A 115343-nucleotide genomic window follows, 5' to 3' on the forward strand; every position below is an offset into this window, starting at 1 on the left:
AGTCGGCTCGTTGATGATGCTGAGCACTCTGAGCCCCGCCATCTCGCCTGCACGCATGGTGTTGTTGCGTTCGAGGTCTTCAAAATAGGCAGGCACGGTTATGACAGCTTTGTCTATCTTCTGCCCGACAGACGCCTCAGCCTGCGAGATCAGCTCTTTCAGGTACAGACCCGAAAGGTCGGCAGCCGAATAGCTCTTCCCGAAGAAGCTCACGCTGAAATCGGCGTGACCCATCTCCAGCTTGTAGAAGGAAGCGGTATTCGGGTCGCCCGACTCCTCGGCATTCTTCGCGTCAATGCCTATCTCGGCAGTGCCGTCTGCCCTGAAAACCAGCGCCGAGGGCGTCGTGTTCATGCCGTACTTATTCTTGATGACAACAGGCTGCCTGCTCACGGGGTCGATGTACGCGACCACCGAAAAGGTCGTCCCAAGGTCTATGCCGACGGTAAGTCCCATTCTCACTGCTCCTTTTCATCAGATTTTTTTGCTTGCTGACGGGGGATTCTTGGGGAAGACCCCGCACAGACAGCACAACAAACGGGGGACGAAGCCCCCGAAATAGTTGTTATTCAACGGTAACGCTCTTAGCGAGGTTTCTCGGCTTGTCAACGTCGAGACCCTTTGCGACGGAGATATAGTATCCCAGAAGCTGGAGAGGAACTACCGCAAGGCTCGCTGTGAAGAGCGGGTCGGTCTTGGGGATGTAAGCCGTAAAGTCGGCGTTGTCCTCAACGCTGTAGTTGCCGTAGGTGGTAAGACCCATGATATAAGCGCCTCTTGCCTTGCACTCTACCATGTTGGAAACAGTCTTCTCAAACAGGTTCTGCTGAGTAAGCACGCTGATAACGAGAGTTCCGTCCTCGATGAGCGAGATAGGACCGTGCTTGAGCTCGCCAGCCGCGTAAGCCTCCGAGTGGATGTAGCTTATCTCCTTCATCTTGAGGCTGCCCTCTAAGCTGACCGCGTAGTCGATGCCGCGTCCGATAAAGAATGCGTCGCGGATGTTCGCGAACTTTGAAGCGAACCACTGGATGCGCTCCTTATCTTCGAGTATCTTCTCGACCTTCTTCGGGATGGTCTGGAGCTCTGCGAGAAGTTCTGCAAGTCTCTCCTCGGTGATCTCTTCCCTTACCTTTGCGAGCTGCATCGCCAGCAGGTAGCCTGCGATGAGCTGAGTGCTGTAAGCCTTCGTGGTAGCAACGGAGATCTCGGGGCCTGCAAGGGTGTAGAACACATTGTCCGCGTCTCTTGCGATATTGGAGCCGACAACGTTCACGATGCCGAGGGTCTTGACGCCGTTCTCCTTCGCGAGGGTCAGTGCAGCGCGGCTGTCAGCAGTCTCGCCCGACTGGCTGATGATGATAGCAAGGCTGTTCTTCGCAAGGGGCATCTTTCTGTATCTGAATTCGCTTGCGAGCTCGACTCTTACGGGAATGGTGGTGAGCTGTTCGATAACGTACTGGATGCACACACCCACATGGTAAGCCGAACCGCAGGCAACGATGTATATCTGAGAGAGGTCCTTCACTTCCTCATCGGTAAGTCCGAACTCGCCGAGCACGATCTTGCCGTCCTTGACAACGGAATTAAAGGTATCCTGAATAACTCTGGGCTGCTCGTGGATCTCCTTGAGCATGAAGTGCTCATAGCCGCCCTTTTCGGCAGCCTCAGCGTCCCACTTGATCTCGGTGAGGGGCTTCTCGATCTCTTCGCGGTCGATGTTGTAGAAGGTAACTTCGCCCTTGCCGAGCTTTGCGATCTCCATGTTGCCGATGTAGTATACCTTGTTGGTATATTTCAGGATAGCGGGCACGTCGGAAGCGATATAGGAAGCGCCGTCCTTGAGACCGATTATCATCGGGCTGTCCTTACGTGCAACGTATATCTCCTCGGGATAATCCTTGAACATTACTGCCAGCGCATACGAACCTCTGATACGCAGCATAGCTCTTGCGAGTGCGGCAACGGGGTCAAGGCCGTACTTCTTGCAGTAGTAGTCGATGAGCTTTACAGCTATCTCAGTATCGGTCTGGGAGTAGAAGGTGTAGCCGTTCTTCGAGAGCTTCTCTTTCAGCTCCTGATAATTCTCGATGATACCGTTGTGAACAGCAACGATGTTGCCGTCGTCGCTCATATGGGGGTGAGCGTTGTCCTCGGAAGGCTCACCGTGGGTAGCCCAGCGGGTGTGACCTATGCCGCAGCTGCCGATAACAGCGTTGCCGTTGTCAGTCTTTTCCGCGAGTATCTTCAGTCTGCCCTTAGCCTTGACTATCTTTGTATCCGAAACGCCGTCTCTGATGGCAATACCTGCCGAGTCGTAGCCTCTGTATTCCAGCTTAGCAAGTCCGTCAAGCAGTATGGGTGCTGCCTGTTCGTAACCTGTGAATCCAACAATTCCGCACATAATGCAAATACCTCTCTTAATAAATCGCTCACTTATCATTCTATGCTGTCGGTAACAGCGCGATAATCATATTTAGTATACCATTAATTTAACAGTTTGTCAAGTAAACGCTACATATCTGTTAAAAAAGTGACATTCGTGCAGGTATAAGGGGGGCTAAACCTGTGCTATTCTGTTAAATATTTTCCTCAGGGCTTGATTTTGATACAGCAGTATGATATAATCATAGTGTATGTTTATACATGATCTTACATATAAAAAGGTGGTATTTGTGTCATGAACAAAGGAGTGCTTGACAAAAGCACCGATCCCTCAAAGCAGCGCAGTGAACTTTCTGTGTACATAATGCTTTTCGGGGTGGCTTTTGTCGGTATGATGCTGGCATTTATTCCTACGATGATGAAAAATCAGGGAATATTCCTGTATTACGGCGACTTCAACTCACAGCAGATGATGTTCTACTATCATGCGAACGAGATGGTGAGAAACGGCAATCTGGCATGGGACTGGGGAACAGACCTGGGCTCGAACTTCATCGGCTCCTATTCCTTCTATCTGCTGGGCAGCCCGTTCTTCTGGCTGTCTACCCTCTTCCCGATCGACGCGGTGAAATATCTGATGCCCTGGCTGCTCTCGCTGAAAACGGCAGTGGCGGCTGTGGCAGCATATGCGTATATCAGACGCTTCGTGAAGAATCAGGATGCCTGCTTTATCGGAGCGATGCTGTATGCCTTCTCGGGCTTCCAGCTGTACAACGTGTTCTTCAATCACTTCCACGACGTTACGGCGTTCTTCCCCCTGCTGCTGCTCAGCTTTGAACAGCTCACCCAGGACAGACGCAGAGGCATTTTCGCACTGTGCGTGGCGCTCTGTGCAGCTATCAGCTACTTCTTCTTCGTGTGCGAAGTAGTGTTCGTTGTGGTATACTTCTTTATCCGCTGCACGGATAAGGAATTCAGGATGGATTTCAAGATATTCGGTTCGCTTCTTGTTGAAGCGGTCATCGGCGTGCTCATCTCGGGCATAATACTCCTGCCTGCGGTATACGACGTCGTGAACAACCCCCGTGTATCCAGCAGACTCTACGGCACGGACATGGTCATCTACGGCGAGAACGTCCGCATCCCGAGAATAATCCAGGCATTCTTCATGATGAGCGATATGCCTGCAAGAACGAACATCCTCAAGTCCGACAACGCACGCTGGGCTTCCATCGCGGGCTACCTGCCCATGTTCTCCATGTGCGGCGTCATCGCCTACATGAGAAACAAGAGAAAGAGCTGGCTCACCAAGATGGTGGCGGTATGCGGCATCATGATGTGCATACCCGTGCTCAACTCGGCATACGTCCTGTTCAACAGCAGCTACTACGCTCGCTGGTACTATATGCCGATACTGCTCATGTGCCTTATGACCGCAAAGGTCTACGAGGACGGCATCGGTGGCTTCAAGAAGGGCTACAAGATAGCTACGGGCATCGGCGCGGCTTTCCTTATGATCGGTATGCTGCCGAAGATGATAGACGGAAAGGTGCAGTACTTCCAGAACTTCCAGTATAAGGAAATGTACTATATGCAGCTTCTCGTCACCGCAGTCCTTGCGATAGTAATGGGTCTTATCATCTACTATCTCCCCGGCTGCAAGGCATTCAACGAGATAGTTTCGGGCGTTACCGCCGCTGCCTGCATCATCACCATGTTCGCAGGCGTGAACTTCGGCGCGGTACAGGACGGCGGACACGATAAGTACATCAAGTACGCCATCAACGGCAGAAACAACATCGACACCGCAAAGCTCGACTGCATCAACGAATACAATCACCTTTACAGTGATAATACATTCTTCCGTATAGACACTTCCGAGAGCGTGGACAACTGGTGTATGTTCTGGGGTCTCTCCTCAATGAGAACGTTCCACAGCGTTGTTCCGCCCTCTATCATGGACTTCTACAGCACTCTCGGTCAGACCAGAGACGTTGCTTCGAGAATGGAGCCCGAAGTCTACGGCTTCCGCAGCCTGTTCTCCGTAAGATACTACTTCAAGAGAGCGAACAATTCGGCTGCTCACTCCCCCACAGTTGCAAACCTCGCAGGATTCGAGTACATCGACACCCAGAACGACTTCCACATCTATGAGAACAAGAACTGGGTTCCTATGGGCTTCACCTACGACTGCTACACCGAAGATCAGGTCGTTCAGGACGCACCGAAGAACAGCCGTCCCAACGTTCTGATGGAAGCGGTGGTGCTCGACAAGACCCAGATAAACAAGTACAAGGATATACTGAAAAAATATCAGTACTCCGCTGCTGATATGACTTCCGACCACTTCGCGGAGGTCTGCGCGGACAAGCGTCAGAACTGCTGCTACAGCTTCGAGAACGATACCCACGGCTTCAAGGCGAAGATCAACACCGAGAGCTCAAAGCTCGTGTTCTTCTCTGTGCCCTACGCCGACGGCTGGACTGCTACCGTCAACGGTCAGCCTGCCGACATCGAAAAGGTCAACTACGGCTTTATGGCAGTGGTCGTTCCCGCAGGCGACAACGAGATCGTGTTCAGCTACGAGACCGCAGGTCTGAAAACGGGTGTGCTTATGACGATCTCAGGTACTGCCCTGCTGCTTATCTACGTGGCTGCGTTCTATGTTACAAACAAGAACAAGAAAAAGGTCGCAGTTACTCCCGACGGCATGACCGCTGAGGCTGAGGGTACCGAGGCTGAGGACGCTTCTTCCGAGACCGAAGAGACCGAAGAGACTGCCGCAGAGGAAACTCCCGAAGAAAACAGCACCGAACAAACGCCCGATGAAACACAGGAGGACGAGGAATAAGTGTACAGCGAAGAAAAGACCGTGAAAAGTGAGCTCGTGTTCGACGGCAAGGTCGTAAAACTATACGTCGATGAGGCAGAGCTCGACAACGGAACGTCCGCTTACCGCGAGCTTATCAAACACCCCGGCGGCGTGTGCGTTCTGCCTATCGACGAAAACGGCGATGTGTATATGGTGAAACAGTTCAGATACCCGTTCAAAAAGGCTCTCTACGAACTCCCCGCAGGCAAGCTGGAGTTCGGCGAGGATCACCGCGCCTGCGGTATCCGTGAGCTGAAAGAGGAAACGGGCGCGGAAGCAGGCACCTTCGAGTACCTCGGCTGTATCTACCCCACCGTGGCTTACGACACCGAGATAATCCATATGTACCTCGCAAAAGACCTACGCTTCGGTGAACAGCACCTCGACGACGGCGAATACCTCGACGTCGTGAAGCTCCCCTTCGACAAGGTGTTCGAGATGGCAATGAACGGCGGTCTCCCCGACGCCAAGACCCAGACCGCCGTCCTTAAAGCCAAACTTTTGATGCTGAACGGGTGAAGAGTGCGGATTTTAACAGGGGGGGGGGAGCTAAGGCGGCTCCCATCCCAAAGACTTTTAATATGTTGTTCGTTTGTTGTGATCGGGAAGATAGTACCTTGACATTTCAAGAGTGACCATCTGAAAAATACACCCAATGATGTGTTACGCTCTCACAAACGTCTTTTTGGCAAGGTCAAGCTGTATAGCAGAAGAACTACAAACTTCCCGACCAACACAAAATAGTGAAGAACCACCACAAGCCAAAAAGTATTAAAAGTTTTAGTGAGGGGGTTTGGGGGAAGACCCTTTTTCAAAAGGGTCTCCCCCAAGAAAAGAAAAACGTCCCCCAAAGAGAGCAAGAGTGCCGCACCGTGAGGAAACGGGGTGCGGCACTGTTCGCATATGCGGAAGGAGTGAGATGATGCGCATCAACGACAAGCTGGTGCTGCTGCTGTTGATATGTCTTTGTTCGGCCGCGCTCAGCGAGAGTGCGCTGCCTGTGGTCATCTCGCTGGCGGTGCTGATTGCGGCGATGCTGACCGAGTTTTTCACTGACAAGCGGCTGATCTTTGCAGTCCAGGCGGCGTTTATGGCGGCGTGTTTTTTCGTGCCTGCGGCCTGCATCGGGCTTCCGATGACGGCATACGACATCATGAGATACCGTTCAAAGAAGATGGGTATATTCTGTCTCATCACGATGGCGGCGGCGTATCTTAACGTCAGCGGCAGGACGGCGGCGCTGTCGGCGGTAGGGGTCGTGCTGGCGGTCTATCTGGAGATATGCACCGACAGGCACGAGCGCACCGAGAAAAAACTCCGCGAAGTCCGCGACAACTCTGCCGAGCTGAACCTGCTTCTCGGCGAAAAGAACCGCAGTCTTATCAAGCTGCGCGACAGCGAGGTCTACTCGGCAACGCTGAGGGAACGAAACCGCATCGCGAGGGAGATACACGACAACGTGGGGCATATGCTCACGCGCTGTCTTTTGCAGATAGGTGCGCTGTCGGTCATCACGAAGGACGACCTGACCCGTGAGAAGCTCGGGGACATTCAGGAGACGCTGAACAACGCGATGACGAGCATCCGCAGGAGCGTGCATGACCTGCACGACGATTCGATAGACCTGCGGTCATCGGTGAATGACATCGTCAGCGGTGCGAAGGAACGTTTCAGCGTGTCACTTGACTATGACGTTTCAGAAACGGTCAGCGGCGAGATAAAGCTCGCATTCATCGGCATCCTGAAAGAAGCGGTGAACAACGCGGTGAAGTATTCAAGCGGCGACACCCTGCGTGTTTCCGTGCAGGAGTACCCGGGTTTTTGCAGGCTTTCTGTGAGCGACAACGGCACGGAGAAAAAGAGCGACAGCGGCGGTATCGGCATCGAAAATATGCGCGAAAGAGCGACAGCGCTGGGCGGAAGTTTCACCGCCGAGATGACGGACAAGGGTTTCCGCGTGTTCGCATCCATCCCGAAATAGGAGGTAAACGGTATGACAAAGGGTTATATCCACTCGGTTGAGAGTTTAGGAACGGTTGACGGCCCCGGGCTGAGGTTCGTGGTGTTTCTGTCGGGCTGTCCGATGCGCTGTGCCTACTGCCACAACCCCGACACATGGGACATGGCGAAAGGCACCGAGACCACGCCCGAGGAGATAATGAAGCAGTTTGACAGCGTGAAGGAGTTCCTGCGGGGCGGCGGCATCACCTGCACGGGCGGTGAACCGCTGATGCAGACCGAATTCGTGACCGAGCTGTTCACCCTCGCGAAGAAAAAGGGCATCCACACCTGTCTCGACACGTCGGGGATATGCTGGGGCGAGGACACGAAAGAGGCTATCGACCGCCTGCTCGACGTGACCGACCTCGTGATGCTCGACATCAAGCACATCGACCCCGAAAAGCACCGTCAGCTGACAGGCAAAGACAATTCTGGCATCAGGGACTTTGCCCTGCACCTCGGAGAGCGCAGGATAGATGTGTGGATACGCCACGTACTCGTCCCCACGGTGACGGACGATGAGCCGTCCCTCCGTGCCCTCGGCCGCTTCATAGCAGGGATACGCTCCCTGCGTGCGATAGACGTACTGCCCTACCACACAATGGGGATAATGAAGTACCGCGAGCTCGGCATCCCCTACCGCCTCGAAGGCATCCCCGCCGCCGACAAATCCCGGGCCGCCGCGGCAAGAGACATCATCTTCTCGGGTCTCAAAGAACGCCTGCGCGAGGAGAAGCGTAAAAAATAACCGGGGAAAACCCGCCTTCCAAAGACTTTTAATATGTCATCAGATAGATTTGTTCGTGAAGACAGGCTCTCTCCATTTATATAGAGATATACTAAATAATACCGCCCGTGATAGTTGAATATCACGGGCGGTTATTTATCCGAGGATGAGGTGCATCAGGAGCATAATCAGGAGTGCGGCGACTGCGGCGGCTATTGCCAGCAGTATTTTCTGGTAGGGGCGCTTTGCCTGCTCGCGGATCTGTTCTATCTCGTCCAGCGTGCGACCTTCCGTGAACGCAACTATCTCCTTGAATGTCTGTATGTTATTCTGCTTTTTCAGGCTCTCGCACTTTATGGCGACGCACATGGTCACGCCCATATATACCAGCCAGATGCCTGCGCCGACCCAGCCGAGGAACTTCGCCAGCGGGTACGGAAGCAGTATCGCGATGATGAACATCACCGAATAAATGTTCGCCCAGCGGTTGTATTCGGCTATGCTCTCCTGTCTGATCTCTTTTTTCATTTCCTCAACATCTCCTTTGACCAGTTCGTCAAGGGACACGCCGAACAGGTCGGACAGGATAAGAAGGCTGTGAACGTCGGGATAGCTTTTTTCGTTCTCCCAGTTTGAGACCGTCTGTCTGCTGACGTATGCCTTCTCGGCGAATTCCTCCTGATTCCAGCCGCGTTCCTTGCGAAGCCGTTTTATCTGTGTGCCAAGCTCCATAATGAAGCCCTCCTTCGGGAAATGTGATAACAAAAGTATATCACATTTCCCCGCCATTTTCAAGACCGCACATTTTTTCCGCTTCGATCTCCTCTGCCGTCTTTTTGCCCGTTATCTCCGAGTAGGCTTCCTTGATGGCGCTCTTCACCGCCCACTTTATCACAAAGTAAAGCAGGACAAGCACAACGATGATAGTCCCGTGCGTAACTCCGAGATCCTCGGTCAGTCTATTGAACAGTACAAGTTCAGCTGTCATTTCTCATTCCTCCGTTTCGTCATATCGGTTTCGGGTCTGCCCCTTCCATGCCATTATCATACCACACCCCAGCCGAACAGTCCACCCAAACCCTTTTACAAACGCCGTTTTCCCGATGTAAAACCTCTTTTACATCCCCAAAACACACGCTATTACGCACATTACCGTCCACCCCATCAAAATGATATCCCCCACATCCCACGCCCGTCTTTTTGGCAAGGAACAAGCAATATTGCAGAAGAACGCCACCCTTCCCGACCTGCACAAAGTAAGTAAGAACCACCCAAAAGCCAAAAAGCATCAAAAGTTTTAGGAAGGGGGTTTGGGGGAGAACCCTTTTTCAAAAGGGTTTCCCCCAAGAAAAACTACGTCCCCAAAAACACAATAAGGTTGAAAAAAAGCAAAGAGTGTGGTATAATAGACTGGACAGGATTTCAGAACGGAGTGATAGAGTGGTAAAACTGCCGAAGAACATACGTGCGGTCATTTTCGACCTGGACGGGACGCTGATAGTCTCATCCCATGTGTGGAGCGACATTGACAAGAAGTTTCTTGCGAAGAGGGGGCTTGAAGTGCCCGAGGACTATTTCAAGCGCATTTCGTGCATGAATTTCAGCGAGGGGGCGGAGTACACCATCGAGCGTTTCGGGCTTGAGGAAGACCCCGAGGACATCATCGCGGAGTGGTTTGGTATGGCGCGGTACGAGTACGAGCACAACATCCGCATGAAGGAAGGCGCGGCGGAGTATCTGCGGAGCCTGAAAGCGCGTGGGATAAAGCTGGGGCTCGCCACCGCTTCGAGTCCTTTGCTCTACGAGCCTGTGCTGAAAAACAACGGTGTTTACGACCTTTTCGACGCGTTCGCTTCCACCGAGGAAGTGTCGAGGAGCAAGGTCCACGCCGACGTTTACGTCTACACCGCAGGCAAGCTCGGCACGGCGGTACGCGACTGTGCCGTTTTCGAGGACGTGCTCGAAGGCATCGAGAGCGCAAAGTCGGCAGGTTTCTTCACTTGCGCCTGCCTTGACGAATACTACAGCTGTGACCATCCGCGCATGGCGGAGATCGCAGATGTGAACTTTACGACCTACGGAGGTGAACATCAATGAAACTGTACATAGTCGGGTTCGGCTGCGGAAGTGCCGAGGGCATGACTTTACGCGCACGGCAGATCATCGAGAGCGTTGACACCGTCATCGGGTACACCACCTACGTGGCTCTGATGCGCGGCATCTTCCCCGACAAGGACTACCTTGAAACGGGCATGAAGCGCGAGATAGAACGCGTGCGGCTCGCGCTCGAAACGGCGAGGGAGCGCGACTGTGCGCTCGTTTGCAGCGGCGACGCGGAGCTTTACGGCATGGCGTCCCCTGCCCTGACCCTTGCGCCCGAATATGACGGCGTGACCGTCGAAGTCGTGTCGGGCGTGACCGCTGCGCTCAGCGGAGGTGCGCTTCTCGGCTCGCCGCTGACCAACGATTTCGCGGTGATAAGCCTTTCCGACCTGCTGACCCCCTGGGAGCAGATCGAGAAACGGCTGCGCTGCGCCGCGGAGGGCGGCTTTGCGATCGCGCTCTACAACCCCGCTTCAAAAACGCGAACCGACAGTTTGCAGCGCGCCTGCGAGATACTGCTCGGAGTTATGCCCCCCGAAACGGTCTGCGGCTGGGCGAAGAATATCGGCCGCGACGGCGAATGCAGCGGAACGCTCACCCTCGGAGAACTGATGAATTTCAAAGCAGATATGTTCACTACCGTGTTCATCGGCAACGGGGAGACGAAACTCATCGGCGGCAGGATGGTAACGCCGAGGGGCTACCATGTATAAGCTGGCGATCTTCGCAGGGACGACCGAGGGGCGGCGGCTGGCGGAGCTCTGCGCCGAAAACCGCATCGAAGCGCTGGTATTCACCGCCACCGAACAGGGCGGCGAGCTCATCGTCGGGAGCGCCGTCCACACAGGCAGACTGACCGCGGAGCAGATGACTGGGCTAATCGGCGGCATCCCCCTCGTCATCGACGCGACTCACCCCTACGCACGGGAAGCCACCGCCAACATCCGCGCCGCCTGCGGGGTCACGAAGGCGCGTTATCTGCGGCTGCTGAGGGAGAGCTGCCCCATCGTCGGCGAGTCGGCTGCCGATATGGACGAGCTGGTCGCAAAGCTAAACGGCTGCGAGGACACAGTGCTTTCGGCGCTCGGCAGCAAGGCGCTCGACAGCCTCGCCGAGGTGAAAAACGCCCGTGAGCGGATGTGGCTGCGGCTGCTGCCTGCCGAGGGGATAGAGGAGCGCTGCGCCGAGCTTGGGTTCGACAGGGAAAAGCTGCTGCTCGAACGTCCGCCCTATTCCGTCGAGCGAAACATCGCACACCTGAAAAAAAGCGGCGCTTCGGTACTGCTCACGAAGGAGAGCGGCAGGATCGGCGGCTACCCCGAAAAGGCGGAGGCGGCGAGGTCGTGCGGCGTGAGGATGCTGACCCTCGCACGTCCCGCCGAGGAGGGCGCGGACTTCGGGAAAGTCTGGCAAATGATAAAGGAGTTGGAGAAATGACCGTAAGCATTGTGGGTATCGGCATGGACGGCAGGGCGACGCTGACCGCCGAGGCGAAAAACGCCGTCGAGACGGCAGACCTGCTGATAGGGGCGGAGCGTATGCTCGAACCCTTTTCGCGGCTCGGAAAGCGCACCGTTTCCCTCACGAGGGCGGAGGAGATAGCGGCTCTGCTGGGGGAGACCGACTGCGGAGCCGCCGCCGTGCTGATGTCGGGGGACGTGGGATTCTACAGCGGCGCGAAGAAACTACTGCCGCTCATCCGCAGTCTGCCTTCGGTCACCGACTGCGGCATCATCTGCGGCATCTCCTCGCCCGTGTACCTCAGCGCGAAGCTCGGGCTCGCCTGGGAGCGGATGAAGCCTGTGAGCCTGCACGGTCTTGACGGGAACGTAGCTGTGAATGTAAGACTCAACGAGTTCACATTTTTTCTGCTGGGCGGCAGGATGACACCGTCGGCGGTCTGCGAACTTCTCTGCGAGTACGGGCTCGGCGAAGTCACCGTCTCGGTGGGCGAAAGGCTCGGTTATCCCGACGAAAAGATAGTCACCGACACCGCTGCGAACCTGCGTGGGAGCTCCTTCGGGTATCTCTGCTGTGTCATCATCCGCAACGAGAACTGCCTGAGACACATCCCGTCAGCCATCCCCGACGGTGAATTTATCCGTTCCGAAGTTCCCATGACTAAGTCCGAGATACGTGGGCTCGCCGTGTCGATGCTGAACGTCTGCGCCGACTCGGTCTGCTGGGACGTGGGCAGCGGTACGGGCTCGGTCTCGGTGGAAATGGCGTTCCGCTGTCCCGAGGGAAAGGTCATCGCCGTCGAGCAGAAGCCTGAAGCTGCCGAGCTCACCGCCGCAAACGCACGGAAGTTCAGCTGTGACAACATCCGCGTCGTCAGCGGCGCCGCCCCCGAAGCCCTCGCAGGGCTGCCGCGCCCCGACAGGGTGTTCATCGGCGGCAGCTCGGGCAATCTCGCGGAGATAGGCGAGGTCATCCGCGGCGCGAACCCCGACGCTCTCGTCATCGTCACCGCCGTCTCGCTGGAGACCCTGCGCGAGGCGTCCGAACTGCTCGGAGACTGCGAGATAACGCAGCTTTCCGCCGCACGCACCCGAAAACTCGGCAGTCACACCATGCTCACGGCGCAGAATCCCGTGTTCATCATAAAGGGGAGGTTCAGATGACCCGATTCATGATCGCAGGCGAGAAAAGCGGCTGCGGCAAGACCACCGTGACCTGCGCAGTCCTTGCGGCGCTGAAGGCGAGGGGTATTTCGGCGGCGGCGTTCAAGTGCGGTCCCGACTACATCGACCCGATGTTCCACCGCGAGACCGCAGGCGCCGCGACCTGCAACCTCGACCGCTTTTTCTGCGGCGACGATATGCTCCTGCACCTCATCAGCCGCACCGCTTCGGGCGTTAGGGCAAGCTTGATCGAGGGCGTGATGGGCTTTTACGACGGCGGCGATACCTCCGCCCACGCCGTTTCACAGCTGACCTGCACCCCTGCCGTCATCGTCATCGACTGCGGCGGCATGAGCGACTCCATTGGGGCGGTGATGAGCGGTTTCCTGCACTACCGACCCAACCGCATCGCAGGGTTCATCTTCTCGAAGCTGCCGCCGAGCCTTGTGCCGATGGTGAAACGGCTCTGCGAGGAACTCGGCACGGAGTATTTCGGCTGTCTGCCGAAGACCGACCTGACCTTCAAAAGCCGCCACCTCGGGCTGGTGACCGCCGCCGAGACCGAGGACATCGCGGCGAAACTCGCGGCGCTGGGCGAACTCGCAGAACAGCACATCGAACTCGACCGCCTGCTGACCCTCGGTGGCGGCCTGCCGAAGTTTGAGCCGCCTGTCATCCCACGCGTCGTGGGAAGTCCCGTCATCGCGGTGGCGGATGACAGGGCGTTCTGCTTCACCTACCCCGAAACGCTGTCGCTGCTCGAAGAGATGGGCTGCCGCATCCTGCGGTTCTCGCCGATGTCCGACAGTGCCGTTCCCGATGCGGACGGGCTTATCCTCAGCGGCGGCTACCCCGAGCTCCACGCGGCGGAGCTTTCGGCGAACGGTGCCATGCTTGCGGACATCCGCGAGAAGATATCGGGCGGTCTGCCCACCATCGCCGAGTGCGGCGGCTTCATGTACCTTCACGAAAGACTGCGGACGGACGATGGCGTTTTCCCGATGGCGGGGGTCATCCGCGGCGAAGCATTCCCGACGGGTCGACTGACCCGATTCGGGTACGTGACGCTGACAGCCGAGAGCGGCGGTCTGCTGTGCGGCGAGGGCGGCACACTTCGGGCGCACGAGTTCCACTACTTCGACAGCGAAAACTGCGGCGGCTCTTTCACCGCCGTCAAGCGCGACGGCAGAAGCTGGCAGTGCGTGCATCACACCGACACGCTGTACGCAGGTTTTCCGCATCTGTACCTTTGCGGAGACATCGCGGCGGCGGAGAGTTTCGCGAGGGCGTGCGCGGACAGAAGAAAATAGAAATATCCCCCCGAAAGCGTTTCGCATGAGACTTTCGGGGGGATATTTCGGGACAGATTTAATGACAGTCGTTAAATATTTATCGTATAAGATATGTACAGTGTGCCTAAGATTCGGGTATGTGGGTTGTGCAGTCAGCCGAAATTTAATGTTTATCGTTAAATTATAGTTGACAAGCATAAAAAATCATGTTAAAATATAATCACAGGAGAGAGGAACGGCTCCTCGGGACACAGAGAAAAACTACAGAACGGAGGAATATATATGGAACAGCTGAAAAACAAGACACTCGAAAAGATACAGAAAAGCAGCAGGATAATGGCGTGGATGTGTGTGCTGGGCGGCATCGTCTACATGGGAATCTCCGCGATAAACACCAGATGGCTGATCGGCACGGGTGCTGATCCGAGCGTACTCGCGCCGGGGATAGGCGGCACGATTTCGAAAATAATACACGGTATTCTGTTATTTTTTGCCGCGTCGGTATTTTTCCGCATACAGAAGAGCGGCGTACCGTTCACGGAGAAGAACTTTCGTTCGGTGCGGCTGATCGGCATTTTGCTGATAGCGAGCACGGTGCTTTCGCAGGCGGTAATAATACTGCTGAGCGGGGGGATCACTGATATTGCGAATGATCTGATAGTACTTTCGCCGCCGATCATCACGGGAATACTTTTCCTGTTCATTGCGAAGGTGTTCGGGTACGGAGCGATGCTCCAGCGGGAGTCAGACGAGACATTGTGAGGTGAGTGAATGGCGATAATACTCAGGCTGGATCGAGTTATGGCTGACAGGAAGATGAGTCTGAACGAGTTAAGTGAGCAAGTCGGGATAAGTAATGTAAATTTATCGAAGATAAAGACGGGGAAAGTCAGTGCGGTAAGATTTTCGACGTTAAATGCGATATGTAAGGTATTGAAATGTCAGCCCGGCGACATCCTTGAATATATAGAAGACGAAGAGTAGCAAAAGCCCGAAAGCGAGAACTTTCGGGCTTAAATGTGCAAAAAGCAAACCCAAACCACCGTCCCGTCCTCGCCAGAGACTAAAAAGTTTAGGAGGGAGGGAGACCTCCGCCTTAGCTGCGCACGGCTACAAAGGCTCCCCCAGCAGTGACTCAGGGGCAGAGTCACCGTCCCGTCCTCGCCAGGGCAGAAAAAAGTTTAGGAGGGGTCTGGGGAGACCCTTTTCAAAGGGTCCCCCAGCAGGGGCTCGGGGACGGCGTCCCCGCCAAGGGAATAAGGCTTTGAAGCCAAAGCGCGCCAACATCCCCCACCAACATAAAATCGGCAAATCCCGAAAAAACGTCCCGAAAGGCGCCAAAAGAAAGACCATCTCAAACCATCAAGAACACACCGATTTGCCGATTTTATTTTCGCGAGAGAGCGCAGCGATTCGAGTGAAACACCCAATCGCACCGAAGGTGCGACAAGGCAGAAAGGCTACATCGGTTTGTGCAGTTCAGAGAAATCGCTGGCGCGATTTTGGGGGCTTTGCCAAAAGTCGCTTCGCTCTTTTGGCAAAATAAAATCGGCATTTCACGCTTCGAGATTTTGTTTGAGCTCGTCTTTTATGTTGAGTTCTTTTTCTCGATTCTCGGGAAATGCCGATTTTATTTTTGTGGGGGATGATGGCTCTCTTACGGGTCAAAGCCATGTTCCCTGGGCGGGGACGCCGTCCCCGAGCCCCTGCTGGGGGAGCCTTTGTAGCCGTGCGCAGCTAAGGCGGGGGTCTCCCTCCCTCCTAAACTTTTTTCTGCCCTGGCGAACACGGGACGGTGGTCTGGGTTTTCTATTTATGCCTGTACTGTGAACTCTCCCGACAGGAAGGTCGCATTATTGTCAGCTACCTGAAATACTCCGCCGCCTGAATGACAGGTCAGCGTCTCGCCGCCTTCCTTGATGATGACACACTCACATGGCTTCACAAGCGTCATGAACGGCGCATGGTTCGCAAGAACCGCAAAATCTCCGTTCGCTCCACGCATCGTTACTCGCTCGGCTTCACCATCAAACGCTCTGCCCGCTGATGTCGATACCGTCAGATGAAATGTACTCATGCCTCAGATTTGCCTTTCTCGACGACCTCGTCAATGGTGCCTGCAAACAGGAACGCCGACTCGGGAACGTCGTCATGCTTGCCCTCGCAGATCTCCTTGAAGCCGCGTATCGTCTCGGCAAGCGGAACGTATGTTCCGGGTATGCCCGTGAACTTCTCCGAAACACTGAACGGCTGCGACAGGAATCTCTGGATCTTTCTCGCACGCTGAACAAGCATCTTGTCATCGTCGGAAAGCTCGTCCATGCCCATGATCGCAATGATGTCCATCAAGTCCTGATAACGCTGGAGAACTCTCTGTACTTCCTTCGCTACCGCATAATGCTCCTCGCCTACGATCTCGGGCGAGAGGATTCGGCTCGTGGACTCCAGCGGATCAACTGCGGGATAAATGCCCTGCGATGCTATGCTTCTCGAAAGTACCGTCGTCGCGTCAAGATGCGCGAATGTGGTCGCAGGCGCAGGGTCGGTCAGGTCGTCCGCAGGTACGTAGACCGCCTGAACAGACGTGATGGAACCCTTCTTAGTCGAGGTGATGCGCTCCTGTAAAGCACCCATCTCGGTCGCAAGGGTAGGCTGGTAACCAACCGCCGAAGGCATACGTCCCAGCAGCGCCGAAACCTCGGAACCTGCCTGCGTGAAACGGAAGATGTTGTCGATGAAGAGAAGAACGTCCTGACCCTCGGTGTCGCGGAAATACTCCGCCATCGTCAGACCCGAAAGCGCAACTCTCATTCTCGCTCCGGGCGGCTCGTTCATCTGACCGTACACGAGGGTGGTGTTCTTGAGAACGCCCGACTCCTTCATCTCGTTGTACAGGTCGTTGCCCTCACGGGTACGCTCGCCTACGCCCGTGAACACCGACAGACCGCCGTGTTCCTTCGCGATGTTGTTGATGAGCTCCATGATGAGAACGGTCTTGCCAACGCCTGCTCCTCCGAACAGACCTATCTTACCGCCCTTCGAGTAGGGACACAGCAGGTCGATGACCTTGATGCCCGTCTCAAGTATCTCCATCGAGTCGGAGAGCTCGTCGTAATCGGGAGCGAGACGGTGGATGTCCCACTTCTCGGCAGTCTCGGGGTCGGGCTGATTGTCCACAGCCTCGCCCATAACGTTGAAGATACGTCCGAGTGTCTCTCTGCCGACAGGCACCTGCATCGGGTGACCCGTGTCTATGACCTCAGTGCCTCTCTTGAGACCGTCGGTGGATTCCATCGAGATGCAGCGCACGGTGTTGTCGCCGATGTGCTGTGCGACCTCTACGGTTATCTTCTCGTGAGCCGCCATGATCTCAAGCGCGTTGAATATCGCAGGAAGCTCGCCCTCGCCGAAACGCACGTCTACGACAGGACCCATTACCTGCGCTACCTTTCCTACATTTGCCATTTATGATCCGCCTTTCGTCAGTTGGCTTACTTGCTGATCTCCAGCACCTCGAACTTGATGATGCCTGCGGGAGCGTCTACCTCGAATACGTCGCCTACCTTCTTCTTGAGGGCAGCCTTGCCGATGGGAGAATCGTCGGAGATCTTGTTGTTCGCAGGGTCGGTCTCGGTCGAACCAACGATCTGGAAGGTCTCGATCTCGCCCAGCTCGATGTCCCTGATGGTCATGATCGAACCAACACCTATCTCGTCTACCGAAATGTCGTCGTCGTCAACGACTACAGCGTTGGCAAGAATGTATGCCATGTTCTCGATCTGCGACTCCAGCTTTGCCTGCTCGTTCTTCGCTTCATCGTACTCGGCGTTCTCGGAAAGGTCGCCGAATGAACGCGCTTCCTTCAGCTGATCTGCTACTTCTTTTCTGCGGACTGTCTTGAGATATTCAAGCTCAGCTTCCAGCTTCTCCTTACCTGCTTTTGAAATAGTATTTGCCATGTCAAATGCACTCCTTTTATCATAAGTTGCTTATTTGTCCGTATCAGCGTACCCCGAAAAAAGATACACTATATATTATACCTCTTATCCCCCTGTTTGTCAAGGGTCATTTTCACTAATCCTCCGTCAGGAGAGTGCGGGTCGATTTTTGGGGGGAGAACCTACCCGAACACCTTACGAACCATAAAAAATGCGATAAACAGACGATTTTGCTATATAAGAGCTGTTCTCAAGCCGAAGAACAGCTCTTTATCTTTTCTGCCGATTGACCTTTCCTCCGAACTATGCTATAATTATTACAATAAACACATTCATTCGGGAGGTGTGCCATGAAAAAGATTCTGACCGCTGAGGACGACAGGGAGATAAACCGCCTTATATGTGAATACTTGTCCTCGCAGGGCTATGAAACACTTTCGGCACTGAACGGACTTGATGCCGTTCGTATCGTCCGGGAACAGAGTGACTTGTCGCTCCTGATACTTGACCTGATGCTGCCGTTTCAGAGCGGTGATATGGTTTTGCAAAAGATACGGGAATTTTCCGATATTCCAGTGATCGTGGTGTCGGCAAAAAGTGAGACACGCTCAAAGATAGACCTGATAAGAATGGGCGCTGACGATTACATTACAAAGCCATTTGACCTTGACGAGCTGCTTGTGCGTGTGGAAGCCGTTCTGCGGAGATACGAGGGAAATCTCCATAAGCAAGATGAAGCCAAAACACTGATCTATAAAAATCTATCACTTGACATTACAGCAGGAAGTGCGACAGTCTGCGACAAAACGCTCACTCTGACCAGCAAGGAGTTTGCAATACTGGAGCTGATGCTGAAAAATTCCACTAAGCTGTGGTCGAAAGCGAATCTGTTTGAGAGCGTGTGGGGTGAGAATTACCTTACCGATGATAATACCGTCAAAGTCCACATGAGCAATATCCGTTCCAAGCTGAAAAAGCTCGATCCCGACAACGAGTATATCGAAACGGTCTGGGGTATGGGCTATCGTCTTGTAACTTAACCTTTTCCGAACCTTCGCTTAACCTTTTCTTTACCTTTGGCTGTTAGAATGGTATCAACGAAACGAAAGGGGGGCGGCGCTATGGGAAATAGCGTGATAACCATGAGAGGACTTTGCAAGTCCTATAAAAAGCAGGAAGTCCTGCACGATTTCAGCCTGACGGTGGAGCGCGGACATATCTGCGGGCTGATCGGTCCGAACGGTGCAGGCAAGACCACGATCATGAAGATACTGGCGGGATTGTTCTTTCCGACGAAAGGGAAACTGGAACTGTTCGGCAGTAACGATGATCTGGACGATTCCCGTGCAAGAATGAGTTTTATGATCGAACAGCCGATCATTGCAGGCTCAATGACAGCCCGTCAGAATTTGGAGTATATCCGCTATCTTCGGGGCTATCCCGATGAAAAGCGCATTGATGAGATATTGGAGCTTGTCGGGCTTGCAAACACGGGCAAAAAGCGTGCCAATAAATTCTCTCTTGGCATGAAACAGCGTCTCGGCATCGGTATGGCACTTCTGCCAAAGCCCGAGATCATGGTGCTTGACGAGCCTGTGAACGGGCTGGATCCGGAGGGCATTGTGGAAGTACGTCAGCTCATCAAGCGGATGCAGGAAGAATGGGGCGTGACTGTGCTGATCTCCAGCCACTTGCTTTCGGAGCTTTCGGAACTCTGCACGGATTTCTCTATCATCAGTCACGGTGAGCTGATCGAAAATCTCAGCCGTGAAGAGCTGCTTGTGAAGTGCAGAGGACACATTGCTTTGCGGACGGACGACATCAACCGCACGGCGGCAGTCCTCGAAGATAAACTTCAAATATCCGATTACAAAGTCATTCACGGCGAGGATATACAGATTTTTGAACATCTCGGCGATATTCTGCACATCTCAAAAACTCTGACCGATAACGGACTTGTCATCACAAAGCTGAACGAGGAAGGTCAGAACTTAGAGGACTATTATCTGGAAAAGGTGGGTGACAGGAATGAATAATCTGATGAAAGCAGAATGGTTCAGGCTCAGGCATTCGGGAAACTGCCTGCTTATCCTGCTGTTTTTGGGTATGTGTGCGGTCATGCTCCAGTATTCGGGAAGTGACGGTCTTGAGATCACCGCCGAAATGTTCTTCGTACATTCCTCAATGGGTATGGCGATAGCCGTAGGCGGCATAACTGCGCTTATCGCAGGCACATTCAACAACCGACTTGTAAACTATGAGATAATGCAAGGCACGCCACCCGAGATAATGGTACTCAGCAAAATGCTCATGTCACTTATGCTGGTAACGGCGGTGTATTTTCTGCCGACCGCCCTGCTTCTTGTTATATTTGACCGTGAGAGCATAACACTTCCAATGATGCTCCTGACATTCATATGCACCGCAAAACTCACGGTGACAGCAATGGGTATCAACATAATACTCAAAGATGCGACAGGCACTGTGATATTTATATTCGGTCTTGCGTTCCAGTCTATGCCGCTGGTGATATTGCAAAATGTCCTGAAAATAGATGCGGCAAAGTTCACACCTTACCTGACAAGCACACAGCTGATGATAATTGGCAATATGAATATAGTCGACCTCGATGAACTGTCAATGCCGCTTGATATGGCGCACATCGAGATAAAAGTCATCGCTTCGTTCATAGTTATGACAGCCGTAATAACTGCCATTGCATACAAGTCGCTCAAAAACAAGTGGGCAACAGGGCTTACGATAAACAATTGATAATATTATGGAGGTACACGCTTATGGAAATGATTCTTGCAACAGCCTGCGAGTGCCTCTTTGTCTTTCTGTGCGCCCTGCTGTGGAAATATATCTCACTGAAAAAGAATATCCGTCACTTCTCGCAGGAGCTTGAAAAGCTGAAAAGTTCCGATTACAGACAGCCTGTCAAGGTCACGGATTTTGATAAGGATTTGGTGGAACTTGCCGTAAAGGTAAACGAGCATACCGATATTCAGCGGCAGCTCGGCGTGGAGTATGAGGAACGGCAAAAGCAGCTCGGGACGGTTATTTCGGGCATTTCCCACGACTTCCGCACACCGCTGACGGCTTCACTCGGTTATCTGCAAATGATCGAAAAAAGCGGTGAGCTGTCCGATAAGAATGCAGAATATCTCACAATCGTTATGCAGAAAAACAAGTATCTCAAAGAGTTGTCAGACGAATTTTTCGAGCTGACGAAGATCGAGAACAGCAATGATGAATTGCAGCTTGAAGAAGTCAATCTCAGCAATCTTCTGACCGAAGCGGTGCTGGAACAGCATTCATGGATAGCGGATAAAAATATCGCAACGGATTTTGAAATTTCCGACGGTATCATGATTCAGGCTGATGTGCATTGTCTGACAAGGATACTGAATAATCTCATGTCCAATGCACAGAAATACACCTCTGACAGCTTCGGCGTTAAGCTGAAACAGGACGGTAATTGTGTGGTATTATGTGTATCCAATACCATTGCGGGCAGCACATCACTCGATGTTGACAGAGTGTTCGAGCCGTTCTACCGTATGGATGCACGGACGGAAGGCGGCAGCGGACTGGGGTTGTATGTCGTGAAGCTGTTATGTGACAGGCTCGGCTGGTCGGTTAAGGCGGAGCTGAATGATAATGTTTTTACTGCAACAATATTGATATGAACATATGGCTCGGAGAACACTCTCTGAGCCTTTTTCTTTTCAGCGGATAAGTTCCCTATAATCATCACGGACGGCTCTGAGGGGCATTTCCGTTCGTCTGAGGGCATAGCAAAAGGCTCTGCATTACTACAAAGCCCTTGCGTTGATTATTCGTCCTCGTCAGAACACTCCGACAAGCCATGTATGAGCTGAATATAAACGCACTCCGCACGTTCATGTTCCTCGCCATCCGTAGAGATCATAAGTTCAAGGAAATATGCCTTTGCTTCTTCGTACCGAGATTCGTTCCCTCATGGATAGAATGGCGGAAGCCGATGATGTGGTGTTCGCCTACATTCAGTAGAGGATCAAAGAGCTGCACTCACGCAAATCGGAGCTTGAACGCAAATTGCAGACAAAAGCTCGTAAGCGTAAGGCTATCGACACAAAGCCTTTGGTCGAACCGCTTGCAATGTGGGATACCCTGACGGTGCAGGAGAAACATGATGTTGCCGCTGAGATGATCGAGGTCATTTACATCTCGCATAACAGTGAGGACATTGAAATCAAATTCGGCGTGTGAAAACGCCGTAAAACAGGTGTTTTACGGTGTTCGTAAAGTGCGCGAGAAGCAGACACTTTTGAAAAAGGGTCTTCCCCCAAGCCCCCTCACTAAAACTTTTAATGCTTTTTGGCTTTTGGGAAATTCTTCTATAGGTAGTATTGATCGGGAAGAGCGGCGCTCTGCTCTTCAATAGTCTGTCCCTTGCCAAAAAGACGTTCATGAGAGCGTAACGCATCATTGAGCGTATTCATCAGATGACATCTCTTGAAATGTCAAGGGACTATCTTCCAAACCACAACAAACGAACGACAAATTAAAAGTCTTTGGAATGGGGGGCGCCTTAGCTAAGGCGGGTTTCCCCCGGCTAAGACCCGCACAAAAAAGCCCGGCTGCGCACCGGGCTGGGGTCATTCGTTTTTGAGTTTGCCGAGGCCTGCTTCGTGGAGCATCAGTGCTCCCAGCAAATACAGTGCCTGAGCTGATGTGTTCAGGCATTGTGCTATCCAGTTCATTTTTGCCGAGTCGAAATCCTTCGACGAGAGGTAGCCCATGCCAAGGTACAGGAAGAACGAGATCACGAGCATTACTATCGCTTTAGTGCATTTCAGCTTCGACGCGTACTTGCACAGGGATGAGTACACCGCGCACATTCCCACAATGATCATGCACACCAGTGCGCCGTTCGGGATGATGGCGTATTCTTTACCGCTTTCTTCCGACTCCTGCCCGTCGGCGGCCGCCGATTTACTCGTCAGCCTGAGCGAGTACAGCAGAGCGATCCCCATCAGCAGGAAGCCCAGCGACTGGTTCACGAAAAACTGTCCCTTCATCCATGCGATGTTTTTGCCGCTGACCGCGTATATCAGCTTGTGCAGAGCCTTTGTCGTGCCTGCGCCCGTGATATACAGGAAGCCCCAGTAATACACCAGTTTGTCTGCCGTGTTCATCCTTTTGCTGAGATCCTTGCCTATCCTCAGCGACCCGAAAAAGAACAGTGCGACAGGAATAAAGTCTAACAGTGCCATCGGCACACTGAATCCGCTGTTTCCGTTCATATATACACCCAATGATTTTTTTGTGTCTGTCGTGTCAGTTCCCGAAATACTCCTTTATATACTCTGCGAACGAGCTTTCTCCCGTTTCATCCCTGCCCACAAGGTCGTGGGAGAGCGTCCATCTCGAAAAGAGGATGATGTCGTGCTTGCCTGCCTTCTTTATCTTCGGCAGTTCCGCCAGCACGCCGAACAGCCATGCGGGGGCATCCTTTATCACGCAGGGCTTGCCTGCCGCCTTGAAGCACATCCTCGCCATCTCTTCATAGGTGTAGGTCTCTTTTCCGCCGACCTCGTAGGTAACGTTCTTATCCTGCATATGGTCTACGATGAACTTTGCGAGATCGGGGCAGTCCACAACGTTCGCCCTGACATCGTGATGACCTTTGAGAAGTCTCATCTCGCCCTTGTCGATATAGGGCTTGAACACCTTTGCGATGTCGTAGAAGTAGCCCGTCGGGCGGTAGATGACGTGATCGAGCTTGCCTCTTCTGAGCTTTTCCTCGGCGAGCGCCTTTGCGTGGAGCATCGGTATCTTTTCTGCGCCCTTTTTGGTGCAGGCGATGACCGAAACGTAGTTGAACTTCTTCACCCCTGCGTGGTATGCCTCTCTGTAGAGATACATATTGCCCTTGTAGTCGATATCGTAGTTGTTGAGAGTAGTGGAAGCGCCCGTCAGACCCATCGTGGTGATGACTATATCCGCGCCGTCGCATACGCCCCTGAGCGTTTCGGGCTTGACGGCGTTTATCGGCCTGAAGGTGTACCGACCCTCAAGACCGTTGTTTTCCTTCTCTTTCAGGTCAGCGGCTACCACCTCGTGACCCTCGGCTATAAGCGCTTTGAGTATCTCGAAGCCGAGATTTCCGAAAGCGCCCGCAAGTACGACTTTCATGTGTATTACCTCTTTCTGTACGGGTCATCTGCCCTTTTCCTTTGAGCGTTTGTCGTTTATTATCTCCATTTCCTTAACGTCGATGAGCTTCACGCCGTTCTCATCCGCCCACTTGACACAGCCTTTGAGCACCGTCGGCAGGAATATCCTCGGCACGTTCACGAGCTTTTCGAGCGCCGCGTCGGTGAACTTCACATCGGTCTGCAATCTCTTCGCCGCGTACCTGACCGAATCCACCGTCGTCTGTCTCTGGGGCAGAAGCTCGGGGAGCAGTCTCCTGTGTTTGTGATACCAGAAATTCTTCGAGTCCCTGTAGCCGTAATCGACGGGTATCGGCGGAAAATCCTTCGCGGTCACGCCGTTGACTATCGCGTCGTGGTACTTCGGCTTCATGAGTATCTTGTCTATCCTCAGCACGAAATGTGCGCCGTAGGGTGTGGTGATGCCGTTGAAATCGTGGTATTTCTCCAGCTCGTAATGATCGGCGCCCTCGGGCAGGGGCTTGTCGTTCTCCGCCCCGTCGAGGGTATCGACCCACGTACATTCGACAGCCTGCACCGCTTCGCTGATGACCTGCGGATAAATGCCGTTTCTGTCCTCAGCCTTCCGCTCGCCGTCCTCGAAGTGGAATATGAAATCCTTCATCTTCTCGGCAGGGGTGTCCCCCGGCCAGCCGAGACGGACGCACTCCTTAAAGGTCTTTCGGTCGTCGGACATGAAGTTCAGCACGCACTTTTTGTGCTTGATGAGATTCTGCGCCGTGTTCGATGAGTTGCGGCATTCCAGCATGAATGCATAGTACTCCTTGCCCGCCACGTAGAAGGGCGCGAGCAGAGAATATGGGCCGCAGGTGGTGGTGCCGTCGTCGGTCAGGGTGCTGACGAGTACGACGGGCATCGGGAAAAACAGCGACGACTGATAAAAATTATCGACGGGACGCAATGACTTGAAGCCTGACATCTGTGCTCAGCTCTCTTTCTTTTCCTGCTTCGGCAGGAATTTATTCGCGTGGTATTTCAGTTTGTTCTGTGTGATGTTGCCGTAATCTATCGCCTCGGTGGGGCAGCTGCATATGCACGCCATGCAGTGTGCGCAGGGGGACTCCCACACGGGGCGCTTGTTCACGAGGGTGATGTTGTTCAGGGGGCAGACCTTCACGCATTTGCCGCATCCAACACACTTGTCGGAGGTGTGGAAGGGTGTACTGGGCTGCTGAGTCCTGACCCACAGCTTGACGAGCGGCACGGTCACAGCCTTTTCCGCAAGGAAGATGTGCCTTGACTTCAGCTGCTTTCTGTTTTTCACGGCGAGGGCTATCTTCTGCGCGGCGAGCTTTGCGGTCTCCAGCCGATAGAGAATGTCGCCGTCATCGCTGCCTGCGAAAAGATCGCTCGCAATATAGTTGTTCGGCATGACGATAAAGCGGCTGCCCATGTATATCATGTGCTTTTTCCACACTATGGACTTTGCGAGTCCGCCCGATATTCCCGCGCTCGCGCCGCAGGTGAACACGAAGTAGACGCGCCTGTTCCCTGCCAGCTTCACCTTTTTGATGTAATCCATAAAGAACAGCGGCATTTCGCTCACGTATACGGGACAGCAGATGACGAAGGGTCTGTTGGAGTATATCTCCGAATAGTCGTGTCTCTTTATCCTGTCCGTAAGGTCGAGCGATCTGTCGCCGAGTTTTTCCGCAATAGTCTCGGCTGCATATTTCGTATTTCCCGTAGCCGAAAAGTACAGTACCATCCCAAGTCCTCCTGTCCGATGTTGCAAAATTTATCAACACTATACCAACATTTTACACTATTTTACCGATTTTGTCAACAGCAAATTACAAAATTTGTCAATTTTCACCGTCGGGCATGACGCATCTGACGAAAAATTCCTCCGCGCCCTTTTCACCGAAAACTTTTTTCAGCGTCGCCGAAGAGGGGTTGCCCTCATTTATCATCCGCGTGCGGAAAGCCAGCAGTCCGTCAAGGTTCGCCGCGTGCTTTTCCGCCGAAAACGCCGCCTTTTTGTACGCCCTCACGCTGTCTGCCGTCAGCTCCGCCGACAGCCGCCTGTCGCCGTTCGGGTCAAGGGACTTTATCAGCGAGTAATCCGAACGCTCGCCGATGTACCACGCAGGCTTCTCGCTGTATTCGGGCAGACCGCAGTACTTCTCATGCACCGCGGAAAGGAGCGGCTGTTCGGGCTTCCCCTCTGTGCAGTCGTAGTACTCGACGAACCCGAGACGCTTTTTCTTCATCGTCATGATGTCGATGAGCAGGAACGGAACATCCGCGCACTCATACGGCATGAACGCCGAGGTCAGCAGCTGCATCCCGAAAGCGGTGTCGGCATACATGGTCATGAAGCCGCCGAAGCCCTTCACGCGGTACTGCTTCACCTCGAACCGCATCAGCTTCACGGTCTTCGGGTAGCAGAAGCTCCGATACTGTGCAGGGGTGACCTCGGTGCTGTCCGTCCCCGACGTGAACAGCTTTGTCACACCGTCTCTTATCTTCAAAAGTTCTGACATAAGGATGCTCCTTTCCGCCGACGCTATATCATAATCATATATTTATTTTATCATATTCTTTCGTATTTGTATGTATTTTTTTGAGATAGTCCGATTAACAATCTATTTCCATTCAGCGTTTTTTTGGTGTATAATTATATATATTTAATATATTTCCCTCGATATAACACAGTATACCGCCGCATCCGCCCTTTTTTTGCAAGGTGCAAGCCACTCAACAGAAGAATCTCAAACTCCCCCGCCAACACCATCTGCAAAAGAACACCACCCCTTGCCAAAAAGTATCAAAAGTCTTTGGAAAGGGATCCGGGGGAGAACCTTTTTTCAGAAAGGTTTCCCACGGGAAATCTCCGCACTCTGTAGCCGTTTATGCCAAAAAAATCCTTGCAATTTCAGTCATAATGTTGTATAATAGTATATGAATGTAAATTTGCGGGAAAGCGGTGAAGGAAAGTGGCTCAGAATTATTACACCCTGCTCAAGCTGAACGTGGACACGTTCGTGAGCGACCCTGCGGAGCTGGGGAACAGGCTCGAAGCGATGAAGCAGGAATGGAACAGGTCGAACAACACCGACATCCGCTCGTATGTCTCGACATACTACTCGAGCGGCGTGGTGAAAGAAGCGTTCAGCGACCCTGCGAGATGGAGGAGCATTTACGAACAGGCAAAAGCCGAGACCGACGACGCTGTTGCCAACTACCTCATGCTCTCCTCGGGCAAGGGCTTCCTCTACGAAAAAGAGATAAAAGCCATCGCAAGCAACAAGGACGTCTGCGCGACCGCCGACTACGTAAGGCGCATAGCCGCCGCGCAGGGCATCGAGGTGCGTTCGGACGAGGGCAGGTCGGCACAGCCGAAGGCGAAGAAAGCCTCGGCAAAGCTCGCCGACTACGAGCCCGAATCGAAGGTCGCGTTCAACGCGGCGATGAAACAGTGCGAGAAAGTCCGCTGCACCGACATCTACGACTTTCTGCGGAAGTACGCCGAACTCGCGGGCATCAGCACGCGGACGGTGTTCAGCATCGACACGCCGCCTAACCTCTGCGCTAACGCCGCGGAAGAGATACTCTCCGCATGGAAGAGCAAGAAAGAGAACGACGAAAAATCCGCGATAGACACCATCTGCACCGTAGTCAAGAAATTCGGCGTCGAGGGCGACAAGCACTCGCAGGTCAACTACAACAAACAGCTCATCTACACCCGACTCAAATCCGTGCTGGACAGGCTGTGGCAGGCGATGTCCAAGGCCGACGAGAACGAACGCATACTCAGCGGCGAGGCTCAGATGAAGCTGGTGAGCGACCTTGCCGCCGTCATCGACGACCGCGATAAGGCCGAGTCGATACTCGATGAGTTTTGCAGGGAAAAGAAGATACACAAGGAAATGACGGCGATAGCCGACCGCGCTTACTGCCCCTTCTGCTCCAACGTGTTTGAAAAGCCCGGCGGAAAGCTGCCCGACAGCTGCCCCATCTGCCGACGCAGCTTCATCATGACCTGCCCGAAATGCGGCAAGAGGGTCAACTACGCAAGCGGCGACACCTGCTGCGGCTTCGACTTCAAGATATACGGCAAGCTGTCGAGGATGTGCGAGGAAGCGTCGGGGTTCGTCAATACCCTGAGCTTCGGCTACGCCGAGCTGCTGCTCGCGGACGTCGAGAAACAGTGGCGCGGTTTCCCCGAAGCCGCCCCCGTCAGGGAGACCCTCAGGCAGAAAAAAGACCTGGTGGGAAAAATGGTGGGTTCGCTGGACGGACACATCGCTTCGAGGGAATTCTACGCCGCAAAGTCGGAGTACGAACGCATCTGCAAAGCAGTCCCCGGCTACAGCGACGCTTCCCTCGAAATGAGGATAAGAACCGCAGTCTCCGAAGCGGACAAGCTGTTCGCTCAGTGCCGCAGTGAGACGGACACGGGCAGGAAACTCCGCCTGCTCATCAGCATCAAGCAGATAGCCGCCGACTGCCCCGGAGTCGATAACGCCCTCGGCAACATCCCGCCGAGCGCGGTGACGAGCTTCGAGATCGGCGCCGAGCTGAATTCGGGCTGTGTGAACCTGCGCTGGAGCTCACCCGACCCCGACGGCACAGTCGAGTTCGAGGTGCGCAGAAAGGCGTTCAGCCGACCCGTCAGCAGTGAGGACGGCGAGTTCATCACACGCACCACCGAGAAAGGCTTCTCGGACAAGACCGTGAAAGAGGGCATGGCGTACTACTACTCGGTGTTCGCGATGCGCGGCAGGGCAAAGTCGAAGGCGGCTGTCTCGGCTGAGCCCGCGGTCATATTCCCGACCCTCAAAGGCACCCCCGAGGTCGCCTGCGACGAGACCATGATAGAGGTCAGCTGGAAAGCCGATGCAGGCAAGATGACCGCTGAAGTCTTCCGCAGTGAGAACCCCATGATAAAGCGCTACGGCGACGGCGTGAAACTGCGAGGATGCGGCGTGAACGGCTTTGCGGACACGGGTCTCGCACTGGGTCAGAAGTATTTTTACAACCTGTTTTTCAGGATAGACCTTGAGGGCAGGAACTACATATCACAGCCCATCTTCATTAGCGGCGAAACGGTGCGCAGGGGCAAGCCCGTCACCATCTCCGCAAAGGAGAAAGAGGGCGCAAAGGGTCGCTTCGTGCTGACCATCGAGGAGGGCATAGAGTTCGCTCCGCAGGTGCAGTTCTACTCCTCGGAGTCAAACAGCATCATGAGCGGCACGCCCACACAGGTCGGACAGCTTACGGGCGGCTTCGGCATGAAGAGACTGGGCGTAGTGCCAACAGGCACGGGAACGTTCGAGTTCAGCATCCGCGAGGGTGAGAGCTTCTACGTCTACCCCGTGACCGTCAGCGGAAGCAACGCCGTTATAGGCGGCGCGGTGTATGCCGAGAATTTCAAGCAGGTCGCCGTCCGCTCCATGCGCACCGACGGCGTGAACCTTAACATCGAGCTGGAAGAGTGGGTCAAGGGACAGGAAATGATGTACGTCTGCTGGAGACACGACGGCTACCCCACCGAGGTCGGTCAGCAGGGCAACTCAAAGACCGCGGTCAACAGGCTGAGCTATCAGTCGGGTGGCATCGTCATCCCGAACATCGAGCAGAAGGACTACTACATCACGGGCTTTGTAAGGACTTCGGGAGAGGAACGCCCCGTTTTCAGGACGGTGTTCGGGAACAGGAAGAAGATAGACATCTCCTACGGGTTCTCGTACTCGGGGCTCTTCTCGAAACAGCTGAAGATAACGTTCACCATGAGCGAGCCCGCTCCCCTGCCCGAGATGTCCCTGAGGACGATGATGGGCGCGGTACCGATGTTCGAGGGTTCGGGCGCAGAGCTCTGCGTGATACCGCCCGTCAGCGAGGAAAAGAAGGAACACGTATACATTCTCAGCGGCAAGCTGAACAAGAACCTGCACGGAAAGCTGTTCCTGCGCAGCGCCGCCGACAAGAACGCCTATCAGCTGATGCTCGCACACGGCGAGAGCAACAAGCTGACCGACTGACCGAGACGAAAGGATTGTAAAATGAGATTCAATGTTGAACTGAAACGGGTCGTGGACGATTCGTATGATATAGAGATAGGCCACTCCCTTGCGGAGAACTGCGTGAACGACGTGAAGAACGGTCTGCTGGGAAACGTCAAGAACATCGCGGTAGTCACCGATTCAAACGTCCTGCCGCTCTGCGCGGAGCCGATATGCAAGGCGCTCTGCGAGGCGGGACTGAACGCGAAGCTGTTCACCATACCCGCAGGCGAGGAGAGCAAGACCCGCGAAATGAAAGAGTTCGTTGAGGACAGTATGCTCGAGGCAGGATTCAGACGCGACTGCGGAGTGCTGGCAGTCGGCGGCGGAGTCGTTACCGACCTTGCGGGCTTTACCGCAGGCACCTTCGGAAGAGGTGTTCCCTTCGCGAACTTCGCGACCACCCTGCTGGCGGCGGCAGACGCTTCGGTAGGCGGCAAGACCGCTGTCGATACGCCCCTCGCCACCAACCTCATCGGCATTTTCAACCAGCCGAAAAAGGTGTATATCGACATCGACACATGGAAAACCCTCCCCGACAGACAGCTCAGGAGCGGTCTTGCGGAGACGATAAAGCACGGCTGCCTCGGCGACAGGGAGCTGTTTGAGTTCCTTGAAGCGAATATGGACAAGGTGCTGAGTCTTGACACAGCCGCCTGCGAATACATCGCAGAGCGCAACGTTGCGGTCAAGTACGACATCGTGATGCGCGACGAGCGCGAAGCCAGCCTGCGCGAGGTGCTGAACCTCGGCCACACGGTGGGCAGAGCGATAGAGACCCTCAGCGGCTACAGACTGCTCCACGGCGAGGCTGTTTCGATAGGTCTTGCGGCTCAGGCAAGGCTTGGTCTGCGCCACGGGTTCATCTCGGAAGAGAACGTTGAGCGCGTCATAAAGCTGTGCGAGGCGGCAGGTCTGCCCGTCATCATCCCCGACTACATCGACCGCGCCGCACTCGTGCGGAAGCTCTACACCGACAAGAAGGTGCGCAACGGAAAGCTGAGATTCGTTTTCCAGCGCGAGATAGGCGACGTTGTTGAATTCGAGGGCGGAAAGTACGGACTTGAGATAGCAGAGGACGAGATTGCCGCTGTACTGGAGGAAATGTAATGAACATCAGGATCACCCCCAAAAAGCTGTCGGGAGACGTTCAGCCGCCCGCTTCAAAGAGCGTGGCGCACAGACTTCTTATCGCGGCGGCGCTTGCCGACGGACGCTCGGTCATCGACAACGTTTACCCCTCGAAGGACATCCTCGCCACCATCGACTGCATGAGACAGCTGGGCGCGGACATCACCCTTGAAGGCAGCAGAGCCACCGTGACAGGCATCTCCGAACCCCCGAAGAAGGCGACCCTCGACTGCGGCGAAAGCGGCTCGACCCTGCGTTTTCTGATACCCGTTGCCTGCGCACTCGGCGTGGAGACCACCTTCATCGGACACGGCAGACTGCCCGAACGCCCCATCACCCCCTACCTTGAAGAGCTCCCGAAGCACGGGATAACCTTCGGCTACAACGGCACCATGCCCTTTACCGTAAAGGGGAAGCTCACGGGCGGAGAGTTCAGGATCGCGGGCGACATCTCCTCGCAGTTCATCACGGGACTGCTGCTGGCGTTCCCGCTCATCGAGGGGGAGAGCAGGGTCATCCTGACCTCGAAGCTTGAATCCAAGCCGTATGTGGACATCACCCGCGGCTGTCTCGAACAGTTCGGCTGCAAGACCGACGTGTACGAGGACGGTTTCGGCGTGAACGGTACGGCGCTTGCCCCTTGCAGCTGCGAAGTCGAGGGCGACTATTCGCAGGCGGCGTTCTTTGTAGTCGCAAATGCACTGGGTTCAAATGTAAATATTCAGGGGGTAAATGTAAATTCTTTTCAGGGCGATAAAAAAATCGTTGAAATCTGTGACGAGATGGTGTATAATAATAATGGTATGCTCAGAGCTTTCAGCATAGACTGCTCGGACATCCCCGACCTTGTGCCGATACTTTCGGTGCTCGGCTGCTTCTGTGAGGGCACTTCTCACATCACCAACGCCGCAAGGCTCCGCATCAAGGAGTGCGACAGACTTTCGGCGATGGCGCAGAGCCTTAACGCCTGCGGCGGCAAGGTCACGGAGCTTGAGGACGGTCTCGTTATCGAGGGCGTGGGCGAGCTCACGGGCGGTACAGTGCCCGATTTCAACGACCACCGCATACCGATGGCGATGGCTGTTGCGGCTACACGCAGCAGCGCTCCCATAACCATACTCGGAGCACAGTGCGTGTCAAAATCCTACCCCGACTTTTTCGAGGTGTATGAACGTCTCGGAGGCGTTTTCGAGGAGGTCTGAGAAATGGCAGAATTTCGCGGAGCGGCAGGCGCGGCCATAACCGACAGCGAGGGGCGCATACTTCTCGTGAAGCGGTGCGACTGCGGCAAATGGGGCATCCCCGGCGGACTCATGGAGTTCGGCGAGACGATGGCTCAGACCGCCGTCAGGGAAGCAAAGGAAGAAACGGGGCTGGACATCGTGATAGATAGTCTGGTGGGCGTTTACTCGGGTTATTTTTCAAGGACCGCCGACCGTCAGCCTATAACCTGTCTGTTTGCGGCACACGCTGTGGGCGGCGAGCTCTACTGCGACCACATCGAGACTGCCGAACTGCGGTACTTCGGGAAGGACGAACTGCCCGAGATATATTCGCCGCAGCATATAGATATGCTCAGAGATTTCTTTACGGAAGAAACGGGCTTTTACAGATAAAGGAGAGAGCATCATGGGATTTCTTTCTAAACTGTTCGGCGGGTCGGATAACGGTAAAAGCGCGGGCGCTCCTACGGACACGGGAACGGGCATCGGTATGCTCAGGACAACAAGGAGCGGCGGATACGACAAGCGCTCGGTGCTTGCGGCCATGGACGCGCTCAATGCCGAGATACTCGCTCTTTCCGAAGCCGTCAGCAGCAAATGCAGCGGCAGTCCGTACACTCTGCCTGAGCCTGCCGACCTCGAACTCACAAAAGTTTCTTCGGGCGGCTTCAATGAAGAGGATACGAATGCCTATATAGGCGAATTAAGGAAAAAGATCGCGGAGCTTCGGGCTCTGCTTTGACAGGAAAGTATAAAGAAAAAGCAGGGGGAAGTCATTCGCCCCTGTGTTAGGAGGATAAACAAATGGCTTCAACATGGAACAACAATATCAGCTTCTCGGTATTCGGGGAAAGTCACGGACCTGCTATCGGCGTTGTCATGGATAATGTTCCCCCCGGAGAGAGCATCGACATGGACAAGCTCATGCAGTTCATGGCAAGACGCGCCCCGAAAAAGGACGCTACCTCTACCCAGAGAAGAGAAAAGGATCTTCCGCAGATAATGTCGGGCTTTCTGAACGGCAAGACTACAGGCACTCCGCTCTGTGCGTTCATCCAGAACACCGACCAGCATTCCAACGACTACGTGAAGTCGAAGCTCGATACCCTCGTCCGTCCAGGTCACGCTGACTACACGGGCGCACTCAGATACAAGGGCTTCAATGACGTCCGCGGCGGCGGCCACTTCTCGGGCAGACTTACCGCACCGCTCTGCTTCGCAGGCGCTGTTGCAGGTCAGATACTCGAAAGACGCGGCATCTACGTGGGCGCTCACATCGCTGAGATACATAAGATAAAAGACGACAGCTTCGACCCCATCGTCACCTCCCGCGAGGACATCGTGGCGGTGCGTGAGAAGTACTTCCCCGTCATCAACGACGAGAAGGGCAAGCGCATGAAGCGCGACATCGAAAAGGCGAGGGAGTTCATGGACAGCGTGGGCGGCATCGTTGAGTGCATCGCGATAAACGTTCCCGCAGGCATCGGCTCGCCCATATTCGACGGCCTTGAGAACAGCATCGCACAGCTCATCTTCGGTATCCCCGCAGTAAAGGGTCTGGAGTTCGGCGCAGGCTTCAACGCGACCAAGATGCTGGGCTCGGAAAACAACGACGAGTTCTATGTTGACGACCGCGGCCACGTTGTTACAAGAAGCAACTTCGCAGGCGGTATCCTGGGCGGTATCTCCAACGGTATGCCTATCACCCTCAGAGTTGCGTTCAAGCCTACTCCTTCGATAGCACAGCCCCAGCAGACCATAGATATGCGCAGCCAGACGAACGAGACTATCGAGATAAAGGGCAGACACGACCCCTGCGTCGTTCCGAGAGCTGTTCCCTGCGTTGAGGCGGCTGTGAACCTCGCACTGCTCAACCATATGCTCAGTTATCCGAATTTCTGATAAGACAGACAAGGGAGGTCGTGGAAATTGTTTGCCTACCCAAAGATCAATCCCGACGTTCTTAACCCGCGGGAGGTCTACGAAGTCAAACTTCTGATGGCTTATTTCATGAATCACGCCGACAGAGACTGCACGCCCGCTCAGCTGCTGGAGATATTCACGGGGGACGGCGTTGTGGATTACTTCCTGTACACCGAGGCGCTGAAGGAAATGCTCGATAACGGTCTTATCATCGTGGTCGAGACGGAGGGCGTGAAATACTACCGCCTCAGCGAAAAGGGACGCGCAGGCGCCGAGAGCTTCAAGAAGCTCGTGAACAAAAGCGTGCGCGACCGCATACTTTCCTCGGGGATGAGACTGTTCGCAAGGCTGAAAGCCGAACAGAGCGTGCAGACCGAGATAACCGAACTCGGCGGCGGTTCCTGCGAACTCAGGTGCTGCATCGAGGACAACGGCATAAAGCTGATGGAGCTGACACTGTTCGCACCCGACAAGACTCAGGCAGAGCATATGCGCTCAAAGATAATGTCGAATCCGTCAGACCTGTATGGAAGGATACTCGACCATGTGGTCTGCACCGACGATGAGTATTCCGAACCCTTTGACGCGGATATGTGAATAAAATGTAAAAAAACGCATTTGCCGCGCTTACATACTTTTCAAATGAATAAAATAATGGTATAATACTATTATGATAATTTTCGTCCGTAAACCCGGGCGTATACATAAACCGGAGGATTTTAACTATGAAACTGCTTGTTATTGTTGACTATCAGAACGACTTCGTAAACGGCTCGCTCGGATTTGAGGGCGCAGAGCTGCTCGACAGAAAGATCGCTCACAAGATCCGCGACTACCGCAAGGAAGGCGGAGAGGTCATCTACACAATGGATACTCATCAGTCTGACTACCTCTCGACTCTTGAGGGTCAGAAGAACCCCGTTGAGCACTGCATCGAGGATACTCAGGGCCACAGACTCTACGGCTTCACCGCTAAGGAGCGCACCGATAAGGATAAGGTCTTCTACAAGGATACCTTCGGCTCCCTCGAACTTGCAGACTACATCAAGTTCAAGAACTACGAGAGTGTTGAGCTGGTAGGTCTGACCTCGAACGTATACATCATGGCAAACGCAGTCCTCATCAAGACCGCTCTTCCCGAGACACCTGTTACCGTACATACCGCTTATACCGCTTCGGCTGACAAGGATCTTGAGGCTAAGGCGTTCGACGTTATGGAAGGCTTGCAGATAGAGGTCGTAAGAGACCGCGAGGCCTGATCCCTCACCCGACAGTAAAAAACAACAGCCTCGCTTTGAATGGCGAGGCTGTTTTAAAAAGCCGGTCAAAAGGGCATGAAAAAAGCCCATTGTTAAGCGGTCGGCGAACCTGCAACGGGCTTTCATCATCTATAGAATTATGAAAGGGATTTGGTATATTCTTTATTTGTTGTACTTAGTATAACATCCTTAAATGAACCGAATATGACATATAAGCATCTCAGAGATAGAAATTAATTAAAAATTCACATCTGCGTTTGTGGAATTTGCACAATTGCCTTTATCCCGCATCCGTTTCAGGGCATAATTAAAGCCCATCGTTTAATCGGTCGGCGAACCTGCAATGGACTCTAATTATCTATAGAATTTTATGAAAGGGATAAGTTGTATTCTTCATTTGATGTACTTAGTATACCACGCTTAAATGAACCGAATATGACATATAAAACGTTTAAGCATAGAAGATTTGAGGAAATTTCTCTTGAAAATTGTGCATCCTGCACAAGAGCCTATTTCAGGGCATAATTAAAGTCCATCGTTTATATCGGTCGGCGAACCTGCAATGGACTCTAATTATCTATAGAATTTTATGAAAGGGATAAGTTGTATTCTTTATTTGTTGTACTTAGTATAACATCCTTAAATGAACCGAATATGACATATAAGCATCGCAGAGATAGAATTTAATTAAAATTTAACATCTTCGTTTGTGGAATTTGCACAAGGGCCTTTATCGGGCATCCGTTTCAGGGCATAATTAAAGTCCATCGTTTATATCGGTCGGCGAACCTGCAATGGACTCTAATCATCTATAGAATTTTATGAAAGGGATAAGTTGTACTCTTCATTTGATGTATATAGTATACCACGCTTAAATGAACCGAATATGACATATAAAACGTTTAAGTGTAAAATATCGCGAGAAATTTGCCCGTGAATTTGTAAGGTTTACACAAATTGGTATTTCAGGGCATAATTAAAGTCCATCGTTTTAAAAGCGGTCGGCGAACCTACAATGGACTCTAATCATCTATAGAATTTTATGAAAGGGATAGTTGAATTCTTTTTCAAGTGAGGAACTGTAGGGAACAGCTGCGCGGAAAATATATCGGCTGTTACACCGAGAGGGGGAAGTACATCTTCCTGAGCATGAACCCTGCTCCCTGTCCTCTTCAGCAACTTAAATATAACACGCCTACATGAACCGAATATGAACTATCGGGCCATTATTATAAAAATATTATTTTTAACGGAAAATTATTGTTTTGTTAACATCTCAAAGAAATGAAAAGGAGGAATCAGAAAATGTTTCAGGTACTTGTAGTGGAGGACGACAACAACCTCCGCAAACTTATGTGCGCGGCTCTCAAACAGAACGGCTACAACCCTCTCCCCGCCGCCGACGGCTTCGAGGCTCTCGACGAAATGGAGAAATACTCTGTGGACCTCGTCATCTCGGACATCATGATGCCCAAGATGAACGGCTACGAACTCACCCGCCAGCTCAGGAACGCAGGCTTCGATATGCCCGTGCTCATGGTCACCGCGAAAGAGTCCTTCGAGGACAAGCAGAACGGCTTCATGGTCGGCGCGGACGACTATATGGTAAAGCCCATCAACATCGACGAGATGATACTCCGCGTGGGCGCTCTGCTCCGCCGCGCAAAGCTCGCGTCGGACAAGGTGCTGTCGGTGGGCACATTCAAGCTCAACTACGATTCGCTCACCGTCACCAACGGCTCCGAACCGCCCGAGACTATCCCGAACAAGGAGTTCATGCTGCTGTTCAAGCTGCTCAGCACCCCCAACCAGATCTTCACCCGCAGACAGCTGCTCGACGAGCTGTGGGGTCTCGAATCGGACGTTGACGAACGCACGGTGGACGTTCATATCAAGCGTATCCGCGAACGCTATACACCAAATGACAACTTTGACATCGTGACCGTAAGAGGTCTGGGGTACAAGGCTGTCAAGAAAGTGTGAACCGTATGGCTTTTCAGAGAAAAGACCCCGACAAACCGCGTTTTTCGCTGTCGCTGAAATTCTCGCTGATGCTGTTTCTTGTGATGCTGCTGTCGGCGGTCATCGCAGTGATAGCACTCCTGTTTGTGATGGGGCCTATCGTTTCGCAGAACACCGAGAACCGCGTGAATTCGCTGGTATCGTCCATGAAACTGCTCGAACAGAAGAAGGTCTACAGCACCAGCGAGATAATCTCCATCTGTAACGTGGATATCGCCGAAGTGACCACTCTGCCCGAAAAAAGCGGCGAAAGATACAACGTTCTTATCGACGCCGCCGAGCATAACTGCTACATCGAGCGTGAGGGCAGGCTGTTCCCGACTGTCACGGGCTACACGGTCATAGGCGGCGACTACCTCAAGATCGTCCCCGTCAATTACGACAACATCTACTGGATAGCGACATTCGTCACGATCATCACCATGCTCGTCAGCATCGTGCTCGGTTCGCTGATGACCATGTTCGTGACCCACAGGATACTGCGCCCCATCAAGAACCTCTCCAGCGCGACGGCTATGGTCGCGAGAGGAAACTTCAAGGTCCGCGTTCCCGAATCGAAGGACAAGGAATACAACCAGCTGATAAAGAACTTCAACCGCATGGCAGAAGAGCTTTCGGGCATCGAGACCCTGCGTGGCGACTTCATCAGCAACGTTTCCCACGAGTTCAAAACGCCCCTCGCTTCGATACAGGGCTTCGCAAAGCTCTTGCAGGACGAGACTATCTCCGATGAGGACAGGCGCGAATACACACAGATAATCATCAACGAAACGGGCAGGCTCTCGAAGCTGACAAGCGACATCCTGCGCCTATCGAAGCTCGAAAACCAGAACACTATCTCGAACAAAAAGCGCTTCTCCATCGACGAGCAGATACGCAAGATACTCCTCGTGCTCGAACCCGAATGGACGAAGAAAAACATCAACCTCGAACTTGAACTCGACACGGTCTACTACTTCGGAAACGAGGAACTTATGGCGCAGATATGGCAGAACGTCATCAACAACGCCATCAAGTTTACCCCCGAGGGCGGAAATATCGGCGTGCGGCTCTTCGCAAATGAGAAGAACATAACCGCTAAGATCACCGACGACGGCCCCTCGATCCCCCCCGAGGTCATCGAAAAGATATTCGTTAAGTTCTACCAGGGCGATAACTCCCGCAAGACCGAAGGAAACGGCCTCGGCCTCGCTCTCGTAAAACGCATTATCGACCTCTGCAACGGTAAGATCTACGTGGAAAACCGATACGACGGCGGCGTCTGCTTCACCGTGGAACTCCCCTACGTGATCGGCGACATGATGTGAGAAAAACCAAACCGACACCGCCTTCGGGTGGTGTCGGTTTGGTTTTTATTATGAGTGCGGGAATTGTTGAAAAAAAAAGTCTCACTTCACCAGGAAGCTGGCGGCGCCTGTGATGAGGGGGAGGGTGAGCATGGAGAGGACGGTGGTGATGGCGAATATTTCGGAGCAGTGTTTGGCGTTTTTGTCGAAGAGGAGCGCGAACATTGTGCCTGTGGTCGCGGCGGGGCAGGCGCAGGCTATGCAGACGGTGAGCCGCGGCATGAGGGGGACGGAGTGGGGGACGAGGCTCATGAGAAGTATCACGGAGATGGGCACGAGTATCAGCTTGTACAGAGCGGTAGTCATCGTGCCGACGTTCTTCATCGAGCGCAGGAGGTCGCTCTGGGCGGCGGTCGCGCCTGCTATGAGCATAGCGAGGGGCGTATTCATATCCGCGATGAATTGCAGGGCTTCGGCTATTACGCCGCCGACTGCGGGGATGTCGGTGAGCCTGAGTTTCGTGACGTAGCAGACCGCCCCGACGATAACGGCGATGATGGTCGGCGAGCGCACCGCTTTAAAGAATGCCGACAGGTCGGTCTCTTCCTTCATCATCATGTAGCCGTGGGTGAAGACCAGCAGGTTGAACACGGTAATGTACGCTGTCAGGTACAGCACGCCCTCGTCGCCGAAAATGCCGCGTATGAGGGGGATGCCCATGAATCCGCAGTTCGAGTAGATGCATGAGAACCGTTCCACCGACCAGTTTTCCTTGTCCTTGCGTTTGAGGAGCGACGCCAGCGGTATCGTCACGGCGAAACTGCCTGCCGCCAGCAGGAACGACCAGAGCAGACCGTGCAGAAGTTCGCTGTTGAACGCCTGCTGATAGCTCATGAAAATAAGGAGCGGATTAACGATCTTAAGCTCGACTGCCGAAAGCTGTTTTGCACCGTTTTTGTCGATGATCTTTGTTTTGTATGCCACCGCGCCGATGACGAGGATGATGGACATTATCAGCACGCGCATACCGATGACCTTTGCGTTTTCCATTAGCTTCTCCCTGTTTTTTCAGATTTTTGACATACCGATTATACAATAAATATGTGAACATTTTGTCGGTATTGACGGAATATTTGTGTAAATCGGAAAAATGGCGGTAAGCCCCTTGACAATCGGGCGAGAATGTGTTATTATATGAACAGATAAGCATATGAACACATGAAAGGCAGGGATGATAAATGTCAGTAATGACCGAGAATGAAGAAAACGGCTGTGTGCATGACGAGGTCATCGAACGGGTGAGACCCGAGATGCCCCCCGAAGAGACGCTCTACGACCTGGCGGAGTTTTATAAGGTATTCGGAGATACCACGAGGATACGCATCCTCTACGCGCTGCTCGAAAGCGAGATGTGCGTCGGGGACATGGCGGCACTGCTGGGACTTTCGCAGACGGCGTGCTCACATCAGCTGAGGGTGCTCAAAAACAGCAAGCTGGTGCGGTTCCGCAGAGAGGGTAAGGTCGTTTACTACTCGCTGTCGGACGACCATGTGGCAAAAATAATCGAGCTCGGTATGGAGCACGTTACGGAGTGAGGCGAAGAAATGTTCTGGGATAAGGTCGCATTCGGCTACGAACAGTTCGAGAAAGCGATAAACGGCAGAGTGACCTTGATGATGGGCGTCAAGACCGCCGCATTCATCGAGGAAGGCGACGAGGTGCTCGAATGTGCCTGCGGTACGGGGCTCATTAGCCGCCACATCGCGCCGAAATGCAGAACGCTCACGGCAGTCGATCTGTCGGTGAAGATGCTCGCGCAGGCAGAGAAAAACTGCGCACAGTTTGACAACATCCGCTTTTTTAAGGCGGATATCACGCACCTGAAATGCAGGGATGAGCGCTTCGACAAGGTGGTGGCAGGCAACGTCATCCACCTGCTCGACGACTCGGAAGCGGCGGTCAGGGAGCTGATGAGGGTCTGTAAAAAGGGCGGCAAGGTCATCATTCCGACCTACGTTTCGGTCTCGCCGAAACAGATGCTCATGTACGACCTGATAGACAAAACAGGCGCAAAGTTCAAAAGAATGTTCACGCTCGACACCTACAAGCAGTTCTTCGCAGACATGGGCCTCGAAAACGTCCGCTTCGAGATAGCAGACGGCGTGATGCCCTGCGTGCTGGCGGTGATTGATAAACAGTGAGCGTGATTCCCGGGGATTTGCTAAGGCGGATCTCCCCAAGTAAAATCCGCACTTTTGAAAATAATAGAAAGGATGGATCATTATGGCAATCGTAAAGAAGAGTTTTGAGATGGAGGATCTTGACTGCGCCAACTGCGCGAGAAAGATGCAGGAGGCTATTGCAAAGCTGGACGGAGTGGAAAACTGCGAGATCAGCTTTATGGCGCAGAAGATGAAGATCGAGTATGACGACTCGGACGAGAAAAAGCTGTTCAAGGAGATACAGAAGTGCGTCAAGAAAGTCGAGCCCGACTGTTCGGTGAACTTCTGACGCAGGCAAAGGAAAGTATGAAAAATTTCAAGCTCACGAAAAAACAGAAGAAGATGCTATACCGCATCACTGCGGCGATAGCGCTTCTCATCATCGCGGAGGTCGTGACCCACGCGTTCAGTCTGCCCGTCTGGGCGCAGATAGTGATATTCCTCGTGCCTTTCGGGGTTGCGGGGTATGACGTTGTACGCAAGGCGGTGCTGGGCATAGGCAACAAGCAGCTGTTCGACGAGAATTTTCTCATGACGGTGGCGACGGTCGGCGCTATGGCGGTAGGCGAGTACAGCGAAGGCGCGGCGGTAATGCTGTTCTATCAGGTGGGCGAGCTGTTCCAGAGCATCGCGACCACCCGTTCGAGGAAGTCGGTGGCGGCGCTCATGGACATCCGACCCGACAGCGCGGTGGTCATCCGCGACGGCGAGCGCATCGACGTTCACCCCGAAGAGGTGGAGGTCGGCGAGCTCATCGAAGTGGCGGCAGGCGACAAACTGCCCCTCGACGGCATCATCGAGAGCGGCGAGAGCGCACTCAACACCGCGGCTCTGACGGGCGAGAGCCTGCCGAGAGAGGTCACGGTGGGTGACGAGGTGCTTTCGGGATGCGTGAACCTGACGGGCACGCTGACTGTCCGCACCACAAAGCCCTTCGGCGAATCCACCGTCTCGAAGATACTCGAACTGGTGGAAAACGCGTCCTCGAAGAAGGCGAGAGCCGAGAACTTCATCACGAAATTCGCGAGGTACTACACCCCCATCGTCGTTATCACGGCGGTGCTGGTGGCTGTCCTGCCGCCGCTGTTCACCGACATCAGCTTCAAGACGCAGGTGTACAGGGCGCTGAATTTCCTTGTTGTGTCATGCCCCTGTGCGCTGGTGATCTCGGTGCCGATGAGCTTTTTCGGCGGCATCGGCGGCGCTTCGAGACAGGGCGTGCTCATCAAGGGCGGCAACTACATGGAGACCCTCTCGAAGGTCGGCACGGTCATCTTCGACAAGACGGGTACTCTCACAAAGGGCGAGTTCGGCGTGACCGAGATACTGACCGAAGGCTGCAATTCCGAAGAACTGCTGGCGGCGGCAGGCTCGGCTGAGATGAGTTCGAGCCACCCGATAGCGCGTTCGCTGGTAAGGACTGCCGAGGAGAGGGGCATCCCCCTCTCCCGTCCCGAAAGCTGCACCGAGATAAGCGGCAAGGGCATCAGCTGCGTGGTCGGCGGCGAAAAGATACTGGCAGGAAACGCCGCCCTCATGGATGAGAACGGCATCAGCTGCCGCAAGGATCACAACGACGGCACGGCTGTCCACATCGCGAAGAACGGCAGGTATCTCGGCGTGATAACCGTCAGCGATACCCTCAAGCCCGACAGCGCCGAGGCGGTCTCCCTGCTCAAAAAGCTCGGGGTGCGCACGGTCATCCTCACGGGCGACAACAAAAAAGCGGGCGAGGCGGCGGCAAAAGCCCTCGGTATCGACGAGGTGTACACCGAGCTCATGCCCCAGGACAAGGTGGCGATGGCTGAAAAACTCATCGCCGAAGGCAACGGCTCGACGGCGTTCGTGGGCGACGGCATCAACGACGCCCCCGTGCTGTCCCGTGCGGATGTCGGCATCGCGATGGGCGCAATGGGCGCCGACGCCGCTATCGAAGCGGCTGACGTGGTCCTCATGGACGACAAGCCCACAGGCATCGTCAATGCGGTCAAGATATCGCGCAAGACCCTCGGCATCGTGCATCAGAACATCGTGTTCGCTATCGTCGTCAAGGTCATCGTGCTCGTAACGTCCGCAGTCGGCATCACCAATATGTGGGCGGCAGTCTTCGCAGACGTGGGCGTGGCAGTCCTCGCTATCCTGAACGCCATGCGCGCACTGACCAAGCCCAAAAAGAAATAATCCTTGCATTATATTTGATAATGTGCTATAATATCCTTAGCAGCACCACACAGGTATTTGCGGTGCTGTTTTTTTCGCCGTGGAGTGTTTCACTGGGTGAAACCCCACGTACAAGCGCCGCTAAAAGGAGGAATAACCATGTATCAGGCAAAAGAGAACAGGTATGAGAAGATGATTTACAGTCACTGTGGAAAGAGCGGGCTGAAACTGCCTGCCATTTCGCTGGGGCTGTGGCAGAATTTCGGGTACGGCTCGGTGTTTGCGAACGCGGAGGAGATGTGCCGCACGGCGTTCGACCTGGGCATCACGCACTTTGACCTTGCGAACAACTACGGTCACCCTTACAACGGTTCTGCGGAGGAGAATTTCGGCAGGATACTCGACCGCGGGCTGAGAGCCTACCGTGACGAGCTGTGCATATCCACCAAGGCAGGCTACGATATGTGGGAAGGGCCTTACGGCGACCGAAACGGAAGCCGAAAGTACCTCATCGCGTCCCTTGACCAGAGTCTGAAGCGCATGGGGCTCGAATATGTGGACATTTTCTACCACCACGTTTTCGACCCGAACACTCCCCTTGAAGAGACCGCCCTCGCGCTCGACCACATCGTGAGACAGGGCAAGGCGCTCTATGTGGGCATTTCCAACTACAACCGCGAGCAGACTGCGGAGATATCCGCTATATTCGACGAGCTGAAAACGCCCTTCATCGTCAACCAGCCCTCATATTCGATGCTCAACCGCTGGATAGAGGACGACCGTCTTGACGAGTGGACGAAGGAGAACGGCGTCGGCATCGCGGTGTTCTCGCCGCTGTATCAGGGTTTCCTGACCGACAGGTATCTGAACGGCATCGCCGCGGATTCGCGCATCGGCAAGGGCAACACCTGGATAGGCGAACAGCTCACCGACGCGATGCTGGCAAAGCTCAGCAAGCTCAACGATCTGGCGCAGAGCCGCGGTCAGAAGCTCTCACAGATGGCGATAGCCTGGATACTGCACAACCCTGCGGTAACGACCGTCCTCGTCGGCGCAAGCAGACCCTCGCAGATAGAGGACAACGTCGGAGCGATAGAGAACCTCAGCTTTACCGATGAGGAGATCGCGCTCATAAACAAGATACTCGCGGAGTGAGCCGCACGCGCTTTATGTCATACTGCGACAATTCATTGAAAATGTGGTGAATGTTTGCTTTATCGGGTTGACAAAACTGTCCTGAATTGTTATAATCTATATATATAGAAAAATCGCCGTTTTTGCGCGGCGGCACACAGGAAAGGAGCGGGATTTAGCTATGAAAACCATGCTTTTCATCTACAATCCGCGTTCGGGCAAGGGTAATATCCGCTACAATCTTTTCGAGATAATCAACATCTTTACGAGCGGAGGATATCAGGTCACCGCTTACCCGACACTTAACCCCCGTGACTGCTTCAAGCTCATCACCGAGACAGGCATGAACTACGACGTCGTTACCGTCAGCGGCGGCGACGGCACCCTGAGCGAGGCTGTTCACGCACTCATGAATCTTCCCGAGAAGATACCTCTCGGCTACATCCCCGCAGGCTCGACCAACGATTTCGCATCCTCGATGAGCATCCCGAAGAATATGGAGCAGGCGGCAAGAGACATCGTCAACGGCGTGTTCTTCGAGTACGACATCGGAAAATTCAACGACAGGTATTTCGTTTACGTCGCGGCGTTCGGTATGTTCACCGACGTTTCCTACGAGACCTCGCAGGATGTCAAGAACCTTATCGGGCACGCGGCATACATCGTTGAAGGCATCCGCAGACTGCCCAACTACCGCGGTATCGAGATGACTGTCGAGCACGACGGCGTTACCGAAACGGGCAACTTCATCGTCGGACTGGTATCCAATTCAAAATCCGTGGCAGGCATGAAATTCCTCCTCGATGACACAGTGTTCTTTGACGACGGACTGTTCGAGGTCTCGCTGGTAAGGACTCCCGCGAATCCGCTCATGCTCCAGCAGACGCTGAACGACGCTATCATGAACCGTCTCAACACGAAGAATTTCCTTACGTTCAAGACTTCAAAGGTCACGTTCACCACTGCCGAGCCGCTGGCGTGGACACTTGACGGCGAAGCGGGCGGCGCTCACACAAAGATGGAGATAACCAACTGCCGCCGCGCCATAAAGCTCATAATCATGCCCAACGACAACACAGACCAGCAGCGCGAGATAGACAACATGAACGACCGCCGCCTGAAAGAGCTCGAAGACAACTGACAGGGTATCGATACCCTATGACGCAGAAGAGGTTTTGATAACCTCTGAACGGGGTAATGCTTTGTTGACACACTCCCCCGTCTGTGCTATAATGTATACTGTCAGGAGACAAAGAAACGACAAAGAAAAACATTTACCCTTCCACCTTAACCCCGAACGGTCCTACCCCACCGTCGGGGGTTCTTTTTTTGCAGGCAGGATCGGGGAGGTGGGGAAAAACCTTGCCAAAAAACGTTCATGAGCGCAAAAAAGACGGGAGCAAGCCCCCGCCCTACAAACAGATATTCTCTCTTGAAATGGTGATAGTCTGTCTTCCAAACCAAATCCAAATGACGACAATATTAAGGCAACACCGCACAACCACCGGCTTACGCCTTTGCACGGCAAGGGGAAGACCCTTTTTCAAAAGGGTCTCCCCCAATTCAACACTCCCCTCGTAAAAATCACATGATGTTATTTTTTACGGCGTAGACGGCGAGCTGGGTGCGGTCTTTGAGTTTCAGTTTTGCGAGAAGTTTTGAGATGTTGTTTCTCACTGTGCCTTCGGAGAGGAACAGTTTCTGAGCTATCTCCTTATTGTCGCAGCCCTGAGCTATGAGCCGCAGCATATCCATTTCGCGGTCGTTGAGGTCGTCGCAGACGGGGGACGGGGCAGGCGAATTCATGTTCGTTTTCATCGACGTAAAGATATTCGAGCAGAAAACGTTCATGCCGCCGCTCACGACCTTTATGGAGCTGATTATCTTTTCGTTATCCATCTCTTTGAGGATATAGCCGTCGGCACCGCTTTCCATCGCGGCGCGGACAGTCTCGGCGTCGTCGAAGGTCGTCAGCACGAGAACGCGCACATCGGGGCAGTTCTGTTTTATCTGACGGGTACCGTAAGCGCCGTCGAAACCCGGCATTCTCATATCCATGATAGCCACATCGGGTTTCAGCTGAGCGCAGAGTTCAAAAGCCTCCTTGCCGTCGGAAGCCGTTCCGACCACTTCTATCTCGCTGTCCTGAGCCAGCACTGTTTCAAGTCCCTTGCGAAGAACGGGGATATCATCGGCGATTATCACACGTATCATGTCAGACCTCCTTGTTAGCTACGGGTATCTTAACAGTTGCGCGGAAGCCCTCATCCTCACCCGAGCTGAACATCACCGTTCCGCCGAGGCGTTCGATGCGTTCGCGGATGCCGCGCAGACCGTTTCCTTCCTTTATTTCGGAGCAGCCCTTTCCGTTATCGAAATAGAACACTTCCAGCGACCTGTCGCCGAAGCGCAGTATAAAATCTATCCTGTCCGCGGACGAATAGCGCAGGCAGTTGGTTATGAGCTCGCGGCAGCTGTCGTAGACCTCGCGGATGCAGAAGGAGAACCTTCCGTCCTCCGCGCCCTGTATGCAGAGCTCGGTCTCCATATCCTTCACCGAGTCGCAGAGCATCTTCACCGCGCCCGTCACGGACTTGAGGAAGCTGTCATCGCGGAGATTGTTTATCGAGCAGCGAAGCTGAGTAACGCCGCTGCGCGAGATCCTTTCGGTCTCTTCGAGATATTCTTTCAGGTCGTTCAGACCCTCGCCCGTGACCTTCTCGGCGGCAGCCTGCGAAAGTCTCGCCAGAGATGTTATCATGGTCAGCGTGTGACCTGCCGTGTCGTGAACTTCCTGTGCGATGCGGTTGCGTTCGTGTTCGAGTGCGAGACTGCGCTCCGCAGCCGCAAGCTGAGCCGTTCTGTCCAGCAGCTCGTAGTAGTGGGTGATGTCGGCGGCGATGATGATGTGCGCCAGCGTCGCGCCCTTCGAGTCAAGACAGCGGTAGTAGCGAATGCTCGCGGTCACGCCGTCAACGGTTATCTCGGAGGGTTCGTCGGAATTCTCGTTCGTCATTTTGAGGACGTCGGCAAGGGCGGTGTTCTCGTCCGCGCCCAGCAGCTTCCTCGCGGAGGAGCTGAGATAGGTTATCCTGCCGCGGCGGTTGAATATCATCACGCCCTCGGCGATGGAGTTGAACGCATCCTCAAAAGCCACGCCGTTGACGTTCAGGAAGTCGTACCTGTAGGTCGCCAGCAGTATCAGCAGACCCGACAGCGCAAAGGTCAGCGGCGTGACAGCTATCTTCGTCCTGATGACGCCGCTTATCGACAGAAAGTTGAAGAGCAGCGGTATGCAGGTCGCAAGAAGTATCAGCGTGCCCTGACTCGACGGCCGCTGCTTCAGGATGAAACAGCACCGTATCACCATGTAGATGCCCGTCAGGAACGCCGAGTAAATGTATGCCTGCCCGATGTAGAACGCGGGCCCGTATACCGTTCCGTCCAGCGTGAATGACTTGTAGTAAAGGTGATGACACGGGTTCGTCAGGATTATCACAAAGAAGAACAACGATATGGATGTCATTATGTATACGAAATTCTTCGGCGTCTGCCTGTCAACATAGTTCAGTACGAATAACAGCCAGAACGTCCCCGTGAACGATACTCCAAGGTTCCCGATGGTGTAACTCTGCCATAACTGCTTCACAGTCACCGACTGCAATATCAGCAGCTGCGAGATAAGCCACAACGCAAGCGTCGTGTGGTTGCCTATGAAAAAATACGTCGTGATACTGTGGTCGCTTCGCAGCATCAGCCAGCATATGCACCAGCCGACCGCCGCAAGCCCCAGCCAGTACGCGATACTCAATAACGTTATTGTCATGCTATCTTCCTTAACGTGGTTTTTTTCTTTTGGGGAAGACCCTTGCCAAAAAGACGTTAAACGCTTTATTTGCGTAATTTTTTAGATGATCACTCTTGAAGCGGTGATAGTCTATCTTTCAAACCACACTAACAAACGACATATTAAAAGTCTTTGGAATGGGGGCCGCCTTAGCTTCGCACGGCAAGGGGAGAACCTTTCTTCAAGCCGTGCGAAGCTAAGGCGGGTTTCCCCCAGTCAATACCCGCACTCAGCAAGGCGAGTACTGAGACATGATGGCAAGGGCAGCGCGGATGCCGTCTACGGCTGCCGACATTATGCCGCCTGCGTAGCCTGCGCCTTCGCCGCAGGGGTAAAGGTTGTCGGCCGCCGAGGCTGTGCCGAGTTCGGAGCGGGGCAGACGGATCGGCGAGGAAGTTCGTGTTTCGGGGGCGGTCAGGAGAGCGCCCATGTCGGCGTAGCACGCCATTTTCCGCGAGAACGCCTGCAAGCCTTCTGCGAGCGCGTCGGTCACAAAAGCGGGGAAAATGTCCCGAAGTTCCTGTTCGCGCACTCCGCAGGCGTAGGTAGGCGTCACGGAAGCTCCTTTGAGGGTCGGCTGACCGCTCAGGAACCCGCCGACGGTCGTTGCAGGCGCGGTATAGCCGTTCATCGCCCGATAGGCGGCGCGTTCGATGTTCTTGGCGAAGTCGAAACCGTCGAATGCCCCGTGCCCGAAGTCATCGGGGGACACCGAGACGACCACTGCCGCGTTGGAATTTCTGCCGTCGCGTGCAAATTCGCTCATACCGTTCGTGACGATGCCGCCCTTTTCGCTGGCGGCAGGCACGACCACTCCGCCCGGGCACATACAGAAAGTATACACCCCTCTGCCGTCGGCGGTGTGATGCGAAAGCTGATACTCCCCGACGGGCAGGAGCGGATTGCCTGCGTGTTCGCCGTAGAGGGCGCGATCGACCGACTCACGGGTGTGCTCTATCCTCGCGCCCACCGAGAATGGCTTGGGTTCGAGGGTCACTCCCCTGCCGTGCAGGAGCCTGAACGTATCGCCTGCCGAGTGTCCGCAGGCGATGACCAGCGAAGCGCATTCTTCCTCGCCCCTGCCGCTCTTCACCGAGCGGACGCTGTTGTTCTGTATGCTGAAACCCGTGAGCGGCGTTTCAAAAGCGATCTCGCCGCCGAGCCGTTTTATTTCCTCGCGGATGTTTTTTACCACCGTTCTCAGCACGTCGGTGCCGATGTGGGGCTTCGCCTTGGTCAGCACCGAACGGTCGGCGCCGAACTTCACGAAGGTCTCAAGGACGTATCTGCACTTGGGGTCGCTGATACGCGTGGTCAGCTTGCCGTCCGAGAAAGTGCCTGCGCCGCCCTCGCCGAACTGCACGTTCGAGTTCTCGTCAAGCTCGCCCGTTTCCCAGAAGCGGCGGGTCTTGTCGGTGCGTGTGTCAACGTCCGCGCCCTTTTCCAGCACGAGGGGTCGGTAGCCGTACTGCGCGAGCATCAGCGCACAGAACATACCCGCAGGCCCGAAGCCTGCTATGACCGTCCTGCCGCCGCGCTTTTTCGGCGAGATAACGGGGCTGATGTCGGCGCTCACCGCCATCCTGCACGAGCTGTCGCGTCCGCACAGCTTCTTTTCGAGGGCAGGGTCTTTCAGTTCGAGGCAGACCGAGTGGACGAAGTGCATACTGCCGCGTTTTCTCGCATCGAGAGAAGTCTTGTGTATATCCGCCGCCGCAACTGCCGATGGCGGTATCCTCAGTTTTTTCAGAGCCGCGGCGATGACCTCGCCTGCTTCGGCTCCCACAGGTGCTTTGATACCTGACGCTATTACTGCCATATCTTCACCCGTTTTCCGCTCAGCGGTCGTCGGCAAGCGACGAGCTGTCGGATGCCGATGAGCTGTCCGACGCGGACGACGAGCTCGACGACGAATTGAGCGACGAGATGTCCGATACGGTCAGCACCGCTTCATGCGTGCCTATATTCCAGATGTTGTTGTACTTGTCGGAGTATATCTTCACCTCATGGGACACCGAGCCGTTCGCCGAAATGTCGCTGAGGTCTATCTCTGCCACGAGGTGCTTGATCTTCAGCTTCTCGATGACTTCCGAGGGTCCGATGATGACGACATTGACTATCTGCTCGTTGTCGAGCTTCGCGGTCTTGCCTGCGGGGACGTTCGTGAACTTCACGTTTTCCGCAGGTATGGTAAAGCTCGCGGTGGTGTAGTCCGAGAGGTCGATAGCGAGCTCGACCTGTTCGATGCCGCTCTGGTTCTCCTCATTTGCCGAGAGCAGGCTGTTTATCTCGTTCTTGAAGGTCCTGCCGCGGTTTATCTCGTACATGGATATGGGCGAGAGCAGCAGCTCCTCGGTGGAATTCGCGTCGAGCTGGGGCGTGATGAACTGTATCGTTTCCGCCGACAGCGTCACGGGGAGCGAGCTTATGTCAAAGTTAGGCGGCTGGTCGGTGAACTGCGGTCTGAGGGTCGCCGTCACCTTCTTGTATACCATGAACTTGATGCTCACAAGTGTGTTTTCGATGGTGTAGTCCGCGCTGCGGAGCAGGTTGTTGTTCTCGTCATACAGCAGGATGGTGTCGGTGGTGACGGTCATGTCGTCCGAAAGGCTCTGCTCGTCGGAGTAGACCGCTTCGACCCTCTTTATCTTCTCCAGCTCGTTGACGGGACCCGAGATGTCGATGCTTCCCGGCTGTACCGTAGTCGCTTTGAGGGTGTAGCCCTCAGCCGCGCTGACGTTCGGCACGGACGGGAAAACTTCCATGCTGATGGTATCTATCTGGTCGAACTTGACCTCGACGGTCGAGGGGGTGACGGACAGTATCTTGCACCTGTCGGTAGCGTGAGTGCTCTTGACCTCGATGTCCAGCTGGTACGTGCCTGCCTTGGTAACGTCGTCAACGTTGACCGTTGCCACAAGGTCGTTGACGGCGTAGGTGCCTATCTCGTAGTTCATGCCCTCTATCTCCACATCGACCGTTATGTCCTTATAGCCGAGAGCGCTGAGCCCCTTGGTCTCTGCGACGGTGCCTGCAAGGGAGAATACGACGGGAATCTTCGAGATAGTCTTGGTAGTTGTGGGAAACTGGGTTATCGCGAGTGCGAACCATATTATAACGGCAATAACGACAGCGAGTATCCTCATCGCGAAGTCCGAGAGTACGCCGCCCTTGCCGCCTTGTTTTTTCTTCTTTTTTATTACTTCTTTCTCCATCCGGATATCATCCTTCCAACAAAGGTCGAGCTTGTTCCATCGTTCTGCTCTTCGGTCACGAGTCTTGAGCGCAGCAGCTTTGCGAGGCTGTCTTTCGAGAAGCCCCTCGTCAGCTCGCCGTTTTCCGCAACGGAGATAGTTCCCGTTTCCTCGCTGACGACTATGACCACAGCGTCGCTGTTCTCACTCATGCCGATGGCCGCACGGTGTCTTGAACCGAGCTGCTTGGCTATAAGCTCTTCCTTCTGCGGCTTTGGCAGAAAACAGCCTGCCGCAAGGATCTTGCCGTCTCTCATTATGACCGCGCCGTCATGCAGCGGCGTGTTCGGGTAGAAAATGTTGCCGAAAACCGCGGCGCTCGGGGTGCAGTCGAGTATCGTGCCCGTGTCTATCTGCTCGCCGAGCCTTGTCTTGCGCTCGCAGATGATGAGTGCGCCAGTGCAGGTCGCCGAAAGGTTCTGCGCCGCTTCACAGATGGCGCCGATAGCGTTTGTCCATTTCTCGTTGCTGTCGGAGCTGTCGGAAGTGGGGATAAAGCTAAAGTCGGTTATCTTCGCACGGCCGAGCTTTTCTATCATACGCCTCAGCTCGGGCTGGAACAGTATGACAAGCGCAATGATGCCCCACTGGAAAAATACTTTTAAAAGGTATTTCAGCGCGTCCAGCTTGAAAAGCATCGCAAGCAGATAGAACGCGATGAGCAGCAGGATGCCCTGCACAAGCTGTAACGCCCTCGTCTCACGAATGAGCTTGAAAGCATGGTATAATATATATGAAAGTATCGCTATGTCAACGATGTTGTTTAATCTTATCGAGAGAAAAACTCCGAGTATGGAGTTCATAAGCTCCGTAAAGCTGCCAAACGAATCAAACATCCGGGCAACGCCTCCTTTGTATAAGCTGCACTGTTATTATTGTACCATAAATCTCTCCGAAGTGCAAGCAAAATTTGCAATTTCATCAAAAAAAATGGCACCGACGGGGGGGGGGAGTTTATTGGGGGAGACCCTTTTGAAAAAGGGTCCTCCCCCAAACCCCCTCACTAAAACTTTTAATATGTTGTCTGATGGATGTGGTCGGGAAGATAGTCCCTTGACATTTCAAGAGATGTCATCTGATGAATACGCTCAAATGTTGCGTAACGCACTCATGAACGTCTTTTTGGCAAGCGCAAGCTGCCTGAGAGTAGAATCACAAATTTCCCGACCTGCACAGAGTAAAGAAGAACTACTCACAAGCCAAAAAGTATTAAAAGTTTTAGTGAGGGGGTCTCCCCCAAGAAAAAAAAAAAGCCACGGCACCAGCAAAGAAGTACCGTGGCTTAGAGGTTTAAGAAATGCAGAGGATGGCGTTTTCGTTGGTGAACTTAGCGCCTGCCGACTTGTCGAGGAGGTCGGCGTCGCAGGATCTGAGGGGGTAGCCGAGGTCTACCTTGTCCTCGCGGTAGGAGTTTGCGTAGATGAATTCGGGGGTGCCGTTCTTTTCGGTGTAGCCTGTGAAGAGCATATAGTGTTCAAGTCCGCTCTCCTGTACCATGTCGCCGTTGTCGAACTTAACGAGCACCATCGCCTGTCTGCCGCTTTCAAGGATCTCCTTGACCACCTCGGAAGGTTTTCTGTTGGCGTCGTAGGCGTTCACGAGCTGGTAGCCGTAAATATCCTTCGCAAAGTTCATAACTGCGTCCGCGCTCATTCCGCCGCCGTAGAGGTAAAGGGAGCCCTGATCCGAGTAGCCGTGATCCTGCGCGTAGGCGAGCAGCTGGGAATAATCGGAAAGCTCGGGGATAACGGGCTTGATGCCTGTGTAGCGTTCCATCATGTGCAGGCAGGCGGGAGCGCTTCCCGAATAGCCCACATATCCGCTGGTTATCTGGCAGACCATACCCACGGGCATGATTATCGCGGAGGTATCCGACATCACGTTTTCGGCAGGGACGAGAGCCTTGCCGTCGCGGTAGTCGATCTCGATATAATTGCCGTCCTCGGAGAAGGGTCTGCCCGTGTAGTAGCCCTTCGAGTACAGGTCGGGATACTCGGTGACGGGGGCTTCCGCGTCGTCGGGCTGAACGTATATCGGGGTCTTCTGGTCGAGCTGATAGAGACCCGTGTACACGCCGTTCTGTGCGTTCGCACCCTGTGCCGAGCCGCCCACCTTGAACACCATACTGCTGTTGCCGTCAGCGGGTGTCTTGTCGGGAACTTCCGCCTCAACGGGCTGAGTCTCATCGGAGACGGTATCGGCAGGAGCAGTCTCCGCCTGCTTTGCCGTGGTCGTGGTGACAGCCTCGGGTTTCAGCTCGGCAGCCTTGCCGCCCGATTTTTTCACCGCAGCCGTCACGCCGTATGCTATCATCATGATGATGAGCACCGCCGTGCATCCAATGAATATGCCCAGTACCGTAACTGTCAGCTTACTCTTCTTCATCCCTTACTACCCCTTTATTCATCCTCATATTTTACGTCTATCACTTTGGTGCCGTCAGCCTGCTTCTTATTCTTCTTCGACCTGCCGTCCACGAACTTCTTTTTGAGGACAGCCGTCGAGCTTCCGCTGACGAAACTGAATATACCTGCCGCAGTCAGCGCCACACCGAGAAGTCTCATGACGCCATCGATGATGAACAGCGGCATCACCAGCACGAGCGTGCCGAACACCACCGTCAGCAGCGAGGAGACCATCGGCTTCTTCCAGGAGTCGGTGTATTTTTTCAGCGACACCGCCTCGAACAGCTTCGGGACTCCCGAGAAAATCAGGTACACGCCCAGCGTACACATCACGGCTCTTTCAAGAAAGCGCTCGTTCACCAGCACGAAGATACCGCCCGCCAGCAGCGCGATATTTCCCAGAAGCGACATGATGCCGACCCTTGAATCGGAATCCGAAGCCCTCGACATGATGAACCTCAGCACCCCGAACGCCGCCCACACGATGAGCACCGTGCCGACTATGCTGTTGAGCACCTGTCCGATCATATCGGGTTTTATTATGAGCGCGATGCCCATAACAATGCAGGCAGCCGCTCCGAGACTGTAATTCTGCATCATTTTTTTCATATTTCAAGCACCTCCGTAAAAACAACAATATTCCATTATTATTTTACAATATTATCTTACAAAATGCAAGCGATTCGGGATTATTTGTCATCACGCATTAAAAACCGCCGCCCGTGGTCGGCGGCGATTAGTGATAATGTGAAAAAAATTGTTACGGACAATGCCGCGCAGTTCTTCCTCACTCCTTCGTGAGCGTTTCGAGGAGAGCCTTGCAGCCCGTCAGGATGTCGTTATACGCGATGTCGAACCTGCGGCTGTACCACGGGTCATCCACATCCTTCCCCGAACCCGCAAAGCTCAGCAGCTTCACTATCTTGCCGTCGGGGTCGTCGCGGAAAATGTACGATATATTGCGGCGGTTGAAGTCGTCCATGTACACGAACATATCCCACTTGCCGTAGTCCGTGGGTTTCAGCCGCACCGCGGTCTTGCCCTTGCAGGACAGCCCGTGCTCCGCAAGTATGCTTTTTGCAGGCGGATAAACGGAGTTTCCGATCTCCTCCGACGATGTCGCCGCCGAAGCTATCTCAAACTCGTCCTCCAGCCCCGCCTTCTTCACCAGGTCTTTCATTATAAACTCCGCCATCGGCGAACGGCAGATGTTGCCGTGGCACACAAACATTATCCTATTCATTTTTTTGTCCTTCCTTCTTAATGTGTGAGTTTTACCGTGGGAAACCCTTCTGAAGAAAGGTCTCCCCCAATACAAGACCCGCACTCACCCTTTTCTCCGCGCATCACGGCGATATTCGGTGGGAGTCTGACGGGTGATGCGTTTGAACTGCTTCATGAAATAGCTTTCGGTGGAGTAGCCGCAGGCCGCCGATATTTCCGAGAGTGAGAGGTCGGTATCGGCGAGGAGGTGTTTGGCTGCATCCACGCGAAATTCGATCAGATCCTCGAACAGGCTTTTGCCGAACATCTGCTTGTAGTGCTTTTGCAGGGTGCTTTTGGACAGGCCGCTTTCCTCGCAGAGGGTCTCGACCGTCCACTGTTCGGTGGGGGCTTCGCGGAGTTTTTCGCGCAGTCGGATGAGTTTTTCATTCAGCTCGGAGCGGTTTCGGCTGCGCACCGACTCCTCATCGGCGCAGTCGGGAGCGTCGGGCCTGCCGAGGTACAGCCTGTCAAGCGCCTGCGTCAGCACCGTGACATAGTGCAGCCAGTTCTCGTCGTAGACGCGGCCGTGCTCCCCGAACGAGAGGGATATCATCCCGAACTGCCGCGAATTCAGGTGCAGCGGCGAGACGAACACTATCTCGGGGTCGGGACTGCCCGAAAGGAACGCCGCCGCACTTTTCGCAGACGGAACGCTATTGTGTATCTGCGGCACACCGTCCGCATCGCAGGAAGCGGCAAGGCGATATTCACCCGATCGTCCGCAGATGAAAATACGCACCCTCTTCATCTGAAAGATAGTTTTGCTATGGTGCAGGGCGCTTTCCAGAAGCTCGGGGAGCGTTTTCGCCTGTGCAAGCGCAGGCGCCATGCTGACGCCGAACATATACTCCGACCACATCCGCGGCACGGCAGTGTCGGTATCGGTCGGGATCGGCTGAGGGGGGATGTTCGTGCAGCCGCAGGAGCTGCCGATCAGGAAACCGCTTCTCTTCCGCGCCGCCTTGCTGCACAGAAGTCCCGTCATATTGCGGTACAGGCGGCGGACGGCATCGGTGCCGAGGTGGAAATGGTCACGCTCGTAGGTAGTGAGGGTGACGTCAACGTTCGAGGTGAAGGGGTAGCCGTCATAGCCCGTCACGGCAACGTCCTCGGGCACGCGGACGCCGCCTGCTATCAGCGTTTTTATGAGGGAGACAGCCATGACGTCATTTCCGCAGACGACCGCTTCGGGCATGGGGAGCCTGCCCGTCAGAAGTTTTTCGGCGTAGGGCAGGACGGAATCATACCAGAAAGTCCCGTACTCGAAATAGCTGTCGTCGAAATAGAGCCCGTGCTGTGTCATGCGGTCTTTCCATGCGCGCAGACGGGTCTGTGCCTGCTGACTGTCCGCGGGGCCCGTCAGGCAGTATATCTTCCGATAGCCGTGGACTTCGATCAGATGCTCGACTACCCTGCCGAAATCGTCGTAATCGTCGTACTGCGTGCTGTCGAAAACGGGGTGAGTCTGCTCATCGACGGTCATCACGTATTTCTGTGTTTTCAGCAGGAGCCGTTCGATCTCCTCGGTCACGGCGGCGCCCATCGAAGGAGCGTCCTTCAGGTACAGGAACGCGTCTATCTCCCGAGCTTCGATATATCGGAATATCTCAAGCTCCGCCTGTGCGTGTTCGGGGGCGGCGCCTTCAAACTGTATCAGCGGCGCGAGGATGACCGCGTCACATCCGCAGAGCCGTATCTGACTGACCGCGCCACGGAGGATGTCCTTCATGTACATTTTCGCCAGCACGGGCGTGACGATGCCGATAAGCGGTCTTTTTTCCATACGCTGTCACCTCCCGAAGGTCTGTTGTACTATTATATCACATTCTGTGCGAAAAATCAAGACGATATTGCATCTGATGGAAATAAAACTTTGTTATTTCAGACAATTTTTAATTGACAGCGTGAAATAAATATGTTACAATGTAACCAATCCGAGGATTAAGTTAAAATATTTTGCAAAATTGTTAATAAAAGGAGGACTAAGAAATGCAAATAAAGAAGATCGCCGCTCTGACAGCGGCGGCAGTAATGTGCATGAGCACGATGGCGGCACAGGCAGCACCGTTCACAGCGGTCACGGTCTCCGCGGAAACTATCGCCGATATGCCGTCGAAATATCAGAGCGCGGCGGACTGGATATGGCAGAACCGCGTAGTGAGGGAAAACTCCACGGGTTCGCAGACACGCCGCTGGAACTCGCTCTTCGACCAGATAATTGACGGCAAGGGCACACTGAACTACGTCGTCCGCTGGCACTCCACCAAGACCATCACCTACGAACAGCGCCGGAAGCTTGAGACCGCGCTGGACGACTGCGTGAACGCATGGACAGACTGGCTGGTGGGCTATGAGGAATGGCCTTATCAGCACGTTGATGTGAACATCGTCGGCTGGGCTGTGGCGGACAAGTCCCTGCTACTCGACCTTCATCCCGACGAGGTAGTCTATACCAACACGGAGCAGTACGTGATACAGCCGGGCGAGAGCAGTCAGATACCGACGGTCATGGCGAGTGCGCCTTCCGAGCTGTCGAGGTTCGACCACTTCACGGACGAGAACTATCAGTACCCCGGCGGACTCGACAAACGCTTCGATATGTACCTATGGGCGACTCAGGGCTTCCCCGAGATAGGCGGATGCGGCGGCGACTGGGGTCAGAGACTCGGCGACAGCTACTACCTCGGGCTGGCGAACGGCACTGCCACTCCCCACGTCCAGATCCACGAACTGGGTCACGGATTCGGGTTCACCGACTTCTACGGCGGCGAGGGCGCGTCGGACGGATTCCCCCCCGGAGGTTTCCCCGTTGAAGGCGGCGGCTCGATCATGATGGCAGGCTCTTCAAGCGTCATCACCGATTTCGACGGCTGGTTCATGCGCTACACCTGGAGCAAGATAAAGGACGAAAAGGGCCGCTTCGACCTGAAAAACGCACAGCCCTCAAAGCCGACGACCGCCACCGCCGAGTTCACCGACAAGATAACGAACATCAGCGTTCAGAGCGGCGGATACTCCACCATCACCTTCGCGGACAACGGCACCTACCGCTTCCCTGCGACGGGCTACTTCGACAGCGACAGCAAGAACCTCGCGTTCTACGAGGCAGGTGACACGGTGTCCATAAAGTTCACATACAGCACCGCCGACTCCGAGATAAAGAACATCGAGTCCTTACAGCTTATCGAAAACGTCCATAACGACAGCGTTTACGTCAGCGATGCCAGGGTGGAGTACAGCGAGGCGACCCATCAGGTAAGGCTCACATGGTCGCCTGTGGAGGGTGCGGAGAAATATGCCGTTGCAGTATATTTTTCGGGCAAGTGGAGGATCTACGCCCCAAGCATCCCGGCTTCGACAACGAGCTACACCTCGCCCAAGAACCTTGCGCCCAACAAGTCCTACAAGGTCGCTGTCGCAGTCAAGGTCAACGGCGAATGGAACGCCGCCGAGGCTGTCAAGCACCCCCTGACCATCACCATCAGGTAAGGTGCGCTGTGATCGTGCTTTTTTATCGGATAAAGTTGACAAACGGTAAAATAACTGGTATAATAATAACGTAAAATGGCAGTTTTACAGAATATTATCTATGCGAGGACGATCATGAAAACAAAAATTTTTCAGCGCGCAGTAAAGATCTGCGCAGGACTGACCGCATCCGTACTGATGCTGACTTCGTCCGCACTTACGGTGACGTCATCCGCTTTTTCACAGGCAAGACCTGCCGCCGCCTACAGCAAGAGCGTGACCTTCGAGTCTTTTCCTTCGGCTGTCAACGGCGGCGAGCCTATCCGCGGCGTGGACATCTCCTCGATAATCTCTATCGAGGAAGCAGGTGTCGTTTTCCATGACGACAGCGGAAGAGAAGAGGACATTTTCCGCGTGCTGTACGACCACGATGTGAACTACATCCGCGTGCGCGTGTGGAACGAGCCGAACGACGGCAAGGGTCACAGCTACGGCGGCGGAAACAACGACGTGAACACCGCCTGCGAGATCGGCAGACGCGCCGCAAAATACGGCATGAAGCTGCTGGTGGACATACAGTATTCCGACTTCTGGGCGGACCCTGCCAAGCAGACCCGCCCGAAATACTGGGCCGCTCACGACCATAACACTCTCTCGGGGGAGATATACAAGTGGACGACCTGGGTGCTGACCGCCATCACCGAGGCCGGCGGCGACATCGGCATGGTGCAGGTCGGCAACGAGACCAACTGCTTCTTCTGCGGCGAGAAGGATATGTACAAGATCTGCGACCTCTTCGCAAGCGGCGACAAGGCGGTGCGCGACTTTGACAAGAACATCCTGATCGCGCATCACTTCGCGAACCCTTCAAACGCCGATCACTACTACTGGTACGCGAAGGTCATGAACGAGTGCAAGCTCGATTACGACGTCTTTGCGACTTCCTACTACCCCTACTGGCACGGCACCGCCGAGAACCTCACAAACGTGCTAAGGACTATCGGCAACACCTACGGCAAGTACGTCATGGTGGCTGAAACGGCGTATCCGTACACTTCCGAGGACGGCGACGGTTTCGGGAACGTGGTCTCCGCAGGTTCGGGCGGCGCAGATCTTCGGTATGATATCTCCGCGGACGGACAGGCGGAATGTCTGACGGATGTCTTTCAGGCTGTGGCGAACTGCGGCGATAAGGGCATAGGCGCATTCTACTGGGAACCTGCATGGCTGGGCGTCAGCGGCATTTCCTGGTGGGAGCAGAAGGATAAGTGGGCGCAGTACGGCTCGGGCTGGGCGACGGATTATGCCGCCGAGTACGACCCCGATGCGACTTCGGCAGGCGGTTCGTCCTACGACAATCAGGCGCTGTTCGACTTCAGTGGTCATCCGCTGGATTCGCTCGACGTGTTCACACGCGTCTACCCGAAAAAACAGAAGCCCCACATCGACGACCCCCACAATTTCAAGATCACCCGTCTGTACGGCGACCTCGACGGCGACAATGAGATCACCGAGAGCGAACTCTCGCTTCTGGAACGTGCCGTCGTGAACGACTACGTACCCGACGAGGAACAGTCGGTGCTGGGCGACCTCAACATGGACAGCAGTGTGGATGTCATGGATGTCATCCTGCTGGACAGATACCTGCACGAAGGCGGCCTTTCGGCGAATTGGAAGACTGTCATCGGCGAAAAAACAGTCTTTGAGCGCAAGTGACAAACAGCTTAAAAAGCGCTGATATTCCGCGGTATCCGCATAATGTGGATGCTGCGGATATTTTTATCCTCTTGTACATGGGCGGAAAACACTTGAATTTTCTGGAAGCATATGGTATAATATTCAAGGCAGGCGGATGCCCTGCCCGTACATCACAGAAAAAGAGGGACAACACATGGATATACTCGGATTCAAGATCACCGAAAACCACGATCTGAAACAGCCCTACAACAAGTTCGCAGGTCAGCTGTCGAAGTGGTACAACGGCGGAGAGATCCCCGTGCTCGCGAGTCAGGATATGCGCCTTACTCTCGAATTGCAGCGGCAGAAGCTGAGGTCGCTGGGCCTGGATATGAAATGCGGTCTCACCACCGTGCAGAGCAAGTACGGCGATACGGGCGGTCTGACCTACTGCGACAGGATATTCTCGAACAGCATCGTCAGCGGAAACGCCCAGCTCAACAGGAGCATCAGCGACAAGTCGCAGGGGGTCATCTTCGACGAAAAGCTCGGCATCACCGCCGTGATACAGGATCTGAAAGGGGAGACACGACCCAGTGCCGACATGGCGCTGTGCTGTCCCCACTGCGGCGCACCCTCGACCCTCGGCGAGCTTGAGAGCGGATGCAGATTCTGCGACACGCAGTTCCTGATGAGCGAGCTTTTCCCGAAGGTGATGAACATTTTCATCGGAAGAAAGAAGGACAACTCGCCGAAGAACAAGCGCGACTTTGCGATATGTCTGGCGGTCGGCATCGTCCCGATGCTCATCTACGCTCTCATCAGCGGCTCGGACAGTCTTGCCGAAACTATCGCCGCAGGGATCATTACAGGCGGCGTCATCGGCGTCTCGCTGTTCGTGTTCAAGAAGATGATCGAGACGTTCGCGCTGATGGGCAAGACCGCGAGAGGCGGTTCGCAGGCGCTGTCGTCGGTGCATTATCTGAGCAAGATCAAGCGTCACGACCCCGAGTTCTCCACCGAGTATTTCCGCGACAAGGCTATCTCGCTGTTCAGAATGGCTGTCTACAGCAAGAACGCCGGGGAGCTGACCTGCTGCAAGTGTCAGTGCCCGAAGAAGCTGGCGGACATCATCGAAGCGGACATCTACAATTTCGGCGTGAACAGCTGTAAGATAAAGGACGAGGTCTGCAACGCGGATGTCACCCTCTATCTCGACACGCTCCACTACAAAAACGGGAAGATAAAGGACAGGACGGACAAGGTACGCATGAATATGCGCAAGCGGATAAAGAAGCCGACCGAGCTGGGTTTCTCGTTCAGGGCGGTCAGCTGTCCCTCCTGCGGTGCGAGCTTCGACGCCCACAAAGCCAAAGCCTGCCCGTTCTGTCACGCCGAGTACGACATCGAGGAAAACGACTGGGTGGTCACAGATATTCGGTGACGATCGGTTCACGCATTTAAGATACCATTCCAAAAGGCACGGCAGATGTGTTTTTCTGCCGTGCCTTACTGTCTGACCTTATTTCGGAAATCCGTTGACCGCAACATATACCGCAAAGATGATGATGTCTATCGCCATGTCATTAAAACAGAGTGCATATCCACGCCGCCAGTGCGGAGGCTGCGGGAAAAATCACCAGCAGCTTGAGCAGCTGACTTCTGATATTGAAGCCGTATTTTCTGTTTGAATACACGCTTTCGACTTCGGGAAAGTAATGCTGAAAGAATCTGTATCTCATAAGCAGAAAATAATCAAAGCAGACCATGTCATATATCTTGTATATCGAAAATATCAGCACGAACCGCAGAAAGAACTGCCCGAATGTAAATCCGCTGCGAAATCCGTCCCATATCGAGATAACGCCTACTCCTGCTATCATCAGAAAGCTGAAAGCCATCAGCGCCCAGCCGATAACTCGCGCACCGTAGAACAGCTCTGTCTCTCTCGGCTTGATAACCTCCTGCGCTTCCTTTGGTGCCGAAGAGAAAAACTTTTTATCCTGAATAAAAGCGACCGCAGAAAGCAGCATCAGGGATATCGCTGCGCAGAATACTATCGCTAAAAATATCGTTAAAAGCATTATATCTCACCTCGCTCGCCGTTCAGCCACCTTATTATCTCCCTCTCCGACAGCTCGAATGCCCTCATGCACACCGCTCTGTCGGTCAGGAAGCTGCGGTAGACAAGCCCGATAAGCGGTACCGCCGCATACAGCAGCCGTTCGCGCTTTCTGTTCGGCATTACGCCTATAAGGTGGCTCGCCTTCGGGAAGATCAGCGCCTTGCAGTCTTTCTCATATGCTGCATTGTCAAGCCGCTTTTTCATATATCTGACAGAATATTCAGACCACCACGCTTCATCGTGACCGCCCGCTATCATCAACACTCTTGCATCTGACTTTTCGATATGCAGAGCGGCTTGTTCCACACGCTGTTTATCCCTGTATGCGTCACGGTAAGCACACCACATCCTCGTGACCCTGCGCCCCTCCTCGTCGTCGTAAACATATCTCATCATGCCGCCCGATGAAAAATCGGCTGTAACGTATGGGATATCCTCGCCGTTGAACGTCGCGACCGAACGTCCTGTCATCGTCTTTTTGTCGGCAAGCGTACCCTCGAACGGAACGTGAGTCGGAGAACAAAGAACCAGGCTGTCAATACCACCGAAATGCTCCGCCGCAAGTACAGCGAAGACCGTTCCCATCGACATTCCGTAAATGCTTATGCTTTTGAAGCCCATATCTCTCAGTGTGCCGATAGCCGCACCGAACATCTCCAGCGGAATGCGGTCGGGAGAATCGTGGAGACCCTCCGCCCCGAACAGCGAGACCGACAGTCCCGCAAAGCCGAGATCTGCAAAACGCTCGGCTATCATCCTACCGGGAAGCAGACTCTTTTCGCCGCCCATTATGACGATAACGGCTCTGTCCGAACCTGCGTCGGGCTGTACCAGATGACCTGCAAAGCCGTGATCGGTCATATTATAATGCCTGTATTTCATTACAGTCGTTCCTCCTTATCCCTGCCGCACACGCAAGCCACAGATAACAGCATAAACGCTATCCCCCACGACTCTCCTCCTGCAAAAATGTGCCTGAATATCTGCTCGCCTGTCAATGCCGTCAAGCCTTTACCGAGTACCTGACATATCACAAAAAGCACAGCGTCCCCCTGAACGGGTGAACAGCTTGAACAGGTTCGGGAGCCTGCCGCCGAGACGGAATGCTTTTTCAATATTTCATTTTACCTGAATTTCATTTCCATTTGTGTTAGTTATTGCTAACTGTATTATATCACACTAAAGTCTAAACGTCAATATGATTTTGAAAAAATCTCGCCTGCACATATTATTCTGTTAGTTTTCAGTCATTTGATATGTTGTACAATATAGATAACTGCATTGATCGGGTTTGTAAGGTGTGAATTTTGAAAAGCGCGGCTTCTGCCGTATGCATCGTGCAGCAAGAAAGGTACGATAACAACAGCAAAGACCGACCCGATAATTCAGCATTTCGGGTCGGTCTTGTCTGTCAACTTATTCCAGACCTTTCAGCACGCCCACCATGTCGATGCGCTTGATGCGCTTCGAGAACATGAAGCCCACCAGCACCGAAATGCCGATGACAAACGCCCCCGAGATGACAAAGGTAAGCGGCTTTATAAAGCAGGGCCAGTCGATGGCGTCGCCGTTTGAATCCATCATCGCCTGCAATATCTTCCTGCCGAACGGGATGCCGCACACCGCACCGATCAGCGACAGCCAGAGGTTCTGCACCGAGATGAGCCTGCGGACTCTCGGGCTTCCGAAGCCCATGACTTTCAGGGTCGCAAACTCCTTTTCGCGCTCGTTGAAGCTGAGGTTGCCCGAGTTGTAAAGCACGATGACTATCAGCAGTGCCGAGAAGAATACCATGAAGTATACCAGCAGGTTCATGACCTCCATCGTCTTGTCGAAGGCGGCTTTCAGGTCGTCCATGCTGTGTACCGCCGATACGCAGTCCAGATTCTTTGCATCTGAGCAGTCCTTCTTAGTGACCATCATCTGCGGCTTGAACTCAAAGCCCTCGCGCTCGTAATCGCTGCGGAGTATGGTGATACCCGTGATGGACGGGTGACGCGAGATGAGCCCGATCTTGCTCTTTATCCATTTGCTGCCGTCAGTGGTTTTCCAGAAGACGCTGTCGCCTGTTTTCAGCCCCAGCTTTGCCGCCTGCTTCATCGTGACCGCGACGGTGCCCTCTTTCAGGGCGCTGACGTTCAGATCGGTGTCGGAGATGCAGAACAGCCCCTTGCCCTCTGTTACGGACAGCTTGCAGCTGATGATGTCGTCCGAAACGGGGTGGTCGCTCGCAGCTATGGATATAAGCCCCATGCCGACAAGCTCGCCGTCGTAATCCGCCGAGAGGCTTTCGGCTTCTTCGATCGAACAGCTGTCGGTGAGGATCACCTGACTGCTGTAATTCTGAATATCATCAAAATACCAGCTTCGCACGAACCCGAGGGTGTCGAAAGCGCCGAGGCCAAGCGTCATCAGCATCATGCCCACGCAGGTGCCGAAAATTCCCATGACCGCACGCAGCTTCGAGCGCGAAATGTCACGCAGGCTGTAGCGCGAGGTAAATCCCAGCCTGCCCCAGAACGGCAGCTTCTCGAAAATGCAGGGCTTTGCGGTCTTTGCCGTTGCGGGGCGGAGCGCTTCGGAGGGGTGGATCTTGAGTATCTGATAGCAGCTGAGATACGCCGCACCCGTGCAGATCAGCACGATCATGACCGCCACGATGACGCTCTGATAACCGACCCCGCCATTCCAGTCAGGGCAGCGGTAGAACTTTGAGAACATATCTATCATCACTCTGCCGAAGGTGTAAACGCCAAGCACCGCACCTGCCAGACAGCCGAGCGCCGAGAGAATGAAGCTGTACCCCAGATAGTGCGTCATTATCCTGCTGCGCTTCATGCCGAGAGCGTTGAGCGTTCCGATCTGCGTGCGCTGCTGCGCTACCATACGCTTCATCGTCGTGGTGATGACAAGCAGAGCTATCGCCACGAACACGAACGAGAAAATGTAGGAAAAGCTGTCATGCTGGTTCAGCTCGTCAACAAGGCGTTTGTAGCCGTCGATGCTTATGCGGTCGGCGATGAAAGAATATTCGCCGTCAAGTGCTTTGTCGATATTGCTTTCATAAGACAGCGCCTTGCCCTCGCAGGTGAAAACTATCTCGTTGTTGACACGCATTTCTTCGGGCAGGACTTTCTGCGAAAGGTATGCAAAGCCGATGTTGTGGAAGTCGGTATCGGTATCGCTTGAAGCGCAGGAGAAGATATGCTCGGGCGACATGATCAGACCCTTGATCTCCTTTTCGATATCCTGCCCCATAACGTGAACGGTGAACTTGTCGCCGACCTGCATTCCCCATGTGTCCGCAAAAGCCTCGAACAGCCACACGCCGTCGGTATCTTCGGGGTCGAAGTCAGCACCGCTGACCGTGTAGGGCTTCGTGACGACATTGTCGTTCTGGAAATAGCACCATATCTCGGCGGTGTTGTATTTTTCGTCCGCCTTGCCGAGGACTTCCGTGCGAAGCTGAACGTCGCTGATGCCGTCAATGGCTTTGACCTTGTCAGCCTGCGTTTTGTCGAATCCGCTGCCGTATATCCAGCCGTCGGAGAAGTTCGAGCTTTCGGCAAACTTGCTCATGGCACGCCGTCCGCCGATAACGTCCGACTGAAATCCCGTGAGGCACCACATCGCCACCGCCGCAAGAATGAATATCGAGAAGAACTGCGCGAAATTGCCCTTGATATCGCGCAGCATTTTTTTCCTAAGCATACCGCTGCCCCCTTACCACTCGATCTCGTCCGCCGAGAGGGGGTGCTCGTTTACTTTGATGGACTTGATCTTTGCATTCTTCATGTGGATGACCTTGTTGGCGCACTTTGCGATGTCGGCGTTGTGGGTCACGAGGATGACGGTGTTGCCGCCCTCGGTGGAGAGCCTTTGCAGCAGGTCGATGACGATCTTGCCCGTCTCGGAATCCAGAGCACCTGTAGGCTCGTCGCCTAAGATTATCTTCGGGTCCTTCGCAAGGGCGCGTGCGATGGAGACTCTCTGCTGCTGACCGCCCGACATCTGCGCGGGGAACTTGTGCTTCTGGTCAGAAAGCCCCACGCGGTCGAGCATTTCGTCAGCGTCGAGCGCGGTCTTCTTTATGTCCCTGACCAGCGCCACATTCTCGTAAGCCGTCAGCCCCGGGATGAGGTTGTAGAACTGGAATATGAAGCCGATCACGTCTGCACGGTACTGCGACAGCTTCTTGTCGTTGAACGAGGATATCTCCTGACCGTCCACGATCACCTTGCCCGAGGTCGGCACGTCCATACCGCCCAGCATATTCAGCACGGTGGATTTGCCCGCGCCCGACTGACCGAGTATCACCACGAACTCGCCCTTGTCTATCGTGAAGCTGACATGATCGACCGCCGTCTGAGCGCCCTCGCCCTTGCCGTAGGTCTTTACGACGTCCCTGAATTCAACTGCTGTCTCTTTCATTTTCCGAATCTCCTTTATTCCTGTGAAAGCACGTAATTTACGAGTTTTTCGGCGTTTCCTCATCGGGCACCGAGCTTATCATCATGCTTGCCTCGCCTGCCTTTTCAGGCTCGACGCCGACCTTCGAGATGAAGAAGTCCTGCAATATAGATCGTTATCAGATATTTTTTCTGCTGTTCCGGCAGCATTTGGTTAGCATTATATAACCACAGAATATAATATCACTTGAAAATGGTAATGTCAATGATCGAAGTCTATGAGGTTAGCAAATTCTAACTATCGCACAAAAACGGCAGTTAGTTACACATAACTATTATCTATAACTACAGTATAGCAAAAGTGACAGCAGCCGAACATCAGCTGCTGTCACTTTTTTATCGGGAAGTGTACAGATCATTTCTTTACGTTGAATGCGCCCCTGTCCCCTTAACCTTTATTTCGGAAATCCGTTGACCGCAACATATACCGCAAAGCTGATGATGTCTATCGCCAGCACCACCGCCGCGATTATGGCGGCTATTTTTATGCCTTTTTTGGCTTTTTTCCTGTTCTCCTCAGTGACGATGTTTTCCTTGATGTCCGAGTATATCGCCGCGCCTGCGGTCTGTGTGGGAGCGGCAGCAGCAGGCTCGGGCTCGGGAGCCTTATTCAGCACCAGCTCGTCGAGGGAGATGCCGAAAAGGTCGCTGATGGCTACCAGTTTTTCAAGGTCGGGGGTCGAGTCGCCGATCTCCCATTTCGAGATAGTCTGTCTCGAAACGTTCAGCCGATTGGCAAGCTCTTCCTGCGACAGCCCCTTCTGCTTGCGGAGCTCGTAGAGTTTATTGTTGAAATCCATGATAAACCTCCTATCACATACACCTATATGTATATTATAACACAACAGCCGACCCGAATCAACATTTTCTTTCGGTCTCCGCCGAGGAGCGCCTGCGCAGTATCACGAACAGGACAGCCGCGCATACCGCATAGAAAAAGGTCGTGACGATGCTTCCCTCGATGCCGAAAGAGCTGCCGTTCACCACGTTCCTGCCGACGCTCTCGGCGTTGATGACAGAGGTGTACTCAAGCGACCCGGCACCGCTGACGGTCAGCCCGAAGATGTTCGCCAGTGCGAAGTTCCAGATGAAGTGCAGTCCGCAGGACGCCAGTATGCTGTCGGTCAGCAGCATGACGAGCAGGAATATCGCAGAGATGAGCAGATTGTTGAGCATACCTACCGCTTCGACCGCCGTACCCGACGACTGCATCGAGGAGATGTGCGGCACCATGAAAAACGCCGTGCTGACCGCAAACGCCGCAGGAGTGCCCAGCTTGTTTTTCAGGCTTGAGAAGGCAACTCCCCTGCACAGGAGTTCCTCGTGAGCGCTCTGGAAGATGAACATGAGCCCGCTCAGCAGGATAGACAGGATGTCGGGATGTGCTGTCAGTCCGTTCACCCTGACAGTCCCTGTGAGCACCACCGAGGCGATGCAGGCGGCGGCTAAGACAGCGCCGATAAGCAGACCGATCAGATAACAGCCCACGCCTTTTTTCACGAACATCTCCGACAGCTTTTTCTTCTCGAACAGCCGCCAGTAGAGCAGTACAAGAAGGCAGGGCAGCAGATAGTTCAGCGCCGTGAACAGCTGTCCCGCATAGCCGCCGAACGCTTCGCCCTTCAAGGGGTCGAGCCCGAGCGGGTAGTGCATCAGCACGATGACGGCGGTGCCGAGCACCATACTGCCGAGATTTGCAAGCAGATAGCCGAGCAGCTTCTTTATAAAGAACTGTATCTTCGGCATCTCATCGCGGGTGTTGAAGGGCGAGACGTTCTTAAAAAACTGCCCGACCTTTCCTGCGCCCGTACTTTTCTGAACTGCGATACAATTGCTTTTCATCAACGATTCCTCCTTGTTCGGTTCGGTGTTTCATCCTATGGTCTCATCATACCATTTTTGCCCGAAACAGTCTACCAACTAAGGCAGGAAATCTGTCAACGGGGCTTAACGATCGTGTTAAACATCGTTGCAAGCCCCGTTTTTCAAGGGTTTTAGCATATCACGCCCTCGGAGAGGGACGTTTATCAAAAGTCAAGATGCTTGACCGACGCAGATGAGCGGACGGTTATTTTTTCACGGGCGAGGGATGCTCTCAACGCCCTTTTTCAGCCGTTCAAGACCGTCGCGGAGAAGCGTTTTCGGGCAGGCGATATTCATGCGCAGGAAGCCCTCGCCACCGAAGGGGCCGCCGTCCGTGAGGTACAGACCCGTGCTGCTGCGGATGTGCTGAGTCAGTTTCTTCGAGCTGACGCCCAGCTCCCTGCAATCGAGCCACAGCAGATAGGTCGCCGCGGAAGGGGTCAGCTTTATCTCGGGGATGTTGCGGCTCAGGTAGTCGCTCACCAGATTCCTGTTGGAGCAGATGTACTCCCTCAGCTCGTCCAGCCATTCACCGCCCTGTTCAAACGCCGCGACGGCTGCCTGCACCGCGAACGCGTTCGGGTAAGCGCAGTTGTCGATGGTCAGCGCCCTGCTCACCGCTTTCCGCAGTTCCTCGTTCCTGACGATGACCGCCGAGCTTTGCAGTCCCGCGAGGTTGAAGGTCTTGGTCGGCGAAACGCACACTATGCCGTTCTCCGCGCAGAGCTCCGACGCGCTGTAGTAGGGCACGTAGCTCACGTCGGGGTCGGTGAGGTCGCAGTGTATCTCGTCCGAGACCACCGTAACGCCGTACCTGTCGGCAAGCTCGCCTATCTCCGCAAGCTCTTCCCTGCTCCATATCTTCCCGACGGGATTGTGCGGATCGCTCAGCAGCATGAGCTTCGTGTCGGGGTCGGACATCGCCGCTTCGAGCCGCTCACGGTCTATCGAGTAGACGCCGCCGGTCTCGCTGAGCGGACAGTCCAGCACCCTCCGCCCGTTCTGCTCGATCAGCTTGTAGAAAACATAGTAGACGGGCGACAGTATCAGCACCTTGTCGTTCGGCTCGGTGAACGCCTTGATGCAGCAGGCAAGGGTCGGTACCACGCCGCTGCTGAACATCATCTCGCTCTTCCTGAACTCCACCCCGTGACGAGTCTTCCACCAGCCGATGTACGCCGTGTACCACTCGTCGGGTATCACCGAATACCCGAAAATGCCGTGCTCCGCACGCTTCATGATGGCGTCAACGATGGCAGGCGCGGTCTGAAAATCCATGTCCGCCACCCACATGGGCAGCTCATTCTCTCCGCCGCTCCACTTGACCGAGTTAGTCCCCCTGCGCTCCGTTACCTTGTCAAAATCGTATCTCATATTACTCTCCCATATCCTGCCGAACGTCCCCGCCCGCGTATTTACTCTGATTATATCTCTTTTTCACATGATTGTCAATCCTGCCCGCACCGCATAAAATGACAACGTTGTCAGATTTTCTCCCCCTCATCCACTCCCCCCATATTGACACACTGCCCCCGTTCTGCTATAATCTACTTATGAGGGGTCGTGAGTGCGGGTTTCCCCCAGCAATACCGCACTCACTACCCCCGAGAAAGTCAAACAAAGGAGCTTGGTAATATGAAGAAGAGTTTTGAGAAGGGGTTTGTTACTCCGCTGCCTGTGTTTATTATTGCGACGTACGGGAAGGACGGCAAGCCCAACGCCATGAATGCGGCGTGGGCGGGGCAGGTCGGCGGCGACCTCATCTCCATCAGTCTTGGGAGCCACGTTTCGACGGAGAACATTAAAGCGGCGAAGGCTCTGACCGTGAGCTTTGCCACGAAGGAATTCCTTGCGGAGTGCGACTATGTCGGCATGGTATCGCAGGCGAAAGTCCCCGACAAGTTTGAGAAGGCAGGGTTCACCGTCACGAAGTCGGAGAAGGTCAATGCGCCCGTCATCGACCAGCTGCCCGTCGCGCTCGAATGCGAAGTCAGGGACATCATCGAAGAGTACGGCGAGACCCGAGTAGTTGCGCAGATCGTCGGCATGACCGCCGATGAGAGCGTGCTGACCGACGGCAAGGTTGACCTCGGCAAGCTGAACCCCCTGATGTTCGACTCGTCGGCGAGAGCCTACCGTGAGATAGGCGGCATTGTCGGCGGCGCATGGGACGCAGGAAAGAAATTCGCGGAATAACAGAACAACTCCCCGAAAGCTGTGACGGCTTCGGGGAGTTCGGTTTTTGTGGATCATTCTATCCTAATCCTGCCCGAGATCTTCGGGAGGGGCAGCCTGAATCTGTCGGGGAGCTGCGGTCCGCACGCCGCAGAGCCGACGCCTGCCATGGCGAAGTCTGCGCAGATGACGGTGTATCCGCACTTTTCAAGCTCGAAATTGTGGCGTTTCGAGGCGAGCTCTTCCTGAGTGTATTCCGACGCGCTGAAGGAGAAGCCTTCGGGCTCCGCAAAGCCGAGGGAAACGCTGCCGTCGGTCACGGACATCCGCGTGCAGCCCCAGTGGGAGCCGTTCTCCTGCGGTCTGATGTAGTCCTCGTGCATATCCGCCGCCTTCGAGGCGAAATTGCCGATGTAGGACGCGTGGTGCTTGTCGCAGTAGCTTTCATATTTTCCGAAGCCAAAGTACTCGACGCTGTCGAACTCCTTCGGCAGGAACAGCCGCAGACCGAACCTCGGCAGGAACTCCACCTTGTTTGAGAACTCCGCCGAGCACTCTATGTTGAGCTTTCCGTCGCTGCCGATGCGGTAAACGGCTTCGAGCTTTGCGAAGGGCTGATGTATGCTCCAGCCGAAAGCCTGCTTTGCGCGGATGACCGCACAGCCGTTCTCCTGCGAGATTGCTGTTTCATATACTTTTATGATATAGCCGTTCAGGTGCGCCGTGTACCAGTCGTTCTTCATCACGTCGTTATCGACGGGGGCGCGGAAGAAGTTGTACTCCATCGGTCTTGCGAGAAGAGCCTTCTCCCCTGCGAAAATGCCGTCAAACTGCGCTGTCCGCCTGTTGAACAGGTACTTTCTGCCGCCTGCGGTCACGGTGAAGTCAAGAGGCGTTTCGGTGACGGCGGGAGCCGTACCAACCGCAGGCAGGAGCGGCTTTTTCTCCGCCGCGAACACCTTTATCTGGTCAAAGCAGACCTCTTCGCCGTCCTCAAACGCGCTGTAGCCGTTCTTCGCGGTGAAGATGAAGCGGATGTAGGTGTCCTGCCCGAAGGTCTGCGCCGCTTCGGGGATGACCACCTCGGCAGAACCCATGGGCGGGACGGAGAAGCCGAAACTTCCCTCGGCGGCTTTTCCGCCGTCGTAGGTCAGCTCCCATTTGCAGTCGAGATACTCGCCAGCGTCGATGAACCTAAGCAGGCTCTTCACCGCGAATCTGTCGGGGGCGGTGCGCCCGACCCTCACGGGGCGGTAGACCTGCTTGACTTCGAGCAGACCCGTGTGGGGCGTCCTGTCGGGATAGCAGAGGGCGTCCATGCAGAAATTGCCGTCGTCGTGGCGTTCGCCGCTGTCGCCGCCGTAGCCGTATTTCGGCTTCCCGTCTTCGGTGCTGCCGAGTATCACCGCGTGGTCGGCCCACTCCCAGACAAGACCGCCGATGAGACGGTCGCTCTCCATGAACACCTCGTGGTATTCCTCCAGATCGCCGGGGCCGTTGCCCATGGCGTGGCAGTACTCGCAGAGCACGAAGGGGCGCTTCTCGTCCTCACGGGCAAGATAGGAACGCACGCCGTCGGTCGCGGTGTACATCTCCGAGACCATGTCCAGCACGTCGTCGGAAGTGTCGTCGAGCTTATGGGTGCTTTCGTAGTGAACTGGGCGCGTGCTGTCGAGGGACTTGATGAGCTTTGCCCCCTCGCGGAGATTCTCGCCCCAGCCCGACTCGTTGCCCAGCGACCAGAAGATGACGCTCGGGCGGTTGACGTCACGGGTCACCAGCAGGCGCTCGCGGTCCAGCACCGCCTCTCTGAACAGGGGGTCTTTCGCCAGCAGGGCGATGCCGTTGTAGCCGTTCTCCCATGACCATTTCAGGTCGTTGTAGACGTTGACACAGCCGTGGGATTCAAGGTCGGCTTCGTCGATGACGTACAGACCCAGCTCGTCGCACATGGCGTAGAATTCGGGGGCGTTCGGGTAGTGAGAGGTGCGGACGGCGTTGATATTGTGGCGTTTCATGAGGGTCAGGTCGCGGAGCATCTTATCGCGGTCGGCGTAAAAGCCCGTGTCGGGATAGCTGTCGTGGCGGTTCACGCCGAAGAGCTTGATATGCCTGCCGTTGAGCTTCAGCACGCCGTCCTCTATAGTGATCTTTCTGAAACCGACCCTCTCGCCGATGAGCTCGCTGTCGGTCTCCAGTTCGAGGCGGTAGAGATACGGGCTCTCGGCAGACCAGAGCTTAACGTCGGCGACGGCGCCTTCAAAGGGCTTCTCTTCCGAGACCTCACCCTCGCAGATGAGCTTTTCGCCGTCATACAGGCGCACCTTTGCCGACGCGCCCTCTGCCGAAACGCGCAGTATGCCGCGGTCAGTGCCGCTCTCGGGCTCGGCGGTGACGCGGTAATCGGTGAGCCGCTTCTCGGGTCGGGACAGCACATACACATCGCGGAAAATGCCCGACATCCTGAACTTGTCCTGGTCTTCGAGGTAGGTGCCGTCGCACCATTTCAGCACGGCGGCGGTGATGCGGTTCACGCCCTCGGTGAGCAGGTCGGTGATGTCGAACTCCGAGGTGTGGTGCGACACCTGCGAATACCCTGCGAAACGCCCGTTGACGTAGAGGTAGAGACAGCTGTCCACACCCTCAAAGCAGAGTATCCTGCGCATACCGTCGGGGGAGTAGCTGTAGTCCCTGCCGTAGACTCCCACGGGGATATCATCGGGGACATAGGGCGGGTCGAAGGGGATGGGGTAGCAGACGTTGGTGTACTGGGGGATGTCATAGCCGTGGAGCTGCCAGTTAGAGGGGACGGGCATCCTGACGCTCTCCGCCCCGATGAAGTCGTCGGGCATATCTATGATGCTGTCGAAATAGGCGAAATCCCACTCGCCGTTCAGCAGCTCGAAACGCTGCGAAGTCTCACGCAGCGCAAAAGCGTCCTGCCCTTTCGCGAAGGGGATGAAGTACGCGTGGTCGGGCAGAGTGCCGATGTGCAGCGCCTTCGCGTCCTCGTGGTATATCATTTCGGCTCTTGGCGAGCCTTTTCCTGCAAGCTGTGAAATATTCATACAAACTTCCTTTCCTGACATCCGCACCGCCCCAAAGCGGCGGCGGACTTTGCTGATACTATTATTATAATCATCTTGACAAGATAGTCAATACATGATAGTATATAATTATAACAAAAGTATCATATATTTTCAGAGGAGATGAGAAAAATGTTTTTCTGTGATTACCCTATCAAGAATAATGAGGTGGGTCTGCCGCTGTTTCTCGACAACATCGGGAAGCACGTCTGCCAGCCGAGGACCGTCCGCGGCAGCGGCTTCACCCATCCGCAGATACTCTACTGCACGAAGGGGAACGGTGTGCTCTGCATCGACGGCAGCCGCATCGAGATACCGCCGAATACCGCGTTTTTTCTGCCGTCGGGCTACCCCCACGAGTACTACCCCACTGCCGAAGAATGGGACCTTCACTGGGTCGTGCCCGACGGCTACGCCTGCGGCGACCTGCTGACCTATATCGGGCTGGACAAGCCCACGGTCATCGAGCTGAAGGACACTGCTCTCCTCGAACACTTCTTTTCGCGGATGCACGAGTCGATACGCGGCGACAGCATCGGCGGAAATCTGCGCGCTTCGGGATATTTGTATAATTTTCTCATCGAGCTCTACCGTCAGATGAATTCGGGCAGGATCATCAGGACTTCAAACCGCGCCATAGTCGCCGCCATCGACCACATCAACAACTGCTACATGAACAAGATAACGATGGCGGAGCTCTGCGAAGTGACCGAGCTGTCGAAACAGCAGCTGTGCAGGCTTTTCAAGCGCTACCTGAACTCGCGCCCGATGGAGTACATCGCAAAGCGCAGGATACAGGCGGCAAAGGAGATGCTGACTTCCACAGAGATGTCCGTGGAGGATATCGCGGACGCGGTGGGATTCTGCAGCGGCAGCTACTTCTGCAAGCTGTTCAGCCGATATGAGGGCATGACCCCTACCCAATTCCGAAATATCTGACGGTATCGGATCTTTTGGCACAAATTGTAATAAATACGGCTCTGCGGTATTGACTAACTGCTGTCACTGTGCTATAATAATGTGTGAACAATAAACAAACGAAATCGTAATTACAGATAAAGCATCACACGTTACCAAACATTTGTCACAGAACAAAACAGGAGGGGCTGCCGTATGTATACAAAGCTCGCTGAGCATTCTATATTCAAGCGGATAACGGCTGTATTACTATGCCTTGTCATGATGACAGTGCTGATGCCGCAGCTTCCCGTCAGGGCTCAGACCACAGGAAGGACCGTCCGCGTCGGATGGCACGAAGCGCCCTACTTCATCACCGATGAAAACGGCAGACATTCGGGTTATACATACGATTATCAGCAGAAGATAGCCGCCTACACGGGCTGGAACTACGAGTACGTGGAGGGCAGCTGGACGGAACTACTGCAAATGCTCAAAAACGGCGAGATAGATATGATGGGGAACATCTCCTACATGGAGGAGCGTGCGAAGGACATCCTTTACGCTTCCCTGCCGATGGGTACGGAGACCTACTATCTCTTCGTCGCGCCCGACAACAAGGAGATACAGGCTGACGACACCGCCTCTCTCAACGGCAAGAAGATAGGCGTCGCAAAGGAGAGCATACAGTGTGCGCTCTTCAAGGAGTGGACAGCGTCCCACGGGATAGACGCCGAGATAGTCGAGATGAGCGGAGCCGCGGAGGAATCCCTGCCCATGCTCGGCAACGGCATCGACGCTTACGTCACGATGGACGTTTATGCCAATCTGAAAAAGTATGTGCCCGTGTGGAAGATAGGCTCTTCCGACTACTTCTTCGCGGTCAGCAAGAAAAGCTCCGACCTGCTCAACGACCTCAACTACGCGATGAACAGGATACAGGACGAGAACAAGTTTTTCAGTCAGGAGCTGAATGAAAAATACCTGCGGAATTCCGAGACGGCGCTGTTCCTCACCGACAGGGAGCTTGAATGGCTGTCGGCTCACAGCACCATCCGCGTGGGCTATCAGGACAACCACCTTGCGTTCTGCGCAAAAGACCCGCGGACGGGCGAACTCACGGGCGCTCTGAAGGACTACCTCGACTGCGCTTCGACGGCGCTCGAAAACGCGCAGCTGAGGTTCGAGCCTGTGGCATATCCCACGGTCAGCGAGGCTATCGAGGCGCTGAAAAAGGGCGAGATAGACTGCGTTTTCCCTGCGAATATGTCCTATTCCGACAGCGAGTCCGAGGGGCTTGTCATCACGCCCGCGATGATGAGCACCGAGATGCACGCGGTAGTGCGTTCCTCCGACAAGAAGTCTTTTCTCCAGAAGAAGCGGGTAACGGCGGCGGTCAATCAGGGCAACACGAACTATGTGCTGTTCCTGAAAGAGAATTTCCCCGACTGGGATATGAAGTACTATGAGAACACCGACGCCGCCCTTGAAGCTGTTGCGGACAAGGAAGCGGACTGCATCATCATCAGCAACTACCGTTTCGGCAACATCTCGAAGAAGTGTGAGAAGCTGCATCTTTCCACGGTCTACACGGGCGTGAACATGGACTATTACTTTGCCGTGCGAAAGGGCGACACCGACCTTTACTCCATCCTTTCGAGGATAACCGTAGCCGTCCCCGACGCGACCATCCACACAGCGCTGACCTACTATTCAGCCGAGGATGTAAAAACGGGCATCATCGACATCATCAAGGACAATATGCTGATCGTGATGACGGTGATCTCGGCAGTTCTGCTGGTCATCCTGTTACTGCTCCTGAGGAGCATCAAAGCCGAGAGGAAAGCGATGGCGAAGGAGAGCATGGTAAAGGCGCTGAACAGGAAGGTCTATGTAGACGCGCTGACATCGGTACGCAACAAGGGTGCGTTTGCGGACTTCATCAATGACATACAGGAGCGTATCGAGAAGGGCGAGATAATCGAGCTTGCGATAGGGATACTGGACTGTGACGGTCTGAAATCGGTGAACGACATACACGGGCACGAGAAGGGTGACGAGTATCTGAAAGCGGCGAGCAGGCTGATATGTCGGATATTCCAGCACAGTCCCGTATTCAGGATAGGCGGCGACGAGTTTGCGGTAGTATTACAGAATATTGATTTCAGCAACAGAGACAAACTGATAGAGGAATTTGAAGCTGAGAAGAGAGCGATATGTGAAGCAGCGAAGAATCCGTGGGAAGAGGTAAGAGTATCGGCAGGAATAGCGGTATATGACAGTAAGAGGGACAATACCGTGAATGATACGGTACGCCGAGCGGATGAGATAATGTATGCGAATAAGAGCGCGGCGAAGAAAGCAAGAGAAGCGCAATCCGAACAATAACTCACAAACGTCCCGTCCTCGCCAGGGCAGAAAAAAGTTTAGGAGGGAGGGAGACCCCCCTAAACTTTTTTGGTCTCTGGCGAGGGCGGGACGTTTGTGCGGTTTGGTTCAAAACCTTATTCCGAGGACGTGGATAAAATTTGCCCCGAGTTTCCTCGGGGCTGCTTTACTTTACATATTTCCTGTTAAATTCATGATTATACTCGCTGCTGCAAGCGGCGCTGTCTCACATCGCAATATCCGCTTTCCCATGCCGATCGGCTTCATGCCCATCTCCATCAGCTTCTCAGCTTCTCCGTCCGAGAAACCACCCTCACTTCCGATAAGCAACGCTATGTCCGTTCCACTCTTCAGCCCAAGCGAACCAAAACTCGCTCCGCCTTTCTCATAACACCATACTACCGTGTCACTCTTCGACGCCTCTACGGCCGCTTCCTCAAGCGTGATAAGCCCCCTTACCTCGGGTACTATCCCACGCCCCGATTGCTTCGCCGCTTCCAGCGCTATGCGGTTGTATCGGTTCAGCTTCTTCCCGAAACTCTTGCCGTCAGGCCGCGAGATACACCGCTCGGTCAGCATGAACGTGATGTCGTATACCCCCAGCTCTACTGACTTCTGTACGATTATCTCCGCTTTCTCACCCTTAGGTACTGCTTGAAAAAGATGCAGCCGTATGTCCGCTTCGGCTTCGCACGGCTGCGAGGATACTACCCGACCCTCTACCGCGTCGGGCGTGATGCTCTCCAGCTCGCAGAGATAGTCGATGCCTTCCCTGCATACGATGATGCTCTCGCCTACCCTCATGCGCAGACTGAGCGCTATGTGCCGCGCATCGTCTCCCGTGACCAGCACTCTGCCGTCCGCCACACTGCCGTTAAATGAACGTGTCATACTACCTCCGCTGCTCCTTTGCAAAGTCAATAACCGTTTTTCTTACCGCCGCAGCCGCCGTGACACCGTTGGATGCGGTCTTTTTTATCACTATCTCGCCGCCGCTCACCGCCGCGGCACTTCTCTCACATACGTTGTCTACGCCCGTTATCTTCTCGACGAACTCCGAATGCCCGAAATCGCCGCCTACCGCTTTCAGCTCGTCCGCCGAAAAGGTCACGAAAGGCACCCCCAGCCGCTTGCAGAACTCCGTCAGTCCGCGCTCGCCCAGCTTTCGGTCGATGCTCGCCACCGTGTATATCCGCGCCGTGTCGATGCCTGCCGACTCCACCGCCTCCGCGATGCTGTCGGCTGATATGCCCTTCCTGCACCCGATGCCCAGCACCAGATCCTTCGGCACCAGCGAAAGCGTCACCTCGAACGGATGAACGTCCTCGCTGCCGATGTAGATGCCGCACCTCGCCGCTCCGCGTGTTATCTCGGGCGGTATGTTCAGGCACTCGCAGTCGGTCATCAGCCCTATCTTCTCGCCGTCGAGGACTGCCGCCGCTATCTCCTTCGCCGCCGCCATGTCGGTGATGTTCAGCCCGTTCGCCGCCGCGAAACAGTCGGGCGAGAACAGTCCTCCCGAATCCGTCGCGGTCGTCACCGCCGCCTGTGCGCCCGTCACCTCCGCAAGCCGCCTTGCAAGTGCGTTCGCACCGCCGATATGCCCCGAAAGCAGCGGCACCGCGAAACGTCCGCTGTCGTCTGTCGCCACCACCGCAGGGTCGGTGAGCTTTGAACGGATGTGCGGCGCGATAGCCCTCACCGCGATGCCGCAGGCACACACGAAGATAAGTGCGTCATACTCCCCGAACAGGCGCTCCGTCAGCTGCCCGATGTCGGAAAAACTCTCCGCCTTCGGGTCGGTGTGCTTGAAAAAACAGAACCGTCCGCACTCGCACACGCCCGACTCGGCTATGCGCTCCGAAAGCAGTCTGCCGCGCTCCGTCAGCGAAATGACCGCCGCCGTCATGTCTTAGCCTCCCGAAACTCCGTCGAAAAGCCTGCGTCGTACAGCTTTGACAGCTCGTACTCGTTCCCGAGGAAACCGCCCACCGTGATGAGCGCGGTCTTGGTGATGCCGTTCGCCTTCGCCGTCTCTTCAAGCGTTCCCACCGTGCAGCGGCAGACCTTCTCGTCCTCCCACGTCGCCTTGTAGACGATCGCCGCAGGTGTTTCGGCAGAGTAGCCGCCCGCGATAAGCCGCCTTGAAAGCTCCCCCGTCATCGACGCGCTCAGAAACAGCACCATCGTTGCTCCGTGCGCCGCAAGACTCTCTATGCTCTCACGCTCGGGGACAGCCGTCCTGCCCTCCATCCTCGTGAGTATCACCGTCTGCGACACCGCAGGCAGCGTGTACTCCGCTTTCAGAGCCGCCGCCGCTCCGCAGAACGAACTTACCCCCGGACATACGTCATACCCGATGCCCAGCCTGTCAAGCGCGTCCATCTGCTCCCGTATCGCTCCGTAAATGCTGGGGTCGCCCGTGTGCAGACGCACAGACGTCAGCCCGCACGACTCTGCCCGCGCAAGCTCCGCGATGACTTCCTCAAGCGTCATCTTCGAGCTGTCAAATACCTCACAGCTCTCCTTCGTGTACCGCAAAAGCTCGGGATTGACCAGCGAGCCTGCATATATTACAAGGTCGGCAGCCTCCAGCAGCGCCTTCCCCCTCAGGGTTATAAGGTCAGCCGCTCCACAGCCTGCTCCGACAAAATGCACCATATTCTTACCTGCCCTTTCTCTCCGGGGGTTGAGTGCGGGTTTTGATTTGGGGAGACCCCCGCCTTAGCTATACACGGCTAAAAAAATGTTCTTCCCCTTGCCAAAATCAGATATGCGCCTCTATAAACGTCAAGGGACTATCTTTTAAACCACATCCATCAAACAACATATTAAGGCAACACCGCACAACCACCGGCTCGCGCCTTTGCACGTCATATGCTTGCATATTTTCCGTCATATTGCCCAAATCCCCCTTGACTTGCTTAAAAATTTTAGGAAGTGGGTTTGGGGGAGAACCCTTTTTTAAAAGGGTTTCCCCAAATAACTCACAGCACTCTCCCCCCGTCAAAGCACCGCACCCTGGAAACTGCCGCGGGAGAGGAGTTGTTTGTCGATGCTGTTGAGAACGCGTATCTTGTCGCGGCTCCATAGGGGGGCGAGGAGTTTTGAGCGGTCGCCGTCGCCTGTAAGGCGTGCTATGACCGTTTCGGGGGGCATCCGCTCTATCTGGGAGCAGACGACCGAGACGTACTCTTCGCAGGTCATGAGTCTGAGTTCTTGGCGGCGGTACATTTCGGCTATCGCCGTTCCCTCTTCGACGTAGAGCATATGGATCTTCACCATGTCGGGGCGGAGAGCCGCGAGGGTTGATGCGGTTTCGAGCATCATCTCGGGGGTCTCGCGGGGGAGACCGTTTATGATATGAACGCCCACTCTTATGCCGCGGCTTTTGAGCTTTCCGAAGCCTTCCCTGAACGCCGCGAAGCTGTGGCCGCGGCCGCAGAGGGCGGCTGTGCTGTCGTGAACGGTTTGCAGACCGAGTTCAACGGTCAGTTCGGTCTTCTGCGACAGTTCCGCGAGCATATCCACCGCTTCATCGGGAAGGCAGTCGGGACGGGTCGCGACGCTGAGTCCCACGACCCCTTCAAAGCTCAGCGCCGTTTCAAAAGCCTGACGGAACGCGCCGATGTCGCCGAAGGTATTGCTCCCCGACTGAAAATACGCGATGTAAAGACCGCTCTTGTTCTTGCGTGCGACCTTTTCCCTGCCCTCGGCGAAGCGCCGTGCCAGCTCATCGGGGGCTATCCCCGTGAACCTGCCGAGGGGTTCCCTGCCCGACGGACAGAATATGCAGCCGCCGCTGCCGCATTCTCCGCAGCGGTTGGGGCAGCCTGCGCCTATATCCAGCGACACGCGCTCGGCTCGCTGTCCGAACCTGTGCCGCAGGTAGTAGCTGTAGCTGTGATACCGCTTGTTGTCGTCCGAGAAAGCGAAGGGACTGCGGTTACTCATCGGCAGTACTTTCGGTGGGTTCTTCGCTGTTGTCGGAGGATGAATCGGGTTCGGATTCGGGCGGCTCGGTATCGGGCGGCTCGGTCTCCGACTGGGAGGTATCCGAAGGCTCGGTCTCTGAGGGCTGCGAAGACTCAGGAGGAACGGTAGTGGTCGTGGTCGCTCCGGGAGGATTGTTGTTGGTAGTCGTGGAGGAGCCTGCCTGCGGACTGTCGTCATCGGCGGTGGTCGTCACCCACATGGTTATACCCGTAAGCTCCTTGTTCTTGCCGTCGTCGGTGGTCTCTGCCTTGCCGCCGCCGCCCTCGCCGTCAGAGGGTCTGTCGGGCTCGTTGGGGTCGGCGTCGGGAGAGTAGGAGTCGGTTATCGGAACGAACATATTGTTGTCCTCGATGCTGTAGGGGTCATCGGCAGCCTTCTTGCCCTCGATGTCGATATATTCGCCGTCGCTGCCCATGCCGAAGCAGGAGGACAGGAACACATCCGCATTGTGGATATAGTCCTGTAACGGCAGCGAGCTGTTGAACCGCTTTTCGACTTCCGAGAGGTACTGTCCCGAAAGAAAGCTCTTGACGGTCAGCTGTTTTTTCTCGGTGAAATCCTGATAGTTGGTGAGGGCGAGGAAAATGCTGCCGAAGAAAAGAATGACTATCGCAAGTATTATCACGTTGACGGTATCCGAATGGAGCTTTTCGTCGGCTGCGGATATCTTCTCCGCCTCGCTGACGCAGTCTTCTTCGCCGAAAGCCGCGCTGTTCATTTCGTTTTCGTTCATATCCGCACCCCCTTACGCTATCATGTCGCCCGCGAGCATCACGAAGCTGAGTATGAGCAGCAGAGCCGCCCACGCCGTCCTGAGCGCCCTGGCTCTCGTGTAGGTGCCGCCTGACGATGCTTCGGCACGCTTTGCGAGGAAGGGCACGATCGGCGTCACGCTTATGAAGCTGACTGCCAGCAGCCAGCAGTTGTTCACCAGAAGTTTTTTCATGGGCTTGGAGAGGATGTACAGGTCGCCCCTGCCTGCCAGCTGACCCAGCCAGCTCTTCCACTCGCCGAAGCTGCCGAAAGCCAGCCCCGAGAACACCAGCATAGCCAGCGCCGCCGTCACGATGACGCGGATGAACGCAGGTATCTTTTCGAGCCTCCCGAACCCGAACAGCGCTTCAACAGTCATGATGACGCCTGCCGCAAGACCCACCAACAGGTACCTCGGCTCGGAGTAGTAGAAGGCGGTGGCCATCAGCGCCAGCGGAACGGTCAGCAGCGCCTTTGAAGCGGCGCCCTCGCCGCGGATGTCGGCGCAGAGGTCTATCATGCTCGTGTTGGCGCTTCTCACAAGGGAGCTGATGCCGTGCTTCGTGCATATCGGCGTGTAGTTCACGTCCACGCTGAAGCCGTTCATCCTCGCGATGCCCGTACCCATGTCGGAAAGCCCCATGAAGGTGAAGTAGGCGCTCCCGAAGAAGCATATCATGCCTATCCACGCCCCTGCAAGGGTGGGCTCGTCATGGGAAAGACCCGTTTCGTACAGCTTTGTCAGCACGGGCACAGCCAGTATCGTCTTTGCGAAGCCGAAGGCGAACCTTGTCAGACCTTCGCTGAGAAGATGCACGTCCATGTGGCGCTCTCTCAGCTGAGGCTCGATGTCGGCATACCTCGTCACGGGGCCTGCCAGCAGGAAGGGATAAGCCGACGTGTAGGTGAACAGCACCGCGGGGTTCTTCTCGGCTCTGCACCGCCCCTTGAACACGTCGAAAACGTATGTGAAATTCCTCAGCGTATAGAACGCCGCGCCCACGGGCACGAGGGATTCGGCTATCTTGAACCTGCTGCCGTCGGCAATGGTGCCGTTACGCGCAAACAGGAAAAATATCGCCGCATTCCACGCAAGATCTGCGGCGACGAGGGCTGCCGCAGCGCCTTTGCTGCTCTCCCTGAGTTTCCCGACTCCGAGAGCCAGAAAGTAGTCGGCGAGCATGGACAGAAGCACCAGAGCCGACAGCACCGAATGCCCCCACGAGATAAAGATGACCGACATTATGCAAAGGATAAGATTCTTATATTCCGCCGAGTGGTCGAAAAACAGCACCAGCACTGAGATCGGCAGGATAACAGATGCAAAGATCAGGGTCGAATAAGTCAAGGTCTTGTCTCCTTCTAAACGAAAATATTTTTATAAAGAACAGAAAGAATATTATTTGTACAATATATATTATAGCAATAAATTCACGCATTATAAAGTATTTAAAATACCTGTATATCTAATTCTATCACATTTCACAAAATTAAGCAAGCGAATTTATGAAAGAATTCAAACTTTTGGGAAAAAAAACGAAAAACACTTTTCAAAACCAAAGAAGTATGCTATAATATTTATATAATATAAAAATATAAATATATATTAAAGGCGGAGAAGTTCCGCGTCGGCTCGCCGCGCAGGTCCGCGTCAAATAAAGCGGCGTCCGTACAGAGAAAGATATTTAAGGAAAATATTATCCTGCGGACTTTTATGGAAGGAGTGAACGGTATGGCAAACGTATTCGTTACGGGAGCAAGCGGCATGATCGGCGTTGCACTGTGCGACAAACTGCTGCAAAAAAAGCACAAGGTCTTTGCGACTGACTTCAATTCAAATATGCTCGTCGGAACAGACCCCAACTACAATTTTACACAGTGCGAGATAACCGACTCGAAGACCCTCTCGGACGTGATCGAAAGTAATCAGATAGATACAGTAGTTCACCTTGCTTGTACCGTAGACAACGATTTCGACAACATGGTCACCGACACCGAGATGAAGCGTGCGAAACAGACGGATAAATATATCTACTCCGCTGCCGACAAGGCGGGCGTGAAGAATATGATCCTCACCAGCACCACCAGCGTCTACGGTATCCAGAAGGGCAGAGAGCCCATCAGAGAGACCACCGACGAAAAGGGCAACGGAAACTATGTGGACATGAAGCTCACCAGCGAAAAGCTGATGCTCAAGGCGTTCAAGAAGAGCGATACCATACCCGTTATCGCAAGGCTTGCGCCCATCTACACCGCAGAGTTCACCGACAACCTCAGAGAAAGGATCTTCGACAAGAAGGATAATGCGGCGTTCATCTTCAAGGAGGGCGAGTACGCATTCTCGTTCTGCTGTATGTACAACTATGTCGATTTCATCCTCGCCATCGTGAATATCCCGAAGGGCAGGTATGAGGGTATCTTCAACGTTGCCGACAAGAGACAGATCACCGCAAAGGAGATCGTTGACTACGAGCGCGAACACCACCGCATCGGCGCTGTTCTTCAGAGAAGCGCTCCCGCGGCTGTCAGCTACAACAAGAGCAAGGGCAAGATCGACTACAGATTTTTCGACCCCAACGCAACTTTCGCAAACTGGAATATCGACGTTACCCGCGCGGGCAACATCTGCCCTCTGCGCTGGAACCTCGGCAACACAAAGTAAAGCGAAAATACTGCACCGATTTTTTCGCTGATATGTGAGGTAAATGATTTACTAAATAGTCTATTGTGCTATTATTACTTCAAACACATTGTGCAGATTAAACAAAACGAGACTTTTGGAAATTATTTTTTTGAAAAATACTTGATTTACTGACAAAAATGTGATATAATAATTAACAGTAAAAATAAACATCGGCGGTGATCGCCGAAAATAACTGAGTAAGGAGCTGTTTAAAATGAGTGGATTTTTTAAGTTCGCAGCCGCAGCAGGTATCGCTGCTGTAGGTGTAGCCGCTGCTATCGCATACAAGAAGCGCAAGGAGCTGGAGGACTACGATTACGAGGAACTCGATGACGATTTCGAGGATTGCTTCGTAGACGAGACCCCTGCTGAGGACGCTGCTGATACTGTTAAGGAAGCAGTTGAAGACGTTGCAGAGGCTGCTGCTGATAAGGCAGAAGACGTTGCTGAGGAAGTTAAGGAAGCAGCTGAAGATGTTGTAGACGACATCAAGGAAAAGGCTGACAAGATCCTTGACAGCATCCAGAGCGACGAAGATTAATTTTTCGCATTCCCGAAATTTTTTCTTTTTCATACTTTCCTTTTTGAGAGACCGCTTATGCGAATAAGCGGTTTTTCATTTTGCGTAATTAACAGAATCCACCCGACACCGCCTATTTTCCATTGGATTTCCACAGATAATGGTGTATATAAATGATTTGTCGGCTGATAAAGATCACAAAAAATACGGCAGAGGGATCGACCTCTGCCGTTTTCGTTTTTTCGTTTTCGTAATATCACATACCGAAGATGCTCAGTATGCGCATCATTCCCGTGGAAAGATCGCTGTCGCTGCTGGTGCCGGGCTGTGTGACAACGGGGATAACGACGTTGGGGTCGTCGGTCTTGGAGCTGCTGTCGGTCTGGTCGTCCTTGGAAGCGGTCTGGTCAACAGCGCTGCTGTCCTGATTGGAGTCTACCGACGAAGACGAACCGCTCGAAAGGTCGCCGCCGATGAGGTCGTAGGTGGGCATATAACGCTCGGTTATCGAAACGTTGTCCATCGTAGCGTCTCCCGCGGTCGGGCTCTTCATGGTGATGCAGACAAAGTAGCTGCCCTCTTCAAGCTGGTAGATGGACGCCAGCGAGTACTGGCTCTCATCGGTAAAGCCCGTCTTTCCGCCGACCACATAGACATCCGACTTGCCGTCAGCGTCGCGGTCGATGAAGAAGCCGTCATATCTCTCGTGGAAGATGCTGGTCAGCTTGATGCCGTCCTCGTTCTTGTTGCTGGACTTGGTGGTATATTCCTTTGCGGACATGACGTTCAGGAAATCCTGACTGATGGCAGGATTGTCGATAGCGTACTTGACTATCATAGCCATGTCGAGCGCTGTGGAGTAATGGTTCTCGTTGTGCAGACCGCTGGCGTTGGTGAAGTGAGTACCTGTCAGACCAAGCTCCTCCACCTTGGCGTTCATCATCTCGACGAAAGCCGCCTCGGAACCTGCCACGTAGTTCGCAAGACCGAGGGTAGCGTCAGCGCCGCTGGGCAGGATAGCGCCGTAAAGCAGGTCGCGTACAGTCACCTTCTCGCCTGCAACGAAGCCTGCCACCGAAGCATTCTCGTCCGCGAGGGTCTTGATGTCAGCCTTCGTGAACTTGTAGGTATCGTTCAGGTTATCGCAGTTCTCAAGAGCCACGATTATGGTCATGATCTTTGTCAGCGAAGCGGGATAAGCCTTCTTGGTGTAGCTCTTTCCCGTGTATATCTTATTGTTGTCGCAGTCGAGCAGAACCGAATACTTAGCCGAAACGCTCTCCAGCTGCATCTTCATGAAGTCGAAGTCCTTCTCGGGGTATTCCATCTTCGGCTTTACTTCTTCCTGAACAGGCTCAGCCACCGAGCTGGATTCCGCCTCTTCAAAACTGTAGGTGTGCTGGGGCATATTCTGATTCTCTTCGATACCCTTTCTGCCCGTAACGACGAGCACCGCCGTTCCGACAGCAAGCAGCATTATCATGATGAGGATAGCGCAAAGTGCCGCGTTACCCGTATGATTCGCCGCTATTCTGGTCATTCTCTTTCTCATTACATTTCCTCCCTTATACTACCTATGCTTTTCCCTCTTCAAGCTCGTATTCGGGCTGAGCCGAGAACATCTCGCTGTTTTTCAGCTCCGCATAGCAAGCCTGCAAAATGTCACGCCTTGTGACGATGCCGATGAACACTCCCCGTCCGTCAACAACGGGCACGAAGTTCTGGTTCATACTCAGCATGAACAGGTCTTCGATGGTAGAATCCACCGATACAGGCTCACACATGACCCTCTTCGGGACATCGCCGACCATATACGCTTCAAGACCCGTAATGTCCTTCACGCCGTTTTCCAGCATGAACCACAAAAAGTCCCCCTCAGCCATGGTCTTTACGTATTCGCCTGCCTTGTTTATCACGGGAACGGCAGTATAGCCGTGCCTGCGCATTATCTCCGCTGCCTGCCGAAGGGTCGCGCCGTCGCTGATGTACGCGGTCATGGCCTTCGGTCTAAGCAGCTGCAATATATTCAAGCTGCTCATTCTTTACTTGTATCCTCTTGGCTCTCCGAGTCCTTCTTTTCTTCGGACTCAGACGAGCTGTCGTCTTTATCTTTCTTGTCCTTGTCAGCCTTGCTGTCCTTTTTGTCCTTGTCCGACTTTTCGTCGGCAGCAGGCGCGAACTTGTACACCAGTTCCCCGAACTTGTCGAAGTCTATGCGCTTCAGGTCGTCGGTGGTGATGCCCATGGAGTACATATCGTCGGTGGAAATGCCGTATTTTCCGCATATCTCCTGACAGAAGCCGAGTCTTTCGTCCTCGGTCATAGCGTCGAAATCCGTAAAGTCGGCAAGGAAATCCTTGTCGAAATATCCGCCCTCATACTCCGCCGACAGCTTCTTCACAACAGCCGTTTCGATAAGCTGCTCCTCGCCCTCGATGTTATACGAAGCGGTGTATTTTTTCAGCGTGCCTTCCTCATCGAAGTAGAAATCGTACACGGTGATGAAGGTCTCACCCGTGTAGGTGTACTCCTCGACGGTCATCCCCTCGGTATCCTGGGGGATATGGGTATAGGTGCGCTCAAGCTGATTTTCGATCACGCTCCTGACAATGCTCATCTCGCCCGCGTCTTCGGTCGCCGCGTAAGCCTTGATGTTCATGTCCGCGCTCACTGCGCCGTCAGCCGTGCTGATGTAGGCGGTGTCGGAAGTGAGCGTCTCGCCGCCCTCTCTCCTGAAACCGACATACACGCTGCTGCCGTCGCTCGCCTGCGTCCTGTAGGTGACTATCTCGGGCTCATCCGAAAAGGTTATCTCCATTTCGTAGGTATACGCGCCCTCAAACAGAGCCGCCGTCCTGGTCAGGAGCTCCCCTGCCTTGTAATCCTCCGCAGAAGCGGTCGCAGAAACAGAAGCCGATCCGGTCTCTTCAACGCTCTCGGCAGGACTTTCCACAGCCGCCGCCGTAGTCACGGCAGGTTCGGTCTTCTTCGGCTCGGTGCCTTTCTTTTCCTTGTCCGAGCTGCCGCATCCGACAGCAGAGACCGCCAGAATGGCAGCCGTTATACATATGATAATTTTATTTTTATTTCGGTACATTCTGAGATTCCTTTCTTACATAAGCGCATACTGCGCCTTTATAATTATACAACAATTATGCCCTATTGTCAAGAGCATTTTACGTGTGCCTTGTGACGATAAAGTGAAAGTACCACCTTTACTTTTCCATCAGAATGTGCTATAATTAACTGGGGAGACCCGCCTCAGCTTCGCACGTCCGCCTTAGCTTCGCACGTCCGCCTTAGCTTCGCACGTCCGCCTTAGCTTCGCACGTCCGCCTTAGCTTCGCACGTCCGCCTTAGCTTCGCACGGCTAAAAAAGAGTTTCCCCCAATAAAACAAACAGTCAGTTCAAGGAGTGAGCAAGTATGAGCAGTATGAACAGCACGCCGTCGGGAGAGCGTGTACACATTGGGTTTTTCGGGTGCAGGAATGCGGGAAAGTCGAGTGTTGTGAATGCCGTCACGGGACAGGACATAGCGCTTGTTTCGGACGTTGCGGGCACGACCACCGACCCTGTAAGCAAAGCGATGGAGCTTCTTCCTGTCGGTCCCGTGCTCATCATCGACACGCCGGGCATCGACGACGTCGGGGGGCTGGGCGAGATGAGGGTACAGCGCACAAAGCGCGTACTGAACAAGACGGACTGTGCGGTCCTCATCGCCGACATCACAAAGGGTCTGAACGAGAGCGACCGTGAGCTCATCGCGCTTTTCAAAGAAAAGGGCATCCCCTACGTCATCGCGATGAACAAAAACGACCTGACCGCCGACAAAACCGAGCTTCCCGAGGGAGCCATCGCGGTCAGTGCGGTCACGGGGGAGAACATTTTCGAGCTGAAAGAGCTTATCGCCGCCGCCACGAAGGGCAGGGAGAATCCGCGCCGTCTGGCGGGCGACCTTGTGAGCGAGGGCGACCTCGTGGTGCTGGTCGTGCCCATCGACTCGGCGGCTCCGAAGGGAAGGCTGATACTTCCCCAGCAGATGACCATCCGCGACCTGCTCGAATCGGGCGCGATACCCGTGGTTTGTCGCGAGACCGAGCTTGCTCACACGCTGTCGGCGCTCGGCACTAAACCGAAGCTCGTCATCACCGACAGTCAGGCGTTCGCGAAAGTCGCCGCCATCGTCCCCGAGGACATCACGCTGACCTCGTTCTCGATACTGATGGCGAGGTACAAGGGCTTCCTCGAAAGCGCGGTGAAGGGCGCGGCGGCTATCGGCAGGCTCAAAGACGGCGACAAGGTGCTCATTTCCGAGGGCTGCACGCATCACCGTCAGTGCGGCGACATCGGTACGGTCAAGCTGCCCGCATGGCTGAAAAAACGCACCAGCGCCGAGCTCGACCTCGAATTCAGCTCGGGCACGGGCTTCCCCGAGGACTTGTCGAAGTTCGCACTGGTGATACACTGCGGCGGCTGTATGCTCGGCGAGCGCGAAGTGACCTACCGCAGCAAGTGCGCCCAGGACGCAGGCATCCCCATGACCAACTACGGCACCGCAATAGCCTACATGAACGGCATCCTCAAACGCACCCTCGCCCCGTTCCCCGACCTGCAAGCCCTTGTTTGAGTGAGTGCGGGACTTAACCCAATAACGAAGCACTCTCCCCCCGTCAAGCGCGTGAGGAATTATGGAAAAGGAAGTATGACATGGAAGAAAACAAACATCCCGACATTTTCGACAGGATAATGTCTGTGGGGTTTTTAAAGAGATTCGAGCCTTTTTACAAGGCTCACAAGGAAGTTCTGATGTATCTGTTTTTCGGCGGATGCACTACGGTGGTCAGTGTCGCCGCGTTTGCGCTGGGCACGAAGATGTTCGGGACGCACAGTGCGCATTTTGCGGGGTTATCCTTTGACGCGGGGGTCGTTGCCGCTAACGTTTTTTCGTGGGTGTGTGCGGTGACCTTTGCGTACATCACGAACCGCATCTGGGTGTTCGAGGACAAGGCGCACGGCACGGGTGCGGTCGCGAAGGAGTGTGCGGCGTTCTTTGCGGGAAGGTTGTTCACGCTTGTTGTCGAGACTGTGCTCCTTGAGGTCAGCATCTCGAAATTCGGCATGAAGGACGTTATCGCGAAGATAATCGTTTCGGTGGTGACTATCGTGCTGAACTATGTTATCAGCAAGCTGTTCGTGTTCAAGAGCAGGCAGGCTGTTTGAAAGTATGGCTTTTGGCATTGATCAAAGGGGGTTTTTGAGCCCCCTTTTTTGGTGCTGTTTTTTTATCTCCGGCGCTTACGGGGCGGTGGATGTTATCTTTTTTATGGCTTGGGTCAGCATTTCGTTTTCTTCGTGAGTTCTTACTGCTATGCGAAAATATTCGTCTGTCAGACCCTCGAAATTCCCACAGTCACGTATCATTATACCCTCTTCCATCAACTGCTCCGCAAGTCCACTGTATGCCCTGAATAACACAAAATTAGCATCCGACGGGAACGGCTCGAAACCGCTCTTCACAAGCTCCTCGGTGAGATATTCTCTCTCCGCACAGATATACTCCGCCGTCCTCTCCGCATACCCTTCGACCCTCAGAGCCGCTTCCCCTGCCGCCTGTGCAGGCGTCGAAACGCTCCAGTACTGACCGCTGCCGCGCACCTTCTCCACAAGCTCCGCACTCCCGAACAGCGCATACCCCAGCCGCAGTCCCGCCATCGCGTACAGCTTCGTGAACGCCCTCAGCACTATCACATTCCCGCTCATGAAACGCTTGGCGCTCATCTCCTCACCGTTCCTGACAAACCCCAGAAAACACTCGTCGATGACCAGCGTCACGCCACGCTCCCGACAGTTCTCCGCGATGCGTTTCAGCCGTTCGGGTCGGATGACCCTCCCCGTCGGGTTGTTCGGACTGCACAGGAATACGATGTCCGTGTCCTGCCCCCTGCCTAGCTCCTCCGCCGTCCTGTCGGTCAGCTCAAAGCCCTCCGCCGCCGAAAGATACCTCCGCACAGTCTCACAGCCGACCTCGCCGAGCGCCGCCCCGTACTCCGAGAACGCAGGCGCAGTCAGTTCCGCGCGGCGCGGTCTCAGGGCGTGGACTATTCGGTAGATGAGGTCAGCCGCGCCGTTTCCGCAGACGATGCGTTCGGTCGGCAGACCCTCGTGAGCCGACAGCGCCGCCGTCAGCCGCGTGCAGTACGGGTCGGGATAAGCGGCGCAGTCCGCACAGGCTTTTGCGGCGGCTTCCGTGACCTCTTTCGGCGTACCGAGGGGGTTTATGTTCGCGGAAAAATCCGCCCTGACCTTATGAGCGTAGATGTTTCCGCCGTGAGCGTTCGTCATGAGAATATCCCTCCGAAAATGAGCATACGCACCGCCGCCGAAATGAGCAGTATCACCACCGAAGCGGCGTACATCAGCCGATTCGCGCGGCGGATGTCGGCGGCTTCAATCGGGCGGCAGTCGTCGCCGATGTAAGGCTTTTTGTGCAGTTCCCCGAAGTAGACCGCATCCCCTGCCAGTCTGACGCCGAGTGCGCCTGCGCAGGCTGATTCGGTCTGTGCCGAGTTGGGGCTCGCGTGTTTTCTGCGGTCGCGCCGCCAGATGCGGAACGCTCCCGACCCGTCCAGCCCGATGAGGGGCGCAGTCAGGCACATAACGAGCGCGGTCAGCCGTGAGGGGATGAAGTTCAGCAGGTCGTCGAGCCTTGCGGCGAAGCGGCCGAGGTCGGCGTATTTCTCGTTTTTATAGCCTATCATCGAGTCCATAGTGTTGACCGACTTATAGAAAAACGCCCCGACCGCGCCGCCGAGCGACATGAACATGATAGGCGCGGTCACGCCGTCCGAGCAGTTTTCGGCGACGGTCTCGACAGCCGCGCGCACTATCCCGTCGCGGTCGAGCACGGAAGTATCGCGCCCGACTATCATGGAGACAGCCTTTCGGGCGGCTTCGGTGTCCCCCGACTCGGCGGCGCGGCAGACCTTCATGCTCTCGCTGCACAGGCATCTTGCGGCGGTCATATAGCAGCAAAGCAGGGTCTCGGCGGCGATACCGAGGGCGATATGCACCTTATAGCAGACTATCAGCAGGACGGCAGGTATCAGCGTCGAAACGGCGATGACCGTCAGTGCCAGCAGAACGCCGCCTTTTCTGAGGTCTGTGAACCGTTCCCTGACCTTTTTTTCGAGGAAGGCGATGAACGTTCCTATCCAGCGAATGGGGTGAGGCAGGCTGTAGGGGTCGCCCACCGCGCAGTCGAGAGCGAACCCGAGCAGCAGCGGCAGTGCGGCGAGCAGGGGGCTCACAGTCTCACCGCCTTTGTCAGCTTTTCCCCGTCCCACTCGCAGACCCAGCCGCAGCCGTTGTCGGTCATATAGTCGTAGTACCCTGCCTTCGGCACTGCGAACCGTTCGAGTATCGACATTATCGTACCGCCGTGAACGACGAAGGCGGCAGACTCCTGTTCCCCGAGTTTTTCCAGCGTTTCCGTGAACCCTTCGCAGCAGCGTTTCCTGAACTCCTCGGGCGGCTCACCCTCGGGGAAGGGCATCGTTCCGCCCGAATCTATCCACGCCTGATAGTCGGGGTCGCCGTTCAGCTCGGCGTAATTATGCCCCTCGAACCTGCCGAAGTCGCACTCCCGCAGTTTTTCGCACACGAGCGTAACGTGTCCGAACAGCAGTTCGGCGGTCTCGGTACAGCGTTTCATGGGGCTGCACACTACTGTTCCGCACGTCCCGACAGTCCCGACAGTCCCGATGTTCGGGAACTGCTTTTTCCCGAGCTCTGCTCTGCCCTGTTCGGAGAGCGGTTCGTCGGTGCGTCCTATATAGCGTTTTTCCGCGTTGCCTGCTGTTGCGCCGTGGCGGATGAGGTAGATCTTCATGGTGGGGTGCTCCTTTTGTTTTTTTGGGTGGGCTTCTGTCGCGGCTTTGCCGCGATGGGGGCTTTGACTCGAATCGCTTGCGCTCTCTCGTCAAACTAAAATCGGCAAATCTTTTGTTCTTGACAGATGGAGTGGGCTTTTTTTGGGGGCGCCTTTCGGGATGTTTGTGGGGGATTTGCCGATTTTAGGGCTGTGGGGATCGTTTTGTACGCTTACGGGGCGAAGCGATGACTTGTGGGCGGGGGCTCCTCGCCCCCGAGCCCCTCGCCAGGACCCTTTGAAAAGGGTCTCTGGACCCCTAAACTTTTTTGGGCTCTGGCGTGGAACCTTCGTACTGCTTTATCTTCATCGGGATGCCGCTGAACATTCTTATCACTTCTTCAGCATTCTCGGCTATTATACAGCCGCATCTGCCTGCCGTTTCCCGATACTTCCGCTCCTCTTTCTCCATCGGGATTATCCCGCTCCCGACTTCATTCATCGTCACTATCGCCGTCGGATTCCTCTCACACATCTCCCTCGTGAAACTCTCCGCATCCGCGATCCTCTTTATCATCAGATGATAATCAACTATCAGCTCCGCCGAAAAAACATCCTCGCTCGGACACTCCCCACAGTCCGCCGCCGTATACTCTCCCGTAAACAGACTCTCCGCATACGTCCGCTTTCCCTGCGCTTCACCGCCGATTATAAGGGTCATATGAACTCCTCCTTATCCGAATGATATGAGCCGTATGTCCGTCAGCTTCGGGATGATGACAACCGCCGCCAGCATCCACAGCTCACACTTCTGCAAGAACCAGCCGCAGACATCCCCCGTGATGCCGTCTATCGTCTTGTACGCCTTGCGCTTGCAGACGAAAAAGACTGTCACCGCCGCCAGCACGCCCGAGAATCCGCCGCCGAAGTCGGGGACGTAGGAACACATCCCCACGCCCGAAGCCACGATGAACAGCGCCAGCATCACGATGACCGTCGCCTTGTGGGAGGGCTTCACGAAGCTCTGCAAACTGCCCTCCGACTTCGCCGAGCGGAAGGTCACAGCCGCAAGTCCGCTCAGACCCCTCGACAGCACGTAGCCGCAGGACACGCATACCACCGCCCACATCGAGGGCAGCTCCGCCAGCAGCGCCGTCTGCACGATAAGGTACAGACACGCCCTCATCACCGCAAAGGAGCCGATATGCGGGTCAGCCATTATCTCCAGCCGCTTTTCCTTGTCCGCATAGGACGACAGCGCATCGGTGAAGTCGCAGTAGCCGTCGAGGTGGATGCCGCCCGTCACGGCGATGGGTATGACCGCGGCGACAGCCCCGAACAGCAGACTGCTCAGCCCGACGGACGTTGCCAGCTGATACCAGCCCGCCGTCAGCAGACCGATGACCGCCCCCACCAGCGGAAAGAATCCCAGTGCGTATCGGCGGTTCTCCTCACGCCACTCGACGTGGGGCATGGGTATCCGCGAATACATCAGAAACGCGGAGAACAGTGACTTTATCATAAGAGTTCTCCTTTCAGTACGATCGGTATGCCGAACACGCATTCGATAACGCGGTCGGCTTTTTCGGCGAGGGCGGCGTTTATCCTGCCTATAGCACGGATATAATCTGCGGTCCCGGGCGAGTATTCATGCCCGTCCGCGCCCACCGTATTCGACACGATGATGACATCCGCGGCACGGCTTTCGACCGCTTCGATATCGCGCATCACGTACCCGAACGGGTCGCGGACGGTCTCCCCCGTGAACATCTCGTTGGCGGTAAGGTTCGCGATATCCTCTATCATCACGGCGCACCCCTCGGGTATCTGTTCGGGCGAGTAGCCGCTGAACAGTTCGAGCGTTTCAAAGCCCTTGCCCTCGCGCATTTTCCTGTGCCGTGCGATGGTCTCGGCGGCGGCTTCCCCGAAGGGCTGCATGGCGGCTATGTATATCTTCCTGCGGGGGGACGCGGACAAGATACTCTCCGCCAGCGAGGACTTGCCGCACTTCGAGCCGCCTGTTATCAGCGTTGTCATATGTCAGCCTCTTCCTCCTGCCCGTCATTTATCTCCTCCCATGTGGAAAGGTACAGCCCTTCCAGCCGTTCGGGAAGCAGTTTCCAGCTGCCGTCCTCCGTTTTGAACAGCAGCAGCTCCTGTTTTACAAGCTCGTCCTTGTCGCCCGAAAAATGCTCGCTGACCTTGACCCTGTACCCCTTGACGAATCCGCCGAGCTGTGTGTTCACACTGCCGTATTTTTCAAGCTCGTCCTTGCCGAGCCTTTTTTTCGAGATGATGCGGTACTGAACGCCGAAATCACCATACTGCTTTTTCAGAGAAAGTGTCTCCTGCCAGTTGACAACGAGCACATAGTTCGCGATATCTTCGGTTTCCCACCCGGCTTCAGTGAGCTTTTGGTTTATATCGGGAGATACTGCGTGGCTTTCGGTCAGCCAAACCGTATTGCCGCTGTTAAGGAAACTGTAGTAGTTATCTATCTCCTGCTTGTAGCCGTTATCCTCAAAATGCTGTACCGCCGCAAGCAGCGCAAAGCCGACTATCACCGCCGCGAGGATGAGCACGTTCCTTATCCTGCGCCTGCGGTTTCGCTGATAGGCTTCGTTATCTTTTCTCCAGTCGAGATTTTCTTCCATCTGTCAGACCTCTCTGTTCCTTGCGTATTGTGTCCAGCGCTGAATGTCATACTGCCAGCCGTCCTCATCATTTTTGATGGCGATTATCGTCTGTTCCTCGTAGCCGTCATCCTTGTCCCCGACGAAGTGTTCCTTGACGGTCAGCCTGTACGCCCTGACGTACCCGACCGTAGCGACCGACTTACTGTGGAGCTCTTCCAGCTCCTCCTCGGTGAGCTTTTCGGACGAGATGATGCGGTACTGCACCGTAAAGCCCTCGCCGTACTTTCCGCTGAGCTGTTCGATCTCGTAGCGCTGGATAGCCCTGTACCAGTCGTTCACCGAGGCATAGCCCGCCCCGTCGAGGAACGCCCTGCCGCCCTGTGTGACCTCCTGATCGTGGAATTTTGCCGCCTCGGCGCTGCCCTCGTTGAGGGTCTTGTAGTAGCCGTCGAGCCCTGCCGTGTAGGCGCGTTTGTCGGCGTCCAGCGCGTACATGACGATGAGCAGTATCAGCACCGCCGCGGCCGAAACCACAGCCGCTATAGTGATGACCTTGCGGCGGCGGTTCCGCTTGAAGGCTTCGTTGTTTTCTCTCCACTCGTTGTTCTCTTCCATTGTTTTCTCCTTATGTATCCGACTGCAAAACAGCCGTGAATGCGTCCGTTTTCCATATGAGCGAAAAAAACTCCCCTCGACGGGAGGGGAGCAAAAAATAAAAAATTATAGGGGAGAAGCCGACAGATCACTCTGTCGTGCTGTATATGAAGGCTTGGGGTAAAAGCCGACATATCAAAATATGATCGCCATACGCGATACATATACTATACAACATCTTTGTGATACCGATGTGAAAAAAAACGCTCTTATTTATGAAATCATTAGATTATTTTTATTAATGTATTCCAGTTTCTTCCACATCCGTAACGTACAGTACATCTTTTTCTACCCGAAATTTTATTTCGCACCCTCCGAAGGGAAAGCCGTATATGCGGTCGGGGTCGTCCTGATACGCAGGTCTCGGATCCTGCGACAGCACCGCTTTCAGCGCACCGAGCTTGCCCTGCGGCACCCTCTCGCCGAGCTCCTGCGGTATGACCACTTCGAGAGAGTAGCTCTCCCGCGCCCCCGCAAAACCGCTCTTCGCCTGCGGACGGCTGTCCGCATACGGCAGGTACGGCTTGATGTCGAGTATCGGCGTGCCGTCCATCAGGTCGGCGCCTGCGACCCTTATCACATCGCCGTACTCCTGCGTGTGCTCGACGCCTATCAGCCGCACACAGCTCAGCCCTATGGCGTTCGGGCGGAACGGCGACCTTGTGGCGAACACGCCCACGCGTGTATTTCCGCCCAGTCTCGGCGGTCTGACCGTGGGCGACCATCCGTCGCGCACCGCTTCCGAGAACTGCCATATCAGCCACAGATGGCTCCAGCCCTCAAGCCCCCGAAGGGCTTCCTTCACGCGGTACTCGGGATCGAAAACTATCACGCCCTCAAGCTCGTCCGCCAGTCCGCTCTGCCGCGGTATCCCGAACTTCGTCGGGAAATCGGTGCGGATATGCGCTATCAGCTTTGTTTCATACGTTTTCATCGCTGTTCTCAGTCTCCTCAGCCTTTTTCGCCGCGGCAGCCGCTCTCTTCCTGCGCTCCGCATTCAGCACGAGGTCGGTTATCAGCCTTCCGTTCCTGAACTCCAGCAGGAATATGATGATGATGACCACAACGCCTGCTGCCGAGATCACCTTGCCGAGCGTGTAGTAGGTCGGCTCAAAGCTCATCTCTATCTTGTTCTTGCCCTTGTCGAGGGGGATGCTGATGAGCGAACCGAGGCTCTTGTCGGTGATGACCCTCTTGCCGTTGACCTTCACCACCCAGCCCGGTTCGTCGGGGATGGTGGTGAACAGGTACTCGCCGTCGTTGTCGGCGGTACATTCACCGCTGACCTTCGTATTGCCGAACTCGGTGACGTTCATCAGTCTCTGCTGTATCTTCTCGGCGCTCTTCTCGAACAGCTCGTGGTCGAAGGAGCAGAATATCGAGTCGCTCCAGTAAGCCTCGTTCTGGTCGTTGTCGATGGTGACGCGGACGCGCACCGTCTCATTCTTCGCGAAATTGCCCAGTTTCAGTATTGAGAGATTGTCTCCCCCGAAGAACTGCCCTGCGAAATCCATCTTGCCGTCGCCGTTGATGTAAGCCTCTTCGTTGAGCACCCACACGTTGCAGTTGCGCTCGTAGCGGGTCGGGAAATACATATACAGGTCGCCGTCCCTGTCCATCTCGATAAGGTAGTCGATGTGGGATTCGCCCTGATTCGGGTCGGTGGGGTAGTACTTGATGGTATGCTCCTCGTCCGCGACACGGGCGGTGCTCATATTGAGCCGTTCGCTGTCCTTGGGCATGATGCGTGTGAAGTAGGACCGGATGGTGTCCTCGCCTGCCAGCACGCTGTATATCTGGTTCTGGTTCGAGAATGGGTCGGCATCCGACAGAACCAGCTGATTGATGCGGCTGTCGGTCACCATGCCGAGGCTTGTGGAGTAGGGGTTGCGGTAGAACTTGTACAGCGCCTTCACGCGGTCGTCCTCGAAACCGATGTGGGTCGCCAGCTTGTAGTCCTCGGGGACTTTGGTTCGGCTGTCGTTGTATCGCTTGGTAGGTTTCAGCTCGACGACTCCGCTGCTGTTCTTCTGTTTCAGCTGTTCCTCCTTGTACATGAGGTAGCGGATGTCAAATATCGAGTCGGTGATGAGGGTCGTGCCCTCATACTTGGTGTAGTGACCGCCGTAAGCGTAGCCCAGCTGTTTGAGCATCTTCAGCGCAGGTGCGTTCATCACCGAGCTCGAATGGGATATGCCCATATAGTTCGTGCCGATAGGGTCGTTGACCGTGCGGTGGAAGGTCGCTTCCATGCGGTAGTACTTGTCCTCATCGAAGTTCTTGATATGCTTCACGGCGTTTATGGTGTTCTGCATATACGGCTCGTAGGAGACGTAGCTGCTATAGGAAACGTCGTCGTCTATCTTCTGGAGGGTGTCCATCGTGTTCGCCAGCATTTCAAGACCGAAACAGCTGACGGTTATGATGCTGAGTATTATCTTCGTGTACTTGCGGTTCAGGTAGATGATGAGGAAGTACACCGCCAGCGCTATCATCGAGAACCATATGCCGCCGATGACCGCCTTCGACTTGCCTTCCTCGGTGACAGTGCGGAAGATCTCGAAGTGGGCGTAATTCTCGCGCTCGCACCAGAACAGGAACATCATCAGCCCCACGAACACGCCGCCTATCTCCTTCGGTGTGATGCCGTCCAGCGCTTCAAAGGCTTCGGCAGCCATCACCACCAGCAGGAACGAGAAGGCGAAGGAGTAGCGGAAAGGCAGCCAGTTCGGCACCTGAAATCCGTGCCACACTATATCCACGGGTCGGAGGTACATGAACACCACCATCAGCACCGTGAGGATACCGTTGGCAGCCTTCTTCTTGACTGATATCTTCGAGTTCATGAAGTAGAGGGGCACCAGCATCAGCACCGCCGCTCCGCAGCAGATTACGGGCAGACCCTCGGGATAAACGGTGTCGTAGCTCATTGGGAAGAGCTTCGTTAAGAAGGTCATGAAGTCGAACTGCGTCGCCATCGACCAGTCGGGGGTCGAGAATTCCAGCTTGCCGAGTTTCAGCGAGTTGTACACGGGCAGCAGCACACAGGACGCCGCCATTATCGCTGTCAGCGTCGCGCCGCCGAATTGCAGTATGCGTATGATGGATCTCTTCGGGACGATGCGCCCGTCCTCGCCGAAAAAGCAGTACACAAAGTAGCAGAAGGTGAAAAATCCAACCATGTACCCGATGTAGAAATGCGCTATGAACATCAGCGCCAGCGGAACGATGTAGGGCAGCATCTTCCCCTCGTTGAGCAGACGCTTCACGCCGAGACATATGAGCGGCAGATATATCAGACCGTCCAGCCACATCGGGTCCATCAGCTGTACCACCATGTAGCTCATCAAAGCGTAGCACATGGAGAATACTACCGTGGTGGTCTTCTTCGGCAGCTTCACAAAGGTCTTGCGCATGAAGTACGCAAAGGTCACAGCGGCTGAACCTATCTTCATCAGCTGTATCGTCTCGATGGCTCCGCACATCGCCGTCCTCGGGAACAGACATACCAGTATCATAAAGGGACTCGCCAGATAGTAGGCAAATATGCCGAACATACTTCCCGACAGGTTCCTCGACCAGTCGTAGATGAGACTTCCGTCCCCCAAAAAGGCGTCGCGGTAGGCTTCGTAATAGTACACGTACTGCCCGTTCAGGTCAAGCACCAGCACCGACCCGTCGCCGTACGGATGTACCCCGAACAGCGCATAGGCTAAATACATTATCCCGACGGGCAGCAGAAAGCACAGCAGATACAGAAAAAACGGTCTGCGCAGCTTGTCACAGAATCTGTGCCACTTCTTTGAAAAAGTTTTTCTCTCTCTGTCCATGTTGTTTCCTTTCGGTCCTTATTCCGCCGCTCAGGTGGGTGAGTGCGGGTTTTGTCTTTTTGGAAGACCCTTTCCTAAAACTTTTAATACTTTTTTGGCAAGGGTGTTGTCTTCTATAGATAGTTTTGGTCGATGAGTTTGTGATTCTGCTTCTCGATAGTGTGCCCTTGCCAAAAAAGACGTTCATGAGTGCGTTACGCTTCATTCAGACAACATCTCTTGAAATGGAGAGAGTCTATCTTCCCGACCACATCCACCGAACGACATATTAAAAGTCTTTGGAATGGGGGCCGCCTTAGCTACGCACGGCAAGGGGAGAACCTTTCTTCGGAAAGGTTTCCCCCGGTTAGTCAATCTCTCCTGTCGAGGTTGAGTTTTTCGCTGATGATGTATCTGGGGCGTTGTTTTATTTCCTCGTAGATCTTGGAGAGGTAGTAGCCGATTATGCCGAGGCTGAACATTATTATTGCCGAGGTTATCAGCTGGAGAAGTATTACTGTGGGGAAGCCTGCTTCGGAGTTTCCTGTGAGTTTATTATAGAGGGTGTTGATGCCGAAGATCATGGCTATTATAAAAGTTATTACGCCGAGGACGGTCACCAGCTGCATAGGTGCCGAGGTGAACGAAGTTATGGAGGTCACCGCGTATTTGAGGGACGTTTTGGTATCAAAATCGCTCTTGCCCGACCTGCGTTCTGCCACGTCGAAGTACACCGTTTCGGTATTAAATCCGACCCAGCTGGACATCGCCCTGAAAAACGTAAGTCGTTCGGGCATTCTGAGCAGGGCGTCAACGGCGCGTCTGTCGAGCAGTTTAAAATCCGAAGCGTCACTCATATCGAGACCCGAAACGCGGTTCATTATCCTGTAGAACAGTTTTGCGAAGAAACGGTAGCCGCCGCTTTCGGTGCCGCGGGAGCGTTTTTTCGCCTCAACGATGTCAACGCCGTCGCCGTCGCGCCAGACCTTATACATCTCCACGAGGGTCTCGGGGGGATGCTGCAAGTCGCAGTCCATCACGGCGCAGACGTCACCGCCCGCGTTTTCGAGCCCTGCGAAGATAGCGCTCTCCTTGCCGAAGTTGCGGCTGAGGCAGATCGCCTTGATGCGTTCGTCGCTCCGCGCAAGCTGTGTCAGCCGAAGCCATGTGCGGTCGGTGGAGCCGTCATCCACAAAGATAAGCTCGTAATCTATATCATAAGAATCCAGCAGTCTGCTGACTGCCGAAGCGCAGGCAGGCGCATTGTCCTGCTCGTTATGCGCGGGGATTATCACGGAAAGCAAGTTGTACGGCCTCCTGTCTGTCATTTTTTCTTCTTATCGGTCAGCCGAAAGCTCCTGCCGACAAGCTCCATCACCTCGTCATCCGCGAGGGAATCGTCGAGGGGGACGGATATCCACATCCTGTGGTTCATGTGGTAGGCAGGGTAAACGCCTGCCGCCGCAGGTGAATCGGGGTCGGTCTTTAAGTTCAGCAGGTCAATGAGGGTGCTGTCGCCGTCCTTTGTCAGAACGGAGCGCTTCACGTTCATTATCAGCCCGAACCATTTGCCCGAATCGGTATGTCTGAACACCCCCGAATCGTCGTGCTTCGAGTTGCTCCAGGGGAAATCGGGCGCTGCGCCGTACTTTTCGGCTATCAGCGACGCGATGCGGCAGCCCTGTTCCGACGCGAAGGGCATCTCCTCACAGCAGACGCCTGCTATCTCCGCAAGCAGTTCCTCGTAAGCCGTCCTCACCGAAGTGACGTACGGACTGCCGAAATTCTCGCTGCGGATGCGTGTGTATTCCTCGGCGTTCATGTTGTCGATGACCCTGCCAGACACCGTCCCCTCATCGGAAACGGTCAGCACCGCGGTAAAATCGCCGTCCATGAACGTCCGTTCAAGACGGTATCCGCCGTCGGTGCGTTCAAAGCCGCGGGCGGTCATGAGCCCGCTCACGAAGCGCCGCCGAAGGAACGCTTTTTCTTCAATAGTCATATTATGGTCTCTTTTCGGGTCGTTCAGACGGTTCCAGCGGATGCATGACGTTGTAGTCCGTGCGGACATCGTTGATGGCGCCGCCCAGATGCACGAGAAGGACATACTGCACGATTATCGTGATGAAAAACAGCCCTCCCGCCGCTGCATGGACGGTGCCGCCCGAGACCGCCAGACGCATCACTATCTGACACAGCATGGTCACCGAAGACGCAACAGCGTAGCCGCGCCACGCCCTGAACAGCTTCTCCAGCAGGGACGGGTCGTTGACCAGCGCCTTCATGGGGCGCATATGGGTGATGATGCGGTACTGATGGAACAGCACCGAAACAAAAGTCAGCGTGCCTGCCGCCAGCGCCGCTGCCGCGCCTGCCTTTTCGGGGATGACCCTATGCCACGTCAGGAACGTCAGCACTGTGCCGATGACCGAACAGCCCAGCGTCAGCAGCACATCGCCGCGGAACTTCCCGAACCCCGAAGAATCCTCCGAGACCCTCGTTTCGCTGATGCCGCCCAGCATGAACAGCGCTCCCACCACACGGACGATGTAGTTCGCAGGATAGCCGATATTGAAGTTCATAGAGCAGAAAACAAAGCCTATCGTGAAAAAATTCATCGGCTCTCCCCTCTTTCCAAAAAAATAAGCGTCAACTATTATTATACTATTTTTATAGGTTCATGTCAATAATGCTCTCGGCGAAAAAACCGTGAGAGATATGTGATATATCTTTGTGTCGGTAAATATGAACAGAAAATGTAAAAAAACTGTTAACACGGTTGACAAAGAACTCCTTTATATAGTATAATAGATAGGTGCAGGGCGTATTGTCTATATTTTCGGACTATTGCCCGTCAGAAGCAACATCAGCAGCCCTTAAAAAAGGGCGTTGATATACCACATCAACATGAAAAAGAAACGAGGAGGGATATTCAGATGGCTATGAAGAGAACTTACCAGCCGAAGAAGCTTCAGAGAAAGAAGGTTCACGGCTTCATGAAGAGAATGTCTACCAAGAACGGAAGAAAGGTTCTTGCAAGAAGAAGAGCAAAGGGCAGAGCAAGACTTACCTACTAATAGACTCATTGAACTTTGTGACCGCAATATCGGGGAGCTGGTGAGCATATGACCTGCGGGTCGATATGTCTTTATAGGTTTGCCTCGATATTCGGTCTTTCTCTTTATTAAAAGGAAAACACAAGCAAAGGGGCACGGTCATGCTTTTTTCGGAAGTGATGAAGGACAATAAGAAATTCAATTCCTGCTTCCGCAAGGGAAGGTTCTGCGCGTGCGGCTTTGTTACAGCATATTACCTGCCTAACGGCACACCCGCAAACTCCGTCGGTATCAGCGTATCAAAAAAGATAGGCGGCGCCGTCGAGAGAAACAGGGCGAAAAGGATAATCCGCGCGGCTTACAGACTCAATGAACAGAGCTTCCCGATAGGATACGACATCGTGTTCGCGGCAAGACCTGCGATAAACGGTCTGAAAACGCAGGATATAGAGGGCTTCGTGAACAACAGGCTGCTCCCCGATATGGCGGATTCCGTCGGGGAAAACGGCGAATTCGTGAAAAAGCCCCGCAGGAAAACGTGATGGGACTCTTCGGAAAGGTCTCGCGGGCGATAGGTACCGTGTTCACGATACCGATAATATTGTACCGCAGGTTCATCAGTCCGCTGCTCCCGCCGACCTGCAAGTATTACCCCACCTGCTCCTGCTACGCTATCGACGCGTACAAAAAGCACGGTGTATTCACAGGCACACTGCTCACGGTGTGGAGGCTTCTCAGGTGCAACCCCTGGAGTCTCGGAGGAGTTGACCACGTCCCCGAGGTGGTGACTCCGCAGTACTTCATACCGAAGAATATCGGGGATAAGGAAAGTAAGGAAAAGAAACACCGCTGAGGGCGGTCAAAATGGGAAGGAAATAAACGCTATGGGTATACTGGCTACGCCTCTGGGCTGGCTCATGAAAGGGCTCTATATGCTCGTAAAGAATTACGGCATCGCCCTGCTGCTGTTCACGGTCGTTACGAGACTTATCACTCTGCCTGTCAATATCAAACAGCAGAAAAGCACTCAGAGAATGGCTATGCTCCAGCCTGAATTAGAGAAGATAAAACAGAAGTACGGCAAGAATCAGGAAAAGGTCAACGAGGAAACGATGAAGCTCTACTCGGAGAACAACGTCAACCCGATGGCAAGCTGCCTGCCTATGCTGGTGCCGCTGATACTCCTCTATGCGATGATACCTGTAGTTTATCAGCCGCTGACTTACATCTCCAACGCGGATAAGGCAAACGTAAAGTCGGACGCCGTTTACGTGAAGAATGTCTACACCATCAGCGCTGAGATAGAAGACTCCGCAAGCTCCGTCGAGAAACTGCTCGATGGCGTTGCCGAGGACGAACGCGCCGAAAAACTCGGCGAGATACTCTCCGATAAGGAGAAGTACAAGAACTCCGCAAAGGCTCTCTCCTCCATGACCGAGGATGAGAAGGACCGCATTCTGAACGACCTTGCGACTTATGAGGGTCTCGATACCTTCATCATCGACTCCGATAACTTCACCTCGAACCTCATGAAGTCCTCCTACGGACCCGAGGCGCTGCTGTTCAACTTCGAGACAAAGGCTGACGGCAGATATATCGGCGTGCTCCACGGCGACGTTCAGGAGGCTATACAGGACCTCGACTACACCGCTTTCGGGCTCAACCTCGGAAAGATACCTACCAAGAAGGACGCTACCGTGTTCATCCCGATAATATCTTTCGTGTTCCAGCTCATCAGCATGGTCATCGGTCAGGTCTTCCAGAGAAGAAACAACCCCGAGACCAAGATGCAGCCCGGCGTTCTCATGACTCTCTTCATGATGCCCCTGCTCTCTCTGTGGATCGGTTTCAAGTTCCCCTGCGGACTCGGTCTTTACTGGGTATACAGCTCGGTATGGGCTGCGTTCCAGGTGCTGTTCCTGAACCTCGTCTACACCCCCGATAAGATCAAGGAACTTGCAGCTAAGGACGCCGAAAAGGCTAAGGCAAAACGCAAGAAGAAAGGTCCTTCGTTCATGGAACGCGCCCTCGAAGTCAGAAACGAACAGGGCAGCACTCCCCCCAGCGTGAAGGACGCTAAGAAAAAGTATTCCGAGTTCGACGATGAGGACGATGACGATGAGGACGACAAGAAGCTGTCAAAGTCCCAGAGACGCGACCGCGACCGTCAGAAACTCAATGAAGCAAGAAAACGCTACGCCGAAAAATACGGCGACGAATATAATGAGGACTGATACCCCCGTATCCGTCCCGAAAGGAAGATGAATAGCATGAAGGAAACCTTTACAGCCGCAACTGTTGAGGAAGCTAAGGCAAAGGCTGCCGAGAGCTTCGGAGTAAGTGAGGACAAGATCAATTTCACAGTGCTGGAAGAACCTAAGAAGGGACTTTTCGGAAAGCTCAAGGGTGAAGCAAAGATCGAGGCGGAGTTTACTGCCGTATCGACCGAGACTATCGCAAAGACTGCCCCCGTTCAGGAGGCTGCTGAAAAGACCGTGGCCGCCGAGACCGCCGCAGCTGAGGAGACCGCTCCCGCTAAGGCTGCCGAGATCAGCGAACAGGATAAGGCTAAGGCAGACGCTGCCGTTAATTACATCAAGGCTGTGCTCGTCCAGATGGGCATCGAGAACGCCGAAGTTACCGCTTCGCCAGCAGAGAGCGGCATCAATATCGAGATCAGCGGCGACGGCTTCTATGAGCTTATCGGCAAGAAGGGCGAACTGCTCGACGCTTTGCAGTACCTCTCTTCCCTCGTATGCAACAAGATCGACAGAGAATATTTCAGGATCACTACCGACTGCGGCGGTTTCAGGGCTAAGCGCAAGGCTCAGCTCGAAAGACTCGCTCACAAGCTGGCTAACAACGTTAAGAAGAGCGGCAGAACTCACGCCCTCGAGCCTATGAATCCCTACGAGAGACGCATCATCCATGCGGCTGTTTCCGAGGTGGAAGGCGTTACTTCCAAGTCCGTCGGCGAGGATCCCTTCAGAAAGGTAGTCATCAGCTCTACCGAAAAGCGCCCCTATAACGGCGGCTACAAGGGCAAGGGCGGCAAGCGCGGCGGCAACGGCAGACGCGGCGGCGGCAGACCCAAGCCTCACTACGACATCACTACCAGCTTCGAGAAGAACTACAAGAAGCCGAAGCCCGAGGACGATATGGATCTCGGTTCGGGCGTTTACGGCAAGATCGATTTCTGATAAAACTCAAATGCGTTCCTTCGGGGACGCATTTTTTTGCTTTAACCTGTCAAAATAAAAAAGCAAATGAATCATGATTAGACTAAACTTGCAAAAAAGTCGTTTTCGTAAGGTATTTTTTTGGAAAATATGCAATTTTGCGCGTATTTTTTTCAAAAACCCGTTGACAAGGTCGGTTTTTTATGGTATAATAGGTCTGTTCGATACCGAAACAGGGTTTGTGGGAACCCGTTTCGTTGAGCTATTAGTTTTAAGGAGGAGTTTCCTATGGCATTCAAGAATCAGTACCTTGCAGACGTATACGCAAAGGTAGAGAAGAGAAATCCGGGCGAGCCCGAGTTCCTTCAGGCAGTAAAAGAAGTACTCATGACCATCGAGCCGGTCATCGAGCAGAGACCTGACCTCGTTGAGGCAGGCGTAGTTGAGAGAATCGTTGAGCCTGAGCGCCAGGTTATGTTCCGCGTTCCGTGGGTCGATGACAACGGCAAGGTCCAGGTAAACAGAGGTTACAGAGTACAGTTCAACTCTGCGATCGGACCTTACAAGGGCGGTCTCAGATTCCACCCCACCGTTTGCGCTTCCGTTATCAAGTTCCTCGGCTTCGAGCAGATCTTCAAGAACAGCCTGACCACTCTGCCTATGGGCGGCGGCAAGGGCGGTTCCGACTTCGATCCTCAGGGCAAGTCGGACGCTGAGGTCATGAGATTCTGCCAGAGCTTCATGACTGAGCTCTGCAAGCACATCGGTCCTAACACTGACGTTCCTGCTGGTGATATCGGCGTAGGCGGCAGAGAGATCGGCTACCTGTTCGGTCAGTACAAGCGCATCAGAAACGAGTTCTCGGGCGTTCTCACAGGCAAGAGCATGGAGTGCGGCGGTTCTCTTATCAGACCTGAGGCTACGGGTTACGGCGCTGTTTACTACCTCTGCGAGCTGCTTGAGCACTTCGGCGACAGCATCAAGGGCAAGACCGTTGCAGTTTCGGGCTTCGGTAACGTTGCCTGGGGTACTATCAAGAAGGTCAACGAGCTTGGCGGTAAGGTAGTTACCATCTCGGGTCCTGACGGCTACATCTACGATGAGAACGGCATCAGCACCGATGAGAAGGTCGAGTACCTCCTTGAGATGAGAGCATCTTGCAGAAACAGAGTTCAGGATTATGCTGATAAGTTCGGCGTTCCGTTCTTCGCAGGCAAGAAGCCTTGGGAAGTTAAGGCTGACATCTATATGCCTTGCGCTACTCAGAACGAGGTAGGCGTTGAGGACGCTAAGAACATCGTTGCAAGCGGCAGCAAGTACTATGTTGAGGTATCGAATATGCCTACTACTCTTGAGGCTGTTGAGTATCTCCGCGCTAACAACGTAATCGTTGCTCCTTCTAAGGCAGTTAACGCAGGCGGCGTTGCAGTTTCGGGTCTCGAAATGAGCCAGAACTCCATGAGATACAACTGGACCGCTGAAGAGGTTGACCAGAAGCTCCACAGCATCATGAAGAACATCTTCGCTTCTTCTATCAAGGCTGCTAACGAGTACGGCCTCGGTGATGACCTCATCGCAGGCGCTAACATCGCAGGCTTCCTCAAGGTTGCTGAGGCTATGAAGTGGCAGGGCATCTGCTAATAGGCTGACAGGCTGACAAAAACCTGACATAAAAACGAGGGGTACCTTTTTCCGGAGGGTACCCCTCGTGGTTTTTTGTGTGCGGGTCTATATTGGGGGAAACCCTTTTGAAAAAGGGTTCTCCCCCAAACCCCCTTCCTAAAACTTTTAATATGTCGTTTGTTTGGTGTGGTGGGGAAGATAGACTATCACCGCTTCAAGAGATAGCATATAATCCACCGAATGATGCGTATATCACCATTGAACGTCTTTTTGGCAAGGAGCAAACAATCGAAGAGAAGAACTACAAACTTCCCGACCTGCACAACATACGGAAGAATCACCCAAAAGCCAAAAAGTATTAAAAGTTTTAGTGAGGGGGTTTGGGGGAAGACCCTTTTTCAAAAGGGTCTCCCCCAATACAAGACCCGCACTCTCCCCCCGTAAGCGCACAAAAAAAGTCCGAAAGCGTTGTGCTCTCGGACTTTGTGTTTTTTTATTAGTCGTCGAAGTCTGCGTCGGACATATCAGCGATGCACCACTTGCCGTCTATCTTGTAGACTTTGATCCTCATGGTCTTTTCGTCCTTGTCCTCGGAGCCCTTGACCTTTACTTTGAGCTTGAGCTCGTAGCCCTTAGTTACGTTAACGTCGTCGTTATCGTAAACGTCCTTAGCGTCATCTTCGAGGTCGTTGAGCGCCTTCTTCTTGAGGGTGGTCTTCTTCTTCACCTTGTAGGAGATCTTTACGTGCTCGCCGTACTCATCTTCGAGCGATTCCTGAACGCTTTCGAGGATGCCGTCCTCATAGAACTCGGAAACAGAATCATACTTCTTATCGGACTTATCCATTCTGTCTTCCATGTACTCGTTCATGTAATCGGGGAAAGCCTTTTCGAGAGCCGAGCCGTCAGCCTTAGTGAAAGCCTTGAACAGGTTATCGATAGGCTTGGTGTAGGGCTTGCCGACAGCGCTTACTGCGATGATGATAACGAGTATCAGCACGAGAACGGCAGCTGCAAGACCGATGATAACGTTCTTATCCTTAGTCTTGCCGACGTTCTTGATATTCTCGGCGTTCATAGCGTTCTTTACCGAGTTCAGGGAAACGCCGTCAAAAGTATTCTTGACTGCGTTAGCGGCGTTCTGAGCAGCTGCGCCTGCCGCCTCGGTAAAATTGTTCATGTTCATTCCGTTAGCAGGAGCCTGCTGAGCGTTTGCCGCGGGCTGCTGCGAGGGGTTCTGTGCTGCACCGCACGCTGTGCAGAATTCAGCGTCATCTCCTAGAGGTGCGCCGCAACTTGTACAAAATCTTGCCATTTCCATATCCTCCATAGGTCATTTCTGTACGGAAAAAGACCGCACATCGTTCATATTCCCAAAGCAAACGCCAACTTAAACGTTTGCTTAATAAAATTATATAACATATTTCCCGATTTGTCAATAGGTCACAGGACATTTTTAAAGAAATGACACATAATCGCACTTTTTCACAATAAATAAACAACCATTTTTACAAATACGCTTATTTGCGCGGGCTTATGATGAGGGGAAAACCGCCTTAGCTTCGCACGTCCGCCTTAGCTTCGCACGTCCGCCTTAGCTTCGCACGGCTGGAAGAAAGGTTCTCCCCCCCAGACCCCCTTTCCAAAGGTCGTCTGATGGATGTGGTTGGGGAGACAGACTGTCACCGCTTCGTGAGATGCGGTCTTTTTTTGGGTGACGTTCTAAATTCAGACAGCAAAAAAAGCGGCGGGAGCAAGCCCCCGCCTACAGTCAGACATTCTCTCTATAAATGGTGAAGCCTATCTTTAAAACTCCACGTCACTTTCCTGCTCCGACCGATCAGCCGAAGATCTTTGTCGTTTTTAGATCACTTGAAGTATCTGTCGAGGAGACCCTTGAAAGCTCTGCCGTGGCGAGCCTCGTCCTTTGCCATCTCGTGAACGGTGTCGTGAACGGCGTCGTAGCCGAGTTCCTTAGCCCTTATCGCGAGTTTGAGCTTGCCCTCGCAGGCGCCTGCCTCAGCGAGCACTCTCTTTTCGAGGTTCTCCTTCGACGAAGCGGAAACCACGTCACCGAGCAGTTCAGCGAACTTAGCGGCGTGCTCAGCCTCTTCAAAAGCGGCCTTCTCGTAGTACATACCCACCTCGGGGTAGCCCTCTCTGAAAGCGGCTCTCGACATCGCAAGATACATACCGACCTCGCTGCACTCGCCCTCGAAATTCTCCTTGAGACCCTTAACTATCTCGGGGTCGAGACCCTTAGCCGAGCCTACCTCGTGGTCGCAGGCCCAGTTGATAGCGCCCGATTCATCGACCTTGTTGAACTTCTCTCTGGGAGCCTTGCAGAGGGGACATACTTCGGGAGCTTCCTCACCCTCATAAACGTATCCGCATACGGAACATACAAATTTTGACATAATTTTATCCTCCTTTGGGTATAATATCAGCTGACGTTTGTCGGCTGTTTCTGATTTTTCTGCCTGCGTCTCAGCTTATCATCCAGCGCAGGATCTCGAACTTCTGACCGAGGGGAACGGAGACCGTAACGGTGTGTATCTTCCGCTCGTCGGTGGCGAACAGCTCGGTATTGGTGGCGTAATCGCCCCATCCGCCTGTGAAATCGGCGTTCAGGCTCGTGAGTTCGGTGCCGTCAACGGTGATGGTGGCAGTGCCGCTCTCGCCGTTGGTGGTCTTGTAGTAAAGCATACCGAGGTTCTTGCACTCGATCTCGAAGGTGATGGTACCGCCCGTGATGGTCCTCCAGCCGTTCTGGAAATTCCAGGGCGAGGATTCCATATCGAAGCCGTCGTTCTCGGTGATGTAGACCGCGGGGGAGCTGTTGTCCGCGAGGGTAGCGTCGTGATACTTGTCACCCGTCGGCGAAGGAGTGGTCTCCTTGAACTCGGTGGGTTCGGGCGCAGAATCCATCGTCTCCGCAACTCCCGTCAGGAAGTGTATCAGCATATCGCCCAGCATCCTGTGGCCGATGTCGTTCGGGTGGATGTTGTCGGGGGAGATCTCGCTCCACTCGATGTTGCCTGCCTGTATCTCGGGCAGGACTGCGTCGTGGTAGGAGATAACGGGCAGGTCGTAAGCCTCGGCGATCTGGGTGTGGACGTTCTGCGGGCAGGTGCCGTCCTCCATTGTCATCTCGATGAGAACGACCGCGGGCTTGTTCGGCAGGGACAGGCACTTGCGCACAAGGCTGTCCATAGTGGTTTTGTAGAACTCGCTGTCCTGATCGTTGATGAACTCGATGAAGATGATGTCGGGCTGATCTGCCAGCACGTCGTTATCGACTCTGTGGACGGCGAGGTAGGAATCGGTAGCGCCGATGCCTGCGTTTGTCCACGAAGCGTAGAAGCTGAACCTGTCCTCCCACCATGTCTGGAGCACCTTGGTGTACTGATTGTCGCCCGTCGCCTGCGAACCTGCGGTGATGGAGTCGCCGAGGAACGCGATCTTGGTCATGAGCTCAGCCTTTTCGGGGCCTTTGAGCTCCTTGTTGTTAGCGAGAGCGTCAGCCGCCTTGAGTTTCTCGGCGAGCCTTGAAGTGTCGCCCTCACGGTAAACGGAGCGGATGAGCATATTCTCGGTAACGCCCTTGGAAACGTCGATCTTGCCGTCGTTCACGGGAGCTTTGAGCCCGTCATCAGCAGGGGCTGTGCTTTGTGATTCGTCGGTATTGGAAGATTCATCGGTTTTAGATGCGGACTCCGAGCCTGTTGTTGAAGAAGCGGAGTCATTTGCGGACTGTGAGTTTTTATCGCCGCCGCCGCAAGCTGTGAGACAGCCTGCCGTGAGCAGAAAAGCAGTCAAAGCCGCCAGAATTTTTTTGTTCATAAAGATCGTCCTCTCAATAGTTACAAATTGCGTAAGTTTATTAACCCTATTATACTACATTCTGCGAAATTTTGCAATAGTTTTTTTAAAAAATAATGTAATTTTTCCACACCATCTCCTTGAATACGTCAGAGACTAAAAAGTTTAGGAGGGGAAGGAGACCCCCGCCTTAGCTTCGCTCTACCCTAAAGCACGCCAGAGAATCAAAAAGTTTAGGAGGGAGGGAGACCCCCGCCTTAGCTTCGCACGGCTACAAAGGGTCCCCCAGCAGGGGCTCGGGGACAGAGTCCCCGTCCCCGACAGGTCGCTCTGACCCGTAAGCGCACAAACACCCCCACCACACAAAAACCAAAACAAAAACGAACTCCGCAGAAACCCGCAAAGCCCGTTTTCATCAATATGGTACACCCGATGCGATTCGAACGCACGACCTTCAGAGTCGGAGTCTGACGCTCTATCCAGCTGAGCTACGAGTGCATAGGACATGAACGCCGAAACGTTCATGTCGGCGACGGGGCGTCCCCCGCCGCAAATGTTACACTTTACAATTATCTGATCTTGCTTCCGCAGGGCAGGCTCTGGTCGGGGAATACCACCGCCGCGCCGCCGTCGGGAGTGTCGGCCGCAAGTATCATGCCCTGCGACTCAACGCCGCACAGCTTTGCAGGGGCGAGGTTCGCAACGATGATGACCTTCTTGCCTACAAGATCCTCGGGCGCATACCACTGTGCGATGCCCGATACTACCTGTCTGCCGCCGAATCCGTCGTCCAGCTGTAAGCAAAGCAGCTTCTTCGACTTCTTTACCTTCTCGCAGGACTTGACCAGCGCAACTCGCAGGTCTGCCTTCGCGAAATCGTCGATGGTCACTTCCGCCGCAAGGTCGTCGGGAGTGAACGCTTCCGCAGCTTCGTCAGCAGTCAGCTTCGCCTTCGCAGCCGCCATGTTCTTCTCGATGATGGCGTTCAGCTCGGCGATCTCCTTGTCCATGTCGATCCTCGGGAAGAGTATCTCGCCCTTGTGAACGGTCACGTTCACGGGCAGAACACCGAACTTCGCGGCGTTCTCGTAGGTGCATACGCCCTCGCCAGCGCCGATCTGCTCCCATACCTTCGGCATGGTGGTCGGCATGAAGGGCATCAGCAGAGTCGAGATGATGCGGATGGACTCCAGCAGATTGTAGAGCACGCTCGCCAGTCTCGGCTTGTCAGCTTCGTTCTTTCCGAGTTTCCACGGCTCGGTCTCGTCGATGTACTTGTTCGCTCTGTCAACCGCCACGAAGATCTCTTCGAGCGCGTTCTTGAGCCTTGTCTCGTCGATGCAGACATCCACCTTCTCACGGACAGCCGTCAGAACGCTGATGAGCGAATCGTCGATCTCCGCCGCCTGTCTCTCCTCGGGGAGAGTGCCGCCGAAGTACTTGTCAGCCATCGCAACGGTGCGGGAAACAAGGTTTCCGAAGCCGTTCGCAAGGTCGGAATTTATGCGGTTTATCATTATCTCGTTGGAGAATCCGCTGTCCGCGCCGAGAGCCATCTCGCGCAGGATGTGGTAGCGGATAGCGTCAACGCCGTATCTCTCGCCCAGCATGAACGGGTCAACAACGTTTCCGAGGGATTTCGACATCTTCTGTGTCTCGCCCTTGTTGTTCTGGAAGGTGATCCAGCCGTGAACAGCCAGATGCTTCGGCAGAGGAAGCTCCAGAGCCATCAGCATAGCAGGCCAGATTATCGCATGGAATCTCATGATGTCCTTCGCAACCATGTGAACGTCGGCAGGCCAGAACTTCTCGAAGTCGCCGCCGAAACGGCCGTTCTGGTAGCCCAGCGCGGTGCAGTAGTTGGACAGCGCGTCAACCCACACGTAAACGACGTGCTTCGGATCGAAGGTAACGGGGATGCCCCATGTGAAGGATGTTCTCGAAACGCACAGATCCTCAAGACCCGGCTTGATGAAGTTGTTGACCAGCTCGGTCGCTCTCGTCTTGGGACGAAGATAGTCGGTCTCGGTCAGCAGTTTCTCGATCCTGTCCGCGAAGGGAGACATCTTGAAGAAGTAAGCCTCTTCGGTCGCCTCAACAACAGGTCTGTGACATTCGGGACAGCAGCCGTGTTCATCCAGCTGGCTCTCAGTCCAGAAGCTCTCGCAGGGGGTGCAGTATTTGCCCTTGTACTCACCCTTGTAGATGTAGCCTCTGTCGTACAGCTCCTTGAAGATCTTCTGCACGCTCTCGACGTGGTAGTCGTCGGTAGTTCTGATATATCTGTCGTAGCTGATGTTCATGTAGCTCCACAGCTTCTTGAAGACAGCCACGATCTCGTCAACATACTGCTGAGGAGTAACGCCCTGTGCCTTAGCCTTCTCCTCGATCTTCTGACCGTGTTCATCGGTACCGGTGAGGAACATGACGTCATACCCCTGCATTCGCTTATACCTCGCTATCGAGTCGCAGGCGACTGTGGTATAGCAGTGACCGATATGCGGATCGCCCGAAGGGTAGTATATCGGCGTGGTGATGTAAAAATTAGGCATCGTCATAGCCCCTTTCTAAGTTTTTTCCGTTTTCAGCCGACTCACACGACCGAAAAGCAAATTAGTACGGCAGATGACCGTACTAATTAATTATACCCTATTTTATAACTTTTGTCAAGACCCTTTCTCGGGCAGGGCGATAGCCATACCGTCGGGGATACGTCTTACCGCGCCCGTTCGGCACACTTCGGCGCATTTTCCGCAGTTATCGCAGACCTCGTAGTCGATGACCGCGTGATTGTCGATAACGGTTATGGCGCCGCTGGGGCAGTTTTTCTCGCAGAGGCGACAGCCCACACAGCCCTCGGGGCATTTCAGGTGGGTCATCCTCGCCGCTTCGCTTGACGAACAGCAAACGTCCACCGACTGGCTGATACGCCGCACCGAGATGAGGTCGTTGGGGCAGGCTTTCGCGCAGAGTCCGCACCCGATGCACCTCGCCTTGTTCACGACCGCCACCCTGTTGACCACCGAGATGGCGTTTTCGGGACAGACCTTAACGCAGTCGCCGTAGCCGAGACAGCCGCTGGTGCAGAGCTTCGACCCGTTGTAGAAGCGGTTGCAGTCAGCGCAGCTCTGGAGCCCCTCGAACACGTACTTGTGAGGGGTGACGGTGCAGTCGCCGCCGCACCTGACGAACGCCACCTGCGGTTCGCCCGCGGTGACCTCGACGCCCATGATGCTGCCGATGGCCTTAGCGCTCTTTTCGCCGCCGGGTTTGCAACGGTCGCAGGGAGC

106 protein-coding genes and 1 tRNA gene (2 of these 107 running past the window's edge) are annotated in these 115343 nt (G+C 54.4%); 48 read left to right on the forward strand and 59 right to left on the reverse strand.

What is annotated here, in order from left to right:
- A protein-coding gene (locus BT142_RS03870; RefSeq protein ID WP_072416890.1) for an Hsp70 family protein crosses the window boundary here: on the reverse strand, positions 1–456 show its beginning. 1665 nt of this gene lie to the left of the window's left edge; only the first 456 of its 2121 coding nucleotides appear in the window; its start codon is at positions 454–456; its stop codon lies beyond the left edge, outside the window.
- A 109-nt stretch (positions 457–565) separates the two neighbouring features.
- The gene (gene glmS / locus BT142_RS03875) at positions 566–2404 is read right to left on the reverse strand and encodes a glutamine--fructose-6-phosphate transaminase (isomerizing) (protein ID WP_072416891.1); all 1839 of its coding nucleotides are present in this window, start codon (positions 2402–2404) and stop codon (positions 566–568) included.
- 276 nt (positions 2405–2680) lie between these two features.
- Here glmS and BT142_RS03880 point away from each other — a divergent pair, with 276 nt between their 5' ends.
- From BT142_RS03880 to pflA, 4 genes are all read left to right on the forward strand, one after another.
- Positions 2681–5236: a YfhO family protein gene (locus BT142_RS03880; protein ID WP_072416892.1), complete on the forward strand. Its 2556-nt coding sequence runs from the start codon at positions 2681–2683 to the stop codon at positions 5234–5236.
- Positions 5237–5776 (forward strand): NUDIX domain-containing protein, encoded by a 540-nt coding sequence (locus BT142_RS03885; protein WP_072416893.1) that lies wholly within the window; start codon positions 5237–5239, stop codon positions 5774–5776.
- A gap of 400 nt (positions 5777–6176) precedes the next feature.
- Positions 6177–7238, forward strand: a complete 1062-nt coding sequence (locus tag BT142_RS03890) for a sensor histidine kinase (protein WP_072416894.1) — start codon at positions 6177–6179, stop codon at positions 7236–7238.
- Positions 7239–7250: 12 nt separating this feature from the next.
- Positions 7251–8006 carry a pyruvate formate-lyase-activating protein gene (gene pflA / locus BT142_RS03895; RefSeq protein ID WP_072416895.1) on the forward strand — a complete coding sequence of 252 codons (756 nt, stop codon included), beginning with the start codon at positions 7251–7253 and terminating at the stop codon, positions 8004–8006.
- Between the two features lie 135 nt (positions 8007–8141).
- On the opposite strand, the gene BT142_RS03900 is transcribed toward pflA, so the two are convergent.
- Positions 8142–8717, reverse strand: coding sequence for a helix-turn-helix domain-containing protein (locus tag BT142_RS03900; RefSeq protein ID WP_072416896.1), 576 nt, complete (start codon positions 8715–8717; stop codon positions 8142–8144).
- 40 nt (positions 8718–8757) lie between these two features.
- Positions 8758–8973: a DUF6019 family protein gene (locus BT142_RS03905; protein ID WP_072416897.1), complete on the reverse strand. Its 216-nt coding sequence runs from the start codon at positions 8971–8973 to the stop codon at positions 8758–8760.
- A gap of 452 nt (positions 8974–9425) precedes the next feature.
- On the opposite strand from BT142_RS03905, the gene BT142_RS03915 reads away from it, so the two are divergent.
- From BT142_RS03915 to BT142_RS03945, 7 genes are all read left to right on the forward strand, one after another.
- Positions 9426–10082 carry an HAD family hydrolase gene (locus BT142_RS03915; protein ID WP_242871912.1) on the forward strand — a complete coding sequence of 219 codons (657 nt, stop codon included), beginning with the start codon at positions 9426–9428 and terminating at the stop codon, positions 10080–10082.
- Positions 10079–10801 (forward strand): precorrin-3B C(17)-methyltransferase, encoded by a 723-nt coding sequence (gene cobJ, locus BT142_RS03920; RefSeq protein ID WP_072416899.1) that lies wholly within the window; start codon positions 10079–10081, stop codon positions 10799–10801. The genes BT142_RS03915 and cobJ overlap by 4 nt, the downstream gene beginning before the upstream one ends.
- Positions 10794–11525, forward strand: coding sequence for a precorrin-6A/cobalt-precorrin-6A reductase (locus BT142_RS03925; protein ID WP_072416900.1), 732 nt, complete (start codon positions 10794–10796; stop codon positions 11523–11525). The genes cobJ and BT142_RS03925 overlap by 8 nt, the downstream gene beginning before the upstream one ends.
- On the forward strand, positions 11522–12712 hold the full coding sequence (locus BT142_RS03930; RefSeq protein WP_072416901.1) for a bifunctional cobalt-precorrin-7 (C(5))-methyltransferase/cobalt-precorrin-6B (C(15))-methyltransferase: 1191 nt from the start codon (positions 11522–11524) through the stop codon (positions 12710–12712). The genes BT142_RS03925 and BT142_RS03930 overlap by 4 nt, the downstream gene beginning before the upstream one ends.
- Positions 12709–14022 (forward strand): cobyrinic acid a,c-diamide synthase CobB, encoded by a 1314-nt coding sequence (locus BT142_RS03935; protein WP_072416902.1) that lies wholly within the window; start codon positions 12709–12711, stop codon positions 14020–14022. Before BT142_RS03930 ends, BT142_RS03935 begins: the two co-directional genes overlap by 4 nt.
- Positions 14023–14286: 264 nt before the next feature.
- Positions 14287–14766, forward strand: a complete 480-nt coding sequence (locus tag BT142_RS03940; RefSeq protein WP_072416903.1) for a DUF2975 domain-containing protein — start codon at positions 14287–14289, stop codon at positions 14764–14766.
- Between the two features lie 9 nt (positions 14767–14775).
- Positions 14776–14988, forward strand: a complete 213-nt coding sequence (locus BT142_RS03945; RefSeq protein ID WP_072416904.1) for a helix-turn-helix domain-containing protein — start codon at positions 14776–14778, stop codon at positions 14986–14988.
- Positions 14989–15817: 829 nt separating this feature from the next.
- Here the strand turns inward: BT142_RS03945 and BT142_RS03950 are convergent.
- Genes BT142_RS03950 through greA form a run of 3 tightly spaced genes read right to left on the reverse strand, consistent with a single transcriptional unit; the run spans position 15818 to position 17963 of the window.
- On the reverse strand, positions 15818–16081 hold the full coding sequence (locus BT142_RS03950) for a FoF1 ATP synthase subunit delta/epsilon (protein ID WP_072416905.1): 264 nt from the start codon (positions 16079–16081) through the stop codon (positions 15818–15820).
- Positions 16078–17469, reverse strand: a complete 1392-nt coding sequence (gene atpD / locus BT142_RS03955; protein ID WP_072416906.1) for a F0F1 ATP synthase subunit beta — start codon at positions 17467–17469, stop codon at positions 16078–16080. The genes BT142_RS03950 and atpD overlap by 4 nt, the downstream gene beginning before the upstream one ends.
- 26 nt (positions 17470–17495) lie before the next feature.
- Positions 17496–17963, reverse strand: coding sequence for a transcription elongation factor GreA (greA, locus tag BT142_RS03960; protein ID WP_072416907.1), 468 nt, complete (start codon positions 17961–17963; stop codon positions 17496–17498).
- Positions 17964–18292: 329 nt separating this feature from the next.
- Between greA and BT142_RS03965 the strand changes: the two genes are divergently transcribed.
- From BT142_RS03965 to BT142_RS18985, 5 genes are all read left to right on the forward strand, one after another.
- Entirely contained in the window at positions 18293–18982 is a 690-nt protein-coding gene (locus BT142_RS03965) for a response regulator transcription factor (protein WP_072416908.1), read from the forward strand.
- A gap of 81 nt (positions 18983–19063) precedes the next feature.
- Entirely contained in the window at positions 19064–19978 is a 915-nt protein-coding gene (locus BT142_RS03970; RefSeq protein WP_072416909.1) for an ATP-binding cassette domain-containing protein, read from the forward strand.
- On the forward strand, positions 19971–20714 hold the full coding sequence (locus BT142_RS03975; RefSeq protein WP_072416910.1) for a hypothetical protein: 744 nt from the start codon (positions 19971–19973) through the stop codon (positions 20712–20714). Before BT142_RS03970 ends, BT142_RS03975 begins: the two co-directional genes overlap by 8 nt.
- 23 nt (positions 20715–20737) lie before the next feature.
- Positions 20738–21634, forward strand: coding sequence for a sensor histidine kinase (locus BT142_RS03980; protein ID WP_072416911.1), 897 nt, complete (start codon positions 20738–20740; stop codon positions 21632–21634).
- A gap of 388 nt (positions 21635–22022) precedes the next feature.
- On the forward strand, positions 22023–22196 hold the full coding sequence (locus BT142_RS18985) for a hypothetical protein (protein WP_175444883.1): 174 nt from the start codon (positions 22023–22025) through the stop codon (positions 22194–22196).
- A gap of 389 nt (positions 22197–22585) precedes the next feature.
- On the opposite strand, the gene BT142_RS03985 is transcribed toward BT142_RS18985, so the two are convergent.
- From BT142_RS03985 to BT142_RS04005, 5 genes are all read right to left on the reverse strand, one after another.
- The gene (locus tag BT142_RS03985; protein WP_072416912.1) at positions 22586–23233 is read right to left on the reverse strand and encodes a hypothetical protein; all 648 of its coding nucleotides are present in this window, start codon (positions 23231–23233) and stop codon (positions 22586–22588) included.
- A 34-nt stretch (positions 23234–23267) separates the two neighbouring features.
- Positions 23268–24125: an SDR family oxidoreductase gene (locus BT142_RS03990; RefSeq protein ID WP_072416913.1), complete on the reverse strand. Its 858-nt coding sequence runs from the start codon at positions 24123–24125 to the stop codon at positions 23268–23270.
- A gap of 24 nt (positions 24126–24149) precedes the next feature.
- A complete protein-coding gene (locus tag BT142_RS03995; protein WP_072416914.1) occupies positions 24150–25085 on the reverse strand; it encodes a hypothetical protein in 936 nt (311 codons plus the stop codon).
- 6 nt (positions 25086–25091) lie between these two features.
- Positions 25092–25874 carry an EFR1 family ferrodoxin gene (locus BT142_RS04000; protein ID WP_072416915.1) on the reverse strand — a complete coding sequence of 261 codons (783 nt, stop codon included), beginning with the start codon at positions 25872–25874 and terminating at the stop codon, positions 25092–25094.
- A 97-nt stretch (positions 25875–25971) separates the two neighbouring features.
- Positions 25972–26652 carry a hypothetical protein gene (locus BT142_RS04005; RefSeq protein WP_072416916.1) on the reverse strand — a complete coding sequence of 227 codons (681 nt, stop codon included), beginning with the start codon at positions 26650–26652 and terminating at the stop codon, positions 25972–25974.
- Positions 26653–27105: 453 nt separating this feature from the next.
- Between BT142_RS04005 and BT142_RS04010 the strand changes: the two genes are divergently transcribed.
- The 10 genes from BT142_RS04010 to BT142_RS04055 all read left to right on the forward strand — a co-directional run bounded on the left by BT142_RS04010 (position 27106) and on the right by BT142_RS04055 (position 39039).
- Positions 27106–30153: an IBR domain-containing protein gene (locus BT142_RS04010; protein WP_072416917.1), complete on the forward strand. Its 3048-nt coding sequence runs from the start codon at positions 27106–27108 to the stop codon at positions 30151–30153.
- 21 nt (positions 30154–30174) lie between these two features.
- Positions 30175–31284: a 3-dehydroquinate synthase gene (gene aroB, locus BT142_RS04015; protein WP_072416918.1), complete on the forward strand. Its 1110-nt coding sequence runs from the start codon at positions 30175–30177 to the stop codon at positions 31282–31284.
- A complete protein-coding gene (gene aroA, locus BT142_RS04020) occupies positions 31284–32507 on the forward strand; it encodes a 3-phosphoshikimate 1-carboxyvinyltransferase (protein ID WP_072416919.1) in 1224 nt (407 codons plus the stop codon). Before aroB ends, aroA begins: the two co-directional genes overlap by 1 nt.
- Before the next feature lie 3 nt (positions 32508–32510).
- The gene (locus BT142_RS04025) at positions 32511–32921 is read left to right on the forward strand and encodes an NUDIX domain-containing protein (protein WP_072416920.1); all 411 of its coding nucleotides are present in this window, start codon (positions 32511–32513) and stop codon (positions 32919–32921) included.
- 13 nt (positions 32922–32934) lie between these two features.
- Entirely contained in the window at positions 32935–33270 is a 336-nt protein-coding gene (locus BT142_RS04030; RefSeq protein WP_072416921.1) for a hypothetical protein, read from the forward strand.
- Between the two features lie 62 nt (positions 33271–33332).
- Entirely contained in the window at positions 33333–34430 is a 1098-nt protein-coding gene (gene aroC / locus BT142_RS04035; protein ID WP_072416922.1) for a chorismate synthase, read from the forward strand.
- 27 nt (positions 34431–34457) lie between these two features.
- The gene (locus BT142_RS04040) at positions 34458–35048 is read left to right on the forward strand and encodes a DUF4364 family protein (RefSeq protein WP_072416923.1); all 591 of its coding nucleotides are present in this window, start codon (positions 34458–34460) and stop codon (positions 35046–35048) included.
- Positions 35049–35176: 128 nt separating this feature from the next.
- Entirely contained in the window at positions 35177–35710 is a 534-nt protein-coding gene (locus BT142_RS04045) for a cysteine hydrolase family protein (RefSeq protein ID WP_072416924.1), read from the forward strand.
- 1305 nt (positions 35711–37015) lie between these two features.
- Positions 37016–37693 (forward strand): response regulator transcription factor, encoded by a 678-nt coding sequence (locus tag BT142_RS04050; protein ID WP_072416925.1) that lies wholly within the window; start codon positions 37016–37018, stop codon positions 37691–37693.
- 5 nt (positions 37694–37698) lie between these two features.
- Positions 37699–39039: a sensor histidine kinase gene (locus BT142_RS04055; RefSeq protein ID WP_084659314.1), complete on the forward strand. Its 1341-nt coding sequence runs from the start codon at positions 37699–37701 to the stop codon at positions 39037–39039.
- 81 nt (positions 39040–39120) lie between these two features.
- On the opposite strand, the gene BT142_RS04060 is transcribed toward BT142_RS04055, so the two are convergent.
- Positions 39121–40068: an AEC family transporter gene (locus BT142_RS04060; RefSeq protein ID WP_072416926.1), complete on the reverse strand. Its 948-nt coding sequence runs from the start codon at positions 40066–40068 to the stop codon at positions 39121–39123.
- 197 nt (positions 40069–40265) lie between these two features.
- Between BT142_RS04060 and BT142_RS04065 the strand changes: the two genes are divergently transcribed.
- The 6 genes from BT142_RS04065 to BT142_RS04090 all read left to right on the forward strand — a co-directional run bounded on the left by BT142_RS04065 (position 40266) and on the right by BT142_RS04090 (position 45675).
- Positions 40266–40613, forward strand: a complete 348-nt coding sequence (locus BT142_RS04065; protein ID WP_072417022.1) for an ArsR/SmtB family transcription factor — start codon at positions 40266–40268, stop codon at positions 40611–40613.
- Positions 40614–40622: 9 nt separating this feature from the next.
- Positions 40623–41219 carry a class I SAM-dependent methyltransferase gene (locus BT142_RS04070; RefSeq protein WP_072416927.1) on the forward strand — a complete coding sequence of 199 codons (597 nt, stop codon included), beginning with the start codon at positions 40623–40625 and terminating at the stop codon, positions 41217–41219.
- A gap of 82 nt (positions 41220–41301) precedes the next feature.
- Entirely contained in the window at positions 41302–41529 is a 228-nt protein-coding gene (locus BT142_RS04075) for a cation transporter (RefSeq protein WP_072416928.1), read from the forward strand.
- A 17-nt stretch (positions 41530–41546) separates the two neighbouring features.
- Entirely contained in the window at positions 41547–43421 is a 1875-nt protein-coding gene (locus BT142_RS04080; protein WP_072416929.1) for a heavy metal translocating P-type ATPase, read from the forward strand.
- A gap of 138 nt (positions 43422–43559) precedes the next feature.
- A complete protein-coding gene (locus tag BT142_RS04085; RefSeq protein WP_072416930.1) occupies positions 43560–44555 on the forward strand; it encodes an aldo/keto reductase in 996 nt (331 codons plus the stop codon).
- A 160-nt stretch (positions 44556–44715) separates the two neighbouring features.
- Positions 44716–45675, forward strand: coding sequence for a diacylglycerol/lipid kinase family protein (locus BT142_RS04090; protein WP_072416931.1), 960 nt, complete (start codon positions 44716–44718; stop codon positions 45673–45675).
- A 443-nt stretch (positions 45676–46118) separates the two neighbouring features.
- Here the strand turns inward: BT142_RS04090 and BT142_RS04095 are convergent, their stop codons facing one another.
- The 9 genes from BT142_RS04095 to BT142_RS04135 form a co-directional block, all read right to left on the reverse strand.
- Complete coding sequence (locus tag BT142_RS04095) at positions 46119–46748, reverse strand: response regulator transcription factor (RefSeq protein WP_072416932.1); 630 nt, start codon at positions 46746–46748, stop codon at positions 46119–46121.
- Between the two features lies 1 nt (position 46749).
- A complete protein-coding gene (locus BT142_RS04100; RefSeq protein WP_072416933.1) occupies positions 46750–48360 on the reverse strand; it encodes a histidine kinase N-terminal 7TM domain-containing protein in 1611 nt (536 codons plus the stop codon).
- A 250-nt stretch (positions 48361–48610) separates the two neighbouring features.
- A complete protein-coding gene (locus BT142_RS04105) occupies positions 48611–50200 on the reverse strand; it encodes an NAD(P)/FAD-dependent oxidoreductase (protein WP_072416934.1) in 1590 nt (529 codons plus the stop codon).
- A 19-nt stretch (positions 50201–50219) separates the two neighbouring features.
- On the reverse strand, positions 50220–51596 hold the full coding sequence (locus BT142_RS04110) for a CdaR family protein (protein ID WP_072416935.1): 1377 nt from the start codon (positions 51594–51596) through the stop codon (positions 50220–50222).
- Positions 51581–52471 carry a diadenylate cyclase CdaA gene (gene cdaA / locus BT142_RS04115; protein WP_072416936.1) on the reverse strand — a complete coding sequence of 297 codons (891 nt, stop codon included), beginning with the start codon at positions 52469–52471 and terminating at the stop codon, positions 51581–51583. Before cdaA ends, BT142_RS04110 begins: the two co-directional genes overlap by 16 nt.
- 454 nt (positions 52472–52925) lie before the next feature.
- Positions 52926–54020 carry a C39 family peptidase gene (locus tag BT142_RS04120; RefSeq protein WP_072416937.1) on the reverse strand — a complete coding sequence of 365 codons (1095 nt, stop codon included), beginning with the start codon at positions 54018–54020 and terminating at the stop codon, positions 52926–52928.
- Between the two features lie 14 nt (positions 54021–54034).
- The gene (locus tag BT142_RS04125; RefSeq protein ID WP_072416938.1) at positions 54035–54649 is read right to left on the reverse strand and encodes an HdeD family acid-resistance protein; all 615 of its coding nucleotides are present in this window, start codon (positions 54647–54649) and stop codon (positions 54035–54037) included.
- 178 nt (positions 54650–54827) lie between these two features.
- Complete coding sequence (locus BT142_RS04130; RefSeq protein ID WP_072416939.1) at positions 54828–55283, reverse strand: low molecular weight protein-tyrosine-phosphatase; 456 nt, start codon at positions 55281–55283, stop codon at positions 54828–54830.
- Between the two features lie 84 nt (positions 55284–55367).
- The gene (locus tag BT142_RS04135; protein ID WP_072416940.1) at positions 55368–57089 is read right to left on the reverse strand and encodes a substrate-binding domain-containing protein; all 1722 of its coding nucleotides are present in this window, start codon (positions 57087–57089) and stop codon (positions 55368–55370) included.
- A gap of 206 nt (positions 57090–57295) precedes the next feature.
- On the opposite strand from BT142_RS04135, the gene BT142_RS04140 reads away from it, so the two are divergent.
- From BT142_RS04140 to BT142_RS04150, 3 genes are all read left to right on the forward strand, one after another.
- Complete coding sequence (locus BT142_RS04140; RefSeq protein ID WP_072416941.1) at positions 57296–58795, forward strand: hypothetical protein; 1500 nt, start codon at positions 57296–57298, stop codon at positions 58793–58795.
- A 114-nt stretch (positions 58796–58909) separates the two neighbouring features.
- Positions 58910–60490, forward strand: a complete 1581-nt coding sequence (locus tag BT142_RS04145; RefSeq protein WP_072416942.1) for a glycosyl hydrolase 53 family protein — start codon at positions 58910–58912, stop codon at positions 60488–60490.
- A gap of 175 nt (positions 60491–60665) precedes the next feature.
- Positions 60666–61895 (forward strand): hypothetical protein, encoded by a 1230-nt coding sequence (locus BT142_RS04150; RefSeq protein WP_072416943.1) that lies wholly within the window; start codon positions 60666–60668, stop codon positions 61893–61895.
- A gap of 142 nt (positions 61896–62037) precedes the next feature.
- Here the strand turns inward: BT142_RS04150 and BT142_RS04155 are convergent, their stop codons facing one another.
- From BT142_RS04155 to BT142_RS04185, 8 genes are all read right to left on the reverse strand, one after another.
- Entirely contained in the window at positions 62038–62535 is a 498-nt protein-coding gene (locus BT142_RS04155) for a hypothetical protein (RefSeq protein WP_072416944.1), read from the reverse strand.
- Positions 62535–63458 (reverse strand): acyl-CoA thioester hydrolase/BAAT C-terminal domain-containing protein, encoded by a 924-nt coding sequence (locus tag BT142_RS04160; RefSeq protein WP_072416945.1) that lies wholly within the window; start codon positions 63456–63458, stop codon positions 62535–62537. The genes BT142_RS04155 and BT142_RS04160 overlap by 1 nt, the downstream gene beginning before the upstream one ends.
- Complete coding sequence (locus BT142_RS18640; RefSeq protein ID WP_139182173.1) at positions 63458–63691, reverse strand: hypothetical protein; 234 nt, start codon at positions 63689–63691, stop codon at positions 63458–63460. Before BT142_RS18640 ends, BT142_RS04160 begins: the two co-directional genes overlap by 1 nt.
- A gap of 301 nt (positions 63692–63992) precedes the next feature.
- The gene (locus BT142_RS04165; RefSeq protein ID WP_072416946.1) at positions 63993–66287 is read right to left on the reverse strand and encodes an ABC transporter permease; all 2295 of its coding nucleotides are present in this window, start codon (positions 66285–66287) and stop codon (positions 63993–63995) included.
- A 12-nt stretch (positions 66288–66299) separates the two neighbouring features.
- Positions 66300–67007 (reverse strand): ABC transporter ATP-binding protein, encoded by a 708-nt coding sequence (locus BT142_RS04170; RefSeq protein ID WP_072416947.1) that lies wholly within the window; start codon positions 67005–67007, stop codon positions 66300–66302.
- Positions 67008–67440: 433 nt separating this feature from the next.
- Positions 67441–67845 (reverse strand): helix-turn-helix domain-containing protein, encoded by a 405-nt coding sequence (locus BT142_RS04175; protein ID WP_072416948.1) that lies wholly within the window; start codon positions 67843–67845, stop codon positions 67441–67443.
- A gap of 58 nt (positions 67846–67903) precedes the next feature.
- Positions 67904–68887, reverse strand: a complete 984-nt coding sequence (locus BT142_RS04180; protein ID WP_072416949.1) for a CPBP family intramembrane glutamic endopeptidase — start codon at positions 68885–68887, stop codon at positions 67904–67906.
- Positions 68888–69121: 234 nt separating this feature from the next.
- On the reverse strand, positions 69122–70282 hold the full coding sequence (locus BT142_RS04185) for a MalY/PatB family protein (RefSeq protein ID WP_072416950.1): 1161 nt from the start codon (positions 70280–70282) through the stop codon (positions 69122–69124).
- 261 nt (positions 70283–70543) lie between these two features.
- Between BT142_RS04185 and BT142_RS04190 the strand changes: the two genes are divergently transcribed.
- Positions 70544–71104 carry a flavin reductase family protein gene (locus BT142_RS04190; RefSeq protein WP_072416951.1) on the forward strand — a complete coding sequence of 187 codons (561 nt, stop codon included), beginning with the start codon at positions 70544–70546 and terminating at the stop codon, positions 71102–71104.
- A 53-nt stretch (positions 71105–71157) separates the two neighbouring features.
- Here the strand turns inward: BT142_RS04190 and BT142_RS04195 are convergent, their stop codons facing one another.
- Positions 71158–74151, reverse strand: a complete 2994-nt coding sequence (locus BT142_RS04195; protein WP_084659315.1) for a glycoside hydrolase family 2 TIM barrel-domain containing protein — start codon at positions 74149–74151, stop codon at positions 71158–71160.
- Positions 74152–74301: 150 nt separating this feature from the next.
- Here BT142_RS04195 and BT142_RS04200 point away from each other — a divergent pair, with 150 nt between their 5' ends.
- Positions 74302–75108, forward strand: coding sequence for an AraC family transcriptional regulator (locus tag BT142_RS04200; protein WP_072416952.1), 807 nt, complete (start codon positions 74302–74304; stop codon positions 75106–75108).
- Between the two features lie 174 nt (positions 75109–75282).
- Positions 75283–77454, forward strand: a complete 2172-nt coding sequence (locus BT142_RS04205; protein ID WP_072416953.1) for a transporter substrate-binding domain-containing diguanylate cyclase — start codon at positions 75283–75285, stop codon at positions 77452–77454.
- A 171-nt stretch (positions 77455–77625) separates the two neighbouring features.
- Here BT142_RS04205 and BT142_RS04210 read toward each other — a convergent pair whose 3' ends face one another.
- The 6 genes from BT142_RS04210 to BT142_RS04240 form a co-directional block, all read right to left on the reverse strand.
- The gene (locus tag BT142_RS04210; RefSeq protein WP_072416954.1) at positions 77626–78345 is read right to left on the reverse strand and encodes an RsmE family RNA methyltransferase; all 720 of its coding nucleotides are present in this window, start codon (positions 78343–78345) and stop codon (positions 77626–77628) included.
- 1 nt (position 78346) lies between these two features.
- Complete coding sequence (locus BT142_RS04215; protein WP_072416955.1) at positions 78347–79363, reverse strand: cobalt-precorrin 5A hydrolase; 1017 nt, start codon at positions 79361–79363, stop codon at positions 78347–78349.
- Positions 79360–80115, reverse strand: a complete 756-nt coding sequence (cobM, locus tag BT142_RS04220; protein WP_072416956.1) for a precorrin-4 C(11)-methyltransferase — start codon at positions 80113–80115, stop codon at positions 79360–79362. Before cobM ends, BT142_RS04215 begins: the two co-directional genes overlap by 4 nt.
- A gap of 345 nt (positions 80116–80460) precedes the next feature.
- Positions 80461–81408, reverse strand: a complete 948-nt coding sequence (locus BT142_RS04230; RefSeq protein WP_072416958.1) for a tRNA modification radical SAM protein MnmL/YtqA — start codon at positions 81406–81408, stop codon at positions 80461–80463.
- A complete protein-coding gene (locus tag BT142_RS04235) occupies positions 81401–82183 on the reverse strand; it encodes a prolipoprotein diacylglyceryl transferase (RefSeq protein WP_072416959.1) in 783 nt (260 codons plus the stop codon). Before BT142_RS04235 ends, BT142_RS04230 begins: the two co-directional genes overlap by 8 nt.
- Positions 82184–82195: 12 nt before the next feature.
- Positions 82196–83551 (reverse strand): MBOAT family O-acyltransferase, encoded by a 1356-nt coding sequence (locus tag BT142_RS04240; protein ID WP_072416960.1) that lies wholly within the window; start codon positions 83549–83551, stop codon positions 82196–82198.
- Positions 83552–83935: 384 nt separating this feature from the next.
- Here BT142_RS04240 and BT142_RS04245 point away from each other — a divergent pair, with 384 nt between their 5' ends.
- Both BT142_RS04245 and BT142_RS04250 read left to right on the forward strand, forming a co-directional pair.
- Positions 83936–84865, forward strand: a complete 930-nt coding sequence (locus tag BT142_RS04245) for an NAD-dependent epimerase/dehydratase family protein (protein ID WP_072416961.1) — start codon at positions 83936–83938, stop codon at positions 84863–84865.
- A gap of 235 nt (positions 84866–85100) precedes the next feature.
- Entirely contained in the window at positions 85101–85427 is a 327-nt protein-coding gene (locus BT142_RS04250) for a hypothetical protein (protein WP_072416962.1), read from the forward strand.
- Between the two features lie 235 nt (positions 85428–85662).
- Here BT142_RS04250 and BT142_RS04255 read toward each other — a convergent pair whose 3' ends face one another.
- From BT142_RS04255 to BT142_RS04265, 3 genes are read right to left on the reverse strand one after another with little or no spacing between them, the layout of a single operon-like run.
- Positions 85663–86958, reverse strand: coding sequence for a D-alanyl-D-alanine carboxypeptidase family protein (locus tag BT142_RS04255; protein WP_072416963.1), 1296 nt, complete (start codon positions 86956–86958; stop codon positions 85663–85665).
- Between the two features lie 22 nt (positions 86959–86980).
- On the reverse strand, positions 86981–87445 hold the full coding sequence (locus BT142_RS04260; protein ID WP_242871913.1) for a CBS domain-containing protein: 465 nt from the start codon (positions 87443–87445) through the stop codon (positions 86981–86983).
- On the reverse strand, positions 87442–88503 hold the full coding sequence (locus BT142_RS04265) for a hypothetical protein (RefSeq protein WP_072416964.1): 1062 nt from the start codon (positions 88501–88503) through the stop codon (positions 87442–87444). The genes BT142_RS04260 and BT142_RS04265 overlap by 4 nt, the downstream gene beginning before the upstream one ends.
- Positions 88504–88831: 328 nt before the next feature.
- On the opposite strand from BT142_RS04265, the gene hydF reads away from it, so the two are divergent.
- Together hydF and BT142_RS04275 are read left to right on the forward strand one after the other, a co-directional pair.
- The gene (gene hydF, locus BT142_RS04270) at positions 88832–90034 is read left to right on the forward strand and encodes a [FeFe] hydrogenase H-cluster maturation GTPase HydF (protein WP_072416965.1); all 1203 of its coding nucleotides are present in this window, start codon (positions 88832–88834) and stop codon (positions 90032–90034) included.
- 80 nt (positions 90035–90114) lie between these two features.
- Positions 90115–90627, forward strand: a complete 513-nt coding sequence (locus BT142_RS04275; RefSeq protein ID WP_072416966.1) for a GtrA family protein — start codon at positions 90115–90117, stop codon at positions 90625–90627.
- 75 nt (positions 90628–90702) lie between these two features.
- Here BT142_RS04275 and cobD read toward each other — a convergent pair whose 3' ends face one another.
- The 13 genes from cobD to BT142_RS04340 all read right to left on the reverse strand — a co-directional run bounded on the left by cobD (position 90703) and on the right by BT142_RS04340 (position 102991).
- On the reverse strand, positions 90703–91749 hold the full coding sequence (gene cobD, locus BT142_RS04280) for a threonine-phosphate decarboxylase CobD (RefSeq protein ID WP_072416967.1): 1047 nt from the start codon (positions 91747–91749) through the stop codon (positions 90703–90705).
- Entirely contained in the window at positions 91746–92714 is a 969-nt protein-coding gene (gene cbiB / locus BT142_RS04285) for an adenosylcobinamide-phosphate synthase CbiB (protein ID WP_084659318.1), read from the reverse strand. Before cbiB ends, cobD begins: the two co-directional genes overlap by 4 nt.
- The gene (locus BT142_RS04290) at positions 92711–93295 is read right to left on the reverse strand and encodes a histidine phosphatase family protein (protein ID WP_072416968.1); all 585 of its coding nucleotides are present in this window, start codon (positions 93293–93295) and stop codon (positions 92711–92713) included. The genes cbiB and BT142_RS04290 overlap by 4 nt, the downstream gene beginning before the upstream one ends.
- A gap of 298 nt (positions 93296–93593) precedes the next feature.
- Complete coding sequence (locus BT142_RS04295; protein WP_072416969.1) at positions 93594–93995, reverse strand: bifunctional adenosylcobinamide kinase/adenosylcobinamide-phosphate guanylyltransferase; 402 nt, start codon at positions 93993–93995, stop codon at positions 93594–93596.
- A gap of 12 nt (positions 93996–94007) precedes the next feature.
- Complete coding sequence (locus tag BT142_RS04300) at positions 94008–94796, reverse strand: adenosylcobinamide-GDP ribazoletransferase (RefSeq protein WP_072416970.1); 789 nt, start codon at positions 94794–94796, stop codon at positions 94008–94010.
- On the reverse strand, positions 94793–95311 hold the full coding sequence (locus BT142_RS04305; RefSeq protein ID WP_072416971.1) for a bifunctional adenosylcobinamide kinase/adenosylcobinamide-phosphate guanylyltransferase: 519 nt from the start codon (positions 95309–95311) through the stop codon (positions 94793–94795). Before BT142_RS04305 ends, BT142_RS04300 begins: the two co-directional genes overlap by 4 nt.
- Positions 95308–95928 (reverse strand): hypothetical protein, encoded by a 621-nt coding sequence (locus BT142_RS04310; protein WP_072416972.1) that lies wholly within the window; start codon positions 95926–95928, stop codon positions 95308–95310. Before BT142_RS04310 ends, BT142_RS04305 begins: the two co-directional genes overlap by 4 nt.
- A 3-nt stretch (positions 95929–95931) precedes the next feature.
- Positions 95932–96525, reverse strand: a complete 594-nt coding sequence (locus BT142_RS04315; RefSeq protein WP_072416973.1) for a hypothetical protein — start codon at positions 96523–96525, stop codon at positions 95932–95934.
- Between the two features lie 277 nt (positions 96526–96802).
- Positions 96803–97498 (reverse strand): tRNA (N6-threonylcarbamoyladenosine(37)-N6)-methyltransferase TrmO, encoded by a 696-nt coding sequence (gene tsaA / locus BT142_RS04320; RefSeq protein ID WP_072416974.1) that lies wholly within the window; start codon positions 97496–97498, stop codon positions 96803–96805.
- Complete coding sequence (locus BT142_RS04325; protein ID WP_072416975.1) at positions 97485–100394, reverse strand: YfhO family protein; 2910 nt, start codon at positions 100392–100394, stop codon at positions 97485–97487. The genes tsaA and BT142_RS04325 overlap by 14 nt, the downstream gene beginning before the upstream one ends.
- A gap of 350 nt (positions 100395–100744) precedes the next feature.
- The gene (locus BT142_RS04330; protein WP_347497632.1) at positions 100745–101668 is read right to left on the reverse strand and encodes a glycosyltransferase family 2 protein; all 924 of its coding nucleotides are present in this window, start codon (positions 101666–101668) and stop codon (positions 100745–100747) included.
- Positions 101669–101697: 29 nt separating this feature from the next.
- Complete coding sequence (locus tag BT142_RS04335) at positions 101698–102375, reverse strand: MmcQ/YjbR family DNA-binding protein (RefSeq protein ID WP_072416977.1); 678 nt, start codon at positions 102373–102375, stop codon at positions 101698–101700.
- A 1-nt stretch (position 102376) separates the two neighbouring features.
- On the reverse strand, positions 102377–102991 hold the full coding sequence (locus BT142_RS04340) for a hypothetical protein (RefSeq protein WP_072416978.1): 615 nt from the start codon (positions 102989–102991) through the stop codon (positions 102377–102379).
- 324 nt (positions 102992–103315) lie between these two features.
- Here BT142_RS04340 and rpmH point away from each other — a divergent pair, with 324 nt between their 5' ends.
- From rpmH to gdhA, 6 genes are all read left to right on the forward strand, one after another.
- Positions 103316–103450 (forward strand): 50S ribosomal protein L34, encoded by a 135-nt coding sequence (gene rpmH, locus BT142_RS04345; RefSeq protein ID WP_072417026.1) that lies wholly within the window; start codon positions 103316–103318, stop codon positions 103448–103450.
- Positions 103451–103590: 140 nt separating this feature from the next.
- Entirely contained in the window at positions 103591–103971 is a 381-nt protein-coding gene (gene rnpA / locus BT142_RS04350) for a ribonuclease P protein component (RefSeq protein WP_072416979.1), read from the forward strand.
- Positions 103971–104282, forward strand: coding sequence for a membrane protein insertion efficiency factor YidD (gene yidD, locus BT142_RS04355; RefSeq protein WP_072416980.1), 312 nt, complete (start codon positions 103971–103973; stop codon positions 104280–104282). The genes rnpA and yidD overlap by 1 nt, the downstream gene beginning before the upstream one ends.
- Before the next feature lie 31 nt (positions 104283–104313).
- Positions 104314–105663, forward strand: coding sequence for a YidC/Oxa1 family membrane protein insertase (gene yidC, locus BT142_RS04360; RefSeq protein ID WP_072416981.1), 1350 nt, complete (start codon positions 104314–104316; stop codon positions 105661–105663).
- 36 nt (positions 105664–105699) lie between these two features.
- Entirely contained in the window at positions 105700–106629 is a 930-nt protein-coding gene (gene jag, locus BT142_RS04365; protein WP_072416982.1) for an RNA-binding cell elongation regulator Jag/EloR, read from the forward strand.
- Between the two features lie 267 nt (positions 106630–106896).
- On the forward strand, positions 106897–108249 hold the full coding sequence (gene gdhA, locus BT142_RS04370; protein ID WP_072416983.1) for an NADP-specific glutamate dehydrogenase: 1353 nt from the start codon (positions 106897–106899) through the stop codon (positions 108247–108249).
- A gap of 478 nt (positions 108250–108727) precedes the next feature.
- Here the strand turns inward: gdhA and BT142_RS04380 are convergent, their stop codons facing one another.
- From BT142_RS04380 to BT142_RS04405, 6 genes are all read right to left on the reverse strand, one after another.
- Positions 108728–109546, reverse strand: a complete 819-nt coding sequence (locus BT142_RS04380; protein ID WP_175444885.1) for a zinc ribbon domain-containing protein — start codon at positions 109544–109546, stop codon at positions 108728–108730.
- Positions 109547–110099: 553 nt separating this feature from the next.
- A complete protein-coding gene (locus tag BT142_RS04385) occupies positions 110100–110648 on the reverse strand; it encodes an NADH peroxidase (RefSeq protein ID WP_072416986.1) in 549 nt (182 codons plus the stop codon).
- A 70-nt stretch (positions 110649–110718) separates the two neighbouring features.
- A complete protein-coding gene (locus BT142_RS04390) occupies positions 110719–112074 on the reverse strand; it encodes an SGNH/GDSL hydrolase family protein (protein WP_072416987.1) in 1356 nt (451 codons plus the stop codon).
- Between the two features lie 400 nt (positions 112075–112474).
- Positions 112475–112551 (reverse strand) — tRNA-Arg (locus tag BT142_RS04395).
- Positions 112552–112622: 71 nt separating this feature from the next.
- Complete coding sequence (gene metG, locus BT142_RS04400; RefSeq protein ID WP_084659320.1) at positions 112623–114605, reverse strand: methionine--tRNA ligase; 1983 nt, start codon at positions 114603–114605, stop codon at positions 112623–112625.
- Between the two features lie 114 nt (positions 114606–114719).
- Positions 114720–115343 carry the 3' portion of an RnfABCDGE type electron transport complex subunit B gene (locus BT142_RS04405; protein WP_072416989.1) on the reverse strand. Its footprint extends 204 nt past the window's final position, so 624 of the gene's 828 nt are visible here — the last part of the coding sequence; its start codon lies beyond the right edge, outside the window; it ends in the stop codon at positions 114720–114722.

The organism is Ruminococcus sp. YE71, assembly GCF_900119155.1.
Lineage (GTDB): Bacteria > Bacillota > Clostridia > Oscillospirales > Ruminococcaceae > YE71.

Bases quoted from the DNA above. Each gene is read 5' to 3' on its own strand.
- glmS (WP_072416891.1), bottom strand. From the start codon at position 2,404: ATGTGCGGAATTGTTGGATTCACAGGTTACGAACAGGCAGCACCCATA.
- BT142_RS03880 (WP_072416892.1), top strand. From the start codon at position 2,681: ATGAACAAAGGAGTGCTTGACAAAAGCACCGATCCCTCAAAGCAGCGC.
- BT142_RS03890 (WP_072416894.1), top strand. From the start codon at position 6,177: ATGATGCGCATCAACGACAAGCTGGTGCTGCTGCTGTTGATATGTCTT.
- pflA (WP_072416895.1), top strand. From the start codon at position 7,251: ATGACAAAGGGTTATATCCACTCGGTTGAGAGTTTAGGAACGGTTGAC.
- BT142_RS03900 (WP_072416896.1), bottom strand. From the start codon at position 8,717: ATGGAGCTTGGCACACAGATAAAACGGCTTCGCAAGGAACGCGGCTGG.
- BT142_RS03905 (WP_072416897.1), bottom strand. From the start codon at position 8,973: ATGACAGCTGAACTTGTACTGTTCAATAGACTGACCGAGGATCTCGGA.
- cobJ (WP_072416899.1), top strand. From the start codon at position 10,079: ATGAAACTGTACATAGTCGGGTTCGGCTGCGGAAGTGCCGAGGGCATG.
- BT142_RS03925 (WP_072416900.1), top strand. From the start codon at position 10,794: ATGTATAAGCTGGCGATCTTCGCAGGGACGACCGAGGGGCGGCGGCTG.
- BT142_RS03930 (WP_072416901.1), top strand. From the start codon at position 11,522: ATGACCGTAAGCATTGTGGGTATCGGCATGGACGGCAGGGCGACGCTG.
- BT142_RS03935 (WP_072416902.1), top strand. From the start codon at position 12,709: ATGACCCGATTCATGATCGCAGGCGAGAAAAGCGGCTGCGGCAAGACC.
- BT142_RS03940 (WP_072416903.1), top strand. From the start codon at position 14,287: ATGGAACAGCTGAAAAACAAGACACTCGAAAAGATACAGAAAAGCAGC.
- BT142_RS03945 (WP_072416904.1), top strand. From the start codon at position 14,776: ATGGCGATAATACTCAGGCTGGATCGAGTTATGGCTGACAGGAAGATG.
- BT142_RS03950 (WP_072416905.1), bottom strand. From the start codon at position 16,081: ATGAGTACATTTCATCTGACGGTATCGACATCAGCGGGCAGAGCGTTT.
- atpD (WP_072416906.1), bottom strand. From the start codon at position 17,469: ATGGCAAATGTAGGAAAGGTAGCGCAGGTAATGGGTCCTGTCGTAGAC.
- greA (WP_072416907.1), bottom strand. From the start codon at position 17,963: ATGGCAAATACTATTTCAAAAGCAGGTAAGGAGAAGCTGGAAGCTGAG.
- BT142_RS03965 (WP_072416908.1), top strand. From the start codon at position 18,293: ATGAAAAAGATTCTGACCGCTGAGGACGACAGGGAGATAAACCGCCTT.
- BT142_RS03970 (WP_072416909.1), top strand. From the start codon at position 19,064: ATGGGAAATAGCGTGATAACCATGAGAGGACTTTGCAAGTCCTATAAA.
- BT142_RS03975 (WP_072416910.1), top strand. From the start codon at position 19,971: ATGAATAATCTGATGAAAGCAGAATGGTTCAGGCTCAGGCATTCGGGA.
- BT142_RS03980 (WP_072416911.1), top strand. From the start codon at position 20,738: ATGGAAATGATTCTTGCAACAGCCTGCGAGTGCCTCTTTGTCTTTCTG.
- BT142_RS03985 (WP_072416912.1), bottom strand. From the start codon at position 23,233: ATGAACGGAAACAGCGGATTCAGTGTGCCGATGGCACTGTTAGACTTT.
- BT142_RS03990 (WP_072416913.1), bottom strand. From the start codon at position 24,125: ATGAAAGTCGTACTTGCGGGCGCTTTCGGAAATCTCGGCTTCGAGATA.
- BT142_RS03995 (WP_072416914.1), bottom strand. From the start codon at position 25,085: ATGTCAGGCTTCAAGTCATTGCGTCCCGTCGATAATTTTTATCAGTCG.
- BT142_RS04000 (WP_072416915.1), bottom strand. From the start codon at position 25,874: ATGGTACTGTACTTTTCGGCTACGGGAAATACGAAATATGCAGCCGAG.
- BT142_RS04005 (WP_072416916.1), bottom strand. From the start codon at position 26,652: ATGTCAGAACTTTTGAAGATAAGAGACGGTGTGACAAAGCTGTTCACG.
- aroB (WP_072416918.1), top strand. From the start codon at position 30,175: ATGAGATTCAATGTTGAACTGAAACGGGTCGTGGACGATTCGTATGAT.
- aroA (WP_072416919.1), top strand. From the start codon at position 31,284: ATGAACATCAGGATCACCCCCAAAAAGCTGTCGGGAGACGTTCAGCCG.
- BT142_RS04025 (WP_072416920.1), top strand. From the start codon at position 32,511: ATGGCAGAATTTCGCGGAGCGGCAGGCGCGGCCATAACCGACAGCGAG.
- BT142_RS04030 (WP_072416921.1), top strand. From the start codon at position 32,935: ATGGGATTTCTTTCTAAACTGTTCGGCGGGTCGGATAACGGTAAAAGC.
- aroC (WP_072416922.1), top strand. From the start codon at position 33,333: ATGGCTTCAACATGGAACAACAATATCAGCTTCTCGGTATTCGGGGAA.
- BT142_RS04045 (WP_072416924.1), top strand. From the start codon at position 35,177: ATGAAACTGCTTGTTATTGTTGACTATCAGAACGACTTCGTAAACGGC.
- BT142_RS04050 (WP_072416925.1), top strand. From the start codon at position 37,016: ATGTTTCAGGTACTTGTAGTGGAGGACGACAACAACCTCCGCAAACTT.
- BT142_RS04055 (WP_084659314.1), top strand. From the start codon at position 37,699: ATGGCTTTTCAGAGAAAAGACCCCGACAAACCGCGTTTTTCGCTGTCG.
- BT142_RS04060 (WP_072416926.1), bottom strand. From the start codon at position 40,068: ATGGAAAACGCAAAGGTCATCGGTATGCGCGTGCTGATAATGTCCATC.
- BT142_RS04065 (WP_072417022.1), top strand. From the start codon at position 40,266: ATGACCGAGAATGAAGAAAACGGCTGTGTGCATGACGAGGTCATCGAA.
- BT142_RS04070 (WP_072416927.1), top strand. From the start codon at position 40,623: ATGTTCTGGGATAAGGTCGCATTCGGCTACGAACAGTTCGAGAAAGCG.
- BT142_RS04075 (WP_072416928.1), top strand. From the start codon at position 41,302: ATGGCAATCGTAAAGAAGAGTTTTGAGATGGAGGATCTTGACTGCGCC.
- BT142_RS04080 (WP_072416929.1), top strand. From the start codon at position 41,547: ATGAAAAATTTCAAGCTCACGAAAAAACAGAAGAAGATGCTATACCGC.
- BT142_RS04085 (WP_072416930.1), top strand. From the start codon at position 43,560: ATGTATCAGGCAAAAGAGAACAGGTATGAGAAGATGATTTACAGTCAC.
- BT142_RS04090 (WP_072416931.1), top strand. From the start codon at position 44,716: ATGAAAACCATGCTTTTCATCTACAATCCGCGTTCGGGCAAGGGTAAT.
- BT142_RS04095 (WP_072416932.1), bottom strand. From the start codon at position 46,748: ATGATACGTGTGATAATCGCCGATGATATCCCCGTTCTTCGCAAGGGA.
- BT142_RS04100 (WP_072416933.1), bottom strand. From the start codon at position 48,360: ATGACAATAACGTTATTGAGTATCGCGTACTGGCTGGGGCTTGCGGCG.
- BT142_RS04105 (WP_072416934.1), bottom strand. From the start codon at position 50,200: ATGGCAGTAATAGCGTCAGGTATCAAAGCACCTGTGGGAGCCGAAGCA.
- BT142_RS04110 (WP_072416935.1), bottom strand. From the start codon at position 51,596: ATGGAGAAAGAAGTAATAAAAAAGAAGAAAAAACAAGGCGGCAAGGGC.
- cdaA (WP_072416936.1), bottom strand. From the start codon at position 52,471: ATGTTTGATTCGTTTGGCAGCTTTACGGAGCTTATGAACTCCATACTC.
- BT142_RS04120 (WP_072416937.1), bottom strand. From the start codon at position 54,020: ATGAAGAAGAGTAAGCTGACAGTTACGGTACTGGGCATATTCATTGGA.
- BT142_RS04125 (WP_072416938.1), bottom strand. From the start codon at position 54,649: ATGAAAAAAATGATGCAGAATTACAGTCTCGGAGCGGCTGCCTGCATT.
- BT142_RS04130 (WP_072416939.1), bottom strand. From the start codon at position 55,283: ATGAATAGGATAATGTTTGTGTGCCACGGCAACATCTGCCGTTCGCCG.
- BT142_RS04135 (WP_072416940.1), bottom strand. From the start codon at position 57,089: ATGGAAAAAAGACCGCTTATCGGCATCGTCACGCCCGTGCTGGCGAAA.
- BT142_RS04140 (WP_072416941.1), top strand. From the start codon at position 57,296: ATGCAAATAAAGAAGATCGCCGCTCTGACAGCGGCGGCAGTAATGTGC.
- BT142_RS04145 (WP_072416942.1), top strand. From the start codon at position 58,910: ATGAAAACAAAAATTTTTCAGCGCGCAGTAAAGATCTGCGCAGGACTG.
- BT142_RS04150 (WP_072416943.1), top strand. From the start codon at position 60,666: ATGGATATACTCGGATTCAAGATCACCGAAAACCACGATCTGAAACAG.
- BT142_RS04155 (WP_072416944.1), bottom strand. From the start codon at position 62,535: ATGCTTTTAACGATATTTTTAGCGATAGTATTCTGCGCAGCGATATCC.
- BT142_RS04160 (WP_072416945.1), bottom strand. From the start codon at position 63,458: ATGAAATACAGGCATTATAATATGACCGATCACGGCTTTGCAGGTCAT.
- BT142_RS04165 (WP_072416946.1), bottom strand. From the start codon at position 66,287: ATGCTTAGGAAAAAAATGCTGCGCGATATCAAGGGCAATTTCGCGCAG.
- BT142_RS04170 (WP_072416947.1), bottom strand. From the start codon at position 67,007: ATGAAAGAGACAGCAGTTGAATTCAGGGACGTCGTAAAGACCTACGGC.
- BT142_RS04175 (WP_072416948.1), bottom strand. From the start codon at position 67,845: ATGGATTTCAACAATAAACTCTACGAGCTCCGCAAGCAGAAGGGGCTG.
- BT142_RS04180 (WP_072416949.1), bottom strand. From the start codon at position 68,887: ATGAAAAGCAATTGTATCGCAGTTCAGAAAAGTACGGGCGCAGGAAAG.
- BT142_RS04185 (WP_072416950.1), bottom strand. From the start codon at position 70,282: ATGAGATACGATTTTGACAAGGTAACGGAGCGCAGGGGGACTAACTCG.
- BT142_RS04190 (WP_072416951.1), top strand. From the start codon at position 70,544: ATGAAGAAGAGTTTTGAGAAGGGGTTTGTTACTCCGCTGCCTGTGTTT.
- BT142_RS04195 (WP_084659315.1), bottom strand. From the start codon at position 74,151: ATGAATATTTCACAGCTTGCAGGAAAAGGCTCGCCAAGAGCCGAAATG.
- BT142_RS04200 (WP_072416952.1), top strand. From the start codon at position 74,302: ATGTTTTTCTGTGATTACCCTATCAAGAATAATGAGGTGGGTCTGCCG.
- BT142_RS04205 (WP_072416953.1), top strand. From the start codon at position 75,283: ATGTATACAAAGCTCGCTGAGCATTCTATATTCAAGCGGATAACGGCT.
- BT142_RS04210 (WP_072416954.1), bottom strand. From the start codon at position 78,345: ATGACACGTTCATTTAACGGCAGTGTGGCGGACGGCAGAGTGCTGGTC.
- BT142_RS04215 (WP_072416955.1), bottom strand. From the start codon at position 79,363: ATGACGGCGGCGGTCATTTCGCTGACGGAGCGCGGCAGACTGCTTTCG.
- cobM (WP_072416956.1), bottom strand. From the start codon at position 80,115: ATGGTGCATTTTGTCGGAGCAGGCTGTGGAGCGGCTGACCTTATAACC.
- BT142_RS04230 (WP_072416958.1), bottom strand. From the start codon at position 81,408: ATGAGTAACCGCAGTCCCTTCGCTTTCTCGGACGACAACAAGCGGTAT.
- BT142_RS04235 (WP_072416959.1), bottom strand. From the start codon at position 82,183: ATGAACGAAAACGAAATGAACAGCGCGGCTTTCGGCGAAGAAGACTGC.
- BT142_RS04245 (WP_072416961.1), top strand. From the start codon at position 83,936: ATGGCAAACGTATTCGTTACGGGAGCAAGCGGCATGATCGGCGTTGCA.
- BT142_RS04250 (WP_072416962.1), top strand. From the start codon at position 85,101: ATGAGTGGATTTTTTAAGTTCGCAGCCGCAGCAGGTATCGCTGCTGTA.
- BT142_RS04255 (WP_072416963.1), bottom strand. From the start codon at position 86,958: ATGAGAAAGAGAATGACCAGAATAGCGGCGAATCATACGGGTAACGCG.
- BT142_RS04260 (WP_242871913.1), bottom strand. From the start codon at position 87,445: ATGAGCAGCTTGAATATATTGCAGCTGCTTAGACCGAAGGCCATGACC.
- BT142_RS04265 (WP_072416964.1), bottom strand. From the start codon at position 88,503: ATGTACCGAAATAAAAATAAAATTATCATATGTATAACGGCTGCCATT.
- hydF (WP_072416965.1), top strand. From the start codon at position 88,832: ATGAGCAGTATGAACAGCACGCCGTCGGGAGAGCGTGTACACATTGGG.
- BT142_RS04275 (WP_072416966.1), top strand. From the start codon at position 90,115: ATGGAAGAAAACAAACATCCCGACATTTTCGACAGGATAATGTCTGTG.
- cobD (WP_072416967.1), bottom strand. From the start codon at position 91,749: ATGACGAACGCTCACGGCGGAAACATCTACGCTCATAAGGTCAGGGCG.
- BT142_RS04290 (WP_072416968.1), bottom strand. From the start codon at position 93,295: ATGAAGATCTACCTCATCCGCCACGGCGCAACAGCAGGCAACGCGGAA.
- BT142_RS04295 (WP_072416969.1), bottom strand. From the start codon at position 93,995: ATGACCCTTATAATCGGCGGTGAAGCGCAGGGAAAGCGGACGTATGCG.
- BT142_RS04300 (WP_072416970.1), bottom strand. From the start codon at position 94,796: ATGATAAAGTCACTGTTCTCCGCGTTTCTGATGTATTCGCGGATACCC.
- BT142_RS04305 (WP_072416971.1), bottom strand. From the start codon at position 95,311: ATGACAACGCTGATAACAGGCGGCTCGAAGTGCGGCAAGTCCTCGCTG.
- BT142_RS04310 (WP_072416972.1), bottom strand. From the start codon at position 95,928: ATGGAAGAAAATCTCGACTGGAGAAAAGATAACGAAGCCTATCAGCGA.
- BT142_RS04315 (WP_072416973.1), bottom strand. From the start codon at position 96,525: ATGGAAGAGAACAACGAGTGGAGAGAAAACAACGAAGCCTTCAAGCGG.
- tsaA (WP_072416974.1), bottom strand. From the start codon at position 97,498: ATGAAAACGTATGAAACAAAGCTGATAGCGCATATCCGCACCGATTTC.
- BT142_RS04325 (WP_072416975.1), bottom strand. From the start codon at position 100,394: ATGGACAGAGAGAGAAAAACTTTTTCAAAGAAGTGGCACAGATTCTGT.
- BT142_RS04335 (WP_072416977.1), bottom strand. From the start codon at position 102,375: ATGACTATTGAAGAAAAAGCGTTCCTTCGGCGGCGCTTCGTGAGCGGG.
- BT142_RS04340 (WP_072416978.1), bottom strand. From the start codon at position 102,991: ATGAATTTTTTCACGATAGGCTTTGTTTTCTGCTCTATGAACTTCAAT.
- rpmH (WP_072417026.1), top strand. From the start codon at position 103,316: ATGAAGAGAACTTACCAGCCGAAGAAGCTTCAGAGAAAGAAGGTTCAC.
- rnpA (WP_072416979.1), top strand. From the start codon at position 103,591: ATGCTTTTTTCGGAAGTGATGAAGGACAATAAGAAATTCAATTCCTGC.
- yidD (WP_072416980.1), top strand. From the start codon at position 103,971: ATGGGACTCTTCGGAAAGGTCTCGCGGGCGATAGGTACCGTGTTCACG.
- yidC (WP_072416981.1), top strand. From the start codon at position 104,314: ATGGGTATACTGGCTACGCCTCTGGGCTGGCTCATGAAAGGGCTCTAT.
- jag (WP_072416982.1), top strand. From the start codon at position 105,700: ATGAAGGAAACCTTTACAGCCGCAACTGTTGAGGAAGCTAAGGCAAAG.
- gdhA (WP_072416983.1), top strand. From the start codon at position 106,897: ATGGCATTCAAGAATCAGTACCTTGCAGACGTATACGCAAAGGTAGAG.
- BT142_RS04380 (WP_175444885.1), bottom strand. From the start codon at position 109,546: ATGGCAAGATTTTGTACAAGTTGCGGCGCACCTCTAGGAGATGACGCT.
- BT142_RS04385 (WP_072416986.1), bottom strand. From the start codon at position 110,648: ATGTCAAAATTTGTATGTTCCGTATGCGGATACGTTTATGAGGGTGAG.
- BT142_RS04390 (WP_072416987.1), bottom strand. From the start codon at position 112,074: ATGAACAAAAAAATTCTGGCGGCTTTGACTGCTTTTCTGCTCACGGCA.
- metG (WP_084659320.1), bottom strand. From the start codon at position 114,605: ATGCCTAATTTTTACATCACCACGCCGATATACTACCCTTCGGGCGAT.